This window comes from Kribbella amoyensis (assembly GCF_007828865.1).
Taxonomy (GTDB): Bacteria; Actinomycetota; Actinomycetes; order Propionibacteriales; family Kribbellaceae; genus Kribbella; species Kribbella amoyensis.
Genome location: NZ_VIVK01000001.1, coordinates 3,277,847 through 3,391,237, shown reverse-complemented (window position 1 = coordinate 3,391,237; position 113,391 = coordinate 3,277,847). Strand labels below are relative to the sequence as shown.

The 113,391-nt window shown below is 70.3% G+C and carries 108 protein-coding genes (2 of these 108 only partly in view); 50 read left to right on the top strand and 58 right to left on the bottom strand.

Features of this window, described 5'->3' with window-relative positions; all coding sequences use genetic code 11:
- From FB561_RS16135 to FB561_RS16120, 4 genes are all read right to left on the bottom strand, one after another.
- Positions 1 to 1,020, bottom strand: partial view of a phosphomannomutase/phosphoglucomutase gene (locus FB561_RS16135; RefSeq protein WP_145807507.1) — the 5' portion only. Its footprint begins 366 nt before the window's first position; the window shows 1,020 of its 1,386 coding nt (coding positions 1-1,020); it begins with the start codon at positions 1,018 to 1,020; its stop codon lies beyond the left edge, outside the window.
- A gap of 70 nt (positions 1,021 to 1,090) precedes the next feature.
- Positions 1,091 to 1,834: a ThuA domain-containing protein gene (locus tag FB561_RS16130; RefSeq protein ID WP_145807505.1), complete on the bottom strand. Its 744-nt coding sequence runs from the start codon at positions 1,832 to 1,834 to the stop codon at positions 1,091 to 1,093.
- Entirely contained in the window at positions 1,827 to 2,915 is a 1,089-nt protein-coding gene (locus tag FB561_RS16125) for a Gfo/Idh/MocA family protein (RefSeq protein WP_238334841.1), read from the bottom strand. The genes FB561_RS16130 and FB561_RS16125 overlap by 8 nt, the downstream gene beginning before the upstream one ends.
- A 224-nt stretch (positions 2,916 to 3,139) precedes the next feature.
- Positions 3,140 to 3,553: a DUF3499 domain-containing protein gene (locus FB561_RS16120; RefSeq protein WP_145807501.1), complete on the bottom strand. Its 414-nt coding sequence runs from the start codon at positions 3,551 to 3,553 to the stop codon at positions 3,140 to 3,142.
- Between the two features lie 31 nt (positions 3,554 to 3,584).
- Between FB561_RS16120 and FB561_RS16115 the strand changes: the two genes are divergently transcribed.
- Positions 3,585 to 4,031, top strand: coding sequence for a metallopeptidase family protein (locus FB561_RS16115; protein WP_238334840.1), 447 nt, complete (start codon positions 3,585 to 3,587; stop codon positions 4,029 to 4,031).
- Positions 4,032 to 4,048: 17 nt separating this feature from the next.
- Here the strand turns inward: FB561_RS16115 and FB561_RS16110 are convergent, their stop codons facing one another.
- The 4 genes from FB561_RS16110 to FB561_RS16095 form a co-directional block, all read right to left on the bottom strand.
- The gene (locus FB561_RS16110) at positions 4,049 to 5,527 is read right to left on the bottom strand and encodes a DUF5719 family protein (RefSeq protein ID WP_145807499.1); all 1,479 of its coding nucleotides are present in this window, start codon (positions 5,525 to 5,527) and stop codon (positions 4,049 to 4,051) included.
- On the bottom strand, positions 5,524 to 8,436 hold the full coding sequence (locus FB561_RS16105) for a glycosyltransferase family 2 protein (RefSeq protein ID WP_145807497.1): 2,913 nt from the start codon (positions 8,434 to 8,436) through the stop codon (positions 5,524 to 5,526). The genes FB561_RS16110 and FB561_RS16105 overlap by 4 nt, the downstream gene beginning before the upstream one ends.
- A 343-nt stretch (positions 8,437 to 8,779) precedes the next feature.
- Positions 8,780 to 9,031, bottom strand: a complete 252-nt coding sequence (locus FB561_RS16100; protein WP_202880862.1) for a WhiB family transcriptional regulator — start codon at positions 9,029 to 9,031, stop codon at positions 8,780 to 8,782.
- A 416-nt stretch (positions 9,032 to 9,447) separates the two neighbouring features.
- Positions 9,448 to 10,728 carry a hypothetical protein gene (locus FB561_RS16095; protein ID WP_145807493.1) on the bottom strand — a complete coding sequence of 427 codons (1,281 nt, stop codon included), beginning with the start codon at positions 10,726 to 10,728 and terminating at the stop codon, positions 9,448 to 9,450.
- A gap of 115 nt (positions 10,729 to 10,843) precedes the next feature.
- Here FB561_RS16095 and cofD point away from each other — a divergent pair, with 115 nt between their 5' ends.
- From cofD to FB561_RS16080, 3 genes are all read left to right on the top strand, one after another.
- On the top strand, positions 10,844 to 11,821 hold the full coding sequence (gene cofD, locus FB561_RS16090) for a 2-phospho-L-lactate transferase (protein WP_145807491.1): 978 nt from the start codon (positions 10,844 to 10,846) through the stop codon (positions 11,819 to 11,821).
- Positions 11,818 to 12,792 (top strand): coenzyme F420-0:L-glutamate ligase, encoded by a 975-nt coding sequence (locus tag FB561_RS16085; RefSeq protein ID WP_145807490.1) that lies wholly within the window; start codon positions 11,818 to 11,820, stop codon positions 12,790 to 12,792. The genes cofD and FB561_RS16085 overlap by 4 nt, the downstream gene beginning before the upstream one ends.
- An 84-nt stretch (positions 12,793 to 12,876) precedes the next feature.
- Positions 12,877 to 13,599 carry a DUF3105 domain-containing protein gene (locus FB561_RS16080; RefSeq protein ID WP_145807489.1) on the top strand — a complete coding sequence of 241 codons (723 nt, stop codon included), beginning with the start codon at positions 12,877 to 12,879 and terminating at the stop codon, positions 13,597 to 13,599.
- 72 nt (positions 13,600 to 13,671) lie between these two features.
- Here the strand turns inward: FB561_RS16080 and FB561_RS16075 are convergent, their stop codons facing one another.
- The 4 genes from FB561_RS16075 to FB561_RS16060 form a co-directional block, all read right to left on the bottom strand.
- Positions 13,672 to 14,769, bottom strand: a complete 1,098-nt coding sequence (locus tag FB561_RS16075; RefSeq protein ID WP_145807488.1) for a mannose-1-phosphate guanylyltransferase — start codon at positions 14,767 to 14,769, stop codon at positions 13,672 to 13,674.
- A gap of 42 nt (positions 14,770 to 14,811) precedes the next feature.
- The gene (locus FB561_RS16070; RefSeq protein WP_145807487.1) at positions 14,812 to 15,903 is read right to left on the bottom strand and encodes an NAD(+)/NADH kinase; all 1,092 of its coding nucleotides are present in this window, start codon (positions 15,901 to 15,903) and stop codon (positions 14,812 to 14,814) included.
- Between the two features lie 87 nt (positions 15,904 to 15,990).
- On the bottom strand, positions 15,991 to 17,073 hold the full coding sequence (locus FB561_RS16065) for a hemolysin family protein (RefSeq protein WP_145807484.1): 1,083 nt from the start codon (positions 17,071 to 17,073) through the stop codon (positions 15,991 to 15,993).
- Positions 17,070 to 18,407 (bottom strand): hemolysin family protein, encoded by a 1,338-nt coding sequence (locus FB561_RS16060; protein WP_145807482.1) that lies wholly within the window; start codon positions 18,405 to 18,407, stop codon positions 17,070 to 17,072. The genes FB561_RS16065 and FB561_RS16060 overlap by 4 nt, the downstream gene beginning before the upstream one ends.
- Before the next feature lie 88 nt (positions 18,408 to 18,495).
- Between FB561_RS16060 and FB561_RS16055 the strand changes: the two genes are divergently transcribed.
- From FB561_RS16055 to FB561_RS16030, 6 genes are all read left to right on the top strand, one after another.
- A complete protein-coding gene (locus FB561_RS16055) occupies positions 18,496 to 19,269 on the top strand; it encodes a siderophore-interacting protein (RefSeq protein WP_145807480.1) in 774 nt (257 codons plus the stop codon).
- Between the two features lie 37 nt (positions 19,270 to 19,306).
- On the top strand, positions 19,307 to 19,987 hold the full coding sequence (locus FB561_RS16050) for a TIGR03089 family protein (protein WP_145807478.1): 681 nt from the start codon (positions 19,307 to 19,309) through the stop codon (positions 19,985 to 19,987).
- A gap of 3 nt (positions 19,988 to 19,990) precedes the next feature.
- Complete coding sequence (locus tag FB561_RS16045) at positions 19,991 to 20,773, top strand: SDR family NAD(P)-dependent oxidoreductase (RefSeq protein ID WP_238334839.1); 783 nt, start codon at positions 19,991 to 19,993, stop codon at positions 20,771 to 20,773.
- A gap of 75 nt (positions 20,774 to 20,848) precedes the next feature.
- Positions 20,849 to 22,198, top strand: coding sequence for a bifunctional o-acetylhomoserine/o-acetylserine sulfhydrylase (locus FB561_RS16040; protein WP_272952545.1), 1,350 nt, complete (start codon positions 20,849 to 20,851; stop codon positions 22,196 to 22,198).
- A gap of 7 nt (positions 22,199 to 22,205) precedes the next feature.
- Positions 22,206 to 23,516, top strand: coding sequence for a homoserine O-acetyltransferase MetX (gene metX / locus FB561_RS16035; protein ID WP_145807474.1), 1,311 nt, complete (start codon positions 22,206 to 22,208; stop codon positions 23,514 to 23,516).
- 115 nt (positions 23,517 to 23,631) lie between these two features.
- Positions 23,632 to 24,918, top strand: a complete 1,287-nt coding sequence (locus tag FB561_RS16030; protein ID WP_145807472.1) for a hypothetical protein — start codon at positions 23,632 to 23,634, stop codon at positions 24,916 to 24,918.
- 7 nt (positions 24,919 to 24,925) lie between these two features.
- On the opposite strand, the gene galE is transcribed toward FB561_RS16030, so the two are convergent.
- Positions 24,926 to 25,879, bottom strand: coding sequence for a UDP-glucose 4-epimerase GalE (gene galE, locus FB561_RS16025; RefSeq protein WP_145807470.1), 954 nt, complete (start codon positions 25,877 to 25,879; stop codon positions 24,926 to 24,928).
- Between the two features lie 110 nt (positions 25,880 to 25,989).
- On the opposite strand from galE, the gene FB561_RS16020 reads away from it, so the two are divergent.
- From FB561_RS16020 to FB561_RS16010, 3 genes are read left to right on the top strand one after another with little or no spacing between them, the layout of a single operon-like run.
- Positions 25,990 to 26,727, top strand: coding sequence for a phosphocholine cytidylyltransferase family protein (locus tag FB561_RS16020; RefSeq protein WP_145807468.1), 738 nt, complete (start codon positions 25,990 to 25,992; stop codon positions 26,725 to 26,727).
- Complete coding sequence (locus FB561_RS16015; RefSeq protein WP_145807466.1) at positions 26,715 to 27,824, top strand: iron-containing alcohol dehydrogenase family protein; 1,110 nt, start codon at positions 26,715 to 26,717, stop codon at positions 27,822 to 27,824. Before FB561_RS16020 ends, FB561_RS16015 begins: the two co-directional genes overlap by 13 nt.
- A 9-nt stretch (positions 27,825 to 27,833) precedes the next feature.
- Complete coding sequence (locus FB561_RS16010) at positions 27,834 to 28,202, top strand: tyrosine-protein phosphatase (protein WP_238334838.1); 369 nt, start codon at positions 27,834 to 27,836, stop codon at positions 28,200 to 28,202.
- On the opposite strand, the gene FB561_RS16005 is transcribed toward FB561_RS16010, so the two are convergent.
- Positions 28,165 to 29,871, bottom strand: a complete 1,707-nt coding sequence (locus FB561_RS16005; protein ID WP_145807463.1) for a metallophosphoesterase family protein — start codon at positions 29,869 to 29,871, stop codon at positions 28,165 to 28,167. The two genes, FB561_RS16010 and FB561_RS16005, sit on opposite strands and share 38 nt — an antisense overlap.
- A gap of 143 nt (positions 29,872 to 30,014) precedes the next feature.
- On the opposite strand from FB561_RS16005, the gene FB561_RS16000 reads away from it, so the two are divergent.
- From FB561_RS16000 to FB561_RS15990, 3 genes are read left to right on the top strand one after another with little or no spacing between them, the layout of a single operon-like run.
- Positions 30,015 to 30,899, top strand: coding sequence for an ABC transporter permease (locus FB561_RS16000; RefSeq protein ID WP_145807461.1), 885 nt, complete (start codon positions 30,015 to 30,017; stop codon positions 30,897 to 30,899).
- Entirely contained in the window at positions 30,886 to 31,695 is an 810-nt protein-coding gene (locus FB561_RS15995) for an ABC transporter ATP-binding protein (protein ID WP_145807459.1), read from the top strand. Before FB561_RS16000 ends, FB561_RS15995 begins: the two co-directional genes overlap by 14 nt.
- Before the next feature lie 25 nt (positions 31,696 to 31,720).
- A complete protein-coding gene (locus FB561_RS15990; RefSeq protein WP_238334837.1) occupies positions 31,721 to 32,191 on the top strand; it encodes a GNAT family N-acetyltransferase in 471 nt (156 codons plus the stop codon).
- A 3-nt stretch (positions 32,192 to 32,194) separates the two neighbouring features.
- Here FB561_RS15990 and FB561_RS15985 read toward each other — a convergent pair whose 3' ends face one another.
- Positions 32,195 to 32,776 carry a dihydrofolate reductase family protein gene (locus FB561_RS15985; RefSeq protein ID WP_145807458.1) on the bottom strand — a complete coding sequence of 194 codons (582 nt, stop codon included), beginning with the start codon at positions 32,774 to 32,776 and terminating at the stop codon, positions 32,195 to 32,197.
- 132 nt (positions 32,777 to 32,908) lie between these two features.
- Between FB561_RS15985 and FB561_RS15980 the strand changes: the two genes are divergently transcribed.
- Positions 32,909 to 33,943, top strand: coding sequence for a hypothetical protein (locus FB561_RS15980; RefSeq protein ID WP_145807457.1), 1,035 nt, complete (start codon positions 32,909 to 32,911; stop codon positions 33,941 to 33,943).
- Between the two features lie 7 nt (positions 33,944 to 33,950).
- Here FB561_RS15980 and FB561_RS15975 read toward each other — a convergent pair whose 3' ends face one another.
- The 3 genes from FB561_RS15975 to FB561_RS15965 form a co-directional block, all read right to left on the bottom strand.
- Positions 33,951 to 34,982, bottom strand: a complete 1,032-nt coding sequence (locus FB561_RS15975) for a glycosyltransferase family 2 protein (RefSeq protein ID WP_145807456.1) — start codon at positions 34,980 to 34,982, stop codon at positions 33,951 to 33,953.
- A gap of 7 nt (positions 34,983 to 34,989) precedes the next feature.
- Complete coding sequence (locus tag FB561_RS15970) at positions 34,990 to 36,453, bottom strand: LCP family protein (protein WP_145807454.1); 1,464 nt, start codon at positions 36,451 to 36,453, stop codon at positions 34,990 to 34,992.
- 268 nt (positions 36,454 to 36,721) lie between these two features.
- A complete protein-coding gene (locus tag FB561_RS15965; protein ID WP_145807452.1) occupies positions 36,722 to 38,413 on the bottom strand; it encodes a hypothetical protein in 1,692 nt (563 codons plus the stop codon).
- A gap of 196 nt (positions 38,414 to 38,609) precedes the next feature.
- Here FB561_RS15965 and FB561_RS15960 point away from each other — a divergent pair, with 196 nt between their 5' ends.
- Positions 38,610 to 39,473, top strand: a complete 864-nt coding sequence (locus tag FB561_RS15960) for a S1 family peptidase (protein ID WP_145807450.1) — start codon at positions 38,610 to 38,612, stop codon at positions 39,471 to 39,473.
- Between the two features lie 101 nt (positions 39,474 to 39,574).
- The gene (locus FB561_RS15955) at positions 39,575 to 41,650 is read left to right on the top strand and encodes a spermine/spermidine synthase domain-containing protein (protein ID WP_145807448.1); all 2,076 of its coding nucleotides are present in this window, start codon (positions 39,575 to 39,577) and stop codon (positions 41,648 to 41,650) included.
- 86 nt (positions 41,651 to 41,736) lie between these two features.
- On the opposite strand, the gene FB561_RS15950 is transcribed toward FB561_RS15955, so the two are convergent.
- From FB561_RS15950 to FB561_RS15920, 7 genes are all read right to left on the bottom strand, one after another.
- Positions 41,737 to 42,357 (bottom strand): hypothetical protein, encoded by a 621-nt coding sequence (locus FB561_RS15950; protein WP_145807446.1) that lies wholly within the window; start codon positions 42,355 to 42,357, stop codon positions 41,737 to 41,739.
- Entirely contained in the window at positions 42,354 to 43,022 is a 669-nt protein-coding gene (locus tag FB561_RS15945; RefSeq protein ID WP_145807444.1) for a hypothetical protein, read from the bottom strand. Before FB561_RS15945 ends, FB561_RS15950 begins: the two co-directional genes overlap by 4 nt.
- Positions 43,019 to 43,270 (bottom strand): hypothetical protein, encoded by a 252-nt coding sequence (locus FB561_RS15940; RefSeq protein WP_145807442.1) that lies wholly within the window; start codon positions 43,268 to 43,270, stop codon positions 43,019 to 43,021. Before FB561_RS15940 ends, FB561_RS15945 begins: the two co-directional genes overlap by 4 nt.
- Positions 43,271 to 43,374: 104 nt before the next feature.
- Complete coding sequence (locus FB561_RS15935; RefSeq protein ID WP_145807440.1) at positions 43,375 to 43,881, bottom strand: hypothetical protein; 507 nt, start codon at positions 43,879 to 43,881, stop codon at positions 43,375 to 43,377.
- A 54-nt stretch (positions 43,882 to 43,935) separates the two neighbouring features.
- The gene (locus tag FB561_RS15930; RefSeq protein WP_145807438.1) at positions 43,936 to 44,676 is read right to left on the bottom strand and encodes a hypothetical protein; all 741 of its coding nucleotides are present in this window, start codon (positions 44,674 to 44,676) and stop codon (positions 43,936 to 43,938) included.
- 26 nt (positions 44,677 to 44,702) lie between these two features.
- Positions 44,703 to 45,026, bottom strand: coding sequence for an AzlD domain-containing protein (locus FB561_RS15925; protein ID WP_145807436.1), 324 nt, complete (start codon positions 45,024 to 45,026; stop codon positions 44,703 to 44,705).
- The gene (locus FB561_RS15920; protein WP_145807434.1) at positions 45,023 to 45,712 is read right to left on the bottom strand and encodes an AzlC family ABC transporter permease; all 690 of its coding nucleotides are present in this window, start codon (positions 45,710 to 45,712) and stop codon (positions 45,023 to 45,025) included. Before FB561_RS15920 ends, FB561_RS15925 begins: the two co-directional genes overlap by 4 nt.
- Before the next feature lie 53 nt (positions 45,713 to 45,765).
- On the opposite strand from FB561_RS15920, the gene FB561_RS15915 reads away from it, so the two are divergent.
- The 3 genes from FB561_RS15915 (at position 45,766) to FB561_RS15905 (ending at position 49,729) form a co-directional block, all read left to right on the top strand.
- A complete protein-coding gene (locus FB561_RS15915) occupies positions 45,766 to 46,335 on the top strand; it encodes a helix-turn-helix domain-containing protein (RefSeq protein ID WP_145807432.1) in 570 nt (189 codons plus the stop codon).
- Between the two features lie 181 nt (positions 46,336 to 46,516).
- Entirely contained in the window at positions 46,517 to 47,347 is an 831-nt protein-coding gene (locus FB561_RS15910) for a helix-turn-helix domain-containing protein (protein ID WP_145813090.1), read from the top strand.
- Positions 47,348 to 47,509: 162 nt separating this feature from the next.
- Positions 47,510 to 49,729, top strand: a complete 2,220-nt coding sequence (locus FB561_RS15905) for an NADP-dependent isocitrate dehydrogenase (RefSeq protein ID WP_145807430.1) — start codon at positions 47,510 to 47,512, stop codon at positions 49,727 to 49,729.
- A 101-nt stretch (positions 49,730 to 49,830) separates the two neighbouring features.
- Here the strand turns inward: FB561_RS15905 and FB561_RS15900 are convergent, their stop codons facing one another.
- Together FB561_RS15900 and FB561_RS37910 are read right to left on the bottom strand one after the other, a co-directional pair.
- The gene (locus FB561_RS15900; protein WP_145807428.1) at positions 49,831 to 50,034 is read right to left on the bottom strand and encodes an antitoxin; all 204 of its coding nucleotides are present in this window, start codon (positions 50,032 to 50,034) and stop codon (positions 49,831 to 49,833) included.
- Between the two features lie 89 nt (positions 50,035 to 50,123).
- Positions 50,124 to 50,633, bottom strand: coding sequence for a hypothetical protein (locus FB561_RS37910; protein ID WP_170284685.1), 510 nt, complete (start codon positions 50,631 to 50,633; stop codon positions 50,124 to 50,126).
- A 349-nt stretch (positions 50,634 to 50,982) separates the two neighbouring features.
- Between FB561_RS37910 and FB561_RS15895 the strand changes: the two genes are divergently transcribed.
- From FB561_RS15895 to FB561_RS15880, 4 genes are all read left to right on the top strand, one after another.
- Positions 50,983 to 52,197, top strand: coding sequence for an MFS transporter (locus FB561_RS15895; RefSeq protein ID WP_238334836.1), 1,215 nt, complete (start codon positions 50,983 to 50,985; stop codon positions 52,195 to 52,197).
- A 99-nt stretch (positions 52,198 to 52,296) separates the two neighbouring features.
- Positions 52,297 to 53,133, top strand: a complete 837-nt coding sequence (locus FB561_RS15890; protein ID WP_145807426.1) for a hypothetical protein — start codon at positions 52,297 to 52,299, stop codon at positions 53,131 to 53,133.
- Complete coding sequence (locus FB561_RS15885) at positions 53,130 to 54,089, top strand: ABC transporter ATP-binding protein (RefSeq protein ID WP_145807424.1); 960 nt, start codon at positions 53,130 to 53,132, stop codon at positions 54,087 to 54,089. The genes FB561_RS15890 and FB561_RS15885 overlap by 4 nt, the downstream gene beginning before the upstream one ends.
- Entirely contained in the window at positions 54,086 to 54,934 is an 849-nt protein-coding gene (locus FB561_RS15880; protein WP_145807422.1) for an ABC transporter permease, read from the top strand. The genes FB561_RS15885 and FB561_RS15880 overlap by 4 nt, the downstream gene beginning before the upstream one ends.
- On the opposite strand, the gene FB561_RS15875 is transcribed toward FB561_RS15880, so the two are convergent.
- Positions 54,931 to 55,368 (bottom strand): GNAT family N-acetyltransferase, encoded by a 438-nt coding sequence (locus FB561_RS15875; protein ID WP_145807420.1) that lies wholly within the window; start codon positions 55,366 to 55,368, stop codon positions 54,931 to 54,933. The genes FB561_RS15880 and FB561_RS15875 overlap by 4 nt on opposite strands.
- Before the next feature lie 181 nt (positions 55,369 to 55,549).
- Between FB561_RS15875 and FB561_RS15870 the strand changes: the two genes are divergently transcribed.
- Positions 55,550 to 56,167, top strand: coding sequence for a PDDEXK nuclease domain-containing protein (locus tag FB561_RS15870; RefSeq protein WP_272952544.1), 618 nt, complete (start codon positions 55,550 to 55,552; stop codon positions 56,165 to 56,167).
- Positions 56,168 to 58,004: 1,837 nt separating this feature from the next.
- On the top strand, positions 58,005 to 58,700 hold the full coding sequence (locus tag FB561_RS15865) for a hypothetical protein (protein ID WP_202880630.1): 696 nt from the start codon (positions 58,005 to 58,007) through the stop codon (positions 58,698 to 58,700).
- A gap of 46 nt (positions 58,701 to 58,746) precedes the next feature.
- On the opposite strand, the gene FB561_RS15860 is transcribed toward FB561_RS15865, so the two are convergent.
- Together FB561_RS15860 and FB561_RS15855 are read right to left on the bottom strand one after the other, a co-directional pair.
- Entirely contained in the window at positions 58,747 to 59,682 is a 936-nt protein-coding gene (locus FB561_RS15860) for a nucleotidyl transferase AbiEii/AbiGii toxin family protein (protein ID WP_145807416.1), read from the bottom strand.
- Positions 59,615 to 60,610 (bottom strand): type IV toxin-antitoxin system AbiEi family antitoxin domain-containing protein, encoded by a 996-nt coding sequence (locus FB561_RS15855; protein ID WP_145807414.1) that lies wholly within the window; start codon positions 60,608 to 60,610, stop codon positions 59,615 to 59,617. Before FB561_RS15855 ends, FB561_RS15860 begins: the two co-directional genes overlap by 68 nt.
- 280 nt (positions 60,611 to 60,890) lie before the next feature.
- Between FB561_RS15855 and FB561_RS15850 the strand changes: the two genes are divergently transcribed.
- Positions 60,891 to 61,616, top strand: a complete 726-nt coding sequence (locus tag FB561_RS15850; protein ID WP_145807412.1) for a hypothetical protein — start codon at positions 60,891 to 60,893, stop codon at positions 61,614 to 61,616.
- A complete protein-coding gene (locus FB561_RS15845) occupies positions 61,582 to 62,751 on the top strand; it encodes an XRE family transcriptional regulator (protein WP_238334835.1) in 1,170 nt (389 codons plus the stop codon). Before FB561_RS15850 ends, FB561_RS15845 begins: the two co-directional genes overlap by 35 nt.
- Before the next feature lie 874 nt (positions 62,752 to 63,625).
- On the opposite strand, the gene FB561_RS15840 is transcribed toward FB561_RS15845, so the two are convergent.
- Positions 63,626 to 64,789 (bottom strand): acyl-CoA dehydrogenase family protein, encoded by a 1,164-nt coding sequence (locus FB561_RS15840; RefSeq protein ID WP_145807408.1) that lies wholly within the window; start codon positions 64,787 to 64,789, stop codon positions 63,626 to 63,628.
- Positions 64,790 to 64,944: 155 nt separating this feature from the next.
- Between FB561_RS15840 and FB561_RS15835 the strand changes: the two genes are divergently transcribed.
- The gene (locus FB561_RS15835; protein WP_202880629.1) at positions 64,945 to 66,291 is read left to right on the top strand and encodes a UDP-glucose dehydrogenase family protein; all 1,347 of its coding nucleotides are present in this window, start codon (positions 64,945 to 64,947) and stop codon (positions 66,289 to 66,291) included.
- Between the two features lie 37 nt (positions 66,292 to 66,328).
- Here FB561_RS15835 and FB561_RS15830 read toward each other — a convergent pair whose 3' ends face one another.
- The 3 genes from FB561_RS15830 to FB561_RS15820 all read right to left on the bottom strand — a co-directional run bounded on the left by FB561_RS15830 (position 66,329) and on the right by FB561_RS15820 (position 69,310).
- Complete coding sequence (locus tag FB561_RS15830) at positions 66,329 to 67,549, bottom strand: MFS transporter (protein WP_145807406.1); 1,221 nt, start codon at positions 67,547 to 67,549, stop codon at positions 66,329 to 66,331.
- 74 nt (positions 67,550 to 67,623) lie between these two features.
- Complete coding sequence (gene purE, locus FB561_RS15825) at positions 67,624 to 68,127, bottom strand: 5-(carboxyamino)imidazole ribonucleotide mutase (protein WP_145807404.1); 504 nt, start codon at positions 68,125 to 68,127, stop codon at positions 67,624 to 67,626.
- A gap of 10 nt (positions 68,128 to 68,137) precedes the next feature.
- A complete protein-coding gene (locus tag FB561_RS15820; protein WP_145807402.1) occupies positions 68,138 to 69,310 on the bottom strand; it encodes a 5-(carboxyamino)imidazole ribonucleotide synthase in 1,173 nt (390 codons plus the stop codon).
- Positions 69,311 to 69,452: 142 nt separating this feature from the next.
- Between FB561_RS15820 and FB561_RS15815 the strand changes: the two genes are divergently transcribed.
- On the top strand, positions 69,453 to 70,019 hold the full coding sequence (locus tag FB561_RS15815; protein WP_145807400.1) for a GtrA family protein: 567 nt from the start codon (positions 69,453 to 69,455) through the stop codon (positions 70,017 to 70,019).
- An 18-nt stretch (positions 70,020 to 70,037) separates the two neighbouring features.
- On the opposite strand, the gene FB561_RS15810 is transcribed toward FB561_RS15815, so the two are convergent.
- Both FB561_RS15810 and FB561_RS15805 read right to left on the bottom strand, forming a co-directional pair.
- Positions 70,038 to 70,619, bottom strand: a complete 582-nt coding sequence (locus FB561_RS15810; protein ID WP_145807398.1) for a DUF3558 domain-containing protein — start codon at positions 70,617 to 70,619, stop codon at positions 70,038 to 70,040.
- A gap of 17 nt (positions 70,620 to 70,636) precedes the next feature.
- On the bottom strand, positions 70,637 to 72,430 hold the full coding sequence (locus tag FB561_RS15805) for a hypothetical protein (RefSeq protein WP_145807396.1): 1,794 nt from the start codon (positions 72,428 to 72,430) through the stop codon (positions 70,637 to 70,639).
- Positions 72,431 to 72,513: 83 nt separating this feature from the next.
- Between FB561_RS15805 and FB561_RS15800 the strand changes: the two genes are divergently transcribed.
- A complete protein-coding gene (locus FB561_RS15800) occupies positions 72,514 to 75,309 on the top strand; it encodes an AfsR/SARP family transcriptional regulator (RefSeq protein ID WP_145807394.1) in 2,796 nt (931 codons plus the stop codon).
- Here the strand turns inward: FB561_RS15800 and FB561_RS15795 are convergent.
- The gene (locus tag FB561_RS15795) at positions 75,281 to 75,892 is read right to left on the bottom strand and encodes a PH domain-containing protein (RefSeq protein WP_145807392.1); all 612 of its coding nucleotides are present in this window, start codon (positions 75,890 to 75,892) and stop codon (positions 75,281 to 75,283) included. The two genes, FB561_RS15800 and FB561_RS15795, sit on opposite strands and share 29 nt — an antisense overlap.
- A gap of 211 nt (positions 75,893 to 76,103) precedes the next feature.
- Between FB561_RS15795 and FB561_RS15790 the strand changes: the two genes are divergently transcribed.
- Genes FB561_RS15790 through FB561_RS15785 form a run of 3 tightly spaced genes read left to right on the top strand, consistent with a single transcriptional unit; the run spans position 76,104 to position 78,691 of the window.
- Positions 76,104 to 77,501, top strand: coding sequence for an OFA family MFS transporter (locus tag FB561_RS15790; protein WP_202880628.1), 1,398 nt, complete (start codon positions 76,104 to 76,106; stop codon positions 77,499 to 77,501).
- Complete coding sequence (locus FB561_RS39220; RefSeq protein WP_420371344.1) at positions 77,498 to 77,605, top strand: MFS transporter small subunit; 108 nt, start codon at positions 77,498 to 77,500, stop codon at positions 77,603 to 77,605. The genes FB561_RS15790 and FB561_RS39220 overlap by 4 nt, the downstream gene beginning before the upstream one ends.
- Positions 77,606 to 77,659: 54 nt before the next feature.
- Complete coding sequence (locus FB561_RS15785; protein WP_337692313.1) at positions 77,660 to 78,691, top strand: lipoate-protein ligase LplAB; 1,032 nt, start codon at positions 77,660 to 77,662, stop codon at positions 78,689 to 78,691.
- 4 nt (positions 78,692 to 78,695) lie between these two features.
- On the opposite strand, the gene FB561_RS15780 is transcribed toward FB561_RS15785, so the two are convergent.
- From FB561_RS15780 to FB561_RS15770, 3 genes are all read right to left on the bottom strand, one after another.
- Positions 78,696 to 79,508, bottom strand: a complete 813-nt coding sequence (locus FB561_RS15780; RefSeq protein WP_145807389.1) for a biotin--[acetyl-CoA-carboxylase] ligase — start codon at positions 79,506 to 79,508, stop codon at positions 78,696 to 78,698.
- Positions 79,508 to 82,147 carry a phosphoenolpyruvate carboxylase gene (locus tag FB561_RS15775; protein ID WP_145807387.1) on the bottom strand — a complete coding sequence of 880 codons (2,640 nt, stop codon included), beginning with the start codon at positions 82,145 to 82,147 and terminating at the stop codon, positions 79,508 to 79,510. The genes FB561_RS15780 and FB561_RS15775 overlap by 1 nt, the downstream gene beginning before the upstream one ends.
- Positions 82,148 to 82,266: 119 nt before the next feature.
- Positions 82,267 to 82,893: a TetR/AcrR family transcriptional regulator gene (locus FB561_RS15770; protein ID WP_145807385.1), complete on the bottom strand. Its 627-nt coding sequence runs from the start codon at positions 82,891 to 82,893 to the stop codon at positions 82,267 to 82,269.
- Between the two features lie 66 nt (positions 82,894 to 82,959).
- On the opposite strand from FB561_RS15770, the gene FB561_RS15765 reads away from it, so the two are divergent.
- Positions 82,960 to 83,436: an SCP2 sterol-binding domain-containing protein gene (locus FB561_RS15765; protein WP_145807383.1), complete on the top strand. Its 477-nt coding sequence runs from the start codon at positions 82,960 to 82,962 to the stop codon at positions 83,434 to 83,436.
- Positions 83,437 to 83,518: 82 nt separating this feature from the next.
- Here FB561_RS15765 and FB561_RS15760 read toward each other — a convergent pair whose 3' ends face one another.
- Positions 83,519 to 85,360, bottom strand: coding sequence for a hypothetical protein (locus FB561_RS15760; protein ID WP_145807381.1), 1,842 nt, complete (start codon positions 85,358 to 85,360; stop codon positions 83,519 to 83,521).
- 94 nt (positions 85,361 to 85,454) lie between these two features.
- On the opposite strand from FB561_RS15760, the gene FB561_RS15755 reads away from it, so the two are divergent.
- Genes FB561_RS15755 through FB561_RS15745 form a run of 3 tightly spaced genes read left to right on the top strand, consistent with a single transcriptional unit; the run spans position 85,455 to position 87,644 of the window.
- Entirely contained in the window at positions 85,455 to 87,032 is a 1,578-nt protein-coding gene (locus tag FB561_RS15755; RefSeq protein WP_145807379.1) for an acyl-CoA carboxylase subunit beta, read from the top strand.
- Between the two features lie 11 nt (positions 87,033 to 87,043).
- Positions 87,044 to 87,271, top strand: a complete 228-nt coding sequence (locus FB561_RS15750; RefSeq protein ID WP_145807378.1) for an acyl-CoA carboxylase subunit epsilon — start codon at positions 87,044 to 87,046, stop codon at positions 87,269 to 87,271.
- A gap of 10 nt (positions 87,272 to 87,281) precedes the next feature.
- Positions 87,282 to 87,644, top strand: coding sequence for a hypothetical protein (locus tag FB561_RS15745; RefSeq protein ID WP_145807376.1), 363 nt, complete (start codon positions 87,282 to 87,284; stop codon positions 87,642 to 87,644).
- Positions 87,645 to 87,656: 12 nt separating this feature from the next.
- Here the strand turns inward: FB561_RS15745 and FB561_RS39115 are convergent, their stop codons facing one another.
- From FB561_RS39115 to FB561_RS15730, 3 genes are all read right to left on the bottom strand, one after another.
- Positions 87,657 to 88,874, bottom strand: a complete 1,218-nt coding sequence (locus FB561_RS39115; RefSeq protein WP_145807374.1) for a Maf family nucleotide pyrophosphatase — start codon at positions 88,872 to 88,874, stop codon at positions 87,657 to 87,659.
- Positions 88,871 to 90,562: a DUF885 domain-containing protein gene (locus FB561_RS15735; protein ID WP_202880627.1), complete on the bottom strand. Its 1,692-nt coding sequence runs from the start codon at positions 90,560 to 90,562 to the stop codon at positions 88,871 to 88,873. The genes FB561_RS39115 and FB561_RS15735 overlap by 4 nt, the downstream gene beginning before the upstream one ends.
- An 81-nt stretch (positions 90,563 to 90,643) precedes the next feature.
- Positions 90,644 to 90,982 (bottom strand): MmcQ/YjbR family DNA-binding protein, encoded by a 339-nt coding sequence (locus FB561_RS15730; protein ID WP_145807372.1) that lies wholly within the window; start codon positions 90,980 to 90,982, stop codon positions 90,644 to 90,646.
- A gap of 185 nt (positions 90,983 to 91,167) precedes the next feature.
- On the opposite strand from FB561_RS15730, the gene FB561_RS15725 reads away from it, so the two are divergent.
- Both FB561_RS15725 and FB561_RS15720 read left to right on the top strand, forming a co-directional pair.
- A complete protein-coding gene (locus tag FB561_RS15725; protein WP_145807370.1) occupies positions 91,168 to 91,455 on the top strand; it encodes a hypothetical protein in 288 nt (95 codons plus the stop codon).
- 42 nt (positions 91,456 to 91,497) lie between these two features.
- Positions 91,498 to 91,914, top strand: a complete 417-nt coding sequence (locus tag FB561_RS15720; RefSeq protein ID WP_202880626.1) for a hypothetical protein — start codon at positions 91,498 to 91,500, stop codon at positions 91,912 to 91,914.
- Here FB561_RS15720 and FB561_RS15715 read toward each other — a convergent pair.
- Positions 91,901 to 93,322: a DHA2 family efflux MFS transporter permease subunit gene (locus FB561_RS15715; RefSeq protein WP_145807369.1), complete on the bottom strand. Its 1,422-nt coding sequence runs from the start codon at positions 93,320 to 93,322 to the stop codon at positions 91,901 to 91,903. The two genes, FB561_RS15720 and FB561_RS15715, sit on opposite strands and share 14 nt — an antisense overlap.
- A gap of 109 nt (positions 93,323 to 93,431) precedes the next feature.
- Between FB561_RS15715 and FB561_RS15710 the strand changes: the two genes are divergently transcribed.
- Positions 93,432 to 93,965, top strand: a complete 534-nt coding sequence (locus FB561_RS15710; protein WP_145807367.1) for a TetR/AcrR family transcriptional regulator — start codon at positions 93,432 to 93,434, stop codon at positions 93,963 to 93,965.
- On the opposite strand, the gene FB561_RS15705 is transcribed toward FB561_RS15710, so the two are convergent.
- Genes FB561_RS15705 through FB561_RS15680 form a run of 6 tightly spaced genes read right to left on the bottom strand, consistent with a single transcriptional unit; the run spans position 93,962 to position 99,322 of the window.
- Positions 93,962 to 94,513: a hypothetical protein gene (locus tag FB561_RS15705; RefSeq protein ID WP_145807366.1), complete on the bottom strand. Its 552-nt coding sequence runs from the start codon at positions 94,511 to 94,513 to the stop codon at positions 93,962 to 93,964. The genes FB561_RS15710 and FB561_RS15705 overlap by 4 nt on opposite strands.
- Positions 94,510 to 95,811, bottom strand: a complete 1,302-nt coding sequence (locus tag FB561_RS15700; protein WP_145807364.1) for a DUF58 domain-containing protein — start codon at positions 95,809 to 95,811, stop codon at positions 94,510 to 94,512. Before FB561_RS15700 ends, FB561_RS15705 begins: the two co-directional genes overlap by 4 nt.
- Positions 95,808 to 96,800 (bottom strand): AAA family ATPase, encoded by a 993-nt coding sequence (locus FB561_RS15695; protein ID WP_238334834.1) that lies wholly within the window; start codon positions 96,798 to 96,800, stop codon positions 95,808 to 95,810. The genes FB561_RS15700 and FB561_RS15695 overlap by 4 nt, the downstream gene beginning before the upstream one ends.
- A 6-nt stretch (positions 96,801 to 96,806) precedes the next feature.
- Entirely contained in the window at positions 96,807 to 97,319 is a 513-nt protein-coding gene (locus tag FB561_RS15690) for a hypothetical protein (protein ID WP_238334833.1), read from the bottom strand.
- Positions 97,320 to 97,351: 32 nt separating this feature from the next.
- The gene (locus FB561_RS15685) at positions 97,352 to 98,089 is read right to left on the bottom strand and encodes a DUF4129 domain-containing protein (RefSeq protein ID WP_145807363.1); all 738 of its coding nucleotides are present in this window, start codon (positions 98,087 to 98,089) and stop codon (positions 97,352 to 97,354) included.
- Between the two features lie 21 nt (positions 98,090 to 98,110).
- Positions 98,111 to 99,322, bottom strand: a complete 1,212-nt coding sequence (locus FB561_RS15680; protein ID WP_145807361.1) for a GNAT family N-acetyltransferase — start codon at positions 99,320 to 99,322, stop codon at positions 98,111 to 98,113.
- 211 nt (positions 99,323 to 99,533) lie between these two features.
- Between FB561_RS15680 and FB561_RS15675 the strand changes: the two genes are divergently transcribed.
- Positions 99,534 to 100,607, top strand: a complete 1,074-nt coding sequence (locus tag FB561_RS15675) for a CobW family GTP-binding protein (RefSeq protein WP_145807360.1) — start codon at positions 99,534 to 99,536, stop codon at positions 100,605 to 100,607.
- Between the two features lie 3 nt (positions 100,608 to 100,610).
- Here FB561_RS15675 and FB561_RS15670 read toward each other — a convergent pair whose 3' ends face one another.
- The 3 genes from FB561_RS15670 to FB561_RS15660 all read right to left on the bottom strand — a co-directional run bounded on the left by FB561_RS15670 (position 100,611) and on the right by FB561_RS15660 (position 103,163).
- A complete protein-coding gene (locus FB561_RS15670) occupies positions 100,611 to 101,321 on the bottom strand; it encodes a maleylpyruvate isomerase N-terminal domain-containing protein (RefSeq protein ID WP_145807358.1) in 711 nt (236 codons plus the stop codon).
- 62 nt (positions 101,322 to 101,383) lie between these two features.
- The gene (locus tag FB561_RS15665) at positions 101,384 to 102,157 is read right to left on the bottom strand and encodes an HpcH/HpaI aldolase family protein (RefSeq protein ID WP_145807357.1); all 774 of its coding nucleotides are present in this window, start codon (positions 102,155 to 102,157) and stop codon (positions 101,384 to 101,386) included.
- Positions 102,158 to 102,218: 61 nt separating this feature from the next.
- A complete protein-coding gene (locus FB561_RS15660; protein WP_145807355.1) occupies positions 102,219 to 103,163 on the bottom strand; it encodes an aldo/keto reductase in 945 nt (314 codons plus the stop codon).
- A gap of 220 nt (positions 103,164 to 103,383) precedes the next feature.
- Between FB561_RS15660 and FB561_RS15655 the strand changes: the two genes are divergently transcribed.
- The 3 genes from FB561_RS15655 to pdxA are packed head-to-tail and all read left to right on the top strand — an operon-like array spanning position 103,384 to position 106,564.
- Positions 103,384 to 104,382, top strand: a complete 999-nt coding sequence (locus FB561_RS15655) for a DeoR/GlpR family DNA-binding transcription regulator (RefSeq protein WP_202880625.1) — start codon at positions 103,384 to 103,386, stop codon at positions 104,380 to 104,382.
- On the top strand, positions 104,379 to 105,563 hold the full coding sequence (locus FB561_RS15650) for a four-carbon acid sugar kinase family protein (protein WP_145807354.1): 1,185 nt from the start codon (positions 104,379 to 104,381) through the stop codon (positions 105,561 to 105,563). Before FB561_RS15655 ends, FB561_RS15650 begins: the two co-directional genes overlap by 4 nt.
- Complete coding sequence (gene pdxA, locus FB561_RS15645; RefSeq protein WP_238334832.1) at positions 105,560 to 106,564, top strand: 4-hydroxythreonine-4-phosphate dehydrogenase PdxA; 1,005 nt, start codon at positions 105,560 to 105,562, stop codon at positions 106,562 to 106,564. Before FB561_RS15650 ends, pdxA begins: the two co-directional genes overlap by 4 nt.
- 1,163 nt (positions 106,565 to 107,727) lie before the next feature.
- Here the strand turns inward: pdxA and FB561_RS15640 are convergent.
- Positions 107,728 to 109,257, bottom strand: coding sequence for an acyl-CoA carboxylase subunit beta (locus tag FB561_RS15640; RefSeq protein WP_145807352.1), 1,530 nt, complete (start codon positions 109,255 to 109,257; stop codon positions 107,728 to 107,730).
- Positions 109,258 to 109,333: 76 nt separating this feature from the next.
- On the bottom strand, positions 109,334 to 110,500 hold the full coding sequence (locus FB561_RS15635; RefSeq protein WP_145807351.1) for an acyl-CoA dehydrogenase family protein: 1,167 nt from the start codon (positions 110,498 to 110,500) through the stop codon (positions 109,334 to 109,336).
- Between the two features lie 73 nt (positions 110,501 to 110,573).
- On the opposite strand from FB561_RS15635, the gene FB561_RS15630 reads away from it, so the two are divergent.
- The gene (locus tag FB561_RS15630; protein WP_238334831.1) at positions 110,574 to 110,978 is read left to right on the top strand and encodes a MerR family transcriptional regulator; all 405 of its coding nucleotides are present in this window, start codon (positions 110,574 to 110,576) and stop codon (positions 110,976 to 110,978) included.
- A gap of 15 nt (positions 110,979 to 110,993) precedes the next feature.
- Here the strand turns inward: FB561_RS15630 and FB561_RS15625 are convergent, their stop codons facing one another.
- Complete coding sequence (locus tag FB561_RS15625) at positions 110,994 to 111,743, bottom strand: hypothetical protein (protein ID WP_145807347.1); 750 nt, start codon at positions 111,741 to 111,743, stop codon at positions 110,994 to 110,996.
- Between the two features lie 176 nt (positions 111,744 to 111,919).
- Here FB561_RS15625 and FB561_RS15620 point away from each other — a divergent pair, with 176 nt between their 5' ends.
- Positions 111,920 to 112,465 carry a dihydrofolate reductase family protein gene (locus FB561_RS15620; protein WP_145807345.1) on the top strand — a complete coding sequence of 182 codons (546 nt, stop codon included), beginning with the start codon at positions 111,920 to 111,922 and terminating at the stop codon, positions 112,463 to 112,465.
- A gap of 73 nt (positions 112,466 to 112,538) precedes the next feature.
- Complete coding sequence (locus tag FB561_RS15615) at positions 112,539 to 113,246, top strand: VOC family protein (RefSeq protein WP_145807343.1); 708 nt, start codon at positions 112,539 to 112,541, stop codon at positions 113,244 to 113,246.
- Here FB561_RS15615 and FB561_RS15610 read toward each other — a convergent pair.
- Positions 113,235 to 113,391: the final stretch of a sirohydrochlorin chelatase gene (locus FB561_RS15610; RefSeq protein ID WP_238334830.1), read on the bottom strand. Its footprint extends 587 nt past the window's final position; only the last 157 of its 744 coding nucleotides appear in the window; its start codon lies off the right edge, out of view — the gene reads right to left on this strand; it ends in the stop codon at positions 113,235 to 113,237. The genes FB561_RS15615 and FB561_RS15610 overlap by 12 nt on opposite strands.

The following is a 113,391-nucleotide window of genomic DNA, read 5'->3' as shown; positions in this document are numbered from 1 at the left end:
CCGCCAGAAGTCGCGGAAGTAGTAGTGCGCCGAGTGCTCGCCACCGAAGACGGCGTCCGTCTCGGCCATCTGCGCCTTGATGTACGAGTGGCCGACGCGGGCCCGGACCGGCGTACCGCCGTGCTCGGTGATCAGCTCGGGCACCGCCTTGGAGGTGATCAGGTTGTGGATCACCGACGAGCCCGGGTGCTTGGCCAGCTCGCGGACGGCGACGGCCCCGGTGATCGCGCTCGGCGAGATCGGGTCACCTTGCTCGTCCACCACGAAGCAGCGGTCCGCGTCGCCGTCGAAGGCGAGACCGAGATCGGCGCCGACCTCGCGGACCTTGGCCTGCAGGTCGACCAGGTTCTTCGGGTCCAGCGGGTTCGCCTCGTGGTTCGGGAAGTTGCCGTCCAGCTCGAAGTACAGCGGGACGATCTCGACCGGGCCGGTGGCGAACACGGCCGGGACGGTGTGCCCGCCCATTCCGTTGCCGGCGTCCACGACGACCTTGAGCGGGCGGATCCCGGTCAGGTCGACGAGCTCGTTCAGGTGGTCGGCGTACGCGGTGAGCAGGTTCTTCCGGGTCACCTTCCCCGGGACCGGGACGCCCGCGGGTGGCTCGGTCAGCGACTTGGCCACCAGGTCCGCGATGTCGCGCAGCCCGGACTCCGCACCGACCGGGGACGCGCCGGCCCGGCAGAGCTTGATGCCGTTGTACTTGGCCGGGTTGTGGCTGGCGGTGAACATCGCGCCGGGGAGCTGGAGCCGCCCGGAGGCGAAGTACAGCTGGTCGGTGGAGGCCAGGCCGATGTCGACCACGTCCGCGCCGGTACTGGTCACGCCCTCGGCGAAGGCGGCCGCGAGCCCCGGGCTGGACGGCCGCATGTCGTAGCCGACCACCACGGCGCCCGGACCGGCCAGGACGTCCAGGACCTCGACGAACGCGGCCCCGGCCGCCCGGGCCACCGACTCGTCCAGCTCGTCCGGGACGACCCCGCGCACGTCGTACGCCTTGAAGATCGCAGCAACGTCAACCATGCGTGGACCCTATCCGGCGCAGGGCGTGCCTGCGGAACCAGGCACGCCCTGCCGAGACGACGGAGCCGGGTCAGGCCTGCTCGAACCAGCCCGGGTTCTTCCGGTGGTGCACCGTCGGCAGCTGCCGCGGGCTGGTCGGCGCGGCCCAGCGGACCGAGTTCGCCAGGATCCGCTGGATCTCCGGCTGGTGGTAGGTCGGGTACTCCTGGTCGCCCGGCCGGAAGTAGAACACCCGGCCCTGGCCACGGCGGTAGCAGCAGCCGGACCGGAACACCTCGCCGCCGGTGAACGAGCTGACGAAGACCAGCTCGTCCGGCTGCGGGATGTCGAACAACTCGCCGTACATCTCCTCGCGCTCGATCACCAGCGGGTGCGGGACCCCCTGCGCGATCGGGTGCCCGGCGGCGACCGTCCAGATCAGCTCGCGGTCGTTCTCGGACCGCCAGTCCAGCGAGCAGGTGGTGCCCATCAGCTTGATGAAGATCTTCGAGAAGTGCGCCGAGTGCAGGGCGATCAGGCCCATCCCGGACAGCACGTGCTTCTGTACCCGCTCCACCACGGCGTCGTCCACGTCGCCGTGCGCGCGGTGCCCCCACCAGGTGAGCACGTCGGTGTCGGCCAGCACCTCCTCGGTCAGGCCGTGCTCGGGCTGCTGCAGCCACGCCGTCCGGACGACGACGTCGGCGCCGAGCTGCTCGCGGAGCGCGGCCGCGATCGTCTCGTGCATGGTGTCGGGGTACACCTTCTGGACCGCGGCGTCGTCCTGCTCGTGGACGTTCTCGCCCCAGACGGTCACGCGGATCGGGTCAGCCATGGAGTACTACCTCTCGTCCGGCCTGCGCCGAGGCGTAGCAGGCGTCGATGATCTCGGTCCGGACCAGGGCCTCGGAACCGTTGTGCCTGGTCCAGTCACCGCTCAGTACGGTGGCGACGAACTCGCTGACCACGGCGCGGTGGCCGAGGCCGGCGCCGGTGGCGGGCTTCACCTCGGCGGGCACGCCCGCGACGTCGGTGAAGATCTTCAGGGTGTCGGTGGTGGTGTAGTTCTGGACCTCGATCTTGGCGCCGCCCTCGGTCCCGAACAGCTCGATGCCGAAGTTGTCGCCCGGCGCCCGGTAGGTGGCCCAGCTGGTCTCCAGCTGCAGCGCGCCGCCGCCCTCGAGCCGCAGGTACGCGGTGGCCAGGTCCTCCACCTCGAACTTCGAGCCCAGCGTGTCGATCGTCGGCCGGATCGCGTTGCTCGAGCTGCCCCGGCCGCGCGGGCCGAGCTCGGCGAACGTGTTCGCGCTGACCGTGGTCACCTTCGGCTCGTTCAGCAGGTGCAGGGCCAGATCGAGGATGTGCACGCCGAGGTCGATCAGCGGGCCGCCGCCGGACAGCTCGCGGTTGGTGAACCAGCCGCCCATGCCGGGGATGCCGTTGCGGCGCATCCAGTGCGCCTTCGCGTAGTACACCCGGCCGAGCAGGCCCTCGTCGATCTGGTGCTTCAGGACGGCGACGTCACCCCGCTCGCGGTGGTTGAAGATCACCTTCAGCACCTTGCCGGCCTTCTCCGCCGCCGCGACCATCTGCTCGCCCTCGGCGACGGTCCGCGCCAGCGGCTTCTCGCAGAGGACGTGCAGACCCTTGTCCAGCGCCGCCAGCGCGATCGGCGCGTGCAGCTGGGTCGGGGTCCCGATGCTGACCGCGTCCAGCCCGCCGGCCTGCAGCAGGTCCTCCCACCGCTCGTACAGGTTCGGGACCAGGTGCTTGGTCCCGAGCTCCTTCAGCAAGTCCTGCTCGAGGCCCGCCAGCGCGACCACCTCGACGTCGGGCAACTCCGAGAAGGCCTGCAGGGCGGTCCGCCCCGCAAACCCGAGCCCGATCACTCCCACGCGCAACTTTTGATCGTTCACACCGAGAATCCTTCCGACGCCTGACAACGTGGTCAACCTCATCCCACGCTACGAAACATTTCCCAACACCACGTCCTGGGGGAAATCGGGCGCGTCGCGGTACCGGGTGGGGCGGGAGGCGTCGGCCGGGACGCGAGGGACCGCAAGGGGCGGCAACGGCGGGGGTGTCGGGTGAGCTATGTCATGCCGCGGGATCGCGACGACCCCGGTTCTTCGGACGGCTTTCAGGCTTGTTCGGAACTGCCCGAGTCGCGGATGACCCGCAGATGGCCGCGGCGAGCGACCTCGACCGGTCCCCCGCCCGTCCCGGTCTTCGGGGCCTGGTTCCGGGGTGCCTGGTTCCTGGGCGCCTGGTCCCGAGGGAGCGGACGGGCCGCCTCACGGACCGCGTTGGCCAGCGCTTCCAGGTCGTCGGACGACGGGCCGGCCGCCGCCGGGTCCGGAGCCAGCCGGATCACCTCCCAGCCGTTCGGCGCGGTGAGGCGGTCGGCGTGGTCGGCGCAGAGGTCGTAGCAGTGCGGTTCCGCGTACGTCGCGAGCGGGCCGAGCACGCAGGTCGAGTCCGCGTAGACGTAGGTGAGCGTCGACACGGCCGGCCGATGACAGGCGGCGCGCGAACAGATCCTGGCGATGCTCACGACCAGACGCTACCCCCACTAGGCTGATCGCGTGACCGAGGCTCGCCGTCATCGCAGGCACATCGACCGCCACGGCCGGGGCATGCTCGGCCCGATCAGCCGTCCCAGCAGCTTCGCGCCGCGCGGACTGCCGCTGCAGAGATCCACCGCGGCCCAGTTCGACGAGGTGGTCGCGGTCGAGGTGACGCGGCTGGAGAAGCGGCTGCCGCAGGTGGTGGCGCGGGTCGAGTTCGCCATCGAGGACGTCCCGAACCTGGACGCCGACGCGGGCGAGATCCCGCTCACCCACTCCACCGGCGGCACCTCCCACGAGCCGTACCGCATCGTCGTCTTCCGCCGCCCGATCGAGCTCCGGGCCGAAAGGTCCGGCACCGGCCTGTCCTGGCTGGTCCGCTCGGCCCTCGTCCTCGAACTGGCCGACGTCCTGGCCCTCTCCCCCGAACAAATAGACCCCGACTTCGACTCCGACGAAGACTGAGGCCCAGGGTTCGAGGGTCAGCGGAGGGCGGCTCGGACGTCGGGTTCGGCGCCTAGTTGGGCGCGGAAGACGAGGGAGGTCGTCAGCGGCCAGGCGGCGACCTGGGGGACGTCGTCCTCCTTGGGTTCGGCCGCCGGCATCAGAGTGACGCCCGCGTGCAGGGCACCCTTGAGTTGCTCGACCATCAGGTACGTCGGCCTGGTCTGCGGCTTGAAGGTGATCAGGTTGGTGGCGCCGCCGACCACGTCGAGGGAGCGGGCCTGGATCACCTTGTTCGCCGCGTCCCGGAGCTCGAAGCGGACGCCGGCCGTCTCGCCCGGTGCCGTCACCTGCAGGACCGCGGGCTGGTCGTGCGGCGGGAGCACCAGGTACCCCGGGCCGCTCAGCGACTCGGTCGCGCCGATGGTGGCGAACTCGGTCACCGACGCGTCCGTCATCCGCGCGGACGCCGTGATCGGCTGGTCCGAGTCGATCGTCACCGCCGACGCGTCCCCGTGCAGCGCCTTGTCGAGCCGGAGCACCTTGACCGAACCGGCCGGGATCTGCACCGTCGCCAGGCCGGCCGGCTTGAACGGACCGTTGGGACCGTTCACCGTCAACGCCGCCGTCGCCTGCAGGTCGGTCGGGTTCAACAGGGTGAGGATGCGGACGCCGCCGCCCGGCGCCAACCCGGGCACGACCACCTTCTCGGCCGGCGCGGCCGACGGGTTGATCCAGTCGACACCGGCCGGGGTCTTGCCGTTCATCGCGTTGTCCCGCAGGGCCGGCGCGACCCGGCCGCCGGACGACACCACCCGCAACGCCAGATCGCGCTGCCCCGGTGCCACCTGGCCCAGGTAGATCTCGGCCGTCCCCCGTGCCGGGACCACGACGCCGCGCGCGTTCGGGGCGTCCAGCGGCCCGGATCCGGCGTAAACGGTGACGCTGACCTCGGCGTTGATGCTGTCCAGGTTCGTCAGGACCAGCACGTCACGGCGGCCCGGTGCGGCCGAGGCGCCGACGAACCAGAAGTCGGAGCCCGGGGTCTGGCAGGTCACGCTCGCCATCCCGCGGTTCACGCCGTCGGTGGCCGTCGTCGTACTGGTCGCGGCCGTCCCCGCGGCGAGTGGGCCGGTGCCCTGGATCGCCAGCGGGTCCAGCTTCGCGGTCTTGGCGGTGGACGCGATGCGGCCGCGGACCAGGACAGAGCCGACCGGGTTCCCGGTCGAGGCGAGCGGCGCGATCGACAGCGGCGCCTCCTCGCCCGCGGCGGTCGGCGTGCCCGCGGGCAACGTCGGGGCGACCGCGTTCACCCAGTTCTGCAGCTTCACCCCGGCACCGGGGACGGGGCAGGCGAGCGCCGTCCGGTTCACCACCGTGCGGGTCGGCTCCTCGACGCCCTCGGCGCGGGTCGACGGGTCCTTCGCCTGGGTCACGACGCCGAGCCCGGCCAGGACGGCCAGGGCGAGCAGGCACACGGCCAGCCGGATCCGGGAGTCCGAGAGCAGTCTGATCACGGCGTTCTCCTCGCGTGCGTCCCCTGCGGTACCGCGACCGTCCGGCGCGCGGTCGGCAGGCAGGAGATCAGGGCGATCAGCCAGGCGACGATGCCGAGGATGCGCCAGATGCTCCGCGTCTCGGCCTCGATCGGGGTCTGGCCCTGGACCTTGGTCCGGTCGACCAGCCAGGAGGCGTCACCGTCGGTCGCGGACGCGCGGGTCAGACCGGGCAACGAGTCGAGCGTCGACATCAGCGTCGGGTCCACCGGCGCCGGCAGGTACACGTAGTCGATCGCGAGCGCGGCCAGCTGCCGCCCCTCCTCACCGGTCCCACCGCCGCCGAGCGCGGACAGCACATCGGTGATGGGCTTGGCCTGCTCGGGCTTCGGTGAGGCCTCGAGCGACCCCATCCGCGGCCCGCCCTCGCGGACCAGCGAGAACCGGGTCGGGTTCGTGCCGTCCTTGCGTACGACCAGGATCGACGCGTTCTGCGGTGGCTCCTGCGAGGACATCAGGTACGCCGGGAGGTCCTGCGCCGGGCCTCGCCACAACGGGCCGTCGGCGCCGCGGACCAGCCAGAACCCGGAGATCACCAGGGTCGCGACGAGCACCAGCCCGAGCACGCCCTGGACGATCAGCTCGGACGACTTCCCGACCGAGTCCCAGGCGACCGTCACGGCGAGGATCCAGCCGGCCGTCATCAGGAACATCAACGGCCCGCTGCCACCACCGAGCCGGCTGGCCACCAACGTGCCCGCCAGACCGGCCAGGGCGGCGAACCACCCGAGCAACTCGTACCGCTGCCGCGACTCGCGGGTCACGGCCAGCAGCGCGACCAGGATCAATGGCACCGCGAGCCACCACGGGGTCGGCCCGCCCACCGGCGTACCGGTCAACAGGTTCGCCAGGCTGTCGCCCGGTCCGACGGCCGCGGTCGGCGGACCACCCGCCTCCTGGCCGAGGCGTGACGGGTGCAGCACCAGCTGGATCGTCCAGGGCAGGACCAGGACGAGGCCGAGGACGACCGAGAACACCAGCTGCCGGCCCTGCCGCCGCCAGCCGAATCCGGCCAGCGCACCCACCAACAGCACCACCGCGACGAGCAGACCGAGCGACGGCGTGAAAGCGAACAAGACCGCCAGGCAGATCCCGGTGAACCACGCGGCCCGCCAACTGCCCTGGATCACCACGCGCCGGCGTCGAGCCACCGTGTGGACAGCGGCACCGAGCAACGGCAACACGATCGCGGCCACGCAAGTCCCGAGCCGGCCCTGCGACACCGCGCCGTTGGTGAACACGGCCAGCCCGTACGCCGCGGCGCCCCAGGCTCGCGCGACCCGGTCGACCACGAAGGCCCGCAACAACGCCCACGCGGCCAACGCGGCCAGCGGTACGGCACCGAGCAGGACGACGTTCGTCGCGCCGGACGGACCGAAGGTGATCGTCGACAGCGCCCAGAACTGCGCCAGCCAGGCGGGTGGAGTCACGCCGGCCGGAGCCGCGGCGGCCGCATGCCAGAGCGCGCCAAGAGTCTCGTGCGGCGGCAGCAGCAAGGGAGACCGCAGGACGCCACTCCCGATCAAGCCACGAGCGGCAACGACAGCACCGATCGCCAGGAACACCCAGGCCACCAGGAACGGCCGCCGGATCAGCTGCCGCCGCCATCTCGGCTGGTCCACCGCGACGCGGGCCGTGCTCTTCGCCCGGCGCGCAGAGGTGACGGGCTGCTCCTCCGGCTCGTCCGCCCACGCTTCGCGGAGCCGCTCGGAGATCGTGCTACCGGTCTCCTCCAGGTTGTGCCGCAGCGCGTGGACCGACCTGGAGAACAAAGTCTTGAAGCTGTCGTACGGCACCCTGTTCAGCCGGCGCCGGTCCTTGCGGGCCTGGGTCCAGCCACCGGCCAGCACCGTACCGAGCAACGCGGTCCACTCGTCCACCGCACCCGACGGCGTCTTGCCCAGGACGAACCACGCCGAGCGGAGGATCGTGCCGAGCAGGAAACGCAGCAGGAGCAGCGGCAGCAACTTGCCGGGCGCGTTGGCCAGCACGGTGTAGTACGCGTGGGCACGGTCCAGCTGGTACGCGTGCCGGCGGGTGCCCGCGAGAGCGCGCTCACCGGTTGCCGCGGCCTGCGCGTGGTACACGACCGCGTCGGGCGCGACACCGACCTGAAAGCCGGCCTTGCTGGCCCGCCAGCCGAAGTCGATGTCGTCGCGGAACATCGGCAGCCGCGGGTCGAACCCGTTCAGCGCCTCCCAGACGTCCCGGCGGACGAGCATGCCGGCCGAGCTGACCGCGAGCACCTGCCGGACCTGGTCGTGCTGGCCCTGGTCGAGCTCGCCGTTCTCGATCCCGGTGTCGCGGCGGCCGCCGAGCGAGGTAGTGACGCCGACCTCGAGCAGTTCGCGGTCCCGCGGCCACAACCGCAGCTTCGGGCCCCAGATCCCGGTCTCCGGCGACAAAGTGGCCTGGAGCAACAAGTGCTCCAGCGCCTTCGGGGCCGGCGCGCAGTCGTCGTGCAGCAGCCAGAGCCACTCGACCACGGGCATGTGCCCGTCGTCGCCGTACGGCCCGACCGCGGACGGGATCGACGCGAACCCGACCGCCTCCAGGCCGCGGGAGACCGCGGTACCGAACCCGGTGCGGGCGGACACGCCCACCACCGGCTCGACCCCGGGCATCGCGGCGAGCAGTTCGGCGGTTTCGTCGGTGGAGCCGGTGTCGACCGCGATCAGCCGCTCGGGCCGGCGGTCGAGCGCCCACAGCGCCTCGGTCAGCCGGGGCAGCCAGGCGGCTCCCTCGTGGCCGACCACGACCGCGGTGACGACGTGCCGGACCGGAGCGCGACCCATCGGGTCATGCGTGAGGCCGGTCGGGACATCGACGGCGTCGAAGAAGTCCCAGCCGGCCGGAGCTTCGGATTCCATCTGCTGCGGGTACACCTTCAGGGGAACGGAGCGGCCTGTCGTGACCAATTCGAGACCACGGCGAGGACTCACCATACGCGAAGTTGCCCGGGTCGTGTCCGGTCGTCCCGATGACGACCCTCGGACGGCGCCGAGACGACGCCGGAAGCTGTGGAGGAAGCCGCGACCACGGCCGGAAAAGCCGCGGGCCCCGGTGGACGATGTCCGGCCGGGGCCTCGCGCGGAAGCTCTGTTGTCGGTTTTGTCAGCCCTGCTGCTCAGGCCTTGGCGATCGTGCGGCCGTCCGCACCGGCGACGGCGGGGGTGGCAGGGCACCACCGTCCGTCGGTCCGTGTAGGTGTGTCTAGACGGCCCTCTTCTTCAGCTTGCGGCGCTCCCGCTCCGACAGCCCGCCCCAGATTCCGAAGCGTTCGTCGTTCTGCAATGCGTACTCGAGGCACTCGCCCCGGACGTCACAGCCGAGGCAGACCTTCTTCGCCTCGCGCGTGGATCCACCTTTTTCCGGGAAGAAAGCCTCTGGATCGGTCTGGGCACACAGCGCCCTTTCCTGCCAGCTCGGCTCCTCCTCGATCGCCTCACCGTCGACAATCGCCATCAGCTCTGTCACGGTACGACCTCCTCGACCCTGTTCGTTCCCCTGTCACATGTGGGTTTGCGGGCCCACATGCCTGACCTCGTCCGTCCTGCGCTCTGCAACGGTCCCCGATACCGAGTGTCCAACGAACGACACGGTTGAAATTACATTCCTGCAATCCACGAAAGTCAAGCCGTGGTCTGCTATTGGCGGTATCCGCAACACGGCTGCAAAAGAACGAGAGGCCTGTGGACACAGGCCTCTCGGGCTCGCCGAACTCTCGCGTCCGCGGCCGGATCCCGGCTGACCGGAGCGCTTTTTTCCTTCCCTGGCAGGCATTCGCCCACCTCGGTGCCGGCCCGCCGGGGGATTTCGTCCCCCGGCGTGCTGTGCACCGGACGGCGAAAAACGCCGCCCGTACAGGGAAATTCGCTGGTTCAGGAAGGCTGGGACCACCAGCCCTGGTTGTTCCCCTGACCCGGCTGCTGGTCGCCGTCCTTCGGCGCGTCCTCGACCCGCGGCTCCACCCGGGTCTCGTCGGCGGCCTCGGTCTCCGGCTGCGCCGCGGCCTGCTGCGGCTCGGCGGCCGGCTGCGGCTCCTCGCCCTGCCAGCTGCCGTCGCCCTGCGGCCAGGTCTGCTGCTCCTGCTGACCCGACCACTCCGGCTCGGCCTGCGGCTGCGCCTGCTCCGGCTGGCTCGACCACTCCTGCTGGCCCTGCTGGCCGTACTGCTCCTGGCCGGACCACTGCTGCTCGGGCTGCTGCTGCTCGTGCTGCGGCAGGTCGTGCTGCTCGCGCTGCTGGTCGGCGTCACCGGACCACTGCTGCTGCTCCTGCGGCCACTGCTGCGCCGCCTGCTCCTGGCCGCCCCACTGCTGCTGGCCCTCGGGGCTCCACTGCTGGGTCGGCTCGGTGCCTTGGCCCTCGGCGGACCACGCCTGCTCGGCCTGGCGGCCCTCGCCCTCACCGGCGGACCAGGCCTGCTGCTGCTCGCCCTGGTTCCAGCCCTGCTCCTGCGGCCACTGGTTGTCGCCCTGCTGGGCCGCCGCGTACCCACCGGCCGCACCCGCGCCGGCACCGGCGGCAGCCGCGCCGTACTGGCCGTACTGGCCCTGGCCACCCTGCTCGGCCTGGCCGTACTGCCCGTACTGACCCTGTTGGCCCTGCTGGCCGTACTGCCCCTGCTGGCCGTACTGGCCCTGCTGCGGGAACTGGCCCTGCTGGCCGTACTGGTTCTGGCCGGCGAACTGGCCCTGCTGCGGCTTCGGGGCGCGTGCCGGGGCGGGCAGCGCCTGGAAGGTCTTCAGGATGTAGAGCCCGGCGGCCGCGTACAGCGTCAGGCCGGCGAGCGCGTAGACGAAGCCGACGATCTTCAGGCCGGCCGTGGTCGTCTCGTTGAACCCGGCGAACGCGGTGATCAGGCCGATCAGCAGGATCAGGCCGAGGATCACCAGCGCCGCGAGGGTCACGAGCCGGGCGTTGGGCGTCCGCTCACCGGCCTCCGTCACCAGCCAGACCGATGCGGCGAGCGAGATCAGCAGCACCAGTGCGGTGAGTCCAGGTGGGGTGAGCGTGCCTTGGACGCCACCGGCGGCGGCGGTGAAGCCCGCGCCACCGACGAACAGCCGGATCAGCGAGGCCAGCGCCACCAGGCCGGCGAAGGCGAGCAGGATGTACGCGACCGGCTCTCTGAGCTTTTTGGTTGCGTCGGTGACCACGAGGGCTCCTCGGGATGTTGGGGGGCCGTGCAACTGACGGATTACACACTTCGGACCCACGGCAGCATAGTCGTGCGGTGGTTCGCCGCATTGACGACTCGGGCAGACTCTTCCCATGCGATTGACAGTGCTGGCCGGTGGTATCGGCGGTTCCACCTTCCTCCGTGGCCTGCTGACGGCCCGACCGGACGCCGAGATCACCGTGATCGGGAACACCGCGGACGACATCACCCTGTTCGGCCTGCGGGTCTGCCCGGACCTGGACACGGTGATGTACACCCTCGGCGGCGGGATCTCGAAGGAGCGCGGCTGGGGCCGGGAGGACGAGAGCTGGGTGATCAAGGAGGAGCTCGCCGCGTACAAGATGGAGCCGACCTGGTTCGGCCTCGGCGACCGGGACGTGGCCACCCACCTGGTCCGGACCCAGATGCTGGACGCCGGCTACAGCCTGACCGCGGTCACCGAGGCACTGTGTACCCGGTGGGACCTCCCGGTCCGGCTGCTGCCGATGAGCGACGACCGGGTCGAGACGCATGTCGTCACCGACGACCCGGACCAGCCCGGCGGCCGCAAGGCGATCCACTTCCAGGAGTACTGGGTCCGCCTGCACGCCGAGGTCCCGGCGCACCAGATCGTCGCGGTGGGGCAGGAGAAGGCGAAGCCGGCACCGGGCGTCCTGGACGCGATCGCCGACTGCGACGTCCTGCTGCTACCGCCGTCGAACCCGGTCGTGTCGGTCGGCACGATCCTCGGCGTCCCGGGGATCCGCGACGCCGTCCGGGAGACCGCGGCGCCGGTGATCGGGCTGTCCCCCATCATCGGGACCGGCCCGGTCCGCGGCATGGCCGACAAGGTGCTGGCCGCCGTCGGGGTGGAGTCCACGGCCGCCGCGGTCGCGGAGTACTACGGGTCGCGTGCGTCGGGCGGCGTGCTGGACGGCTGGCTGGTCGACACCTCCGACGCGATCCAGCTGCATTCGATCGTGGCCGCCGGAATCCACGCGCAGGCCGTGCCGTTGTGGATGACGGACGAGACCACCACGGCCGCGATGGCTGACGCGGCACTGAACCTGGCGGAGGCAGTACGGCGATGAGGAAGTACCTCGAGGTGTTCCCGGTGACCGGCCTGCCCGAAGTGGCCGCCGGGGCCGACCTGGCCGGGCTGATCGGCGACGCGGCCGATCTCCGGGACGGCGACGTGGTGGCCGTCACGTCGAAGATCGTCAGCAAGGCCGAGGGGCGCCTGACCACGGGGACCCGGGCCGAGGCGGTGGACAGCGAGCTGGTCCGCGTCGTCGCCCAGCGCGGGGACACCCGGATCGTGCAGACCCGGCACGGACTCGTGATGGCGGCCGCCGGGACGGACACGTCCAACACGGCCCCCGGGACTGTCCTGCTGCTCCCTGTCGATCCCGACAGGTCCGCTCGCGAGCTCCGGGACGCCCTGTGGCAGCGGTACGACGTGAACGTGGGCATCGTGATCACGGACACGCTCGGCCGGCCGTGGCGGGTCGGTCAGACCGACGTGGCGATCGGCGCCGCCGGGGTCCAGGTGGTCGAGGACCTGCGCGGCACCACCGACAGCCACGGGAACGTCCTCGCCGTCACCGAGCCGGCCGTGGCCGACGAGGTCGCCGCCGCCGGGGAACTGGTGAAGGGCAAGGCGGACGGGGTCCCGGTGGCGGTGCTGCGAGGCCTGTCCGACGTGGTGCTCGCGGCCGGGGACCACGGCAGCGGGGCCCGCGCGCTGGTCCGGGACGCGGAGCACGACATGTTCAGCCTGGGCACCCGGGAAGCGGCGCGCGCCGCAGTACTGGATCGGCAGCCGCCGGCCGGGCCGCGCGAGCTGGACCCGGCGTTGTGGGCCGGGCTGCTCGCCGACGACGAGGACGTGCACCTGGAGTTGCAGGAGCAGTCGGTGGCCGTTTTCGGGGAGAATCCGGTCGCTGTCGGGACCGTCGCGGAGCGCCTCGCCGTCCTGCTGCACGCGGAGGGATACGGCGTGAGTGTGCGGACGGGTCCGGGGAGTGAGGCAACGGTCACGTTCGGCTCACGTTCACGGTAGCTTTCTAGGCAACTTCTCAGACTGCCTGCGTACACTGCATCCGCACGGCGGCGCCAGGGCCGCCCGATTCGGGAAGACAACACTGTGGGTAAAGCGTCATCACAGAAGCAGTCGCGCCGCGAACTGATCGAGAAGATGCAGCGGGACCACGAACGGTCCGACAAGCGCCGCACTCTGCTCATCGTCGTGGCCTCGATCGTCGTCGGCCTGGCCATCATCGCGTACCCCGCGATCCGCCTGATCCAGGACTCCCGTACCAAGAACCAGGCGATCACCGAGCTCGGTGTGGCCGCAGCGGCCGCCTCCTGCGCAGCGGTCATCGACGACCAGGCCAGCGGTACCCAGGACCACAAGCCGGACGGCACCGTGATCCAGTACCCGGTCTCGCCGCCCTCGTCGGGCCCGCACTACGCCGTCTGGGCGCCGTTCGGGAAGAAGTTCTACACCGCCGACGACCGGCCGGCGATCCCGAACCTGGTGCACAACCTGGAGCACGGCTACACGATCCTCTGGTACAAGGACACGCTGCCGCAGGACCAGGTCGACACGATCGAGAAGATCTCCAAGGCCAAGCTGCCGGACAGCTCGCTGGGCAAGTTCATCGCGGCGCCGTTCAAGGACTCCGACGGCCAGCAGCCCTGGCCCGAGGGCAAGCAGGTCGCCTTCTCGCACTGGAGCGGCAACAAGCAGGGCCAGGCGACGGCCCAGGGCCACCGCCAGTTCTGCGGCTCCGTCAGCGGCGAGGCCCTGCAGCAGTTCATGGACAAGTTCCCGGCCATGGACGCCCAGGAACCCAACGGCGGCTGACCCGCCCGCTCACGCAACAGCAAGGGCGCCTGGATCGAGCAGATCCAGGCGCCCTTGCTGTTGCCGGTTCGATCAGGTGTAGCGCTCGGAGTGGTCGGAGACGACCTGGGCGACGAGGTCCTTGACGCGTTCGCCGTCGGCCAGTGGGCAGACCATCGTCACGTCGTGGGTGTGGACGATGATGTGGCCGCGCAGGCCGACCGCGGCGATCAGGTGGTCCGGGTCGTCGGTGACGATGATGTTGTCGTGCGAGTCGAGCAGGCAGCTGAGCACGCTGTCGTCATGACGGTTGCCCTTGGCATCGACCTCGTACGTCCCGGCCAACGCGGCCCAGGAACCCACGTCGAGCCAGTGCACCGGCATCGGGACGACCACCACGTCGGCGTCCACCTTGCCCTGTGAGGCCGGCTCCATCACCGCGTAGTCGACGCTGATCTTGCGCAGCTCCGGGTAGATCTTCGCCAGCGTGGCGTCGCGCTCCGGGGTGTCCCAGACGGACGCGACCTGGCGGAGCTGGGCGGCCGACTCGGGCAGCAGCTCGTCGAGCACGCTCAGCACGGTCTCGGCCCGCCAGACGAACATGCCGGAGTTCCACCAGAACCGCCCGGTGGCCAGGTACTCCTCCGCGGTCGCCCGGTCCGGCTTCTCCCGGAACCGGTCCACCACGTAGGCCCCGGTGCCCTCGATCGCCGCGCCCCGTTCGACGTACCCGAGACCGGTGTGCGGGTGGGTCGGCTCGATCCCGAACGTCACCAGCGATCGGGGCCGGCCTTCCACCAGCTCGAACCCGCTCTCGATCGCGGCCCGGAACTCGGCCTCGGGCGTGATCAGGTGGTCCGACCCGACGATCGCGAGCACCGCGTCCGGGTCGTTGCGGGCCACCACGGCGGAGGCGAGACCGACCGCGTTCGCGGTGTCCCGGCCGACCGGCTCGCCGATGATGTTGTGCTCACCGAGTTCGGGCAGTTGCTCGCGGACCAGGTCGGTGTGCGCGGCGACCGTACACACGTAGATGTTCGCGGGATCGACCAGTCCCCGCAGCCGGTTGTACGCCACCCGGAGCAAGGAGTTCCCCGCCGCGAGCGGCAACACCTGCTTGGGCTTGTCGGCCCGGGACAACGGCCACAACCGCGTCCCCGAACCACCGGCCAGGATCACCACGTTTCGCATGGAGACGAACCCTACCGGGTAGGGGTTCGCGGGCCTGGTTCGTCAGGTCTCGCAGGCCGGGTCCGGTGGGATTTCGGGGGCTTGGGCCTCTGGGGCGAGGCGGAGGTGGGCGAGGTCTTCCGGGACGGGGGTGTCGGCTCGCCAGAAGGTTTCGGATTCGCCGTCGACGGCGGTGGCAGGGGCGTCGGTGAGGCGGAAGCGGTCACGGACGCGGCCGTAGAAGTCGGTGGGGCGGAGGCGGACCAGGCGCAGCGGGCGGCGGGAGCCGTAGACGCCGATCCAGTCGCCGGGGTCGAGGACGCCGCGGAGCTGGCCGTCGATGCTGACCGCGGCCTGGCCGGAGTGCGGCAGGACGCGGAGGGCGACGGGTTCGTCCGGGGCGGCGACCACGCTGCGGTTGAAGGTCATGTGCGGGGCGACCGGGGTGAAGACGATGCCCTGGGTGTTCGGCGAGAGGATCGGTCCACCGGCCGCGAAGGAGTACGCCGTACTGCCGGTGGGCGTGGCCACGATGACGGCGTCGGCGGAGTACGAGGCGAGCAGCCGGCCGGACAGGTACACGCCGAGCGCGACCTGGTGGTCCCGGGAGAGCTTCTCCAGCACCACGTCGTTCAGCGCGGTCACGTCGAGCGCCACGCCCCAGCCGTTGCCCTCCATCTCGGTCCGGACCGGGGGCGGCGGGAGGGCGGGACCGTGGCCGTACCGGAGCAGCGACTCGATACCGGCCGGGATCTCCAGCGGCCGGGACGCGCGCATCGTCAGCGTCATCCGCTGCTCGATCGTCGCGCTGTCCTGGTGGACCGCGTCCAGCGCCTCCTCCACGTCGCGGCAGGCGACCTCGGTCAGAAAGCCGACCTTGCCGAGGTCGACGCCGAGGACGGCCGCGTCGTTCTTGGCCGCGATCCGGGCACCCCGCAGGAACGTCCCGTCGCCGCCGAGGGTGACCACCAGGTCCGGGTTGCCGGCGTGGTGCATCTCGTCCATGCCGCCACGGCGGGTCCCGTGTTCCTTCCACACGTCGATGTCGGTCCAGCCGATGCCGTTGCGCTCGCACCAGGTACGGACGGTCTTCGCGGTCTGGACGGCGACCGGACGGCCCTCGTGGACGACCAGGCCGAGACGACTGACAGGCACGGTGGCTCTCCTCCGGACACGGGACGGTACTGCTGCTCCTGCGACAACGGTAGGACGTCGGGGTGGGAACGCCACACCAGTGGTCGATCAGCCTTCGGGCGGCGGCGGGATCGGGCGGCGAGCGGCCGAGACGATCGGGTCGGTCTCGTCGTCGAACTCACCGATCACCTCCTCCAGCAGATCCTCCAGCGCGACCACGCCGACCGCGTGCCCGGCGTCCTCGACCACGGCGAGCTGGGACCGCTTCTCCCGCATCACCCGGATCGCGGCGGCCACCGGCGTCGTCGACGGCAGCCGTAGCGGCTCGGTCATCAGGTCGGCGGTCCGCAGCGTCTGGCCGCCGCCCGTCGTCGCGCGGACCGCGTCCCGGACGTGCACGATGCCGCAGATCATCGAGGTGCCCGGCGCGACCACGGCCAGCCGGGACCGGCCCTGCTGCCGGCTGGCTCGCTCGACCTCCCGCGCGGTCGCCTCGGCCGGTACCGTCGCGAGCTCGCCGATCGGCGTCATCACCTGCTCGACCGTGGTGTTCTGCAGGGCCAGCATCGCCGTCAGCAGCGCGTGCTCGGGTGCTTCGAGGGTGCCGTGCTCGCGGGACGACTCGATCAGCAGCCGCAGTTCCTCGGGCCCGTGCGCGTTGGCGATCTCGTTCTGCGGGGTCACCTTGAGCGCGCGGACGACGCCGTTCGCCAGCCAGTTCAGGACGATCAGCAGCGGCCGGAGCAGCCAGGTGAACGCCCGGAACGGCAACGCCAGCAGCAACGCGGCCCGCTCGGGGTCGCTGATCGCCCACGATTTCGGCGCCATCTCGCCGAGCAGGACGTGCAGCAGCCCGATCCCGGCCACCGCGATGATCAGCGAGATCACGTGCCCCGCGCTCTCCGGCAGGCCGATCAGCTCGAACAGCGGGTGCAGCAGATGCGCCACCGCCGGCTCCGACAACGAACCGAGTCCCAGTGTGCACAGGGTGACGCCGAGCTGGGCGCCGGCGAGCATCAACGACAACTCGCTCACGCCCGCGATCGCGGCCCGCGCGGACCGGCTACCGGACGCGGCCGCCTGCTCCAGCCGATGCCGCTTGGCCGCGACCAGCGCGAACTCGGCCGCGACGAAGAACCCGTTGCAGGCCAGCAACAGGACCGAGATCAGCAACGCGACGGGCGTACTCATGCCAGCCGCTCCACCACGACGAGACCGGCGACGTGCCGTTCGACGGTCTGGACCTTCAGCCGTACTCGCTCGACCGGGACCGGCCGGCCGTCATGGCCGATCCGTGGTGGCAGCCGGATCACCAGTTCGTCGGTGACCACCGGCAGCCGGCCGAGCTGGGCCATCACCAGACCCGAGACGGTGTCGTAGTCCTCGTCGTCCGGCAGCGTGATCCCGATCGCCTCCTCGACCTGGTCCAGCCGCCACCGGCCCGGGACCGTCCAGCTGCCGTCGGCGTTCGCGACCAGGTCGGCCTCGGGCAGGTCGTCCTCGTCCCGGATCTCGCCGACCAGCTCCTCGGCGATGTCCTCCAGCGTCACCACCCCGGCGAACCCGCCGAACTCGTCCACGACGATCGCGAGCTGCCGGTGCGTGGTCCGCAGCTGCTCCAGGACCGCGGGCAGGTGCAACGTGAACGGGACGACCACCGGCGCCGCCGCGAGCGACCCCACGGTGAGGTTCCCGCGCTCGTCCGGATCGACCTCGACGACGTCGCCGACCGCGACCACGCCGACCACCTCGTCGACCGACGACGCGATCACCGGGAACCGGCTGTGCCCGGTGTCGAGCAGCTCCACCACCCGGGTCAGCGGCTCGCCTTCGTGCACGGTGACCACGTCGACGCGGGGAATCATCACCTCCCCGGCGATCCGGCCGCGGAAGTCCAGCCCGCGGTCCAGCAGCCGGGTGGTGTCGCGGTCGAGCAGGCCCTGCTCGTACGAGGACGCGATGATCCGGTCCAGGTCCTGCGCGGTCGCGCCCTGCGGCAGCTCCTCGACCGGCTCGATCCCGACCCGGCGCAGAATCCGGTTCGAGGCGGCGTCGAACAGGTGGATCAACGGCCCGGCCACGGTCAGGTACAGCAGCGTGGACCGGGACAGCCGGAGCGCGAGCTGCTCGGCCCGGGCGATGGCCAGGTTCTTCGGGGCCAGCTCGCCGAGCACCATCTGGATCATGGTTGCCAACAGCAACGCCAGGAGTACGGACAGGGACAGGCTCAGCCCGGCCGGCAGTCCCGCGGTCCCGAGCAGCTTCTCCAGCCCCTCGCCCAGGTACGGCTGGGCGGCGTACCCGGCGAGCAGGCCCGTGACCGTGATCCCGACCTGGGCACCGGACAGGACGAACGACAACCGCGACGTCACCTTGAGCGCCCGGGCCGCGGCGGCATCACCGGCGTCGGCGAGACCCCGCAGCCGGCTCCGGTCGACCGCGACGTAGGAGAACTCCTGCGCCACGAAGTAGCCGGTGGCAACAGTCAGGGCAAGGATCAAGGCCAGCCCCGCCAGGATCAGCATGGCCTGACCTTACTCGCGCGCCGCCCCCACACCTCGGGACCCCGATGGGCATGGACTCGACGACTTAGCCAAGGCTAACCTAATCGCCATGGAGCTGGTGCGTCGTCCCCTTCCCGCCCGGGTCACCGCGGTGACCCGGCTGACCCGTCAGTTGGTGCGAGTCACGGTCACGGCTCCGGAGCTGAACCGCTTCGACTACGCCGGTCCCGATCACCTGGTCCGGATCTTCCTGCCGCCGGCTCCCGGCGCCGACCTGGTGCTGCCGAAGACCGACCGCTGGTGGCCGGAGCTGCAGGAGCTGGATCCGGCGATCCGGCCGATCCTGCGGAACTACACCGTCCGCGCCTTCGATCCGACGGCCCGCCGGCTCGGCATCGACTTCGTGCTGCACGGCACCGGTCCGGGGTCGGCGTTCGCGGCGAGCGCCCAGCCCGGCGACGTGCTCGGCATCCTGAGCGACGGCGCCGACTACCGCCCGCCGGACGACACCGAGTGGCAGTTGCTGGTCGGCGACGAGACCGCGCTGCCGGCGATCGCGGCGATCATCGAGCAGCTCCGCCCGGACGAGCGGGCGCTGGCGTTCGTCGAGGTCGGCGATCGGGACGACGAACTCGCCATCCCCCGCCACCCCGGGGTCCGGCTGCACTGGCTGCATCGCGGCGACACCCCGCCCGGCGGTGGCGACCTGCTGCTGCGCCGCCTCCGGCAGACCGCGCTTCCGACCGGCAGGGCGTACGCCTGGGTGGCCGGCGAGTCCTCGCTCGTCACCTCGGTCCGCCGCCATCTGGTGGCCGAGCGGGGCCTGGAGAAACTCCAGATCTACTTCTGCGGGTACTGGCGCCGGATGGAGTCGCCCGCCTGAGGACCAGCCGTTGGAGATCGAAAGTAGGGTGGCCGCCATGGCCGGAACCCTGCCCGAACTGTTCACCGCCGCCGTCCGCCGCGACGGCGCGAGCCCGTTCCTGACCTACTACGACGACGCGTCCGGCGAACGGATCGAGCTGAGCGCGCTCACCACCGCCAACTGGGTCGCCAAGACGGCGAACCTGCTGGTCGACGAGTACGACCTGGAGCCCAGCGAGACCGTCGCGATCGGGTTGCCGCCGCACTGGCTCGGCGTCGTCTGGGCGCTGGCCACCTGGTCCGCGGGCGCCGCGATCAGCACCGGCACCGGCGACCTCGCGATCACCGGACCCGACTTCGCGGTCCGCGGCGGCCGGGAGACGATCGCGTCCGCCTTGCTGCCGTTGGGCGGCCGCTTCCGCGACCCGGTCCCCGACGGCGTCCACGACTACGGCGCCGAGGTGTACAACCACGGCGACGTCTTCGTCCCGTTCGATCCCCCGACGCCCGGCAGCCCGGCGTACGACGGGACCTCGCACGCGGACCTGATCGCGGCCGCCGTACCGATCTCCGAGCGCGTCCTGGTTCGCCAGGACCTGGTCGCGCCGGCCGGGATCGGCCTGCTGGTCGGCGTGATCGCCGGAGGTGGTTCCATCGTGCTCTGCCGCAACCTCGCCGAGGACAAGCTGGAGCGGCGGATCGCGGACGAGAAGGTCGATCGAGTGGTGGAGGACTAGAGCATGGTGCAACGGTTCGAGGGTCGGGTCGCGCTGGTCACGGCGGGGGCGCAGGGCATCGGTGCGGCGGTCGTCCGCCGGATCGCGGCCGAGGGCGGCGCCGTGATCGTCACCGACCTGCAGCAGGACAAGATCGACGCGCTGGTGGCCGAGCTCGGGCCGGACCGGGCGCTGGCAGCCAAGGTCGACGTGACCCAGCGGGACCAGATCGACGCGGCGGTCGCGGCCGGGGTGGAGCGGTTCGGCCGGCTCGATCTCCTGGTCAACAACGCCGGCGGCTGCGTCGTGTCCACGGCGCCCGAGCAGACCACCGTCGAGGAGTGGAACCGACAGCTCGACCTCACGCTGGTCGGCGCCGCGCAGTGCATCCAGTCCGCACTCCCGCACCTGCAGAACAGCCGCGGCAACGTCGTCACGATCAGCTCGGTGAACGGGCTGGCCGCGTTCGGCAACGTGGAGTACTCCGCGGCCAAGGCAGGCCAGATCGCGATGACCAAGAACCTCGCCGTCCGGCACGGCGGCAGCGGCGTCCGGTTCAACATCGTTGCCCCGGGCACCATTCGGACGCCGAACTGGGACAACCAGCCCGGCACCCTGGACCGGTTCGTGAAGATGTACCCGCTGCGCCGGATCGGCGAGCCCGAGGACATCGCGGCCGCGGTCGCCTTCCTCGGCTCCGACGACGCGGCCTGGATCACCGGCGTCACCCTGCCGGTCGAAGGCGGCGTGCTGGCCGGCCCGCCCATCCTCGACCTGACCCCGTCCGGGCCGGCCGACCAGGGCTGATCCACCGCGCTGTTCACATCGTGGACGGCGTCGGGACTGAATGTGCAGTAAGCCTATTGTCTTTAAACACATTCAGTGACGTCCCGAGAACAGGATCGCCAGATGACCGACACCACCCCGAGCTGGTCGTTCGAGACCCGCCAGATCCACGCCGGCCAGACCGCCGATGCGGTCACCAAGGCGCGGGCGCTGCCGATCTACCAGACCACGTCGTACACGTTCGACAGCACCGACCACGCGGCGAGCCTGTTCGGGCTGCAGGAGTTCGGCAACATCTACACCCGGATCCAGAACCCGACCCAGGACGCGGTCGAGCAGCGGATCGCCAGTCTCGAAGGCGGCACCGCGGCGCTGCTGGTGTCGTCCGGCCAGGCCGCCGAAACCCTGGCCCTGCTGAACATCGCCGAGGCCGGCGACCACATCGTCAGCAGCCCGAGCCTGTACGGCGGGACGTACAACCTGTTCCACTACACGCTGCCGAAGCTCGGCATCCAGGTCTCGTTCGTCGACGACCCGAACGACCTGGAGTCCTGGCGGCGCGCGGTCGAGCCGAACACCAAGGTCTTCTTCGCCGAGACGATCGCGAACCCGAAGAGCGAGATCCTCGACATCGCCGCGGTCGCCGGGGTCGCGCACGAGGCCGGTGTCCCGCTGGTGGTCGACAACACGGTCGCGACGCCGTACCTGATCCGCCCGATCGAGCACGGCGCGGACGTCGTGGTGCACTCGGCGACGAAGTACCTGGGCGGCCACGGCACCGCGATCGCGGGCGCGATCGTTGACTCGGGCAACTTCGACTACGCCGCCGACCCCGAACGGTTCCCCGGGTTCAACCGGCCGGACCCGAGCTACCACGGGCTCACCTACGCCCGCGACCTCGGCGTCGGCTCGGACCTCGGCAACCTCGCGTTCATCCTGAAGGCGCGGGTGCAGTGGCTGCGCGACCTCGGTCCGGCGGTGTCGCCGTTCAACGCGTTCCTGATCGCGCAGGGCCTGGAGACGTTGTCGCTGCGGATCGAGCGGCACGTCGACAACGCGCTCAAGGTCGCGCAGTGGCTGGAGGACCGGGACGAGGTGGAGAGCGTCGCGTACGCGAGCCTGCCGTCGTCGCCGTGGTACGAGCTGGCCACCAAGTACGCGCCGCGGGGTGCGGGTGCGGTGATCGCGTTCGAGATCAAGGGTGGCGTGGACGCGGGCAAGCAATTCGTGAACGCGCTGCGGCTGCACAGCCACGTGGCCAACATCGGTGACGTCCGGTCGCTGGTGATCCACCCGGCCTCGACGACCCACAGCCAATTGTCCGCCGAGGACCAGCTGGCCTCCGGGGTCACGCCGGGCCTGGTCCGGCTGGCGGTCGGGATCGAGCACGTCGAGGACATCCTCGCCGACCTCGAGACCGGCTTCGCCGCCGCCAAGTCCGCCTGACCCTCCCATGAACCAGGATCACCCACCCGATCCCGCCCGGGAGCGGACCGTCGGTGCCCGGCCACGGCCCACCGACGCCCAGGCGGCCGTCCGCCGGCAGGACGCGCCCGATCCACCTGACCACGGCCCTGTTCACCAGGCAGGGCCGCGGACCGCACCGCTGGGTACGGCGGATGCGGAGGCGGCGGACGCGCGGCGGGCGATCCACTCACCAGGTCAGGTGGCCGGTGGGTGGCGGGTGGGTGATCCTGCCGGCCGGCGGCTCTTCGCGGCCGTCGGCGACCTCCCGCTGGAGTCCGGCGCATCGTTGCCAGGGACAACTATCGCCTACCAGACCTGGGGCCGGCCGAACGCCGCCCGGGACAACGCCGTGCTGATCTGTCATGCCCTCACCGGGGACGCGCAGGTCGTCGGCCCGACCGGCCCGGGACACTCCACCCCGGGCTGGTGGGACGGTCTGATCGGCGAAGGCCGGTACGTCGATCCGCGCGACTGGTACGTGGTCGCGGCCAACGTCCTCGGTGGCTGCCAAGGAACGACAGGGCCGTCCTCACCCGCACCCGATGGACGTCCGTGGGGCAGCCGATTCCCCGCGATCACGATCCGGGACCAGGTGACGGCGGAGGCCGCCCTCGCCGACGTCCTGGGGATCGATCGCTGGGCCGCGGTGATCGGCGGCTCGATGGGCGGCATGCGTGCACTCGAATGGCCGCTCCTGTTCCCCGATCGGGTGCGGACCGCGATCGTGCTCGCGTCCACGGGGTACGCGACCGCCGACCAGATCGCTTGGTGCGCACCACAGTTGGCGGCGATCGAGTCCGATCCCGACTGGCAAGGCGGCGACTACTACGACACCGGCCGCGCGCCTCTCCAAGGACTAGGCATCGCCCGCCGCATCGCCCACATCACCTATCGCTCCGCGGAAGAGCTCGGTACCCGCTTCGGCCGGACCGTCCAGCCCGACGCCACCGGCCGCTTCGCCGTCGAGTCCTACCTCGACCACCACGCCGGCAAACTCGCCGGCCGCTTCGACCCCGGCTCGTACGTGACCCTGACCCGCGCGATGAACACCCACGACCTCACCAGATCCCGAGGCCCACTCCCCCGAACACTGCAGGCCCTCAAAGCCACCCTCGTCCTCGCAGCAGTCACCACCGACCGCCTCTACCCACCCCACCTCACCCAGGAACTGGCCGAAGCTCATCCCGCCAAACCAGAGGTCCACCTCATCAACTCCGCCTACGGCCACGACGGTTTCCTGATCGAACTGGACCAAGTCGGAACCCTCATCGCCCAATCCCTGCAGGCCGGGAACTGACCCGGAAGTAGTTCAGAATCGGCGCATGTGGATCAGCCGACGGGGGTTCGGGGCATTGGCTGGTGGGATTCTTCTCGGGGCTGTGGCGGGGTGTGGGGAGAAGGGTCCCGAGGCGATGGCGCGGGATCGGCTGGAGTGGCTCGGGGGGCTGGACGGGGTCGAGCGGGCCGAGGTCATCACTTCCGCGACAGATCCTCAGGACGACTTGATCCTGCTCAGGTTGACGAAGGGGCTGGCCGACGACGCGGTCAACGCGCTCACCGGCAAGGTCAAGAAGGACTTCGAGTCGCGGCGTGGCGACTACCTCAACAGCATCGAGGTCGAGCTCGACGGGTACCGGGGCCGGTTCTATCCGTCGCCGGTGACGAAGCGGGACACCGACCTCGAACGGGCGCTCTGGTTACGCCGGGACGGTCGCGCGACGGCGGTGACGTACGGCGCGTCCGGGCAGGTGGTCACGGCGCCCGCGTCGGCGGTGGCGGCGGTCGCGCTCGGGTTCGAGGCGGCGGCACCGGTGTCGAAGGACCGGCGGACACATCGGGTCGAGTCCGCCGATCGGCAGGCCGTCGTCGAGTGGGCGGAGAGTCCGTACGCCGATTTCCGGCTCGACCGTAAGGCGACCCAGTACTTCGCGGACCTGCAGGCGCGGTACCCGGGAGTCGTCGGCTGGCTGTCGTTCCCGGAACGCCAGGCCGGGATCCACTTCGCCGCGACCGACCTCACCCTCGACGCGTTGCTCGAGGCACCGCCGAAGGCCGAGCTGTTCGAGCGGCTCGAGGTCGGGTGGGGCATCGTGCACGCGCCCGCGACGGTGTTCGCGGCCGCCCTCACCCAGGAGCACCGCCGGCTCGCCACCGAACTGGCGAAGGTTGCCGGTGTCACCGGTCTGGAGTTCCGCGACGACGGCGGGAAGCCGGACCTCGCCTCGGTCCGGGTCAAGGACCGCGCCGGATACGTCGGGGCGGTCGCGACCCTGCGCCGGATCCGGGACGCGTACGTGCCGATCGAGCTGGTCCGGCGGCCGTCGGAGTACCCCGGCCGCCGGCCCACCGCCGTCTTCCGCGGCTCCCCCTACGACCAGGACGCCGAGTACCGGATCCACGCCGCGATCGCCGACCTGGCCGGGGTGACCGAGGTCCAGATCGGTCCGCGGGCCGCCAATCTGAGCATCGCCCAGGACATCTCCGACGCCGACCTGACCAGTGCCCTGAAGGCGATGGCCACGCTGCCGGCGACGGTCACGATCAACCTCTCCGCGAGCCAGGGCGGGGACAAGGTGGGCGTCATCCCGCTCGGCCGGATCGCCCGCCGCCAGTACGTCCCTCAGCCCACCAAGCCGCCCACCATCGACCCGGCCCTGATCACCCGGTTGAGCCGTACCTGGGCGGCCGCGAGCCGCTGATCCTGGTTCAGGACTTCGGCCAGGACTCCCAGGCGGAGGCGAACATCTCGTCCACGGTGTGCGTGTTCTTCCACTCCAGATCGCGCGCCGCGAGCTCGCCGGACGCGACCACCCGGGACGGGTCGCCGGGACGCCGCGGACCCTCGGTCGGGGTGAAGTCGATCCCGGTCACCCGGCGGGCGGCGTCCATGATCTCGCGGACACTCGTCCCGGTCCCGCTGCCGAGGTTGTAGACCGTCTCCAGCTGCTTGCCCGAGTCGAGTGCGCGGGCCGCGGCGACGTGGGCGCGGGCCAGGTCGGCCACGTGCACGTAGTCCTTGACCGACGTGCCGTCCGGGGTCGGGTGGTCGGTGCCGTAGATCTGCGGGATCTTGCCCTGGGTCAGCAGGTTGCAGACGATCGGGAAGAGGTTGTACGGGCTCGCGTCGTACACCTTCGGGTCACCCGAGCCGACCACGTTGAAGTAGCGCAGCGAGGTGTGGTTCAGCGGGACCGCCTTGGCCTGGTCCGCGAGCAGCCACTCACCGACGAGCTTGGTCTCGCCGTACGGGCTCTCCGGGGCGGGCGCGGTCCGCTCGGTGACCACCTCGTCCGTCGGGGTGCCGTACACGCCGGCGCTGGACGAGAACACGATGTTGCGGACGCCGGTGTCGGCCATCGCGGTGAGCAGCGACACCATCGCGGAGATGTTCTGCGTGTAGGTGTGCATCGGCTTCTCGACCGAGACACCGGCGTACTTGTACCCGGCGAGGTGGACCACGCCGCTGACCCCGTCGAGCGTCTTGCGCGCCGTGTCGGTGTCGAGCAGGTTCGCCTCGACGAACGGGACCCCCTCCACCAGGAACTCCAGCTTCCCGCTGGACAGGTCGTCGATCACGACGACGTCGATCCCGTCCGCGACGAAAGCGCGCACCACGTGCGCCCCGATGTACCCGGCACCACCAGTCACCAGCCATGTCATGGCGTCTATCCTGCCAGCACCCCGCGCGGTCCTCGGAACCCCGCCGGAAGCAGCGCCCGCGGGCCTCGCGAACCCCTGGTCAAACCGGCCTCAGCCGGTACCATCAGGCAATGATCGGACTAGTCCTCGCCGCCGGTGCCGGCCGCCGGTTGCGCCCTTACACGGACACGTTGCCGAAGGCGCTGGTCCCGATCGATCCCGAGACCACTCCGCTCGACCTGACGCTGGCGAACTTCGCTGAGGTCGGCGTCACCGACGTCGCCGTCGTGGTCGGGTACGCCGCGGCCGCCATCGAGGCCCGGGTCGCCGAGCTGCAGGACCGGTACGGCGTCCGGCTCGAGCTGGTGCACAACGACAAGGCCGAGATCTGGAACAACGCGTACTCGTTGTGGTGCGCCCGTGACCTGCTGAAGCAGGGCGTGATCCTGGCGAACGGCGACACCGTGCACCCGGCCTCGGTCGAGCGCATCCTGCTCGCGGCCCGCGGCGACGCGCGCCGGATCGTGCTCGCGCTGGACACCGTGAAACCGCTGGCCGACGAGGAGATGAAGGTCGTCTGGGACGAGGCGACCGGGGTCCGCAGCATCACCAAGCTGATGGACCCGGCCACCGCCACCGGGGAGTACATCGGCGTCACCCTGATCGAGCCGGACGCCGCCGACGAGCTCGCAGCGGCCCTCCGCGAGACCTGGGAGCGCGACCCGGACCAGTACTACGAGGACGGCTACCAGGTGCTCGTGGACGCCGGGTTCCGGATCGACGTCGCCCCGATCGGCACGGTGGACTGGGTCGAGATCGACAACCACGCCGACCTGGCCCGGGCCCGCGAGATCGTATGCCCCTCCTAGCCCGGTTCGTCACCGCGCCGCTGGTGGTCGAGGTGCACCGCGGCGCGCTGTCCGAGCTGGCCGCGATCCTGGCCGACCAGCGGATCTCCACCTCCGGCCGGGTCGCGATCGCGGTCGGACCGACGCACGGGCCGATCGTGCAACGGACCTTCGAGCACGACCTGGTCGAGGCGGACTGGTTCACCGTCGAGGGCGGCACGATCAACACCGCGGTCAAGCTGGTCGAGCAGATCCGGCAGCAGCGCTACGACGCGATCGTCGGGATCGGCGGCGGCACCGTGCTGGACGTGACCAAGTTCGCGGCCGCGCGGCTCGGGCTGCCGATGGTCGCGGTCGCCACCAACCTCGCCCACGACGGCGTCGCCTCGCCGATCAGCACCCTGGACAACGACGCCGGCCGCGGATCGTACGGTGTGCCCGCGCCGATCGCCGTCCTGGTCGACCTGGACCTGATCGCCCAGGCACCGCCGCGATCGGTCAGCTCCGGGATCGGTGAGATCGTCTCGAACCTGTCCGCGGTCGCCGACTGGGAGGCCGCGCACGCCTTGCAGGGCGAGGAGATGGACGGTCTCGCGGTCTCGCTGGCCCGGACGTCCGCGCAGGCCGTGGTGAACCATCCGGGCGGCGTCACCGACGACGGTTTCCTCGCCACCCTCGCCGAAGGCCTGGTGTTGTCCGGGATCTCGATGGTGGTCGCCGGGACGTCGCGGCCGTCGTCGGGCGCGTGTCACGAGATCTCGCACGCGATCGACCTGCTGCACCCGGACCGGCGCGCGTTCCACGGTGAGCAGGTCGGCGTCGGCGCGGCGTTCGCGTGGTTCCTGCGCGACGAGGAGGAGATGTTCCGGACGACGGTGGACTGCCTGCACCGGCACGGGCTGCCGGTCCGGCCGGCCGATCTCGGCTTCGGCCTGGAGGAGTTCGCGGCCGTGGTCGAGTACGCGCCGCAGACCCGGCCCGGCCGGTTCACGATCCTGGAACAGCTCGACCTCGGTCCGGCCCGGATCAAGGCGAAGGTGGACGAGTTCAACGACCACGTGTACGCGCGGATCGCGACGGCCGACGGCTCGGTCACCCCGGAGGGCCGGGTGCTCTGAGGCGCCGTCGTGGTGCACTGCTTCGGCGGCAAGGACCGGACCGGCATGGTGGTCGCGCTCGCGCTCAGCATCGCCGGAGTCCCGCGGGCCGAGATCGTCGCCGACTACTTCCTCACCAAGGCCGGGCTGGCCCCGTTCCTGGCCGAGCAGCTCGCCGACCAGCCGGACGAATCCCTGCGAGCTGAGCTGATCGAGTTCGGCGACACCCGGGCCGAGTCCCTCGAAGCGATCCTCGACCACCTCGACCGCACTTACGGCGGCCCCGCGGCGTACCTGCGCCACGGCGGCCTCACCGACGCGGAGCTCGCCGCCCTGCACGACCGGCTCACCACGACGGAGCTCAGACCGGGAGCGGAGCCTGCTGGGCCTCGCGGCTGACCTGGATGGGTGCCTCGATCAGGGCGACCTGCACCGGCCCGTCGGCCGGGACGAGCCAGGGCGCGTCCTTGGCGCCGCCCGGGTCGGCGCGCCACTCGTGGCAGACCTTGGGCACCTTGATCGGGTAGATCGTGAGCCGGCCGGTCGGGTCGATGTGCAGGCGGAGGAAGTTCTTGTAGTCCTCGATGCTCTGGCCGGCGAACACCTCGTTCATGTTCATCGAGAACCGGCAAGCCACCAGCAGGTACACCGCGACGATCTCCGCGTCCACGAACCCGATCAGCAGCGGGGTGACGACCAGGGCGACGACCACCACGATCCAGTCGGCCGCCTCGAGCTCCAGCCGGCGCAGCACGACGGCCCAGACCGCGGTCAGGGCGAGATGCGCCAGCGAGTGCAGGAACCCGGCGACCACCGCGGCGATCGACCCGCGGACCAGCCCCTTCCGGGCGAACAGCACGCCGCCGACCACCACCGCCGTCACCGCGAACGCCGTCGGCGCCCAGACGACCAGCCGGCCGAAGATCCCGGCCGGTTCCGAGCCGAGGCCGAACTGGACGAACAACGCGAGCACGGTCTGCAGCATCGCGGTCAGCCCGAGGAACCCGGGATTGCGCAGCGGCAGCCGGAAGAAGATCCCGTTCGCGAGCCGGGACGACTCCTGCCGCGACGGGTACGTCGTACCCCGGTCGAACGTCTTCGTCTCGGTGGCGTCCGGGACCCGCGTCTTCTTCGGCGGCAGCTCCAGCGACTTCGGCAGCAGGTGCGTCGCACTGAGGAACGCGCCGCCACCACCGCTGGTGATCAGCTGAGCCGACCCGTCCCGCTCGGTGTAGCGGGCGTAGTGGTGCGAGTCGCCGGACAGCATCACCCGGGTCACCGCGCCGGTCGGCCGGATGATCTCGCGCTCGAAGAACCGGATCGTGTCGTAGCCGTGCGACTCGCCGCCCGATCCGGCCGCGACCCAGGCCGGCTTCGGTGTGCAGAGAATCACGCCGTCGCCTTCCTGCAGTTGCTCCGCGGCCGCCCGGAAGTACGCCAGTTGCGGCGCGTCGATGTACTCGTCGAACTGGGTGTCGATCGCGAACAGCCACCACCGGTGCGGCAGCTCGATCGCGAAGTAGCTGCGGGCCTGCTCGGTGTTCCAGCCACCGACCGGACGGCCCTGGGCGAACACGCGGAGAAACGCCGTGAGCCCGTCGTACCAGTCGTGGTTGCCCGGCAGCGCGAACAGCGTCGGTGGCTTCTCCGGGTCCGGCAGAGCCGCGTGGTACGGGCCCTTGGTGCGGTCCTCGTACGCCGTCGACGACGCCGTCGGGTACACCTCGTCGCCGCCCATCACGAGCAGCTCGCCCCGGGGCAGCCGGACCCCGTCGGCGGGCTCCAGCTCGGGTGCGGCGAGCTGCGAGGCGACGGAGTACGTCGCGTCGAAGCCGTCGCCGAGGTCGGCCACGAAATCGAACCAGAGCTCGTCGTCGCCGTGCCGGTAGACGGCGCCGTCGAGCGAGTTCTGCAGTTCGCGTTTGTCGGCGTACGCCCCGAAGATCGCGGCCAGCAACGCCTTCAGGCCGGAGTCGGCCAGCACCGAGGGCAGCAGCCACCGGACGGCCTTGCGGGGACGGAAGCCGAGTTGTTCTTCGGACAGGTCGGTCGGGCGGGACTCCTTCATCACCGATGAACCTATGCCGCCGCGCAGGTCAGCACTCACCCGGTGGCCAATTGTTGCAGAGCCGCGACCTTCCGTGACCGCCTGAAACGGTTCAGAGCGCGCCGATGTGATGAGAGGGCGCCAGGCCCAGTAGATTGGCCCGCATGTCAACCGCCGCCGAGTCGGCCAAGACCGCTGATGTGGCGGATCTTGCCGAGCGCTACGGGTTGTCGCGGAGTTCGGCACGACCGCCGCTCCGGGGCTACCTCCGTGAACTCTGGGGACGCCGTCAGTTCATCGTCAGCTACGCCCGCGCGCGCACGTACGCGCTCTACGCGGGCGCGCGGCTGGGGTCGGTCTGGCAGCTCCTCACTCCCCTGCTCAACGCAGCCGTGTACTACCTCGCGTTCGGCGTCCTGCTCGGTACCGCCAAGGGCATCCCGAACTACCCCGCGTTCCTGATCTGCGGGATGTTCGTGTTCACCTACACGCAGCGGTCGATGACCGAGGGCTCGCGGGCGATCTCGACGAACCTGTCGCTGATCCGCACGCTGCACTTCCCGCGGGCCACCCTGCCGCTGGCGTACGTGGTCAACGAGCTGAACCAGATGTTCCTGTCGATGGGCATCCTGTTCCTGCTGGTCGGCTTCACCGACGGCATCTCGCTGCGCTGGCTGCTGGTGATTCCCGCGCTGCTGCTGCAGACGATGTTCAACATCGGCATGACGCTTGCCTTCGCCCGGCTGGGAACGTTCCTGACCGACATCAGCCAGCTGCTCCCGTTCATCACCCGGACCTGGCTCTACGCGTCCGGCATCTTCTTCTCCATCCCGGAGAAGCTCTCCCAGCTCGACGCCCCGAGCTGGGTCGTGCACGCGCTCGCGCTGAACCCGATCTCGGCGTACATCGACATCATCCGTCGCGCCCTGCTCGAGGAACATGACGCGCTGCCGAACGCCTGGCCGATCGCGATCGGCTGGGCGGTGGTCTCCCTGGTCGGTGGCTTCATCTACTTCTGGCGTGCGGAGGACAGGTATGGCCGTGGCTGAACAGGCAGCTCCGACCCCGGCGGCAACCGCGCCGGCGTCCGACGCTGTCCCCACCGTGATCGCCGACAACGTCAACATCATCTACAAGGTGACGGCCGGCTCCGGCGGCAAGGGCACCGCGGCGAGCGCGTTCCGGCGGCTGATCAAGCGCCAGGACCGCCCGACCATCCGCGAGGTGCACGCGGTCAAGAACGTCACCTTCACCGCGTACAAGGGCGACGCCATCGGCCTGATCGGCCGTAACGGCTCCGGCAAGTCCACCCTGCTGCGGGCGATCGCGGGGCTGCTGCCGCCGGCCACCGGCGCCATCTACACCGGCGGCCAGCCGTCGTTGCTGGGCGTCAACGCGGCGATGATGAACGACCTCACCGGCGACCGCAACGTCGTGCTCGGCTGCCTCGCGATGGGGATGAGCCCGGAGGAGATCGAGGACCGCTACGACGACATCGTCGAGTTCTCCGGGATCGGCGACTTCATCGACCTGCCGATGTCGACCTACTCCTCCGGGATGTCGGCGCGGCTCAAGTTCGCCATCGCCTCGGCCAAGACGCACGACATCCTGCTGGTCGACGAGGCGCTGGCCACCGGCGACGCCGAGTTCCGGGTCCGCTCCGAGCAGAAGATCAAGGACCTCCGCGCCGAGGCCGGCACGGTGTTCCTGGTCAGCCACAGTCTCGACGTCGTCCTCGACACCTGCAACCGCGCGATCTGGCTCGACAAGGGCGTGCTGCGGATGGACGGCAACGTCGAGGACGTCGTCGACGCCTACAACAAGGAAGCCACCGGCAAGCGCTGAGCATCGCCCTTGAGATACTCCCGCGGTGGAGACCTGGGGCGATGCGGTGAGGTGGGCGTTGCGACCCGCCGAGGCGGGGGACGTCGAGGCGATCGCCGAACTCCGGGCGGTCGTGATGCGACCGGACCTGGAACGCCTCGGCCGGTACGACGAGCACCGGGTCCGGCAGCGGTTCCGGGACGCGTTCTCGGTCCGGCACACCTCGGTCGTCGAGGTGGCCGGGGCCGTCGCCGGATCGGTCACGGTCCGGCCGGCCCAGGACGGCCGCTGGCTGGAGCACTTCTACCTCGCGCCCGGATTCCAGGGCCGGGGCCTCGGCTCGGCGATCCTGCGGGCTCTCTTGCAGCGGATCGACGCCGAGGACGTACCGGTGCGCCTGAACGTGTTGCAGGGCAGCGCGGCGCAGCGGCTGTACGAGCGGCACGGGTTCACCGTGGAAGCCGAGGACCCGATCGATGTCTTCATGCTTCGCCGGGCGGGCGGGGTCCTCGTCTGAACGTCAGGAGCGGCGGACGCGGTAGCGCAGGTGCAGGGCGTGCTGCGCGGGATTCTTCACGTCCGGCGTGGTCAGCCGGCGGACCAGCTCGAGGTGGACCGGCTCGATCGGCAGGTGGTCGAACAACCGACGGCCGGCCCCGAGCAGGACCGGTACGACGTGCAGCTGCAGCTCGTCGAGCTCACCGGCCCGAAGCAGCGCCTGACCGGCCGCGGCCCCATGGACCATCACGTCCCCGTCCCCGGCCGCCGTCCGGGCCAGCGCGGCGCATTCACGGACATCGGTGACGTACCGGGCCACCCCCATCGGCGGCTCGGCCGGAATCCGGTGTGTGAGGACGAAGATCGGTACCCCGTCGTGGTGATCGCCGTTCCACTGCCCGGCGAGCTCGAACGTCCGGCGCCCCGCGATGACGGCCCGCGTCGCGAGCGCCTCGGCGTACACCTCGCCGCTGGGCCCTGGTTCGTTGCGCAGGTCGAGCCAGTTGAACAACCGGAACCCGCCGATCCCCAGCGGCGCGTCCGCGTCGTCCTGCGGACCGGCGATGTACCCGTCCAGGGACATGGTCATATCCAGGCGAATCATCGGCCGGCCTCCCGCCCTCTCGGTGCTTCGAGTGTTGACCGTCACAGGGTCACGCGGTCGCCTCGCCGTTCACCCGCGACGGCATAGGGTTGCCGGGCCCTGCTTGCCCTGACCCCCAGAACGGATCCCGGGATGGAACTGCTGGACCCGAGCACCCGCGAGTACGGCTGGGTCGCCACCGTGATCGAGACGGTGTCCGCGCGGACCGGGATCAGCAGCGGCTGGAACGGCGAGGTCTGGCTGGCCGCGGAGGAGCTGGAGCAGCGGAACTCCAGCGGTCGCGTGATGAGCGACGGCGCCCTCCAGGTGCATCCCGGGCTCACCCTCGACCCGCTGCGCAAGGCGTACGACAACGACCGGCTGAGCCCCGGCGAGTTGCAGGCCACGATCGACGCCGCGGGCGTCGTCACCCACGAGAGCATGCACCTGCTCACCCGGAGCGGCCCTGGGGTGTACTTCGCGCCCGACCACGCGATCGAGGAGTACCTCGCCGACCTCGGCACGACCCAGGAGATCCGGCACGTGGTCGGCGAGCTCGGCCTGACCGAGCAGCACCCTGGTCTGCGCGAGCTCTCGATCCAGGTCGCCTATCCCGCGACCGAGCTCGCCCTCGACCCGGTGACCCGCTACCTCGCGGACAACGACGAGCGGAAGCTGCCCGAGATCCACGACCGGCTCCGGACCGCCACGCTGACCCAGCGCTGCAGGACCCTGGCCGAGCTGGCGGTCGAACGCAAGCTCGGCGCCCACCCCCACGCTCCGGACGTCCTCGTCCCCAGGCTGGAAGCGCTGCAGCGTCCGGCGATCGCGGGCCTGGTCGAGCTGGACACGACCCCTGGGCTCGATCCGGAGACCGTACGCACGAAGGCGACCGAGGCCGGTACCGCGGCGATCGGCGCGATCGAGGGCCTGGTCGACGAGGCCGAGGGCCGCAAGGAACCACCGTTCGTGGGCATCCAGTACGACGAGAGCGGGCTCGGCTGGGACCCGGATCAGCAACGCTGGGTCTCCGCCGCGGGCGGTGGTGAGCTGGACACCGGCCACCTGAGGAAGTTCCTCGGCGGCCTGAGGCGCCCCCGCCGAGGCCCGGAGACCGACCAGGGAACAAGCGGCGAGACCCGCCCCGCTCACCAGCGGCGCGGATCTCGCGGGCAGTCGATCGAGTGAGCTGGTCCTAGGCCGGGGTCTCGGAGGCGTTCAGGACCGGGCCGGCCGGCTTTTCCTGCAGGCCGACGATGAAGCCCAGTCCCCAGGAGACGTGCATGGTCGCGATCACCGGCGGCAGCCAGAACAGCGCCTTCCACGGCAGGTAGCGGCCCTCCATCGCCGAACCGAGGCCGATCGCGAAGGCGTAGCCGACCGGGATCACGAAGCCGAGGTCCAGCCAGCTGATCCCGGTGATCAGGCCGACGATCCCCAGCAACGTCCCGACCGTGAGCAGCGCGACCGCGACCGGCGGGGCCAGGTACCGCTTGCTCGCGGTCTCCGGGTGCCGGCGAATGACCTCACGCCGCCACTGACCGGTGTGGAAGAACTGCTTCGCGACCGCCGACAGCGACGACCGCGGCCGGTACGTCACGGACAGGTCCGGGGTGAACCAGATCAGCCCGCCGGTCTTGCGGATGCGGTAGTTCAGCTCCCAGTCCTGGGCCCGGTGCATCGACTCGTCGAAGCCGCCGACGCGTTCGAGCGCGGCCCGCCGGAAGACGCCGAGGTACACCGTGTCCGCCGGGCCCGCCTTGCCGCCCTGGTGGAACGTGGACGCGCCGAGGCCGAGCCGGGACCGGTACGCGCAGGCGACCGCCATCTCGAACGGGGTCCGCCCCTCGGCCGCCATCACGCCGCCGACGTTGTCCGCGCCGCTCTCCTCGAGCACCTCGACCGCGCGGGCGATGTACCCCTGGGTGAGCACGCCGTGGCCGTCGACCCGGACGACGATGTCGTGCTTCGCCTGGGCGATGCCGACGTTCAGGCCGGCCGGGGTCTTGCCGCTCGGGTTCGGGACGATCCTGATCCGGGCGTCGGAGCCGGCCAACCGGTCGGCGATCTCCTCGGTCCGGTCCTTGCTCGGCCCGATCGCGAGCACCACCTCGAGTTCGCCCGGATACTCCTGGTCGAGGACACGGCCGACCGCCTCTTCGAGGTGGCGTTCCTCGTTCAGCACGGGCATCACGACGGAGACCGGGGGCCATTCGGACAGCGGCATGTTCAGGTCAGGCCTTACAGACTTGAGCGACGTCGTCGACATCGGTGGCTGGCTTGGACGGGGTCGAACCGGGCTTGCCCGGTGTGGTCGGCTTCTTGGTGGACACGCTACTCGGTGTGTCCGGCTTCTTACCGTCCCCGTCCTCGGCCGCCTTGTCCAGCGCTTCGGACTTTCCGATCGCCTCGGCGACCTTGGCACGGACCAGGTCGAAGTCGGGATTCCCCGTCTTGATGAGTGGGGGAACCGGCGAGAAGGATGACACCGGGAGCTTCTTCGAGTCCAGCGCCAGATCGGTGAAAGTTCCGAGTTCGCCCGAGGGAATGTTGGTCTGCACGACTTCCTTGCTGGCCGCCGCGATGCCCTGGAACTTGGTCAGCACCTTCTGCGGTGACAACTGGTTGAGCATCGCGGTCATCACGCATTTCTGCCGGGTCATCCGTTCGTAGTCGCTGGCCCCCGCTCGGGACCGCGCGAACCACATCGCATGGTACCCGTCCAGGTGCTGGTCCTTCCCGGGCTGGATGTACCCCTTGATCGGCCCGCCGATGCCGCCGATCGGGACCTTCTTGCCGACGTCGACCGTGATCCCGCCGACCGCGTCCAGCAGGTGCTGGAAGCCGGCGATGTCGATCAGCACGTAGTAGTTGACCTTCAGCCCGGTGATGCCCTCGACCGCCTGCTGGGTCGCCTTCAGGCCGGGCTCCTCGACGCCGGGGAAGTACTGCTTGTGCCCCATCGCCCAGGTGTAGACGCCGTTCAGGTAGCAGTCGTGGCCGCAGCCGTCCCACTCGAACCCGTCCGGGAACTGCTTGGCCATCTCGGTGCCGGCCGGGAACGGGATCTTGGCCATGTTCCGCGGCAGGCCGATCAGCACGGTCCGGCCGGTGTCGGCGTCGACGCTGGCCAGGGTGACGCTGTCCGGGCGCACCCCGACCCGGTTCGCGCCGGAGTCGCCGCCGAGCAGGAGCACGTTGTACCGGCCCTTGTCCGCCTGGGACTTCTCCCCGTTGCCGAACACGCTCGCGACGAAGTCCCGCTGGGCCGACACGATCGTGCTGCCCCAGATCAGCGCGCCCACCACGAGCAGCACGAGGACCCCGTCCAGGATGCTCGCGGTGAGCCGGTGGTTGCGTTCCAGCGTGAGCGGCCGGCCCAGCCGGTACGCGTCCACGAAGAGCGCGGCCCAGCCGAGCGCGAGCAGTACCAGCAGGACCTGGACCACCCGCAGTGTCTTCGGCGAGACCAGCAGGTTGATGGTGCCGGACCGCCAGACCAGCGACAGCAGCACCAGGAACACGATGATCGCGATCAGGCCGGCGATCACCCGCCAGGCGTACCGGCCGGCCCGCTTGCTGCCGGCCACGATCTGCGCGGATCCGGGGAGTACCAGGGTCATCAGCAGCAACGCGATCGCGCGCTTGAAGCGCACCGGCTCGCTGAGATTGCGCAGGTCTGGTTTCTCCTGCGGCATGACGTCCTTCCGTTCTCCGTACGGCGCTGCCGGAACTTGCCGGGACGGCCCCCGTTGGCCGGTCGTCGCGTCGTTCAGTATGGCCTCGGCACGGCAGCCGCCTCGATCAGGCGCGCCGCCGTCCTTGCTGTTCCCCCGCTCGCTGGTACGACGTACCGAGCGCGGCGATGGTTCGGGCCGGGCGGATCCGGAAACGAAGCGTAACAGGTTGACCACGCAGCGAAGGCGCCGCCCGGGTCACCGGGCGACGCCTTCGGAGGTCGGTGGATCAGCGCACGCCGAGCGCGTCCGCCACGCTCTGCTCGACCGAGTTCCCCAGCGAGTCGGTCATCGTGACCCGCAGCCCGACCGTCCCCACGGTCGCGGTGAAGCCCACCTGGTACCGGCCACCACCTACCGGTACGACGGTCGCCCGCCGCCAGCTACCGCCGCCGTCGGCCGAGGTCTCCACCACCGGGACCCCGGGCTTGCCCACCTTCGCGCCGGGTTGGGGCGTCAGCGTGAGCGGCACCACGATCCGACCGGCGGCCACGTCGTTCGCGAGCCCTGTCCCCGGAGCGAACCGCGCCACCCAGAGCGGCAACGCCTCACCGGACTCGCTCGTCGTGTCCGACCGGAACGTCCAGGCCGTCTTGACCACCGTCGACCGTCGGGTCCCGGCCGCCCGGATCACCTCGGTCTCCAGCCGGTACTTCGCCTGGCCTGGCTCGACGATCGCTTCGCGGCCGAGGTTCCCGGGCCGATCGGTCTCGACCACCAGCACGCCGTCCCGGTACAGCCGGGTCGCCGCGGCCTGGTCCATGCCCCAGCCGTTGTTGCCGGCCGCGTCGTCGGTCAGCCCGACCTCCACCGCCAACTGGTCCCCGTACCGCGCGGCCGCGCCTTCCGGGAGACCTGGACCGAGGACTGCCCGGTTCCACTCAGTCCGATGCAAACTGCCGGCCGCGAACGATCGGCTGGACCCCCAATTCAGCTCGGCGACCAGGACGCTCTCCTCCCCACCGCCGGTCCGCTCCTGGAAGCCGGCGGACACCTCGCGTCCGGCCTCGACGTACTCCGTGACCGTGCCCGGCCGGTTCCTGGTCAGCCCCTTGCTCCAGACGCTGTGGTGGTCCGGCGGCAGGACCGCGATCGACTTCACCCCTACCAGGTCAGCAGCGGTCGAGTACGTGGTCGACACCAGCCGGGCGAGCGCGGACCGCCGGACGACGCGCTGGAGGCCTTGGACGAAGCGGCCGTCGACCGTGTCCATCGAGTGGTAGGTCACCGGGCTGTCGGCGAAGTCGCCCCGCGGACCAGGGACGGCCCAGTGGGTCCCGACACTCGACTTGAGCTCGTTCGCGGGCACGTCGGGTCCGAGTTGCCCGGCCCGGACGTCCTCGAGCGGACCACCGGGGGCGCTGAACTCGAGCATCGACCCGTCCGCCAGCCGCCGGGCGAAGTACAGCGCGCTGAAGTACGAGGAGACCGAGGCGTCGTCGACCGTGATCGCGAGCGGCTTGGTCCGGCGGAAGTCGACCGCGACGGTCGTGTCGGCACGCAGGTCGAGCAGCGGCTGGACGAGCACGCTGGTCTGCTCGCCGACCTCCAAGGTGCTCGCGAACACGTACCGGCCGGCGGGCAAGGCCAGGGTGACCTCGCCCGTGCCGACGTCCACGGGTTCGTTCAGCGAGCCGTCCAGGTTGGCGATCCCGGTGAACGCGGTGGGCGCGAGCGCGCCGTCGTGACCGAGATGGCGCAGGGTCAGCTTGTGCGTCGTCCCGGCTGGGAGGCGTCGGCTGGACAGGCCCGACGGCCCGCGGACCTCAAGCTGCTTCGACACCCCCGGGAGGACGGTCCGCGTCGGTTCAGGAGTGGCTGGGGAGCGGGCCGGTTCCGCGGCCACCGGGGTCACCGGGACCGCGAGGGCGGTCAGCAGGACCGCGGCGAGGGCGGCCCGGCGGATTCTCGGGATTCTCATACCCCGACATGTCCGCGACCGGCAGGGAAGGTTGCCGAACCACGGAGGGAAACCCCTGCGGTGCAGCGTGCCGGGTCAACCTTCATGCGGCTGTGATGGTCCCGGCCACCCGGCATCGGATACGAAGAGTTCCAGGGTGATCACACCCCGTCCGCGTCGCCCACGTGGACCCAGTGAGGACAAAGGAATACCGCCCATGAAACTGTTCCGTCCTGCCGTCGCGGCCGTGGTCGCGCTCGGCTCCCTCCTGCTCGGTGGCGGCCAGGCGCTCGCCGTCGAGGCCGGCCCCACCACCGGTCCGCCGAAGGCCGCCGCGCCCGGCGCGGACTTCACCGGGATCGCTGCCCTCAGCAACTGTTCCGCCTCGCTCGTCCGGTACGCCTCGTCGGCCGACACCGACAAGGCGCTCGTACTCACCAACGGCCACTGCTACGAAGGCGGCTTCCTGAATCCCGGCCAGGTGCTGGTGAACAGCGCGTCGTCCCGTTCGATCACGTTGCTCAAGCCGGACGCGAGCCGCGCGGGGACCGTCCGGGCCGGCCGCATCCTCTACGGCACGATGACCAAGACCGACATGATCGTGTACGAGGTGACCGAGTCGTACGCGTCGATCAAGTCCCGCCTCGGCGTCACCCCGCTCACCCTGGCCCAGCAGGCGCCCGCGAACGGGGCCGGGATGGCCGTCGTGTCCGGGTACTGGAAGCGGATCTACACCTGCTCCGTGCAAGGCACGATCCCCGAACTCCGCGAAGGCGACTGGACCTGGAAGGAGTCGATCAAGTACCAGCAGCCCGGCTGCGAGACGATCGGCGGCACCTCCGGTTCGCCGGTGGTGAGCACCGAGAACGGCGAGGTCATCGGTGTGAACAACACCGGCAACGAGGACGGCCAACGCTGCACGGTGAACAACCCCTGCGAAGTAGATGCGGACGGCAACATCACCGTCGAACAGGGCGCCGCGTACGGCCAGCAGACCTGGTGGCTCTACACCTGCCTGACCGAGGCGCGCGCGATCGACCTGACCAAGGCCGGCTGCCAACTCGCCAAGCCCGCCCGCTGATCACTGTCCGGATTCGGCGGCCGGGCGACCGGTCGCCGAATCCGGACGAATCGCGCGAAAGGGTGACGTGGGCCACTGCTGATCCGGTATGGTCGCCGCCCATGGCCGTCGACGCTTCACCAGCCCGCACGCCCGAAGCCAAGAACTGGCACAACCCGCTCGGAGTGAGAACCCGCCTGGTCGCGGCCAGCGCGTTGATGCTCTTCCTCGAACTCGCGCTGATCCGCTGGACCGGCTCGAACGTGGTGCATCTGAGCTACTTCTCGAACTTCGTGCTGCTCGGCTCGTTCCTCGGGATCGGGCTCGGCGTGCTGCGGGCGTCGAAGGCGAAGCGGCTGCCGTACTACTCCCCGGTGATGCTCGGCCTGCTGGTGCTGGTGATCGCCTGGAAGCCGGTCACCGTCGACCGGGCCGGCGACAACGTCATCTACTTCACCAGCCTGGACACCACCGGGCCGCCGGTCTGGGTGATCCTGCCGATCATCTTCGTCGCCGCCGCGGTGATCCTGGCCGGTCCGGCCGAGCTCGTCGGCCGCTGCTTCACCGAACTCCCCCGGCTGACCGCGTACCGGTTCGACCTGATCGGCAGCCTGTCCGGGATCGCGGCCTTCACGCTGCTGTCGTTCCTCGGCGCGCCGCCGGTGTGGTGGGGGCTGATCGTCACCGCCGGGTTCCTCGCCCTGATGGTCCCGCAACCGCGGGTGACCGCCGCCGTCCTGAGCGGCACGCTCGTCCTGACGCCGATGCTGGTGATGCTCGGGATCCTGCTGCACGAGTCGACCCGGCCGGACAACAGCTGGTCGCCGTACTACAAGGTGCAGACCTCGACCTCGGAGTACCAGAACACCCCGCTGCTCACGATCACGGTGAACGGTGTCCCGCACCAGCAGGCGATCCCGGCCGAGAAGCGGCTGCAGTGGGAACCGCAGTACGGGCTGCCGTACGAGCGGGCCGCGGTGAAGAACCCGAAGGACGTGCTGATCATCGGCGCCGGCTCCGGGACCGACGTGGCCGTTGCCCTGCGCAACGGTGCGCAACACGTCGACGCGGTCGAGATCGACCCGCGGCTGCGCGACATCGGCCGGGAGAAGCATCCGGACCGCCCGTACCAGGACCCGCGGGTGACCTCGCACATCGACGACGGCCGCGCGTTCCTGTCCCGGACGGACAAGAAGTACGACCTGATCCTGCTGGCCCTGCCGGATTCGCTGACCCTGGTCAACGGTGCGAGCTCGCTGCAGCTGGAGAGCTACCTGTTCACCGAGCAGGCGTTCAAGAGCGCGCAGGAGCACCTGAACCCGGGCGGCGCGTTCGCGATGTACAACTACTACCGCGAGACCTGGCTGATCGACCGGCTCGCGTCGACCGCGGAGCAGGCGTTCGGCCACAAGCCCTGTGTGGACAAGGTCGGCGACGACCTGCAGCAGGCCGTCGTCACCGTCGGCCTGACCGAGGCGGACCAGACCTGCGCCGCGACCTGGGCCGGCGCGACCGAGACCACCCCGCCGCCGGCCACCGACAACCGGCCGTTCCTGTACCTGTTCACCGACCGGATCCCGAACCTCTACCTGATCACGCTCGGCCTGATCCTGGTGGCCGGGCTGATCGGTGTCGGCGTCGCGGGCGGCGGCTCGTCGTACCGGCGGATGCGGCCGTACGCGGACCTGTTCCTGCTCGGCGCGGGCTTCATGCTGCTGGAGACGAAGAGCATCACCGGGTTCGCGTTGCTGTTCGGCACGACGTGGGTGGTCAACGCGATCGTGTTCGCGGGGGTCCTGGTCGCCGTCCTGGCCGCCGTCGAAGTGACCAGACGATTCCGGACCCCACCGTTGAAGGCGATGTACGTCGTCCTGTTCGGCGGCCTGGTGCTGTCCTGGGTGTTCCCGGACAGCTGGCTGCTGGGGATGCCGCTCGGGTTGCGCGCGATCGTCGCGGTCCTGATCGCGTTCCTGCCGATCTTCGCGGCGAACGTGATCTTCGCGAAGCGGTTCACCGACACGGCCGACGGCACTGCCAGCTTCGGCGCCAACCTCCTCGGCGCGATGCTCGGCGGCTGCCTGGAGTACGCCGCTCTGGTGATCGGCTTCGACGGCCTCCTCATCGTCGCCGCCCTCCTCTACGTGGGCGCCTTCCTACTCACCCCGAAATCACCACTACGAGCAGGGAGCAGCGGCTAACTGGGTTCCTGACGGAGCGACAAGACGACCTGGACCGGCCTCGGTCGGCCCAGGTCGGCCTTGTCACCGGACGGACCGTGCTGGAGTCATCGCTCGCGGCCGGACGAGCGCGTATCGCCGCCCTGCCGATGCGGAGGCCGTCCCTGCGCTGTGGTGCCGGCGCGCCCCGAGCCCGGAGGCAACTGCGCGGCCCGGAAGGCGGCGGCGTCGAGGACGAGGGACTCGGCGCCGTCAACGGCCATCCCCAGTTTCGTCCGCGTTGTGTCGAGTCCGCCGTTGACGCCCTTATCGGCGTAGGCCAACTGGGAAAGTGCGCTGGCATGTCTCCAGATGGAGGCCCCCGGCGTCAGGCGCCGGACTTCAGCCAGGGCCCTGTCGACCTCGCGGATCGCGCGGTCGACGGCAGAGACAGCGGCCCCGGCGTCGCGCCCGAGCGTCTTCGCCGACCTGGACCCGGCAAAACCCTGGAGGTTGCCCAGGCCAGGCTGTTTCCTGGCTGCTGACAGATAGTCGTCGCACCGGTTGAGCGCTTCGATGCCGTTGGCAAGCTGCGTCCTGACCGCCAGCAGATCGTCCCGTTGGCCACTCAGGTGCTCATCGAGCTCGACCGCGACGTCCGCTGGGTCGCGGACGCCGGCGCGCTCCTGGTACGCGGCCTTCAGTTCGTCGGCCAGCCCGCTGATCTCGAACGAGTTGTGGCTTCTCACCCTGTACAGTCCGAGTGCGGCCCATGCAACGCGCCGCGGGCGTCTCGAGCGGCATTTTCGGCCTGCTCGGGGAGCCGCTCCCAATGCACCAGGCCTTCGGTGTGAGCCGTGTAGGCGGCCATCGAAACCTCTCTCCCGGCCGCAAGGGCAGCCTCGGCTTGTGATGACAGCCGGTCGAGGTCATCGGTCAACCTGGCGAGCGGAGGATCGAACTCCCCCAGCCTGTCACGCTTCTCGCTCAACGCATCGAGCCTGACCTGCCCTGCGCTCGGCAGCTTGTCGACATCGCCCAGCTTCGTGAGTACAGCTGCACTCATCACTGTCGTCTCGGCCTGGACGGTTCCGACCGCTGCCTCCAGGTCGGTGACGAGCCGGTCCAGCTGTGGCTCGTCCCGAAGCTGGTCGAGGATCGCCCGGCCATCGCTCAGCTGGACCCGGGCGGCCATCTGGGCAGCGTTCATCGCTGCCGGACCGAGCTGCGCCGCCTCGGCCACGCGGCTCAACGCCTGCGGGAGCTTCCGATCGTCGGCTGACGCGGCGGCCGAGAAGGCGGTGCGCATGGTGCCAGGTACGAGGGCCGCCGACGCAATCGATACCGCGGCTGCCCGCAGGGTGTCTTCGAGTGCCCTGGCCTGTTCAAGTCTGTGCGCGGTTTCGGTGCTCATGCCTGACCTTCTGTCGGCTCGGGTGACGCGGCATCGCTGCTGAGCGGCCCTACCAAGACGGCACTGGCCCGGCGCAGCTCCGATCGTAGGGGCTGCAGGTCCGGGCCGAGCACCGGCTCGTAAAGGTCGAGCATCAGCTCGTCACAGGCATCCAGAAAGGCCTGCAGCAGGTCTGCGGATGAGACCGTGGGTTCACCAGTCATCAAGGGAATAGTCAGCTCGATCCATACTCGCCGTTGCTTGGCCACCCCCGACAGGCCCCAGGCTACGCAAGCCAAGGGCCACCGCGTCGTCGTGGACGAGCTTTCCGATCCCCTGCGCTACACCGCCGCGGACATCGCCTTGAGCCAGGTCAGCGCCGGGTCTGGCGTCGGTCGAGGACGATGAGGACGACGCCGATGACCAGGAACAGGCCGAAGGAGCCGACGGCGCCGAGGGCGGGGATCATGAACGTCCCCATCGTGTGGCGCTGGCCTACGTAGAAGGCAACGTCGCTGTCCGGGCACCGTACCTGCACGGACTGCGGCGGGACCTTGTCGACCGAGTGCGCGACCACGTAGAACGTCTTGGTCTCCAGCGCGTACTGCTCGGAGCGGTCCGGCTTGCGCAATGGGATGTCCGCGCCGGATTCGTCGGTGGCCTTGCAGGTCACGCTCAGGGCCGGCTGGGAGGCGAACACGGTGAGCCCGGCGCGCTCCAGCCGCACCGGTGAGTCGCCGAGCCGGGTCGGTACTGAGGGCAGGTTGCTGACCAGCAGGTAGATGAAGAACCCGCTGACCACGAGACCGGCGAGAAAGCAGGCGACCGCGATCCCGATCAAGGGCCGGCGCGGCTTGGGCGGTACTGGAGGCGTCGTCACCGGCAGCACGTTAGCGCCCGGCGGATGGATCCCGCCGGGCGTCTTACTTGAAACTCAGCGGTCCTGCGGTCCACCGTCCCGCGGCGCGCTGTCCTGCGGGCGGTAGTCCTGCGGCTGCCCCTGCTGTGGCTGGCCCTGCTGTGGGAGAGGGCCGGACTGGTACTGCGGGTAGTTCCCGCCCTGCGGGTACTGCCCGGACTGCTGGTGCTGCCCCGGCTGCTGGGTCGGGAAGGTGCTGCCGGTGTGCGGCTGCGAGCCGGGGAAGGTGTTGGGTCCGCGGTTCGCGCGGCGGCGCTTGAGCGAGCCGAAGGTGATGAGGAAGATGCCGACGATGAGGAAGATCAGCAGCGAGAAGACCGTCCCGAGGATCGACAGCACGAACGACGCCACCGACATCATCGGCCCCGCGTAGAACCTCGCCCCGCTCTCGGTGTCCTGGCAGCTGACCACGACCTCCTGCGGCGGCACCGGGTCGACCGACTTGGCCACGACGTCGAAGGTCCGCTCGTTGATCGTGATCGACTCGGACCCGGACGGGTTCCGCAGCGGGATGTCGTTGCCGTTCGCGTCCTTGGCCTCGCACGGCGGCCGCAGTACCGGCCGGGACGCGTAGATCGTCAGCCCGTCCTTCTCCAGCTTGATCGGGCCGCTGCTCACGTCGACCGGGGTCCGCGGCGCGGTCTGCACGATGCGCCAGACGAAGAACCCGCTGAGCAGCACGCCGACCACGATGCAGGCGATCCCGATCCGCGCCATCGTCTTCTTCGGCGCGGACTGTCCTGGCTGAGTCGTCATGCGCCAGACGCTATCGCCTCAGGCGATCACGGTACGCCGAGGAGCCGCAGGACGGCCGCCGTGGCCGCGGCCGCGACCACCACCAGGACGAACGGCGCCTTGCGCCAGGCCAGGACACCACCGACCAGGACCCCGGCCGGCCGGGCGATCCCCGCGTGCGTGTGCCCGTCGGTCAGCGCCGAGGTCGCGACCAGCGCGGCCAGCAGGACGACGGCCGCGGCAGCGAGTACCTGCTGGGCCCGGGCCGGCAGCTCGAACCGCGAGCGCAGCAACGGACCCGCGATCCGCAGCGAAAAGGTGCCGATGGCAAGGACCAGGATGGCGCCGAGCAGCAGGGCGGGATCGTTCATCGGGCGGTCTCCAACTCCGGCGTCCTGATCGGGCGGTAGAACAGCAACCCGACCAGCGCCAGCAGCACCGGCACCCCCGAAGGCAGGAACGGCACCGCCGCCAGCGCGACCACGGCCCCCACCAACGCCGCCGTCCTGGTCGCCTTGTCCCGGACCGCGGGCAGGACCAGCGCGAGCAGTACCGCCGGGAACGCCGCGTCCAGGCCGAACGCGTCGGTGTCCGTGATCACGGTGCCGGCCAGGGCGCCGGCCACGACGCCGAGGTTCCAGCAGACGAAGATCCCGAGCCCACAGGCCCAGTACGCCGCGCGCTTCTGCCGCAGTTCCTCCTGGCCGATCGCGAAGGCCACGTTCTCGTCGGTCATCAGGTGGCTGCCCGGGATCCGCCGCCAGCCACCACCGATCACGTCGCTGACCGCCAGGCCGAACGCCACGTGCCGGCTGTTCACCAGCAGCCCGGCGATCGTGGCCGCGATCGGGCTGCCGCCGGCGGCCACGATCCCGACGAACAGGAACTGCGAGGCGCCGGCGAACACGAGCAGCGAGAGGACCACCGGGACCCACAGGTCGAGGCCGCCGCCGACGCTGATCGCCCCGTACGAGAGCCCGACGATGCCGTCGGCCAGGCAGACCAGCGCGATGTCCCGCGCGAGCCCGCGATCCAATGTTCGCCATATCGAACGCATGGGTTTTATGATGAACACGCAGAAGTTGTTCGTCAAGCCGAACAGATGGACCGATGGATCGAACACAGCACGACACCAAGGCCCCACTCGACGTCATCGCGGCCGCGCTCCGCCGGGAACGCGCCCGCTCCGGCCTGTCCCTGACCGAGGTCGCGAAACGGGCCGGCGTGGCCAAGTCCACCCTGTCCCAACTCGAATCAGGCACGGGCAACCCGAGCGTGGAGACACTCTGGGCGCTCTGCGTCGCGCTCGGCATCCAGTTCGCCGACCTGATCGACCCGCCCCGGCCACGGGTCCAGGTGATCCGCGCGGACGAGGGCCCGGCGATCTACTCCGAGCACGCCGACTATGCCGCCACCCTGGTCGCGTCCTGCCCGCCGAACGCGCGGCGCGACCTGTACCGGATCGCGGTCGCCCCTGGTCCCGGCCGAGAGTCCCAGCCGCACATGCCGGGGACGGTCGAGCACGTCGTCCTCAGTACCGGCCGGGCCCTGGTCGGTCTCACCGGCGAGCCGGTCGAGCTCAAGCCCGGTGACTACATCGCCTACCCCGGCGACGTGCCGCACGTCTTCCAGGCCCTCGAGCCCGGTACGACGGCGGTCCTGGTCTCGGAGACCTCCTGAAAGAGGCCCTCGGCAACTCCTGGCCACAGGGCCGAAAGATCACGCCCGGTAGCGAGTCGGCTCTCTACAAGCACCGTCCGGACGTGAAAGGATCGTCCGTGCGGTTTCGCGGGGAGTCGATGGGAGGCGGGTCGTGGCCGAGGAGCAGGGCACGCCGGGCGGCCCTACCGCTCTGCGGATCATGCTCGGCGCGCACCTTCGCCGGATGCGCGAGGAGGCCGGGATCAGCCGGGCCGACGCCGGCTGGGCGATCCGCGGCTCGGAGTCCAAGATCAGCCGGCTCGAGCTGGGCCGGGTCGGCTTCAAGTCCCGCGACGTCGCCGATCTGCTCACCCTCTACAAGGTCGCCGACGCCGACGAGCGGAACCGGTTGCTGGACCTCGCCGACCAGGCCAACAACCCGGGCTGGTGGCAGCGCTACGACGACCTGACGCCGACCTGGTTCCACTCCTACGTGGGCCTGGAGGAGGCGGCGACGCTGATCCGGACGTTCGAGGTGCAGTTCGTCCCCGGCCTGTTGCAGACCGAGGAGTACGCCCGCGCCGTCAGCCAGCTCGGCCACGCCGAGGCGCCGCTGCCGACCGCCGAGGTGGAGCGCCTGGTGGCGTTGCGGACGAAGCGGCAGAAGATCCTCACCCGGCCCCGGCCGACCCGGTTGTGGGCCGTCATCGACGAGGTCGTGCTGCGCCGCGCGATCGGCGGTCCGGCCGTGCTGCGGGACCAGCTCGAGCACCTGCTGGAGCTGTCCCGGCTGCCGAACGTCACCCTGCAGGCGATCCCGATCGAGGCCGGCGGCTACGCGGCGACCGGTGGCGCGTTCACCCTGATGCGGTTCTCCGACAGCGACCTGCCCGACGTGGTGTACATCGAGCACCTGACCAGCGCCGTCTACCTGGACAAGCGCGAGGACCTGGACAAGTACGTCGTCACCATGGACGCCCTGTCCGTCACCGCCGGCACGCCGCGCGAGACCGACGAGCTGCTGAAGACGATCATCAAGTCCCTGGACTGACGCAGACCGGCCGGCACTGTCGGTCACCGCCCGGACACGAGCTTCCAGGGTGAGCCTCGCCACTCCCGTGGGCCGAGGGGTGACTGGCCTGCGCTCCGGGGTACGGCGGGCTATTAGGGTGCACGTAGGTCCATGACGAAGTGTTGGCAGATTGGGAGCCCGGTGACTGACTCGACCATCATCTATACGCATACCGACGAGGCGCCGGCACTGGCCACGTATTCGTTCCTGCCGGTGATCCAGGCGTACGCCGCGCAGGCGGGCGTCGCCGTGGAGACCCGGGACATCTCGCTGGCCGGGCGGATCATCGCGGTCTTCGGTGACTACCTGACCGAGGACCAGCGGATCGCCGACGCGCTCGCCGAGCTCGGTGAGCTGGCCAAGACTCCGGCCGCGAACATCATCAAGCTGCCGAACGTCTCGGCCTCGATCCCGCAGCTGAAGGCAGCGGTCGCCGAGCTGCAGGGCCAGGGGTACGCACTGCCGGACTACCCGGACGAGCCGAAGACCGACGAGGAGCGCGACATCCGCGCCCGGTACGACAAGGTCAAGGGCTCCGCGGTGAACCCGGTACTGCGCGAGGGCAACTCGGACCGCCGCGCGCCCGCCTCGGTGAAGAACTACGCCAAGACCCACCCGCACCGGATGGGCGCCTGGACCCCGGACTCGAAGACCAACGTGGCCACGATGGGCCAGGACGACTTCCGCTCGACCGAGAAGTCCGCCGTGATCACCGAGGACGGCGCGCTGCGGATCGAGCTGGTCGGTGACGACGGCAGTACCACCGTGCTGCGCGAGTCGGTCCCGGTGCAGGCCGGCGAGGTCGTCGACGCGTCGGTGATGCACGTGGCCGCGCTGCGCGAGTTCCTCACCGCGCAGGTCGCCCAGGCGAAGGCCGAGGACGTGCTGTTCTCCGTCCACCTGAAGGCCACCATGATGAAGGTGTCCGACCCGATCGTCTTCGGTCACGTCGTCCGCGCCTTCTTCCCGAAGACCTTCGCCCGGTACGGCGAGATCTTCGCCAAGGCGGGCCTGACCCCGAACGACGGCCTCGGCGGGATCCTGGCCGGGCTGGCCGCGCTGCCGGAGGGTGCCGAGATCAAGGCCTCCTTCGACGCCGAGCTGGCCGACGGCCCGGCGCTGGCGATGGTCGACTCCGACAAGGGCATCACCAACCTGCACGTCCCGTCCGACGTGATCGTGGACGCCTCGATGCCGGCGATGATCCGCACCTCCGGCCACATGTGGGGCCCGGACGGTCAGGAGCACGACACCCTCGCGGTCCTCCCGGACAGCAGCTACGCGGGGATCTACCAGGTCGTCCTGGACGACTGCCGCGCCCACGGCGCCTTCGACCCGGCCACGATGGGCTCGGTGCCGAACGTCGGCCTGATGGCGCAGAAGGCCGAGGAGTACGGCAGCCACGACAAGACCTTCGAGGTCGCCACCACCGGCACGGTCCGGCTGGTCGACGCCGCGGGCAACGCCGTACTGGAGCAGACCGTCTCGGCCGGTGACATCTTCCGCGCCTGCCAGACCAAGGACGCGCCGATCCGCGACTGGGTCAAGCTGGCCGTCACCCGGGCCCGCGCGACCGGCGACCCGGCGGTGTTCTGGCTGGACGAGACCCGTGCGCACGACGCGAACCTGATCGGCAAGGTCAAGGAGTACCTGGCCGAGCACGACACCGACGGCCTGGACCTGCGGATCCTGGCGCCGGTGGACGCGATCGCGTTCTCGCTGGAGCGGATCCGCCGCGGCGAGAACACCATCTCGGTGACCGGCAACGTGCTGCGCGACTACCTGACCGACCTGTTCCCGATCCTCGAGCTCGGCACCAGCGCGAAGATGCTGTCGATCGTCCCGCTGATGGCCGGCGGCGGTCTGTTCGAGACGGGCGCCGGCGGGTCCGCGCCGAAGCACGTGCAGCAGCTGGTCAAGGAGAACTACCTGCGCTGGGACAGCCTGGGCGAGTTCTTCGCGCTGGCCGCGAGCTTCGAGCACCTGGCCCAGACGGCCGGCAACGCCCGGGCCCAGATCCTCGCCGACACCCTCGACCGGGCGACCGCGACGTTCCTGAACGAGGACAAGTCGCCGACCCGGCGCGTCGGCGGCATCGACAACCGCGGCAGCCACTTCTACCTGTCGCTGTACTGGGCGCAGGAGCTGGCCAAGCAGACCGACGACGCGGAGCTCGCGAAGGCGTTCGGACCGCTGGCCGAGACGCTGGCCGGCAACGAGCAGGCCATCGTCGAGGAGCTGCTCGCCGTCCAGGGCAGCCCGGTCGAGCTCGGCGGCTACTACCAGCCCGACCCGGCCAAGGCGGCCACCGCGATGCGCCCGTCGAAGACCTGGAACGACGCGCTGGCGAGCCTGTCCTGAGCGAGTTCCTGATCCGGTTCTGACACGTCGAACGGCCGCGGGAAGCAGGTTCCCGCGGCCGTTCTTCGCTGTCTGCTCGTTCCTACGCCGTCCGGCCGGAACTAGCTGATGTCGTCGTCCTGACCGTCGAGACCGTCGAGACGCTCCTTGGCCTGGTCGACACCTTGGTCGATCTTGTCGCCGTGCTGGCCGCCGGTCTTCTCGTCGAGCATGTCACCGCCCTTGTCGAGACCCTGGTCGATCTTGTCGCCGTGCTCGTCGACCGCGTCCGTGGCCTTGTCCTTGAAGCTGTCGAAGACACCCATGTCGGGACTCCTTCTCCTTGCGACGAGTCCGCGCGTGCGAACCCCGTCGATGTCAGCCGGGGCAACCAGTCAGTTGCCCTCGGCACCCGTCAGGACCGGTCCTGGTCCTGCCATTCGCCGCCGGTACCCGATTCGCCGGATCCGGAACCTTCGCCCCCGAATCCATTCGACCCGGAGTCGTTGCCACCGCCCCCGAACCCGGATTCCGAGCCCGAGTCGTTGCCTCCGCCACCGAAGCCGGAGTCGTTGCCTCCACCGCCGAAGCCGCCGTCGTTGCCGCCACCGCTCTCGCCGTAGCCGCCGCCCTGATCGCCGCCTTCGCCGCCGCCGGACCGGTCGTCGCCGTAGCCGCCACCACCGCCGGAATCGCTGCCGTCGTTACCGAAACCGCCGCCGTTGCTGCCGCTGTCGCCGAAGTTTCCGCCGTCGTTCCCGCGGTCTTCACCGAAGCCACCGCCGTCGCCGCCACGGTCCGAGCCCTGGCCGCGGTCGTTGTCTCCGCCGCCGTAACCCTCGCTTCCTCCGCCAGGCGAGGGTTGGTTGCCGGACTCACCGTATCCGGAGTTCCCGGCGTTCTCTTCGTCGAACTGATTCGTCATTGGTGCGCCTCCCGAGTGGTGCTGCTGATGGCAGCCCGCCGGTACCGTGGGCGAGACGGCGTTGACGAGTTGTGATGAGGCCTCCGGTCTACCGAACTCCGGCACCGACCGCAAGCCCTTGCGCCGTGTCCGCCGCGATCCGCCTGTCTGCAAAGCCTTTCCCAGCCGATCAGGTTGCCCATCACAACCACTCGGCAGCAGAAGCCTGACCCGGCAGCGGCCCCGAAATCCCGTTGCCCGCGGCAGCGCACGCGTGCTCGACTGCTGCCACCGAATCCGCCCACCAGGGAGAAGCTCATGCGTCCAGCGTCCGTGTCCTCGTTCGTTCGTTCCCGGAAGGACCTGACGCTTGGCTTCCCGTTCATCGTTCCGCCACCCCCTGGTCACCGCCTATCTGCGGTGGACCTGGCTGCGCTCCGCACTCCATAACGGCTGGTGGCTGGTCACCAGCCTCTACCTCGTCCTCGACGCCGGGCTGACTCCGTCCCAGCTCGTCCTGATCGGTGCCGTCCAGAGCGTCTTCGCGCTGTTCGGTGAGATCCCGGCCGGGGTCCTCGCGGACACCGTCAGCCGCAAGCTCTCGCTCGTCCTCTCGCTCGTCCTGATGGGGACCGCGATGATCGGTACCGGCCTGGTCACGTCGTTCCCGTTGCTCCTGGCCACCCAGGTGGTCTGGGGACTTTCGTGGACGTTCTCCAGCGGTGCCGACATCGCCTGGATCACCGACGAGCTGGATCGCCCGGACGTCATCACCTCCGTCCTCGCCCGAGCCGCGCGCGCCCAGCTCGCGGGTGCCGCGACCGGTCTCGCCGTGCTCGGCGCCCTGGCGTACGCGACCCGCCGCGATCTCGCGATCGTCCTCGCGGGATCGGCGATGCTGCTGCTCGCGGTGTACGTCGTGGTCCGGTTCACCGAGGAACGGTTCGTCGCGGCTCGCCGGGCCCGGTGGTCGGCCTCGCTGACCGTGTTCCGGCGCGGGGTCGCGCTGGTCCGCCGGAGCCCGGACCTGCGCCGGATCTTCCTGGCCACGGCGCTCATCAACGGCGCGGCCGACGCGGGTGGCCGGCTCGCCCCGAAGCAACTGGTCGACCTCGGCCTGCCGATCGGCGGGGATCCAGTGGTCTGGTTCACCGGGCTCGGTTCCGTCGGGTTGCTGGTCGGCGTACTCGCGATCCGGGTGGTCGGCCGGCGGCTCGACGGCGACCACGCGCGCTCGTCGTACGGGACAGCCGCGCTGATCGGTGCGGGCGGGACGGCTCTGCTCGCGTTCGCACCCGACGCCGTGACCGGGAGCGTAGCGCTGGTGATCGTCTCCGGGATCGCGATCCCGTTGACCCGGGTGATCTCGACGATCTGGATCAACGCGCGGACCACCAGCGACATCCGGGCGACCACGCACTCGTTCCTGGCGCAGGCCGAGTACCTGGGCGAGATCACCGGTGGCGTGGCGATCGCCGCGGTCGCGGGCGTGGTCGGGCTGCCGTTGGCGCTGGCCGGGTCGGCGGCTCTGTACGCGCTCACCAGTCTGTTGATGCGGGTTCGGCGACCTTCGCCGCCGAGCTAACGGCCGCCAATGGGTATCGATTGACTTTCGATAGATTATCAGCGATCTTCGATGCAGGCGCTGCGGTGTGCGGCGTCTGCGTCGAGGGGAGCTGAGGGTATGCGTCGTCCGCAAGAAGGTCCGTTCCGCCGATCTTGGCGGCATCCCCTGGTCGCGGCGCTCGCCGTCGGCCTGGTCCTCACCGGGGCCGCGACCGCCGCGGCGAACGACTGGCTGCCGATCTTCCAGACCAAGCAGCTCGCACCGATCGGCCTCCGGGCCGACGACCTGGTGAGCCTGCCCGATCTGCGCGGGTACGGCGAGGTCGAGGTGACCGGGAACAGCACCCTCAGGCGGGTCGGCGACGTGGCGACGGCAGCGGCGAAGACCGGGCTGGACGTACCGGAGGTCGCGAGCCTGCCGCGCGGCGTCAGCGGGAAGTCCGAGTACCAGGTCGTCGGCAAACTGACTGCGACGTTCACCTTCTCCACAGCGCGAGCCACGGAAGAGGCCGGACAGACCTTGCCGCCTCCGCCACCGGGGCTCGACGGTTCGCGGGTGCGGCTCGTCGCCGGACCAGGGGTGACCCAGGTGTGGTCGTCCGACGCCGGCGTCCCCGCGCTGATCGTCGGTCGCGCTGTTGCTCCCTCGGCCTCGTCCACGGGCGTGCCGTTCGCGACCGCTCGGGACTACCTGTTGTCGCTTCCCGGCGTCCCTGAGAAGGTGGCGGCCCAGTTGCGGACCTTCACCGGCGACGGTTCCACGCTGCCGTTGCCGGTCCCGGCCGATCAGGTGACCACGTCGTCGGCGCAGGTGAACGGCAGCCCGGCCGTCGTCCTGACCGCGCGCGACAAGACGATGGCGGCCGTCGTCTGGGTACAGGACGGCCTCGTGACCGCGGTCGCCGGTTCGCTGGATTCCGACGAACTCCTGCAGGTCGCTCGGGAGCTGCGGTGATCCTCGACGTCGACGTGCCCACGGTCGGCAAGTCGTCGGTGGACCAGGCAGTCTGGTGCTCCGGTCTGCGCAAGCGCTTCGGCCGGCGCCCTGCGGTCCAAGGGGTCTCGCTCGAGGTAGGCCGAGGCGAGGTCGTCGGACTGCTCGGGCCGAACGGCGCCGGCAAGACCACGGTGATCAAGATGCTGCTCGGCCTCACTCATCCCGACGCGGGCGACGTCCGGTTACTCGGCCGGCCTGTGACGGATCCAGCCGCGCGGACCCGCGTCGGGTACCTGCCCGAGCTCTTCCGGTACCAGCCCTGGCTGACCGCGGCCGAGGTGCTCACCCTGCACTCCCGCTTGGCGCACCGTGGTTCGTCCAAGCAAGCGCGCCACGACTGCTTGGCGAAGGTCGGGCTGGCCGGTCGGGCCGACGACCGGGTGGGCGGCTTCTCCAAGGGAATGCAGCAGCGGCTCGGTCTGGCGATCGCGCTGGTCGCCGACCCGGAGTTCGTGATCCTGGACGAGCCGACGAGCGCGCTGGATCCCCTCGGCCGGGCCGACGTTCGCGACATCGTGCTCGACCTGAAGTCCCGTGGCGTCGCCGTCCTGCTCAACTCCCACTTGATCGGTGAGGTCGAACGGGTCTGCGATCGCGTGGTCATCCTCGACCACGGCGAGGTGGCCGCGTCCGGAAGCCTGGCCGAGCTCCTGGGTCAGCGCGAACTCAAACTCCATCTGACCGGTGTCACCCCTTCGGCCGAGAACCGGCTTGCCGCCCTCGGCGTTGTCGAGAGAGCCGGCGACTGGTACACGGTCGCGCTCCCGGCCGAGGACGACAGTACCGCCGTACCGTCGCTGGTCCGCGATCTTGTGGCCGACGGCATCGAGGTGCACGCGGTCGAGCCGGCCCGGATCAGCCTGGAGGAACGCCTGCTCGGCATTCTCCGCGCGGACCAGGGCGGCGACCGATGAGTACCGTGCTGACGATCGCGGGACTCACCCTGCGCGAGGCGTCCCGGCGTCGGGTGCTGCTCGCCCTTGCTGTGTTGACGATTCTGCTGCTCGGGTTGAGCGCGTGGGGGTTCTCCCGGCTGGCGGCCGAGTCGGCCCAGGGTTCGCTGACCACTGGCGAGGCACGGTTGGCCGCGTCCCAGGTGCTCAACCTGGTGATGTTCGGCTTCAGCCTGATCGCGGCCCTGGGGACGGCGTTCCTGGCCGGGCCGACCGTGTCCGGCGAGACCGAGTCCGGGATCGCACTGGCCGTTCTGGCTCGCCCGATCCGCCGCTCCGCCTTCCTGCTCGGCAAGTGGCTCGGTTTGGTTGCCTTTGGCACCGGGTTCGTCGGGCTCGCGGGTCTGGCCCAGTGCCTGATCGTCCGCTGGACGGTCGACTACTGGCCGCCGAACCCCGCGGCCGCCCTCGCCCTGCTCGCCGGTGAGACGACCGTCCTGCTCACCCTGGCCGTCCTGCTCTCGACCGTGGTCTCCCCGATGGCCTCCGGTGTCGTCACGGTCGGCCTCTTCGGCGCCACCTGGGTAGCCGGCGTAGTGGGCGGAGTCGGCACAGCCCTCGGCAACGAAGACGTCGCCCAAGTAGGCACGATCTCCCGCATCCTCCTCCCCACCGACGGCCTCTGGCGCGGCGCGATGCATGCCCTCCAAGACCCAGTAGCCCTGGCGCAGTTCGGCCCGGAAAGAGAAGGCTTCCCCTTCCTCAGCGACGCCCCACTAGCCGTCCCGTACCTGGCCTGGTCCGCCATCTGGGTCGCCATGATCTGGACCCTCGCCGCCCTCGGCTTCCTCCGCAAGGACCTCTAAAGATCCTTGCGGAAGTGGATGTCGGAGTGGCCGGCGGTCGGTACGCCCTCCCACCGGAAGATCTGGCGGTACCCGTTCCGCTCGTAGAACTCCGGCGCCTGGAAGGTGAACGACGTCACGAACACGTGGGTACAGCCACGCCCGGCCGCCTCCACCTCGAAGTCCCGCAACAACCGGCCACCGACCCCATGCCCGCGAGCATCCGGATGCACCCACACCATCCCGATCCCCCCGGCCACACCCCAGGTCCACCCACTGATCCCCGCGATCAACCGGCCATCGTCGTCCTGAGCCCGCACGGTCAGCTCACGAGCCGCCGCGGTACCGGCCGTCGCCTCCGCGTTGAACTCGTCCAGCCGATCACTCAGCTCCTGATCCAGCCCGGCATCCGCCTCACCAACCCGCCAAACCAACCGCTCCGCAGCAAAAGTCATCCCCCATTGTCAGGGATCAACGGAGGCGTTCGAACCGGGCAGGCGGACTGCGAGTACTCAGCCGGCAAGCGTGGGAGGTCGTCCCCGGCCGGCCGCCTGCGGTGAGGCGGGTTGTTCGCGCGTCAGCCTGATCTGCTGCAGCGTGGCCAGTGCGTAGAGTGACCGCGTCGTCAGTATCGAATTGCTGCGCTTGTACTGGGCGATCGGAACGGCGCTCCTGGAACGTCAAGCCGTCGAGGGCTGGGGAACACGCGTGATCCACCGGCTCGCGGACGACCTGCGCGCCGAGTTTCCGGACATGCGAGGCTTTTCAGGCCGTAACCTTCAGTACATGGCCTCCGCGGCACGTGCGTGGCCAGGGCCAATTGCGCAGCAACCTGCTGCGCAATTGCCGTGGGGGCACATCCTGGTGCTGCTCGACCGGCTCGACGACCAGACCGAACGGGATTGGTACGCCATCGCAGCTGCCGAGCACGGCTGGTCCCGCCACATGCTGCTGAACCAGATCAAGAACCGCCTGCACCAACGCGAAGGCGCCGCGCCGTCCAACTTCCCCGCACGGCTTCCACCGGCCGACTCCGACCTGGCCCAGCAGCTCACCCGCGACCCGTACGTGTTCGATTTCCTCGAGCTCACCGCGGCGATGACCGAGCGCGACCTCGAGCAAGGCCTCATCGACAGCCTGCAGCGCACCCTGTCCGAGTTCGGCCGTGGGCTCAGCTTCGTCGGCCGCCAGGTCCACTTCGACGTCGACGGCCGGGACTTCTACATCGACCTGCTGTTCTTCCACGTGGAGTAAATGCGGTTTATCTGCACTGTGTCAATCAGAAGATGAAGCGCGAGGCCTACCTACCGATCGACGGCGTCTCGGAGGCCGAGTCTGCCTCGCAGGCGGCAGACTCGGCACATGGACTTTGGAGATGCGTTTGTTCAGGCGCTCGAGGTGGCGGTGACCCCAACGGCCGCCGATGTGAGCATTGCCCGCGGAGTCATCCTGAGCGCACTCGAGTCCCCAGAGCCGCAACTGCTGACGACCTTCGAGGACGCCTGGCTCGAGGCGCAAGGAACCAGGCGGCCAGCAGAGAGATCACAGTACTTTGCGGCCGCATCAGCCGCTCCTTGGCGGCGCTTTGAGGACCCTGAGCCTGCGGACCCTCACCTCATGCAGTTCCGGGGACGGCACGCAGTACGGCGTGCCGTCGCACAACTCACCGCAGTAGGCGTGCTTGCTCGCGGAGAGGGCAACCAATACGACCTGCAGCCCGAGCGACTCTCGATCACCTATGCCGGAGGTGGAGACAGCGCCCCGCTCTTTGTTCATAGCCCCTTCATCGCAGATGCTTCCAGCACACCGAGATTCCTACTCGTTACTCCCGAGGATGCCGGTGCTGCCGAAGCCCTACTGCCAGTCGACGAAATGCTGGCCGATCTCAAGGGGATCCTCGGCGCCCAAGGGGAGCAGTTGGTCCGCGAGAGCCGCAAGTCCTTGCAACGCGGCCTGTACCTGTCCTCGTCCAGTCTGCTCGCGGCCGCGTCGGAAGCAGCTTGGTTCAACCTGGCACGCAGCATCCCAGAGTCCGGCGAGAAGCTTCACCGATTGACCACGGAAGGCCGAGACATCGCAGAGGTAATCCGGCTGACAGAACCTCACCTGCTGACCCTGAAACGAAGTAGAACCCTGGTCACCGAGATCCACCAGCCAAGGCCACCTCTTTCGAGACATCCGCAACTACGCGCTCCACCCAGTCGAGGAACACGGCGGCGACCGCGAGGTATGGCTCAGCGAAACCGGTGCCACCCTGTTGACTATCGCGGCCCGGCGCTACTTCATCAAGATGGCTCGCGTGAAGCACTTCCTCACCACCATTGCCTGATCCGCGCAGGTGCGCCCGCGCAGAGACGAAGCCACGCGTACGGTGCGCAGCTTCTCGGATGCACGATTAGCATGGCGCCTTGGAAGGGCTGCCGCTCCAGAGGCTGAGCCGTGACGCCTCTCTGTCGCCGGCGACTGTGACCGCGATCAGCACGGGTCACCTCGTCCGGCAGCGCCACAGCCCAGCTGTAACTCCGCACGTCAGCAACGTCTCACCCGCTGCTGTGGGCCGACGTCGGACGTCGCACCCGGCACCTCGAACGCCACCGGCTCCGGATCATCTCGGAATTGGAAGTCGAGATCTCCTAGCGCCCAGCCCGACGGCAACGATGCGGCACCCAGCCGGTCCGAGGCAGTCGAGCGTTCGGTCTCTACGATCTAGGTCTACGCGCGCAGGACGGGTCCGACAAACCTTCACGAGGGTGGGCATGAGTGTCACGGCGATCTTCGAGCTTCCAGTACACATCTGGCTGACCTGCGACGCGCTCTCCGCGACGTACCCCACCGGCTACGGCGATCTCCGGTTCACCGTCGCCATGCCAACCGGCCAGCCTCCCGTCGGAGGTCCACCTGACCTGTCAGGGATCGAGCTGCCCTCTGAACAGTCGGGTGAACAAGTCACCTGGGTGCAGGAATACGGCGCCCACATTCCCGAATCGCTGCAGCCAGCCACCGCTCTCCACCGCGTAGCCCTGACTGACGTCGACGGTCCACCTACGAGCACAGGTCATGGGCAGGCCCGGAACACCTGCTCGCTGAGTCCGTGCATGCCTGGTTCGACGAAGTACGCACCTGGGCAGAGATCATGACCGGCCAGGACCTCGACCCCAACCACCGCGTCTACGATGCCGAGCCGGTCGGCCATGGCCTGACATTCATCGAGCCGGCCAACGACGGCGCGCTAGGCATGACGATCACGACGCCCAGCGTCCTCCCGCTGCGCGCACGGGAATGGGCTGGCATCCTCAAACTCGTGCAGGCCGGCAAAGAGCCACCCCTAGAAGAGATTCTCAGCCGCGACGCTCGTGCCGCTCACCGGCGCTACGCCACCCGGCGCGCGATCATCGACGCCGCGACAGCGCTCGAAATTTCCCTTGGCCGATACGTCCGCGACCGCTCCGACCACCTGCCGGACAAGCAGCGCAATCGCATCAACGACCGCACTGCTTTGGGCACCTGGGTCTCGATAGCCGAGGAGTCCGGCCTGCCGCTGGCCGTACCTGTCGATCGCCTACGCGAGCTCAGCCACCTTCGCAACGATGCCGCCCACCACGGTTCGGCACCAAGTCACTGGGATGCGGCCCAGGCCGTCCAGGTCATGATCGACTTCCTCGGAGCCCATGGACGGTTCCGACGCACGGGTCAGCGCGAACCTGATGGCGGGGAATGGGTGCTCGTCGATTCCGGCAGCAGCAACGACAATTCCGGCGACACAAAGGCGGACCCGGCAGCGACATGACCAAGCGCTCCAAGAACCAGCCTCGTGGGCTGCACAAGACGGCGCGCTACTTCCACGACTGATCTCGAGGATCCCAGCTCCCGCCCCGCCGATGCCCCGCAAGTACCCCGTCCAGGCAAGCCCCACAAAACGTCAACGCGGCAGCAAGGTCCCCCAATTCTCGCGGATACTCCGCGAAGTTCGCTGCTGCCCGCGGGAACGCCGCCACCCAGTCGGCACTCGGTGCGATGAACCCAGCCGGCAACGTCATGCGGCGCCGACCGGCCTCGCGCTCGAGAACGATCATAAGGCGGCCAGCATCGAACGGCGTCGCCTTGATGATCCGAACGATGTCGGCCAGATCGCGATATCTCGTCGACGGTACCGAACCATCCGGCCCGTGCCGCTCGTAGAGCGCACAGATCTTGTCGGCGAGGTGATTCTCGATCGGCGTTGTCGGAACCGCGGGCAGCTCCTCCAGCGTCTCGTGCTCGATGATCGGCCTCAGCGGAATGTTGTCCACTCTCCCGTCGACGTGCCTGCGAGTCGTCAGGTCGATGCTGAAACTCTCAAAATCCCGGCCAGCCAGCATCGCTCTCGCCTTCACTTTGCCTGTCTCCGCGCCGTAGCCGTACGGATCAGGTTCTTGATGCTGCTCGACCGAGTCGAGCTTGAACTCGAACGGATCGTTGCGATATGGCCGGCTGGACAACAGACGAAGCTCGGCGAGCGCGTCATCGAGGCTTCGCCACGCCGACTGCCGCGCCAGGTCAACATCCTGCGTGAACCGGCCGTGGCCGGTCCGAATCGTGAGTGCATTGCCGCCGAGCAGCACCCATGGTGCCGCATCGTCTTGGAAGATTCGGCTCAGGAAGATCGTGAAGATGTACTGCTTGCGGACTAGATCCGCGGTGACCCCTCGTTTGCGGGCCTCGCTAGCCAGCTTCGCTCCCAGAGACGCCCTGAGTCGGATCAGTTCTATCTGAGACTTCGGTTCTGACATCGTCTACTTCCTTGTTCTGCCGGCCAGCGGCAACCAGCGTTTTGCCGTCCCTGCACTCGGCAAGCTCTGCCGCCGTGACGCGGGGACGGAGCTGCTGCGTCAAGGTCCGGACGAGAGCCTCTGTGTCCGGCAGGGCCGAGCGGAGCAGCTGCTGGGCCAGCTCTGTTGCGTCATATGGCGGGGCGAGCTGTCGAAGCTGTTCGGCAAGGGCATTGGTGAAGACATTGCGCAGCTGTGGCCCCAGCTGCGCAACGAGCTTCTCCCGGAAATCTGGCACCAGGAGCTCTACGAGCTCGGCCGGGGGCCGGTAGGCAGACGTCTTGAGTGCCGCGTCGAGTAGAGCATTCGTATCCACGAGAGTGGACCCCTTGTGAGAGGGCGTGAGTGCCCGCGTGAGTTCGACGGACGCGGCATCTCTCATGCTCACCGCATCGCGCACCGCACCGGCCAGATGATCTGAGTCGGTTCCACCATCCGCCAGGTCCTTCAGTGTTCGAGCAACACTCGTCACCGGCAACCCGTTCACCCAGGTGACATCCTCATCCGGCAAGTCACGCTTGCGATAGCGCGTGTCCGCCTGCGCGGTCTGCCGACGCACGGCTGAGCTGAACTCGTACTTCGAAGGCAGCAGGTCACCCAGGCCGTGTACCGCCGCTGCCGATTCCCCCGAAACCACTGCCAGGGGCTGCTCTCCCGCTGGACGGCTTCCTGTGGCAAGCCACGCCGCCCGCAGACCTTGCAGGGATCCCGTGTCGGCTGAAGGGAGCGCGTAGACGCCATGCCGCACCCGCTGCAACGTGCCGCGCTCGGCAAGACGAGAAAGCTGCATCTTCGATACGCCGCCGTCCTGTGCCTGGCTGGCAGTCACCAGGCCCCACTGACCGGACCCAAGGAGCTCCAACGACTCCAGTACGTCCAATGCCTGCATAGCAATCACCTCCCTGATGCTTCGATAGTAACCCTCTAAGCGTGACTTTTAAAGTATCCCCATGCTTGGCCAGGTTACTTAGCAAGCACTCCTGGCTCCCTAACACCCTCGGTAGTGGCGGAGCCTGTCGCATTACCTGTGGTGACGGGAGCGGTTCTGCGGGCCGGCTGGCTAGCTAGCTAGCCACTCCTCCAGGGGAGCACTGAAGTAGAACTGTGCAATATGTGTCAAAATCTAAAGCCCCAGTGTAGTCTCTGAGCAAGATCCATCGGGAGGCGACATGGATGCAGGGCGGCGCTGGGCGCTGGAAACCTTCGGACAGTACGGACCATTGATCCGCGAACAGATCGCGAAACTGGTCCTAGACGAGCACGAATCCAGCCTCGACGCCCAAGAAGCCTCAGGCCACCGCTCCCGCAGCGTGTACGGAGAGTACTGGCGAGGCATCCTCGAGAAGTTCGAAGAATTCTTCGGCAACCTGCCAGGAGCGGCGATGACCCGGCCTGGAGGCGCCCCGTACAAAATCCCGGTCGTCAACGGCGTGGCGCTCTACCCCTGGCGGTATGCAAAGAGCCGAGAGACCGAGCTGGCAAACACCCCCTTCGCGACCTCATCGGCACGGACGGAGGCTGCCAACCTTCGGCCGACCGGTGTGCAGGAAGCTCTCCTCTCACTCGACCTCCCGGACCCGCAGTTGACCGAGGAAGAGCAACTGCTCGTAGACGGCTTCACCGCCTACACCGGTGATCCGCTGGTGAGTTCGAGTCGGATGGTGCTGGTCGCAATCTCCAGCTCCGTAAACGGGCTGTTCTCCGTGCAGTGGGGCGAGGTCCAGTTGACCGCTGACGGGTACGTCGAGTGGATCGGCGATCCCGAAAGCTTGCTCGAGCTGCAGCCGACACTGCCTGTCTCCACCTCACCGACCCGTACCTTCACCTCCGGCGAACCGCCGAAGAGGTTCCCGGATACCGATGTCGACGGAGAAGCATCAACGGATGAGCGATGACACACAAGGCTCAGACCTGGTCATGATCGGCGGCGGCCGGCAACCAGTAATCGAGTCAATTGCCAGTGCGTTCGACCCCGCACGGCTTACTCAGGCCCGGGTGCTTGCCGAACTCACGAAGGCTGAACTGTCCGAGGCCATCGGCGTATCAGCTGCGGCTATCGGGCAGTACGAGGCAGGAGCGAGCAGGCCCAGGCCCGACCTCATCCCGCGACTGGCCAGCACGCTGAACGTCCCGGCCGAGTACTTCGCAGCCGGGCGACCTTTCGGTCGGCTGGATTCGTCGAGCGCTCACTTCCGCAGCCTGCGATCCACGCGCGCCAAGGACCGAGCCAAAGCGGTCGCCCACGCCGAGCAGCTGTGGGAACTGACCTACGCACTGGAGAAACAGGTCCAGTTTCCGGCGGTCTCACTGCCCTCCATGCCTGACGGCGCGACACCGGCCGAGGCAGCGCGGTCATTACGCGCAGCCTGGTCCATCGGCCGCGGACCGGTACCCCACCTCGCGGCAACCATGGAATCGCGCGGCATCGTCGTATGCCTCATCCCGCTCACGAACGAAGCCATCACACGCGTCAAGGCATACTCCACCGACGCGCTCGGCAGGCCGCTGATCATCATCACGCCGGAAAGGTTCAAATCGGTCTACGAGTACCGATTCACCTGCGCACACGAAGTCGGCCACCTGCTGCTCCACCCCAACCCACTGCCCGGCGACCGGCAGCAAGAACGAGAAGCCGACCAGTTCGCCGCAGAGTTTCTCACTCCTCGCGCCGAGATCGAGCCGCTGCTGCCCAAGAGCATCCGGATCGCCGCACTCGATCAGCTCAGCAAAACCTGGGGCGTGTCGATCGAGTCGCTCATCTACCGCATGGGCGAACTTCGCCTAGTCTCCGACGCATCCATCCGGCGAGCCCATCAACGGCTGGCGCAGATTGCCGACCTAAGACCGGACGAACCGATCGCCTCATACCCAGGGGAGATGCCCACACTCCTTCGAGAAGCCATGGATCTCGCAGGCAAACGTGGATTCCACCACGCGGACCTCGCACGTGAGCTGTGCTGGACCACGCAGCACCTGGCCAGCCTGCTCGACGAAGCCGACGACCGCCCACATCTGCGCGTCGTACGCTGATCGCCATTGGGGTTGCCATGGCCTACGGCGAATGGCACTGTCGACCGGCGTAGTCAGATTCGCCGGTTCCAGAGCTGATGGGTAGATGCGGAGATCAGCCGCTTCTCAAGGGTCGCCGCCCCTACACCGTCCGCAGTGACGATCCAGGCCAGCTCGAGGTCGACACGCACGATTGCGGCCTTCGCCCACTGTCTTGCTCGAAGTGGGCCCTCAGTCTCAGCCCGGTGAACCATCTGGCGAGCCAAGCTGAGTCGGCCAGGGCCCGGTCAAGAGCGGCCTCACCCAACCCGCTCACAGCCGCCTTGCCACTCAGATAGCGCCGGAGCCGATCCTGCATGCCTCGACCGCCACGCTCGCCGGCTATGCCGATGTAGACGACCTGCTGAGTCGTTCGTTCACGGGCGCGGTAGACGCCCGGATCTCGGGGAGCCACCACTACCGCCTCCTGGAACGGCAACCACGGTGACCACTCAAGCTCCGCATCAAGCTCCATGCCAAAATTCTCGCCCACGGAACTGTGCAGTCGAGGCCACCGATGGCCGGGTTTCTGAACTCTGCCGGACTGCAGCTCTGCCACCCGAACCGCCAGATTCCCGGCCACAGGATCCCGGCATGTTGAGCAAGAAATCTCCGCGCCAGAGCCTCGGCGTACGGGCGTCGTTGGCGGAAAGTGGCTACACACTTAGCTACGCCAGTTGTGCAGGGATCTTCGCTATGCCCTGGCCGGCACCGCACATCCGATCGCGGTCGCTGACTACACCTATGGCACCTGCCCTCGCCCCGGTTCGCTGCCTACAGCCACGGAGCTGGCCGAGGTCGTCGACACTGCCCTGGCTTCTGACCACGATGACGACTGACCAGGCGCAAGGGCCTGCTAGCCGAGACCTTTGAGCAGTTGGCGGGCCATGACGATGCGTTGGACCTGGTTGGTGCCTTCGTAGATCTGGGTGATCTTGGCGTCGCGCATCATCCGCTCGACCGGGTAGTCGTGGGTGTAGCCGTAGCCGCCGAGGAGTTGGACGGCGTCGGTGGTGACGGCCATGGCCACGTCGGAAGCGAAGCATTTGGCAGCGGCGCCGAAGTACGTGAGGTCGGTGTCGTTGCGCTCGGAGCGCGCGGCCGCGGCGTACGTGAGCTGGCGGGCGGCTTCGATCTTCATGCCCATGTCGGCGAGCATGAACTGCAGGCCCTGGAACTCCGCGATCGCCTTGCCGAACTGCTTGCGCTCCTGCACGTACCCGAGGGCGTAGTCCAGCGCGCCCTGGGCGATACCGAGGGCCTGGGCCGCGATCGTCACCCGGGTGTGGTCGAGCGTCGCCATCGCGGTACCGAAGCCGGTGCCCGGGTCGCCGATGAGACGGGCGGCCGGGATGCGGACGTTGTCGAAGTACACCTCGCGGGTCGGCGAGCCCTTGATGCCGAGCTTCTTCTCCGGGGCGCCGAAGGAGACACCCTCGTCGCCCTTCTCCACCACGAAGGCGCTGATGCCCTTGGACCGCTGATCCGGATCGGTCACCGCGAACACGGTGTAGAAGTCGCTGACGCCCGCGTTGGTGATCCAGCGCTTCACGCCGTTCAGCACGTACGTGTCACCGTCGAGCACCGCGCGGGTCTTCATCGAGACGGCGTCCGAACCGGCCTCGGGCTCGGACAGGCAGTACGAGAACATCGACTCGCCCGCGGCCACCGGCGGCAGGTACCGCTGCTTGACCTCGTCGGACGCGGCCAGCAGCAACGGCAGCGAACCCAGCTTGTTCACCGCGGGGATCAGCGAGGTGGACGCGCAGGCGCGGGCCACCTCCTCGATCACGATCACGGTGGCGAGCGCGTCCGCCCCGGCCCCGCCGTACTGCTCGGGGATGTGCGGGGCGTGGAAGTCCGACGCCTTCAGCGCGTCGTACGACGCCTTGGGGAACTCGGCGAGCTCGTCCACGTCCCCGGCATGCGGCGCCACCTTGGCATCGCAGACGTCGCGGACGGCCTCCCGGATCGCCTGGTGCTCCTCGGACAGGGCGTACAGGTCGAATGAGTTACTCACGAGTTGCAATGTACGACGGATCGCCCCCGACCGGGACCCGGCCGCACCGGAAAGTGACGAACGGCGCACCCTCGTACGATCACCGGACCCCCTGCCAGACCGCGCTGGTCATCCTCCGGTCACGCCTCGGACATCGGCATCGGTAGAGTCGCCGCATGACTGTAGGCACGCCCAGCAGCGAACGACCGCTGCGCATCGCGGTGATCGGCACGAACTACCTCGGCGCCAACACCGCCGCGGGAATGGCCGAGTTCGGCTTCGACGTGGTCGGGGTCGAGATCGACGAGCACCGGCTGAAGCTGCTCAACGACGGCAAGGCGCCGTTGTACGAACCGGGGCTGGATCCGCTGCTCAAGAAGCACACCGACTCCGGCCGGCTGCGGTTCACCAAGGACTACCGGGAGATCGCCGACTGGGCGGACGTGCACTTCATCTGCGTGGGCACGCCGCAGCTGGAAGGCAGCGACTCCGCGGACCTGGCCCAGGTGAACTCGGTGGTCGACATGCTGGCGCCGTTGCTGACCCGGCCGTGCCTGGTGGTCGGCCGCTCCACGGTCCCGGTCGGCACCTCGAAGCTGGTCGAGCGGCGCTTCCACGCCGAGGCGCCGGCCGGTTCGTCGGTCGAGATCGCCTGGCAGCCCGAGTTCCTCCGCGAGGCGCACGGCGTCGACGACACGCTGCACCCGGACCGCCTCGTCTTCGGGGTCCAGTCGGCCGCGGCGGAGACCAAGCTGCGTGAGGTGTTCGCCACCCCGATCGCCGAGGGCACCCCGGTCGTCGTCTGCAACCTGCCGACCGCCGAGCTGGTCAAGGGTGGCGCGAACGCCTTCCTGGCCACGAAGATCTCGTTCGTCAACGCGCTCGCCGAGATGGCCGACGCGACCGGCGCCGACGTCACCCAGCTGGCCGACGCGCTCGGCTTCGACAAGCGGATCGGCCGCGGCATGCTGAACGCGGGCCCGGGCTACGGCGGCGGCTGCCTGCCGAAGGACCTGCGCGCGTTCATGGCCCGGGCCGGCGAGCTCGGTGTCGAGGAGGTCATCACGCTGCTCCGCGAAGTCGACGACATCAACTACCGGCGGCGGGCCCGGATCGTCGACGTCGCGCACGAACTGCTCGGCGGCGAGTGGGTCGGCCGCAACGTCACCGTCCTCGGGGCCGCCTTCAAGGCCGGCACCGACGACGTCCGCGACTCGCCCGCGCTCGACGTGGCCGGCCGAATCCAGCTGCACGGCGCGAACGTCACCGTGTACGACCCGGAGGCGATGGAAAACGCGCGACGGGTCCGCCCGACCCTGCGGTACGCCGCGTCCGCGGTCGAGGCCTGCGAGGACGCGCACCTGGTCCTGCACCTGACCGAGTGGCCCGAGTTCCGTGAGCTCGACCCGGCCGCGTTGACCGGCTCGGTGGCCGCTCCGGTGGTGCTGGACGCCCGGCTCTCGCTCGACTCGGCGAAGTGGCGCGCGGCCGGCTGGACGTACCGGGCTCCCGGCAAGCCCTGAATCTCGCAAGCCAGAAGACGCGACCGTCGCCCGTTGGTCAGGTGACGGTCGCGTTCCGCAGGACCGGGCGGGTCAGCGCGACCAGGCCGATCAGCGCGGACGCGATCCCGATCCCGAGACAGACACCGGTGATCCCGACCGAGTCGAGATCCGAGAGCGTCCCGAGCACCGGGTTCATCACCACCAGGGCGAGGCTCTGGCAGAGCACGATGACCGACTGCAGCCGGGACTGGTACTCCCGCTCGACCGAGTTCATCAGCAGCGGCAGGACGTGGCCGGTGAACGTCCCGACCCCGATTCCGCTGACCACGGCGGACGCGATCGCCAACGGCAGCTGATCGAACATCGACAGCCCGACCAGGCCGACGGCGGCGAGCAGCAGGCCGAGCGCGGCCACCAGACCCGGCCGGTTGAACGCGCCACGGAACAGGATCCGCACCGCGATCACGCCGACGCCGAGGCTCCGGGTGGCGATCAGCAGCCCGGCCGTCGCGGCGTCCCACTGGTGATCGCGGGCCAGCAACGGCAGGATCAGGGCGTCCATCGGCATCAGCAGCCCGGCCGCGAGCGTCATCGTGATCAGCAGGGTCCGGGTCAGCGGTCGCCCGAAGGCGACCTTCATCCCGTCCGCGATCGACCGGAACATGCCCGTGGTCACCTTTGGCGGCGGGTCGACGGTCCGGCCGACGATTCCCAGGACCACGATCATCACCGCGAACGTCAGCGCGTCGAACCCGGCGGCCGCGGTCAGGCCGGCCCAGCTGACCAGGATGCCGCCGACCGCCGTCCCGGCGACCGCGAACACCATCCCGGTGACCTGAAAGCTCGCCATCACCCGCGGCACCAGCTCGGGCTGGACCAGCAGCCGCGGCATCGCCCGGGACGACGGCAGGAAGAACGCGTCGATCACGCCGACCACGAGGGCCACGGTGACGAGCAGCCAGATCGGCTCCTCGACCGCGATCGTGACCGGGACCAGCGAGGCCGTGACGAAGAACATCGCGGCACAACTGACCAGCAGGACCTTCGGCGCCCCGAACCGGTCACCGACCGCGCCACCGATCAGCAGCAGGGCGGCCCGCGGCGCCGCGGCCAGCAGCAGGACCAGGCCCGCCACCCGGCCGCCGTAGTGGCTGGCGGACCAGCCGATGGCGAACGCGATGGTCAGATCGCCGAGCAGCGACACGGCCGCGCCGAACAGCCAGATCCAGTACCTGGCCGGGATGCGCTGCGTGTCCGAAGCTGCGGGCGGAGTCACGATCGATGACCTTAGACGAGACAGTGGGGTTTTGACGGCTACTCGCGCCGAAGTCGGGGGAAATCCGGCTGCCGTCAGCGGGGACGCAGCTCGTCCGCCCCGTCACGCACCGTCGCGCCCTTGGCCCGGGCGAGGTCGGCCAGGGACTCCTGGAAGGCGAGCATCCGGTCCCGCAGCTTCTCGTCGTGCACGGCCAGGATCCGGACCGCGAGCAGGCCGGCGTTCCGCGCGTTGCCGATCGAGACGGTGGCGACCGGGACCCCGGCCGGCATCTGCACGATCGACAACAGCGAGTCCATCCCGTCCAGGTACTTCAGCGGCACCGGTACCCCGATCACCGGCAGCGGCGTCACCGCGGCCAGCATGCCGGGCAGGTGCGCGGCGCCGCCGGCCCCGGCGATCAGGACCTTGAGACCCCGCTCGTGCGCGGCCCGGCCGTAGTCGATCATCTCCACCGGCATCCGGTGCGCGGAGATCACGTCCGCCTCGAACTCCACCCCGAACTCCACGCACACGTCCGCGGCGGCCTTCATCACCGGCCAGTCGGAGTCCGACCCCATCACGATGCCCACGCTCATGGTCTGGTCCTCACTCGTCGATCGTGCCGGTCAGGTACGCCGCCGCGTGCCGGGCACGCTCGCGGACGTCCTCGAGGTCGTCGCCGTACGCCGTGACGTGGCCGACCTTGCGGCCCGGCTTCACGGACTTGCCGTAGAAGTGCACCTTCAGCCCCGGGTCCCGCGCCAGGCAGTGCAGCAGCCCCCGGTGCATGTCCTCGACGTCGCCACCGAGCACGTTCACCATCACCGTGTACGGCGCCCGCGCGGCCGGTGACCCGAGCGGCAGGTCCAGGACGGCGCGCAGGTGGTTCTCGAACTGGCTCGTCACCGCGCCCTCGATCGACCAGTGGCCGGTGTTGTGCGGGCGCATCGCGAGCTCGTTCACCAGCAGCCGGCCGTCGCGGGCCTCGAACATCTCCACCGCGAGCACCCCGACGACGCCGAGCTCGCCCGCGATCCGCAGCGCCGTCTGCTGGGCGTACGCGGCCTTCTCCGGGTCCAGGCCGGGCGCCGGGGCGGTCACCTCGACGCAGATGCCGTCCTTCTGCACCGACTCCACGATCGGGTACGCCACCGCCTGGCCGTGCGGGCTGCGGGCCACGATCGCGGACAGTTCGCGGACGAAGTCGACCTTCTCCTCGGCCAGGATCGCCACGCCGGCCCCGAAGGCCGCCTCGACCGCGGGGTCGTCCGGGCCGTCGACCACCCAGACGCCCTTGCCGTCGTACCCGCCGCGGGTGGTCTTGAGGATGATCGGAAAGCCGCCGACGCGCTTGGCGAAGTCGGCGATGTCGTCACGGTCGGCGACCACCTGGTGGGCCGGTGCGGGCGCGTCGATGGTGTCCAGCCGCTGCCGCATCACCGCCTTGTCCTGGGCGTGCACGAGCGCGTCCGGGCCGGGGCGTACCTGGACCCCGTCCGCCTCCAGGGACCGCAGCAGGTCCGTCGGGACGTGCTCGTGGTCGAACGTGACCACGTCGGCCTCCGCGGCGAACCGGCGAACCGTCTCCGGGTCGCGGTAGTCCCCCACCGGCGCATCCGCGACCGCCTGCGCCGCCGACACCGTCGGTCCCTCGGCCAGCACCCGCAACTGGATCCCCAGCGCGACCGCAGCCTCCTGCGTCATCCGGGCCAGCTGGCCACCACCGACCATCCCGACCACGGGGGTACCGACAGGGAGCTCCGTACGCTGAAACTTCACAGGCTGGAGCCTAATGTGCTTACAACAGGTGGCCGGAGGGGGGCCAGTTCGGCGCGCGGGGGATTTTCGTCTCGGCCCGGTCGGCGGGTACCGTGAAGTTCACTGTCCCTGTCGTTCGTCAGCACAGAGAGTCGCCCGGCCGTTGAAGATCGTCACCACGCTGTACCGCCAGGTCGAGCACCTGGTGCACGAAGTGGCCAAGTTCGGGCTGGTCGGACTGCTCGGCATGGTCGTCGACCTGCCGATCTACAACTGGCTGGTGTTCAACAACCCGCTGGTCGTCTTCGGCACGCACGGCGACGGCCTGTTGCACGACCGGCCGGTGACCGCGAAGTTCATCTCGGTCACCATCGCCACCGTCGCGACCTACCTGGGCAACCGGCACTGGACCTGGCGGCACCGCGAGCGCTCCGGCCTGCAGCGGGAGTACGTGCTGTTCTTCGTGCTCAACGGCATCGGCCTGCTGATCGCGGCCGGCTGCCTCGGCTTCTCCCGGTACGTGCTCGACCTGCACACCGCGCTGGCCGACAACATCTCCGCGAACGTGATCGGGCTCGGCCTGGGCACGCTGTTCCGCTTCTGGTCCTACCGCAAGTTCGTCTTCCGCGAGGAGATCGCGCTCGACGAGGCGGAGCAGACCGCGCACGCCCCGGACTCCCCCGCCGAGCTGGACGCCGAGTCCACCGGCGACCTCCCTGCCGTCCGCTGAGTACCGCAACGTCCTGCGTCAGCCGCGAGCCAGTACTTCCCTGAGCAACGCCACAGCACCGTCCGCACTGGCCTTGGGCCCGCTCTGGTTGGCCACGGTCACGTACCTGCCGTGGAGCGCCGCGGCGTCCCAGTCGCCGTCGACCATGCCGGGCGCGGAGTACGCCTTGTCGCCGATCCCGGTCAGCACCTTGTAGTTCTTGGCCATCGTCGGCGGCGACCAGAAGCCGGCGGGCACCCGCTGGATCATGATGCTGCCGCCGGTGTCGGCCGTCGCGCTCCACTGGCAGGCCGAGTCGAGCGGGCCGCTCACCTGTCCGGCTCCCACCTCGCCGCCGAAACGCTCGGCGATCTCCGCCTGGCTGAACAGCGTGCACAGCCCCTGGCCGGCGCCACCGCCCTGCGCGTCCACGACCACCTTGGTGCGGACCGGCGCCGAGTCCTGCGCCGCCGGTTTCTCGGACGCCTGCGGGTCGGTCGGCTGGGAGGTGGAGGTCTTCGCCGCGGGCGCCGCGGCGGGACTCTCGTCGCCGCCGCCACAGGCGGTCGTCGCCAGCAGGATCAGCCCAGCCACCGCGGCGGCGGTGCGTCGTACGGACATGTCGGTCTCCTCGTGGATCAGCGGGGTTGGAGCAGGGCCGGGTCGACCTTGCAGAAGCGAGCGAGGCCGGTCCCGGCGGCCGGGAAGTTCGAGGCGGCGGCCTCGTTGCCGATGGCGGCCGCGCCGGCGCCAGTCGCCACCAGCCGGTACACCCGGAGCAGCGCGTCGACCCACACGAGCTTGTCGGCAGGAGCCAGCGGGCGCATCGCGGTGAGCCGCCGGACCAGCTCGCCGGCCCAGGCCTCCGGAGTGGGCTGCGCCTGGTGGTCGGACGACCACTTCGCCATCGCCCGGTACTGCGTGCAGAAGTCACCACGGCCGGGCTTCGACGGGGTCGGCGTGGGCGTCGGCTTCGGCACCGGCTTGTGGAAGAGCACGGTGACGCTGCCGCTCCCCGCGACCGCGAAGATGCCGCCGGCCCGCGCGGCCAGCTCGGCCTCGACGACGTTGAGCAGCGGGTCGAAGATGCCGTTCAGGATCGCGGGCGGGATCACCGGCAGCAGCGAGGAGAGGACCCCGCGGACCTGGTTCTTCACCTCGCCGAGCAGATCCCGGATCTCCTTGCGCTCCACCTCGATCCGAGCCACCGCGCGTCCCGTGACCGGCGTACCGGCAGCGTCCTCGGCCGTCTCGCGACCGGTGGCGAACCGGAGCCGGGCCGTGCGGTCGGAGCCGACCTGGCCGGCCAGCGGGCCGGGCGTGATCACGCCGTCGTTGGCGATCACCTTCCAGGTCGCGGGTGAACCGGCGGCGACCACCTCGGGCAGCTTCTTGCCGGCCACCTGGGCGCACTTGACCAGGGCGTCCGGCCAGGACGCGGTCAGCTTGTCGCCGACGGCCACGAATTCGCCGGTGACGTCCGGCTCGGCGCCGACCGCGAACCGGTACGGGCCGGCCGGTTGCAGGGCCACCCGCAAGCTCTGCTTGGTGAAGTAGGAGATCACCAGCGTCGCCACGGTCAGCGCGCCGATCGCCGACCGGAGCGCGTCGAAGAGCGGCCGGGTCAGCTTGTCGACGACCGCCTGGACGATGCCCTGGGCCAGGCCGAGCGCGAAGTTCCAGACGTCGGCGAGCCAGGAGACGACGGTCCAGAACCCGCCCGAGCTCGCCGGTTTCAGCTTGAGCGCGTCGAACACCGTCTTGAGGGCGTTGGCCAGGAAGTTGGTGATGTCCGTGCACGGGTCGAACGCGACCGCGGCCGGCCGTACGCCGCTTCTGCTCGGGCCGGTACTGCGGACCGGGCCGGGCGTGGTCGGTTGGGTCGTCGTCGGCGTCGGAGCGGCCGTGAGGGGGCGGGTGAAGTCGGTGACGAACAGCGTCAGCACGGCCAGCGGGAACACGACCTGCCCGGCGTGCTTCCAGCCACGGTCGCCCATCAGCCGGTGCGCAACCTTCGCGGCGTCGGTCGGTTGGCGGGCGATCCACGCTGCGACGAGGTAGCTGAGTGGGGGTGAACCCGCCGGCATCGGTGCCAGCCGGTCGACCTCGGTACCGAGCAAGCCGCCGCCTGCTCGCTGTTCGGCGATCATGCGGTCGGCTTGTGCCTCGGTGATCAGCAGCTCGCCTGGTTTCGGGGCGACCGCGGTGGTTTCGGTGGGCACGATGCGGAATCCGGCCGCGGTCAGGTCCGCGGTGGTGATGGTTTCCGAAGGGGTCGGCTGGTGGTCGCTGGGTGAGGTGTTGGCGGCCGGTTGGACGGCACTGCCCGCGTCCGGTTTCGCCGTACAGCCGGTCGCCAGCAAAGTGGCCGCGGCGAGCCACGCCACGGCGACCCGGGCGCCGCTACGATTCCGTCCACTGATCCTGAACACGCTGTCCCCCCAGGGCAGTCTGGTCGCGATCGACCGTCACAGCTTCGTGGGGTGGAGCTAAGAAACGCTTAAGGAGACCGGTGATGCGGTTCGGCATCCTGGGTCCGTTGGAGGTGCTGGCCGATGACGGGGAACCGCTGTCGCCCGGCAGCCCGAAACAACGGACTCTGCTGGCGCTGTTGTTGCTGGCCGACAACCGCCCGATCCCGGCCGAGCGCCTGATCGACGAACTCTGGGGCACAGACCCACCAGCCACCGGCACAGCCACCCTGCAAGTCCACCTCTCCGGCCTCCGCAAAATCCTCGGCAACCGCCTCCAAAGAACCCCCGCCGGCTACGTCCTCCACGTCAAAGAAGGCGAATTGGACGCCACCGAGTTCATCCGTCTCACCACATCCGCCGGACAGGAACCCGGGGAGGTTGTGGCGCGGTTGGGGGAAGGGTTGGGGTTGTGGCGGGGGGAGGTTCTGGGTGGGGCTGGGGAGGCTGCTTCGGTGGTTGGGGCGCGGGAGCGGTTGGGGGAGTTGCGCCTGGAGGCTCTTGAGCGGCGGGTTGAGGCCGAGTTGGCTTTGGGGCGGCATCGGGCTTTGGTTTCCGAATTGACTGCGCTTGTTGCGGCTCATCCGTTGCGGGAGCGCCTTTCTGGTCAGCTCATGCTGGCTTTGCACCAGTCCGGCCGGACCGCCGATGCCAACGGCATCTACGTGCGCTTCGAGACCGCCTGCAGGGACGAGCTCGGCACCGAGCCCTCCGACCGACTCCGAGCGCTGGCCGAAGGCATCCGGCGCAACGACCCCACCTTGGACGCCCCGGGACCTGCGGCGTTGCCCGTCCCCGCGAGCCGGTTCGTCGGACGCCGGCGCGAGCTCGACCGGATCGAGGAACTGCTCGGCACTTGCCGCCTGCTCACGTTGACCGGCCCCGGCGGTACGGGCAAGACCCGGCTCGCGCTGCAGCTCGCCCGCGACCTCGGTACCGCGCACTACCCCGACGGCATTCACCTGATCGAGCTGGCGGGTTCCTCGGACGAGGCGTCGGTGACTGGCCGCCTCGCAGCCGCCGTCGGAGCCCGGGAACTCCCCGGCGAACCACTGGCCACCACGATCGCCGTCCATCTCCAGCACGCGCGTGCCCTGGTCGTCCTGGACAACTGCGAGCACGTCGTCGACGCCGTGGCCGAACTCGCCGACTACCTGCTCAACCACTGCGGCTCGCTCCGCCTCCTCGTCACCAGCCGCGAACCGATCGCGGTCACCGGCGAGACGGTCGTACCGGTAGGCGGCCTCGAACTACCACGCGCGGACGCGTCGTACGAGGAGGCGACGCGATCGGAGGCGATCCGCTTGCTCGCGGCGCGCGGCGCGACGGCGCGGGCCGGGTTCCGGATCACGCCGGACACGTACCGGTCCGCGGTGGCTGTCTGCCGTCAGCTGGACGGACTGCCGTTGGCGATCGAGCTCGCGGCGGCCCGGTTGCGGATGCTGAACCTGACCGAGTTGGAGCAGCGGCTCGAGCGCCCGCTGGACCTGCTCACCGCCGACAACCGCTCACTCCCCCGACGACACCGCGCGCTGCGGTCGACGCTGGAGTGGAGCCACGACCTGCTGGACAAGCCGGAGCGAGCCCTGTTCGCGCGGCTCGCCGTCTTCGTCGACGGGTTCCCGCTGGAGGCCGCGGAGTACATCGGGACCGGCCTGGACGACGCTCCGCCCGTACTGGACCTCGTGTCGCGACTGGTGCACCGCTCGCTTCTCGTACCCGACCTGGACGGCCCGGTCACGCGGTACCGGATGCTGGAGACGATCCACGAGTACGCCGTGGAGCGGCTCGCCGCCGCGGGTGACGCTGACTCGGTCGCCGAGTTGCACGGGAAGTGGTGGCAGCAGTGGGTGGAGACGGCGCCGCAGTTCGGCGGTGACGACCACGCTTTCTGGTTGGCCCGGCTCACCAGTGAGCTGGGCAACCTGCGAGCGGCGATGGACTGGGCCCTGGACGGCCAGGCGGAACAGGCCCTGGCGATCGCGACGCGGTCCTGGTGGTTCTGGTGGACGACCGGCCAGATGAACGAAGGCAGCCAGTGGTTGCAGCGTGCCCTGGCCGTTGCCGAGCCGGGTGCACGGGCGGTCCGCGGCGAGGCTCTGCGCGCGGCGGCCGCGCTCGCCCGCAACAGCGGTGACCTGGAGACCGCGCGGAAGCTCGGCCTCGAAGCCCTGGCCGTGCAGCAGGAGCTGGGCGATCGGCGCGGACTGGCGATGGTCTGGAACAACCTCTGCATGACCGCGACCGGGCAGCGCGACCTCGACGCGGCGCTGGAGTACGCCGAGCACTCGCGGCAGGAGGCGGAGCTGGTCGGAGCCGAGCGGGGGCTCGCGATCGCGGCTAACAACACGGCGACGGTACTGCGCTGCCTGGGCCGGCTGGACGAAGCAGCCGCGGGGTTCTCGGAGGCGCTGGAGCTGTTCAGCGGCTGTGAGGATCGGCGGGGTGAGGCGGCCGCCGTTGGCAACCTCGGCGTGATCGCTGCTCGGCAGGGGCGGGTCGAGAAGGCGCGGGAGTACTACCTGCGCAGCTTGAAGCTCTACCAGGAACTGCAGCTCGAGGAGGGCGAGCTGGACATGGTCGAAGCCTGGGCCGGGCTGGAGGCCGCGGACAACCCCGAGGAGGCGCTCAGGCTGCTGCGGATCGCCGACCGCGAGCGCCGGCGGCTGGGTGCGCCGCTGTTCGTTCCGGACGAGATCGACGCCCGCGCCGAAGCGCTGACGACCGCAAGATCAGCGCTGACCGCTCCGGAAGGCGGAGGGCCGGTGGGTGATGAAGGCGAGTCGTTGGCCGACGTGGTGGTGGGGTTGCTCAGCGGCGGTCGTTTTCGTCGGAGTTGAAGAGGGTTTCGCTGTCCTGGTCTTGGGGCTGGGGGCGCCGGCGGAGGGTTTCCGGTGGGGCTTCGTCGTCGAGGATGCCGTCGCCCGGCTTGCCGTCCGGGCCGCCGAAGAGCAGGTCGGACATCTGCAGGTGCATGTGCTCGACGTGCGGCACGTCCGGCAGGACCACCTGGCCACGCTCACCGGCCGACTCGATCTGCAGGGTGCCGCAGCCGAGCATCCGGTCCACCAGGCCGTGCTCGTACGAGACGTCGTTGATCCGCATCAGCGGGATGTCCCGGCCGGTCCGGGTCAGGATGCCGTGCCGGGTGATCAGCCGGCGATTGGTCAGCGTGTACGTGGAGAAGAACCAGTTCAGCACCCGCTTGGCGGCGAACGCGGCCAGCAGCACCACGCCGACCGCGAGGATCGCCAGCCGGGCCGGTGTCTGCATGCTGCCCGGCGGCACGATCGCGGCCAGGAACCCGCCCGCGCCGGCCACCACGAGCAGCAGGAAGACCGGGAAGATCAGCGCCTTCCAGTGCGTCCGGGTACTGACGACGATGTACTCGTCCTCGCCCAACAACTTCGCCGAGATCGCCATGGCCCCAGTCTCACAGTTCCGGGGGCGAAATGCCGCCTGGCGACACGACGAGCGGCACCGAAGCGATTGAATCCTTCACAAAGTGGATACTGTCCGCCTAGGTCGTGTCTGGTAATCCCGCGCCGTAGGTGGGGGATTACCAGACACAACCTAGATGCGCGAGACGGTCAGTCGTCCACCACCTGGGGGGTCGATCACTGAAGGAGCCTCGATGGGCATCTTGTCGGTCCTCGACCGGGAGCACACCGTCGCGCCCCCGGGATACAGCCGCTGGCTGATCCCGCCGGCCGCCCTGGCCGTCCACCTCTGTATCGGTCAGGCCTATGCCACCTCGGTCTACAAGACGTCGCTGGTGAAACACTTCGACGCCGGCCAGACCGCGATCGGCGTCGTGTTCAGCATCGCGATCGTGATGCTCGGGCTGTCCGCCGCGATCGGCGGGACCTGGGTGGAACGCAACGGTCCGCGCAAGGCGATGTTCGTCTCCGCCTGCTTCTGGTCGACCGGATTCCTGGTCGGTGCCCTCGGCATCGGCACCGGCCAGCTCTGGCTCGTCTACCTCGGGTACGGCGTGATCGGCGGCATCGGTCTCGGCATCGGGTACATCTCGCCGGTGTCCACGTTGATCAAGTGGTTCCCGGACCGGCCGGGCCTGGCCACCGGACTCGCGATCATGGGCTTCGGCGGCGGCGCCCTGGTCGCCAGTCCGCTGTCCCGCCAGCTGCTCGGGGTGTACGACGCGGGCTACGACCCGAACAACGCCGCCTCGGTCGCCGGCGGCGGTGCCCTGGTCGCGTTGTTCCTCACCCTCGGCATCGGCTACTTCGTGATCATGATGTTCGGGGTGTTCACGATCCGGGTCCCCGCCGACGGCTGGACCCCGGCCGGGTTCGACCCCTCGACGGTCAAGCAGAAGGCGCTCGTCACCACGGCCAGTGTGTCGGCCGCGAACGCGATCAAGACACCGCAGTTCTGGTGCCTGTGGATCGTGCTGCTCTGCAACGTCACGGCCGGGATCGGCATCCTCGAACAGGCCAGCCCGATGATCCAGGACTTCTTCCGCGGTGCCGACGGCAGGTCCACGGTCGCGGTCGCGGCGGCGGCCGGCTTCGTCGGACTGCTGTCGATCTTCAACATGGCCGGGCGGTTCGGCTGGTCCACCACGTCGGACGCCATCGGCCGCAAACCGATCTACGCGTTGTACCTCGGCGTCGGCATCGTCTGCTACGCGCTGCTCGCCACCGTCGGCCACACCAGCACGGCCGTCTTCGTCCTGCTCGCGGCGGTGATCCTGTCCTTCTACGGCGGCGAGTTCGCCACCGTCCCGGCGTACCTGCGGGACCTGTTCGGCACGTACCAGGTCGGCGCGATCCACGGCCGATTGCTGACCGCGTGGTCGGCGGCGGGGATCACCGGTCCGCTGATCATCAACGGCTTCCTGGACCGGGAGGGCAAACCGGGCACGCTGACGGCCGAGGCGTACCGGCCGGCGTTGTTCACCATGGTCGGTGTGCTCGCGGTCGGGTTCGTCGCCAACCTGCTGATCCGGCCGGTCGCGGCGCGGTTCCACGAGAAGTCCACCACCCCGACGAAGGAGGCGGCGCAATGAACCAGACCCCTCGCCTGGTCCTGTCCTGGCTGCTGGTGGCCGTCCTGCTCGGCTACGGCGTGATCCAGACCCTGGTCACCGCGGCCAAGTTGTTCACCCACTGAGGGAACATCCGCGCCGGGGGTTTGGTTGCCGAAGATGTGCATGGTGAGTACAAGGTGCCCGGCGGGAAGCTGGTCGTGGCCGACCTCGAGGTGGCCGGCGACCGGATCCGTACGGCCCGGATCAGCGGTGACTTCCTCCTCGAGCCCGACACCGCGCTGGAGCGGATCGACGCCGCGCTGACCGGGCTGCAGACCGTGATGCCGGTCGCCCAGGTCGCCGCGAAGGTCCGGGCCGCCCTGGGCGACGGGGTCGAGATGCTCGGCTTCTCCCCCGAGGCGGTCGCCGTCGCGGTCCGTCGTGCCCTCACCGGCGCGACGGGCTGGCACGACCACGCCTGGCAGTTCGTCCACGACGTACCCCGCGAACCGGCGCTGCAGATGGCGTTGGACGAGGTGCTGACCGAGCAGGTCGGATCAGGTGAGCGTCCGCCGACTCTGCGGGTCTGGGAGTGGGCGTCGAACGCGGTGATCATCGGCAGCTTCCAGTCCCTGCGCAACGAGGTCGACCTGGCCGGTGCCGCCGAGCACGACGTCACCGTGGTCCGCCGGATCAGCGGTGGCGGCGCGATGTTCGTCGAACCGGGCAACACCATCACGTACTCGCTCTACGTCCCTGAGTCGCTGGTCTCCGGGCTGTCCTTCGTCGAGTCGTACGCGTTCCTGGACGACTGGGTGATCGGGGCCCTCAACGACCTCGGCATCGCGGCGACGTACCAGCCGATCAACGACATCACCTCGCCCGCCGGGAAGATCGCCGGCGCGGCCCAGAAGCGGCTGGCCGGTGGGGCCGTGCTGCACCACGTGACGATGGCGTACGACATGGACGCGGAGAAGATGGTCCAGGTCCTGCGGATCGGCCGGGAGAAGCTGTCCGACAAGGGCACGACCAGCGCCAACAAGCGGGTCGACCCGCTGCGCAGCCAGACCGGCCTGCCGAGAGCCGAGGTGATCGACCGGATGGTGGGGTCGTTCGGCGACCGGTACGGCCTGGCCCCCGGCACGATCGACGACGCCACCGTCGAGCTGGCGCAGAAGCGGGTCGTCGAGCGGTTCGGCACCGACGAGTGGTTGCGGCGGGTCCCCTGATCGGTCAGGAGTGCTGGGCGCGCAGGTGGGTCACGTCCCCGGCGGCCAGCGGACGACGGCCACTCGGAGTGTCGACGACGAGCCGGCCGTCGGTGTCCAACCCGGTCGCCGTCCCTTCGAGGAACGTGCCGTCCGGCAACTCCACCCGGACCGCCTGCCCGATGGTTGCCGAGAGCTCCGAATAGTCCGGCAGGATCACCGCCGGATCCCCCGCGGCCGCGACCCAGTCCTGGTACCGGGTGGCCAGCTCCCGGAGGATCGCGGAGACCACCGTGTGCCGGTCGGTGGTGAGGGCGCCCTCCAACGCCAGCGAGGTGGCCGCCGGATGTGGGCGCTCGTCCTCCCGCAGGGTCACGTTCAGCCCGATCCCGACCACGGCCGCGGGCCCGTCCACGCGCTCCAGCAGGATCCCGGCAAGCTTGCGGTCCCCGACGAGCACGTCGTTGGGCCACTTCACCTGCGCGGGGATCTCGGCGACCCGGCGGACCGCGGACGCCACCGCCAATGGGACCAGCAGACCCAGCCACGGCCACCTGGCCGCCGGGATGTCAGCGGGCCGCAGCAACGCCGACATGAGCACCGCGGACCGAGGCGGCGTGGTCCACGTCCGGCCGAGACGGCCACGACCCGACGACTGGTACTCCGTGAGCACCACGAGCCCCTCAGGCACGCCGTCGCGCGCGGCGTCGGCCACGACCGCGTTGGTGGACGCCGTCTCGGGCAGTACGTCGATGCGCGTCCACAGCGCACCAGGTTTCACCAGCCGTCCGCGCAGGAACTTCGCGTCCAGCGGGGACCGCTCCAGGTCGCCGAACATCAGCCCGTGTTCTGCAGGCCGGCGGCGACCCCGGAGACGGTGAGCAGCAGCAGCCGGCGGGTGCGCTCGATCTGCTCGTCGGTCAGTGAGTCGTCCGTCCGCAACGTGCGCAGCGCCCGCAACTGCAGGTAGCTCAGCGCGTCGACGTACGGGTTCCGCAGCTCGACCGCGCGGCCGAGCACCCGGCGTCCGCTGAGCAGCCGGTCGCTGCCGAGCACCTTGAGCACCCACTCGGTGGTCAGCTCGTGCTCGTCCAGCATCAGCTGGGTCAGGTCCGGCCGGTCACCCAGCTCGAGGTACCGGCCGAGGATCCGCCGGTCGGTCTTGGCCAGCGACATCTCCGCGTTCTCCAGCATCACCTGGAACAGCGGCCAGTTCTCGTTCGCGTCCCGCAGGACGGCCACGTCGTCCACGGCGGCGAGCGCGGAGCCGAGGCCGTACCAGCCAGGCGCGTTCACCCGGGCCTGCGACCACGCGAACACCCACGGGATCGCCCGCAGGTCCTCCAGCGACGACACCGCGACCCCCCGGCGGGCCGGCCGGGATCCGAGCGGCAACTGGCCGAGCTCCTCCAGCGGCGTCACCCGGCCGAACCACTCCGCGAACCCGTCGGCCTTCACCAGCCGGTGGTACGTCGTCCGGGCGGCCTCGTCCAGCGTCTTCTCGACCACGGCGAACCGCTCGGCGGCGGCCGCGGCGCGCTCCTCGATCGCGGGCGTCGAGGCCAGCAACGTCGCCGACGTCACCTGCTCGATGTGCCGCTGCGCGATCGCGGAGTTGCCGTACCGGGCCGGGATCGCCTCACCTTGCTCGGTGAGCTTGAAGCGCCCCGCGACCGACCCCGGCGCCTGCGCCAGGACCGCGCGGTTCGCGGGACCGCCACCCCGGCCGAGCGCGCCGCCCCGACCGTGGAACAGGGTCAGCCGGATCGCGTTCCGCCGCGCCCACGCGGTGATCCGCGCCTGCGCGTCGTACAGGGCCAGCGTCGCCGACACCGGACCGACGTCCTTGGCCGAGTCGGAGTACCCGAGCATCACCTCGAAGCGCCGGTCGTTCGCGGTCAGCCGGTGCCGGACCCGGGTCAGCTGGAGCGCGTTGTCGAGCACCTCGACCGAGTTCTGCAGGTCCTCGCCGGTCTCGAACAGCGGCACCACGTCGAGCTCGATCGGCCGCCCGTCCAGGGCCGCGTCGGCCAGCTCGTACACCGCGGCAAGGTCGCCCGCGTTCCGGGTGAAGGAGACGATGTACCGACGGCAGGCCTCGGGGCCGAACCGCTGCTGGATCTGGGCGATCACCCGCAGCGTGGCCAGTACCTCCTCGGTCTGCTCGGACAGCTCGCCGCCGCCGAGGACCTCCTCCAGCGCCTTCGCGTGCACGGACGAGTGCTGCCGGACCTCCAGTTCGGCCAGGTGGAACCCGAACGAGGTCACCTGCCAGATCAACTGCTGGAGCTCGCCGTACGCCTGCCGGGGCGCGCCCGCGGTGACCAGCGAGTCCTGCAGCACCTTGAGCTCGTGCAGGAAGTCGGCGGAACGCGGGTACCCGAAGTCGGCGTCACGGGACCGGGTGGCGGCCAGCCGGCGGGCCGCGAGCAGCAGGAGCTGGCGGTGCGGCTCGGACGGCGACCGGGTCTCGATGTCCGCGATCAGCTCCGGGTTGACCGCGCGGGCGTCCTCCAGCAGCCGACGGACCGGGGCCGACGGCGGCGTGGTGGCCGCGTCCAGGGTGAGCGACCGGCCGAGCTGGTCGGTCGCCCGCTCCAGGGCCCGCAGGACGTGGTCGGCCTGGATCTGCATCGCCTCACGGGTGATCGCGGCGGTGACGTTCGGGTTGCCGTCGCGGTCGCCGCCGATCCAGGAACCGAGCCGGACGAACGGCGCGACCGCGGGCGGCCTGGTCCCGGCGGCGTCGCCGGCCAGCGCGTCGTCGAGCCGGCGGTAGACGTTGCCGACGACATCGAACAGGGTCTCCTCGAACACCGCCATCGCGGAGCGCACCTCGTCCAGCGGCGACGGCCGGCTGGTCCGCAGCTGCGACGTTCGCCAGAGGATGTCCACCTGCTCGACCAGGCGGCGCTGGTTCTCGGCCAGCTCGGTGTCGCCGGTGCGCGGGTCGCCGCGCTCCTCCAGCAGCGCCGAGATCCGCCGGATCGTCGCGAGCACGGCACGGCGCCGGGCCTCGGTCGGGTGCGCGGTGAGGACCGGGCGGAACTCCAACCCGGTCAGCAGCGCCCGGGCCTGCTGCTCTCCGGCCTCCACGGAGATCTTTTCGACGGCCTGGGCCAGCTCCGACACCGCCGGCGCGTCCCCGGCCCGGTCGCGGGCCCGCAGGACGCGGGCGCGGTGCAGTTCCTCGCTCAGGTTGGTGAGGTGGAAGTAGCAGGTGAACGCGCGGGCGACGTCCTCGGCCCGCTCGTGCGGCCAGGAGGCCACCAGCTGCTCGGCCGCCTCGCCGTCCCCGGCGATGGTGAGCTCGCGCAGCTTCTCGACGTCGTCGAGCAGCGGCTGACCGGCGTACTCGACCAGCACGCGGCCGAGAATCTCGCCGAGCAGGCGCACATCGGCGCGCAGCTCCTCGGGCACCTCGAAGCGCGCTCGGGTACGGGTGCGGACGTTCGCCTGACTACCGGTCTCGGTCACGTTCGCCCACCCTATCGACGCACACGGTCTCCCGCTCCCCGGTCCGCCCTGTGAGCATCGATCGTGACCGTTCGTCCAAGTGACCGGACAGTAAGCGAGCGAACTGTCCGCTCCCGGACCTAGACCGCGCCGAAGCCGCCGCCGACGACCTGGGAGACGGTCCGGGCCAGCTCGGCCGGGGTCCGGGTGCTGCCCTCGACGACGAGCATCCGGGCGCAGCTCTCGGTCATCGAGGCCAGCAACTCGGCCAGCACCGGCAGGTTCGCGTCCGGATCGGTGGCATGCGGCATCGATTTCACCAGGGTCAGCCGCAACGCCTCGACCAAGAACGCGCGGGCCCCCCGGACGCGATCGGCCACCACCGGCGCCGCGCCGTACTGGGCGCCGAAGACGATCTGCCAGGACCGCGGCGTCTTCTGCACCGCCTCCAGGAACGCGGTCAGCCCCTCCAGCACGTGCTCCTGCGGGCTGCCGACACTCGGATCGGCCGGCAGCGCGGCGACGATCGAGATGACCAGGTGCTGCTCCTCGCGGGCCAGCAGGGCGAGCAGGAGTTCGTCGCGGTTGGCGAAGGAGGCGTAGACGACGGGCTTGGTGACACCGGCCGCGTCGGCGACCGCCTGCATCGTCGTGCCGGCGTACCCGCGCTCGACGAACACCTCGAGGGCGGCGTCCAGGATCAGCGGACGGCGGCGTTCCGGTCCGAGGTGTGCGGCCCGGCGGCGAGGTTCTTCGGGGTCCACCACTTGACAAACCTACCAGATCGTAGGAAATTCCTACGGTCTGGTAGGAACTGCGCCGGGAGGTCGCCGATGACCGAGCGAGGCAGTGCCGCCTGGCTCGAATCCGGGGATCTCGCCGCCCTCGACCTGGCCGAACTGGCCCGGCTGGTGGACCACACCTCGGAACGAGAGCTCCGGCATCGACTCATCGGGGGAGTGCGAGAGGTCGCGTTGCGCGAGATCTTTCGCCGGATGCCGGATTACCTCCGCCCCGCCCGTGCCGCCGGGTTCGACGCTGTCGTCGCCTGGCTGATCACGGGGGCGGGCGGAGGTGAGAACGGCGTCGACGAGTACCGGATCCGGGTCCGCGACGGCCGCTGCAGCGTGCTCGCCGACCGGACCGAGCCGGCCCAGATCTCCGTCCGCACCGATCCGGCGACGCTGCTGAAGATCGTCACCGGCAACGAGGACCCGGTCACCGCGGTGCTCAAACAACGGCTCTCGGTCCGCGGCGACCTGGCCCTGGCCGCCCGCCTGACCAAGATCTTCGCGGTCGGTCCGGGCTGATACTCAGCGGCCGGCCCCAGGCTCAGGTCGAGCCCAGGTCGAGCCCAGGCTGACGCTCAGCGGCCGGCCCAGCGCCAGGGCCTCAGCGGTCGAGGCCGGTGGGCTTCTGTTGCTCAGCCGGCGTGCCCGGACGGCCGGACCTCGCGGCGTCCTCCGCCTTGGCCGCCGGCGGCTGGACCCCGGTCAGCGGCTTCACCGCCGGATCCGCGGCGAACCGCGCCGTCGCGTCCTGCCGCTGCGCCGTCGCGTCCTGCTGCTGGCCGCCCGGCGCCGATTCGTTCTCCGCCCGCCGCACCTGCTCCGCCGCCTGCTGGCCGAGCGCCATGCCGTACTCGCGGGATCGGCCGTACGTCGTCCCCGGCCCACCACCGTCGGCGTTCCAGCTCGCGACCCGCTCGGGCAAGGCCTCGAACCCACGATCCACGGACTCCGCCACCTGCCGGATCACGGCCGCTCGCTCGGCACGCGGGATCTCGGAGTGCAGGACGAGCGTCTCGGCGGCAACGGTCGCCGCACCCGCCCGGCCCTGTCCCGCCAACGCGCGCAGCGTCTCGCTCGGGTCCGCGTCCCGCCCAGTGCTTACGTCGACGGCGAACGCGAGACCCCGCGCGGCCGGCGCCCACTCCGTGTCGGCCTGCGGCGCACCGGTCGCCTGCAGGCGCTCGGCCAGCTCCTGCGGCACCGTACGGTCCACGATCGCGTGCAGGTTGTCCTCGGTGAATGCCTGGCCGACCCCGTACGCGAGCGCCTCGAACCGCGGCGCCGCGGCCACGGCGAGCTCCTCGTTCTCCCGGGTGTACCCCTCCGGTACGGCGAACCGCGCGAACATCCCGCTGACCTCCTTCAGCGCCTCCCGCGCGGCCACCACCTGACCCGGGGTGAGCCGATCGGGTCCGTCAACGGTCAGGTTGGTCAGGGGAACCGCGACCCGCTCCTCGCTGAGGACGAGCGTGCCCTGCGGTGACTGACCGACGCGCCCGGCCTCCTCGTACTCCCCGGGCAGGAACTCGATCCGGCCGTTCCACAGCGACCCCTGGGCCCCGGTCAACTCCCCGACCGCTCCCTGGACCCGGTTCAAGAGCTCGTGGACGGAGTCCGGCCGCTCGGTCGGCAGCCCGATCCGCAGTGGTTCCACCACCTCGGCGTTGATGCTGCGCTCGTGCCGGTACGCGGTCGCCCGGTCCCCGGCGTGGTTGGCCTCGTCGACGGCCTCCGCACCGCGCGCCGTGGCGTCCAGCCGTTGCCCGACCACGCTCGCCCTGGGACTGACCCGGTCCCCCGCGGAGAACCGCCACTCCAGCTCGGCTGCGACCATTTCCACGACCTCACGTCGATCGTCCGGCGACAGCTGCGCGAACGACGGGCGCGACCTCATCAGCAGTTCGGCAGCAGCCGGCCCGGCGCCACCACGGCCGGCCGCGACCATCTCCGTCAGGATCGCGTCCTCGCCCTGCCCGGTGCGCCCGCTGATGCCGAGGGCAACCGTCCGCGCGGCCGCCGTGTCACCGACGAGAGCCGGCTCCGGGAACTGGCCGAGCGGCGCGTCACCGGCCTCGGGCATCAACTGCTGCAGCAGTCGCGGGGTCGCCAGCGCCGCGTACGCCCGGCTGGTCGCCTCCGCGAAGCGGTACCGGTCGCCGTCCTCCGGCAACGGCAGCGGGCCTTCAGGCGCGAGCGTGTACGCGCAGTTCGCGACCACCTCGGTCACGGCCTGCCGGATCGCGGGCCGGCTGTCCGGCTCACCCGGCGCCGGCGCGAGGCGGGCCGGTACGTCGAGATTGTCCGCCAGGCGATCGACCCGGGCTCGGACACTCCTGGTCACGCCGGGCAGCTGCTGCCCGCTCGCCAGGGAAACTCCGCCGGTGTCCTGGACCACCAGCGAGTTGATGGCGCGGATGAGATCGTCGACACTCGCGTCCGTCACCCCCGGCAACCTACCGCTCACCCGGTCCACGGCCAGAGGCTGCGGGCAACGTCACAGCCCCCGAACGGCTACCGGCGAGTTAGGCTGCCCGCTTATGGGAGAGACCGTGAACATCCACACCACCGCCGGGAAGCTCGCGGACCTGGATCAGCGGCTGGACGAGGCCGTGCACGCCGGGTCGGAGCGCGCGGTCGAGAAGCAGCACGCCCGCGGCAAGAAGACCGCCCGGGAGCGGATCGCGCTGCTGCTGGACGAGGACTCCTTCTCCGAGCTGGACGAGTTCGCCCGGCACCGGTCGACGTCGTTCGGCCTGGACGCCAACCGCCCGTACGGCGACGGCGTGGTGACCGGGTTCGGCACCATCGACGGCCGCCAGGTGTGCGTGTTCGCCCAGGACTTCACCGTCTTCGGTGGCAGCCTCGGCGAGGTCTTCGGCGAGAAGATCGTCAAGGTGATGGACCTGGCGATGAAGATCGGCTGCCCGCTGATCGGCATCAACGACTCCGGCGGCGCCCGGATCCAGGAGGGCGTGGTCTCGCTCGGCCTGTACGGCGAGATCTTCCGCCGCAACGTCCGCGCGTCCGGCGTGATCCCGCAGATCTCCCTGATCATGGGCCCGTGCGCGGGCGGCGCGGTGTACTCCCCCGCGGTCACCGACTTCACCGTGATGGTGGACGAGTCGTCGTACATGTTCATCACCGGCCCGGACGTGATCAAGACCGTCACCGGCGAGGACGTCAGCCAAGAGGCGCTCGGCGGCGCCCGGACGCACAACACCAAGTCCGGTAACGCGCACTACCTCGGCAGCGACGAGGAGGACGCGATCGAGTGGGTGAAGGCGCTCGTCGGGCACCTCCCGCAGAACAATTTGGAGGACCCGCCGGCCTTCGACGAGCCGGCCGACCTGGCCCCGACCGAGACCGACCTGGCGCTGGACACGCTGATCCCGGACTCGCCGAACCAGCCGTACGAGATGCACACCGCGATCGAGGCGGTGGTCGACGACGGCGAGTTCCTCGAGGTGCAGGCGTTGTTCGCGCCGAACCTGATCGTCGGCTTCGGCCGGGTCGAGGGCCGCCCGGTCGGCGTGGTCGCGAACCAGCCAATGCAGTTCGCCGGGACGCTCGACATCGACGCGTCCGAGAAGGCGGCCCGGTTCGTCCGGACCTGCGACGCGTTCAACCTGCCGATCCTCACCTTCGTCGACGTGCCCGGCTTCCTGCCCGGCACCGACCAGGAGTGGAACGGCATCATCCGCCGCGGCGCCAAGCTGATCTACGCCTACGCCGAGGCGACCGTGCCGATGATCACGGTGATCACCCGGAAGGCGTACGGCGGCGCGTACGACGTGATGGGGTCCAAGCACCTCGGCGCCGACATGAACATCGCCTGGCCGACCGCGCAGATCGCCGTGATGGGGGCCCAGGGCGCCGTCAACATCCTGTACCGGCGGGAGCTGGCCGCGACCGAGGACGCCGAAGGCCGCCGGCAGCAACTGATCACCGAGTACGAGGACCACCTGGCCAACCCGTACGTCGCGGCCGAGCGTGGCTACATCGACGCGGTGATCAAGCCGAGCGAGACCCGCTCCGAGATCATCCGGGCCCTCCGCCTCCTCCGCACCAAACGCGACACCCTGCCCCCGAAGAAGCACGGCAACATCCCGCTGTGATGGGAGCCCTCATGACCGAATCCGCCACACCTGAGCCGCAGCCCGTCCTCCGGGTCGTCAAGGGCGACCCGACCCCCGAGGAACTGGCTGCCCTGGTCGCCGTCGTCACTGCCCGCGCAACCGCGGTCCCCGCAGCCCCCGAGCCGGACCGCGCCGGCGACTGGGCCACGTACTGGCGCACCGCGAAACGCCCGCTCCACCCCGGCCCGGGTCGTTGGCGAGCGAGCGCGCATCCGTGACACTGGCGGCATGGCCAAGTACGCGGTCAACGAGCAGGCGGTCGAGTACGCGCGCGGGCTGATCGACGCGCGCCAGTACGTCCTGGAGAGCGACTGGGGCGCGGTGCAACCGAAGGCGGACGACCAGAACGCCTACCTCGCCAACCACGGCTGGGACGACTACGCCGCCTGGCATCTCGGCCTGACCGACGGCGCCACCGACGAGACGAAGGCTCGCTACGCCTTCGTCCTCGGCGACTTCCGCCGCATCCACCGCACCGCCCTGATCGCCTGCGTCTACCGAGCCTCCGAGTGGCGCCACAAGAAGGTCGAACTGGCGGCCCACGACCTCCTCCAGCACCTCGACACCAAGGCCGGCATCAGCGACAACTAGTCGACCCGGCGGCTAGTCCACCCGGCGGAAGCGGGCCACGGGGTACACCGGGTCGGCGGTGGTGCCGCGAGCCTGGTTGTGGCCGACGAAGGTGGTGGCTCCGTCGAGGACCAGGCCGTACCGGGCGGCGCGGGCGACCAGCAACGCGAGGGAGTCCTCGGACCGTCCTTCCTTGGGCGTACGCCCGTCGGCGACGCGGCCGGCCTCGGACTTCTCCGCGGTGGTCACGAAGACCCCGCCCGGCCGCAGGACGCGCGCCACCTCGGCCAGCACCGCATCGCTGTCGGCCAGCAGGTGCAGCAGCCAGACGGCGACCACGGCGTCGCACCGGCGATCGGCGAACGGCAATTGCGCCGCATCCGCAGCCGCCACGTGACCGGGCAGCCTGATCCTCGCGCGCCGCAGCATCGCCGGCGACAGGTCGACCCCGTGCACCAAGTTGCCCAAGGCAACCAGCTCGGCCCCGACGATCCCCGTCCCCACCGCCAGCTCGAGCACCCGGCCACCCGTGGAACCGAGCAGCTCGTGCACCGCGAGAGCGGCCGCGCGGGCGCGATCGGGACCACCGCGGGTCTCGTCGTACTTGGCTGCCTCGTCCTCGTCGTAGGCGAAGTGCGGCTGCTCCCACAACGCCGGCCAGGAGATGCCGACCTGCGCGAGCATCGTGCGGAGCAACGGCAGCGAGACCCCGACGACGTTGTGGTAGTCGCCCTCGATCGCGCGGACGAACGGCCCGCCGATGCCGTCGACGGTGAACGACCCGGCCACGACCAGCGGCTCGCCGGTCGCGACGTACGCGTCGATCTCCTCCTCGGTGAGCTCGGCGAAGTGGACCGTGGTCGAACCGAGCTCGCGCAACTCCTGCTTGGTGCGGGTGTCGAACAGGCAGTGCCCGGTGTGCAGGACGCCGGTGCGCCCGCTCATCGCCCGGAGCCGCTCCCGCGCGGCGTCCGGGGTCCCGGGCTTGCCGTACGCGACGCCGTCGATCTCCAGCACCGAGTCGCAGCCGAGCACGGTCGCGTGGTCGGTCAGGGTGGCGACGACCGCGCGGGCCTTGAGGGTCGCCAGCACGCGCGCCAGCTCACCCGGGCTCTCGGCGGTGATGTGGTCCTCGTCGACCCCGGAGACGATCACCTCCGGCTCGACCCCGGCGCTGCGCAGCGTCTTCAGCCGGGCCGGCGAGGCGGAGGCCAGCACAAACCGCGGGCGGTCCCGCTTCGGATCGGTCACAGCTTGTCGAGCGCGCGGCGCAACGGGTCGAGTCCGAGGGAACCCAGGTTGAGCGCGTCGGAGTGGAAGGTGCGCAGGTCGAACGCGGATCCCTTGCGCTGCTTGGCGTCCTCGCGCGCCTGCAGCCAGATCCGCTCGCCCACCTTGTACGACGGAGCCTGCCCCGGCCAGCCGAGGTACCGGTTCAGCTCGGCCTTGAGGAACTCGGTCTCCATCCGGCAGTGCGCCCGGAGGAACTCGAACCCGAGCTCGGCGTTCCAGGTCTCACCCGGACGCCAGCCGAACGGGTTGTCCCGCGGGATCTCCAGCTCCAGGTGCATGCCGATGTCGACCACCACCCGGGCCGACCGGAACGCCTGCGCGTCCAGCATGCCGAGCCGGGCGCCCGGCTCCTCCAGGTACCCGAGCTCCTCCATCAGGCGCTCGGCGTACAGCGCCCAGCCCTCGCCGTGACCGGAGACCCAGCAGCCCATCCGCTGCCAGCGGTTCAGCCGGCCGGCCTGCAGCATCGTCTGGGCGACCTGGAGGTGATGCCCCGGGACGCCCTCGTGGTACACCGTGGTCACCTCGCGCCAGGTGGCGAAGTCCTGGACGCCGGCCGGCACCGCCCACCACATCCGGCCGGGCCGGCTGGTCAGGTCCTCGCTCGGCCCGGTGTAGTAGATGGTGCCGTCGGACGTCGGCGCGATCATGCACTCGATCCGGCGGATCTCGTCCGGGATGTCGAAATGCGTTCCAGCCAGCTCGGTCACCGCGGCGTCGGCGAGCTGCTGCATCCAATCGCGGAACGCCTCCTTGCCGCGGATCTTGCGGGCCGGGTCGTTGTCCAGCAGCCCGGCGACGGCCGCGATGCTCGGGTCACCGCCGTTCAGCTCGGCGGCGATCTTGGCCATCTCGGCCTCGATCCGGCCGAGCTCCTGCCAGCCCCAGGCGTACGTCTCCTCGAGGTCGACGGTGGCGCCGAGGAAGTTCCGCGAGGCCAGCTCGTACACCTCGCGGCCGCAGGCGTCCCGGCGCGGCGCCTTCGGCAACAGGTCGGTGACCAGCCACTGACCGAACTGCTCGTATGCCTTGCGCGCGGCGGCCGCGGCCGTCTCCACGGTGGCCTTGACCGGGCTCTCCGGTGCTCGCGCGGCCAGGCCGGCGAAGAAGTCCTCGCCGTCGGCGCCGGTCCAGCTGGCGATCCGCTGGGCCAGGTCGTTCACCTGGCGGGCCGCCGAGACGCGGCCCTGGGCGGCCTGGCCGAGCAGCGACTCGCGGAACCCGTCCAGCGTGGTGCCGACCTGGTTGAGCCGGATCGCGATGGTCTCCCAGTGCTCGTCGGTCGCGGTCGGCATCAGGTCGAACACCTGCCGGATCTCCGCGGGCACCGAGACGAGCGCGTTCAGCTGGTACTGCGGGACGCCGGCCTGGTACGTCTCCAGCTCCAGGCCGAGGCGTTCCAGCAGGGCGTCCTTCGCGACCTCCTCGCGCGGACTGCCGGGCGTGATCGCCGTCGCCTCGGCCAGGGTCCGCCGGTTCAGCTCGGCGAGCGCCTCGAACCCGGCCGGCGAGTAGTCCGGCAGCCGGTGGTCGTACCCCTCGATCCCCATGAAGGTGGCGTTGGTCGGGGCGAGCTCGACGAACTCCTCGAGGAACCGCTCCGACACCACGTCGATCGGACTGGTCGGTGTAGTCGCATCCGTCACCCGCCCGACACTACCCCCGGGACCGCTGTCGGCGCGTCAGGAAATCCACAGCTGCCCACGACACCCGCGAACCTGCTCGGATCAGGGCCGATCCGGGGCGGTCAGGTGCCCCGGCGCCGCCTGCCGCCAGGAGTCCAGGACGATGTCGTACAGCTCGTCGGTGTCCTCCAGCTCGGCCAGCCGGGCCCGGACCCAGGCCGACGGCGCCTCGTGCGGCGGGACCCAGAACTTGGCCGGCTCGGCGGCGATCAGCTCGTCGCGCTCCAGCTTGGGGCAGCGGACCGCGAACGAGGTCTGGTCGTCCGGGATCGTCAGGAACATCCGCCCGGCCACGTCGAAGGTCGGATGGCGCCAGCGTTCCTTCTCCACGGCCTCCGGCAAGGACAACGCGATCCGGCGTACGTCGTCGGCGTCGAGCACGGCGTTCCTACCTCTCCCCCTGACAGCGGACCCCCATCCTGCACCAAGCCCCGGACAGCCGGCGAAGTACGGGCGGAGTACGGGCAGAACGGTGCGGGTCGCCGTCGGTTAAAATCCTTGCCGTAGGCATCTGAATTCTTCCCGACACGCCAGCTGGGACGAGCCGGCCCGAGGAGGAGGAACCGATGACCGCGACGGACCGCTGGGCGGATCGTGGCGATCCCGCCCTGGCCCGTCGCCTGGCCCTGATGTGGGGACTCTTCGCGCTGGTGGCCTGGCTCGGCGCTGGTCTGACCGCCGCGGCGTGGTGGGTCGCCCAGGCCGGCGAGTACCAGGAGAACTACCGCGGATTCAACGCAGGCGACAGCTTCCCCTGGATCGCCGTCGCGCTGCTCGTCGTCGCCGGTCTCGGCTGTGTCCCCGTCGCAATCCGCCAGTACGCTCGCGCCCGCCGCCTGGCCCAGGCTCGCTGAGGGCAGCGTGCGATCCACTTCCGCAGCAAGCAAGGTGACACAGTGTTCAAACGGATCCGGCACGCGGCGACGATGGTCGCCGCGGTACTCCTGCTGCCCTTCACCCTGGCGGGCTGCTCAGGGAAGGCCGCAGACTGCGAGAAGGCCTTCCCCGCGGCAGCGCTGTCGGTCGACGGCGTGGTCTCCGCGTCCTGGGACTGCAGCTTCCAGTTCGGCGGCGGTTGGCAGCGGGGCGACGTGGTACTCGAGGCGTCCACCAAGGCCGAGGCGATGCGGGTGATGGAGAACGTCCTGAAGGCCTACGCCGCGTCTCCCGATCTCAAGGACGAGTGGCACACCCCGGAGAAGTACACGGTCCAGAACAGCTCGATCGAGGTCTGGGCGAACTCTCTCGACGCCTTCAACGGCGCCCCGCAGATCCGGGACATCCGAGCGCACTACGGCATCACCCCCGGCTGATCCCGCGCGGGCGACCGGGCAACAGCAGGGCGACGAACGCCCCGACCGCGACGACCGAGGCGCCGACCCAGACGGCCGGGACCAGCCCGTCGACGTACCGGGCCGGGTTCTCGTAGGAGCCGGCCGACGCGAAGACCGAGGCGAGCACGGCGACGCCCATCGCCACGCCGATCTCGCGGATCGTGTTGTTGGTCCCGGAGGCGACGCCCCGGTCGGACTCGGCGGCGCTCGCCATCACCACGCTGGCGGCCGGCGCGAACGTCAGGCCCATCCCGATCCCGGCCAGCACGAACGGCGCGACCAGCGAGCCGTACTCGACGTCGACCGTGGTCACCAGGGCGATCCAGGCCAGCGCGATCGCCAGCAGGGCCTGACCGGTACCGATCAGGGCGCGGGCGCCGACCCGGTCGACGACGAGCCCGGCCAGCGGGGCGACCACCATCGGCGCCATCGTCCACGGCAGCGTGCGGATCCCGGACTCCAGCGGCGTGTACCCCTGGACCACCTGGAAGTACTGCGCCAGCAGGAACACCGCGCCGAAGACGCCGACCGAGAAGGTGAACGAGGTCAGGTTGACCACGCTGAACGCCCGCGACGAGAACAGCCGCAGCGGCAGCATCGGGGTCGCCGTCCGGCTCTCCCAGACCACGAACCCGATCAGCAGCAGCACCCCGGCGACCAGCGAGCCGAGGACCGGGCCAGAGGTCCAGCCGTCGTCGGCCCCGTGAATGACGCCCCAGACGATGCTCAGCACGCTCACCGCGGACAGCACCAGGCCGACCAGGTCCAGCTTGCGCGCACCGCCCCGTGACTCGGTCAGCACCCGCGCGGCGAACGGCAGCGCGAGCACGCCGATCGGCACGTTCAGCCAGAAGATCCACTGCCAGTTCAGGCCGTCGACGACCGCGCCGCCCACGACCGGGCCGACCGCGACGCCGAGTCCGGAGATGCCGCCCCAGATCCCGATCGCGGCGCTGCGCTGCTTCTCGGGCACGGCCGCGGACAGCAGGGTCAGCGACAACGGCATGACGGCCGCGGCACCGACCCCCTGGACCGCGCGGGCGGTGATCAGCATCCACGGCTCGGTGGCCAACGCACAGGCGGCCGAGGCGAGGGTGAACAGCGCGATCCCGGCCAGGAAGATCCGCCGCCGGCCGAGCCGGTCACCGATCGCCGAGGCGGTCAGCAGCAACGCGGCGAAGGCGAGGGTGTACGCGTTGACGAACCATTGCAGGTCGGTCAACGAGGCGCCCAGCTCGGCCTTGATCACCGGCAGCGCGTTGGTCACGACCAGGTTGTCGAGCGTGACCATGAACATCGGAATCCCCACCACGGCCAGCACCGTGCCAAGCGAACGCCGGGCTCCCGGCACGGCGACCGGGCCGGGTTCGAGGGCGGTCGAAGTCATCGTGTTCCCCTCCGTCGGGCAAGTTTGTTGTTATCGACTGATAACTAGGCTCGGGTTCAAAGTATGCATCGACTGATAACATGTCAAGGCAGCACCGAGAGGAGACCCGATGACGAGAACCAGGTTGACGGCGGCCGAGCGCGGCGAGGAGGTCCTGCGGGCGGCGGTCCAGGCCTTCGGCGCGTCCGGGTACGCGGGCACGAAGACCGACGAGATCGCCCGCCTGGCCGGGGTGTCCCAGCCGTACGTGATCCGGCTGTTCGGGACCAAGCAGCAGCTGTTCCTGGCCACCGTCGAGCGGGTCTGCGAGCGGATCGGGGACGCGTTCCGGGCCGCGGCCGCGGAGCGCGCCGACCTGGAGAGCTTGGGCGACGCGTACAACCGGCTGATGACCGAGCGCGAACTGCTGGTCGTCCTGCTGCACGGGTTCGCGGCCAGCGCGGAGCCTGCGATCGGCGAGCTGGTCCGGGCCCGGTTCGGCGAGATCTACCGCCTGGTCCGCGACCTCACCGGCGCCTCCCCCGAAGAGGCCCGCGAGTTCCTCGCCACCGGCATGCTGCTCACCGTGATGGCCGCGATGCAGGTGGCCGGCCCGAACGCGATCGAGTGCGCCTGGTCGACCGACCTGCTCGAAAGCCTCTAGTCGCGGCCGCTCAACGTCTGGCCGGCCGCGAACCAGATCGCGACCGTCGCGGCGGCCAGCGCGGCCACGGTCACCAGCAACGAGCCGGGGACGTCGGCCCCGCGGACCAGCGCCGCACCGATCCCGACCACCGGCGCGAGCCCGATCGCGATACTTGCTGGGAGCAACCATCTTCGCAGGGCGCCACGGCCGACCCGGCCGAAGGAGGGGATCTGGCCGGCGAACGCGCTCGCGAGGTGCACCGCGACCAGCGCGATCGCGGTGACCACCACCCCGACCCCGATATCGGCGGGCGCCCGGATGACCCAGCCACCCGCCACGACCACCAGGAACGCGAGTGCCGCCGCGGAGTCCGGAAGCACCACACAGGCCACCAGCAAGGGGATACCGAGGACCGGTACGAGGTCGAGCTCGTCCCACGGCTGGATCGCCGGGACCAGCAGGGCGATCGCGCCGGCGACCGCGATGACGGTGCGCGCCAGCAACGACGCCTGGCCCGAGGCGCGCAGCTCGGCCAGCCAGCGGGAGATCCGGTCGGCGACGGTCATGACCGCATCCTCGGGGCGGCGGACACGCGCGCGGCGTCCCGCAGGACCTCGTCCAGGGTGCCCGCACCCCGCCAGCGCACGGTCGGTACGCCGAGGTCGCCGAGCCGGTCGAGTTCGCGGCGGCGTTCGAGCAGCCGCAGTCGCCAGGCCAGCGGCCACGCCTTCGCGTCGTGCTCGTTCAGGTCGATGACGTCGGCAACGTCCTCGGGCAACGTGTCCACCGCGATCACGGTGCAGCCGGAGTGGACCAGCGTGACGATGTAGCCGAGCATCGACTGCCGCAGCAACGGGCTCAACGCGAGGACCAGGCTGTCCGGCCGGATCCGGTGCCGTCGTGCCAGCTGCAGCTCGTCCTGCTGCCGTCCCTTGCGATCCGCGTGCACCAGGACGTCGAGGATCCGGCGCAGGTGAGACCGTCCGCTCCCGGTCCGTACGCCGCGAACCGCGGTGCCCGTGTCGACCAGGCGGACCCTGTCCCCGTGCCGCAGGTAGTGCTCCGCGATCGACGCTGCCGCACGGACCGCGGTGTCCAGGCTGCTGGAGCGACCGTCGATGCCCTCGCTGATCCCGACCTCTTGGCCGGTGTCGAGCAGGATCACCACCTCGGTGTCCCGGTCGGACCAGGTGGACGTGACGTGCAGTTCGCGGGTCCGGGCGGACACGGACCAGTTGATCCGGCGCAGACGGTCCCCGGTACGGAACGGGCGGACTCCGGCGATCTCCGTACCCTCCCCCGGTCGCCGGGACCGGTGCAGCCCGACCAGGCCGGCGGGTCGCGGTACGGCGTCGACGGCTTCGAACCCCTCGCGCAACGGCAGCGTGGTCACCGACAACGCGGCCGCGGACGGGATCGGGACGCGGTACGCACCGAGGACGGACGTGGCGATCACCTGGGGGCGTTCGAGCGGCCGTAGCCCCCAGCGCTCGGAGCGGACGCCCACCTCCAACGCGAGCTCGTCGGTCGTCGCGGGCACCGCGATCGCGGCCTGCGGTGGGTCGTAGCGGAACCACCTCGCCCGCGGCAGTGCGGCGACGACCAGGTCGATGTCCGGATCCGGGGTCCCGGTGACCTTGACCCGGTACGTGGTCGCCTGGCCCTCGAAGAGCACGTCAGCGTCCAGTTCGGTCCGGACCTCGGGCTGCTCGCGGGGCCGGAAGAAGCGGCCCCAGCCGGCGAGCAGGGCCAGCGGGAGTCCGAGGACGGCGGCGTCGGGGCGGCGGGCCAGGACAGCGATCACCAGCAGTCCGGCGGCCACGACGACCGCCCGGAGCTGCGCGTGCGTCGGCCGCCAGCTCACTGCCGGGCGCCTACGACGGTCGGCGGGGCCGGGACGGATCCGAGCACCGCGCGGACCACGGTCGCTCCGGTGACCTCGTGCAGCCACAGCTCCGGGCGCACGGTGATCCGGTGCGCCAGCGCGGCGATCGCGACCGCCTTCACGTCCTCGGGGACGACGTAGTCGCGGCCCTGGATCACGGCGTACGCGCGGGCGGTCAGCAGCAACGCCAGCGAACCACGCGGCGACGCACCGACGAGGACCTGCGAGTCCCGCCGGGTCGCGGCGGCCAGCTCCACGCAGTACCGACCGACGGTGTCGTCCACGGTGACGGTCTCGATCACGCGCTGCGCGGACCGCAAGCCGGCCGCGTCGGTCACCGCCTCGACCACCTGGTCCTCCTGGCGGCGGCCCATCCGGCGGCGGAGTACCTCCCACTCCTCGTCGGCGCTCGGGTACCCGAAGCCGATGCGGAGCATGAACCGGTCGAGCTGGGCCTCCGGCAACGGGTACGTGCCTTCGTACTCGACCGGGTTCGCGGTCGCGAGTACATGGAACGGCGCGGGCAGCGGGAACGTCTGGCCCTCGACCGTGACCTGGTGCTCCTGCATCGACTCGAGCAGCGCGGCCTGGGTCTTCGGCGGGGTCCGGTTGATCTCGTCGGCGAGCAGCAGGCCGGTGAAGATCGGGCCCGGCCGGAAGACGAACTCGGACTCCTTCTGGTCGTAGACGAAGGCGCCGGTGACGTCGGACGGCAGCAGATCCGGGGTGAACTGGACCCGGCGGAACTCCAGCCCGAGCGCCTGCGCGAACGACCGTGCGGCCAGCGTCTTGGCCAGGCCCGGGTAGTCCTCCAGCAGCACGTGGCCACCGGCCAGGATGCCGGCCAGCACCAGTTCGAGCGCCTCGGCCTTGCCGACCACGGCCTCGCCGACCCGGTCCAGCACCTGCCGGCTCAGCGCCGACACGTCGGGCAGGTCGAGCTCCACGCCTGGTTGCCGATCAGTCACGGTTCCTCACAGCTTCTCGATGGTCTGGACAGCCTGCTCGATCTCGGCGAAGGACGCCGTCTGCTTCTCGGCCCCGGCGATCAACGTCCACACCTGGTCCCCCACGAGCGCCCGGGCGCGCTCCGGATCCACCGCCGGGTCGATGCCGTGCCGGTGCACGAGCCGGTCGGTGGTGAGCTCCAGCAGCAACGGCCGGATCCGGCGGACGAACGTCAGCGAGCCTTCACCCGCCCGGCGTTCCCGGTCGGCCTCCTGGATCCAGGTGGCCAGGAACTGGGTCCGGTTGTCGCTGGTGCGGCCGGTGAGGGCAGCGATCCGCTCGTCGTACCTTGTCGGCCAGGACGTCTCCTGCAACTGCGGGAACAGCAGCCGGATCGCCACCGCGGCGAAGGCGATCGCGAGCGCCATCGCGACGAACCAGAGCGGCCGCGGGCTGGTCCCGGCGAGCCCGAACCCGGCGATCAGCAGCAGGCTGCCGAGCACGGCGACCCCCAGGTACTGGAGCAGGACGCGGTTCACCGACGGCACCTTGCGCCACACCGACGGCCCGCTCACTCGGCGTCACCCGAAGCCCGCACGGGGGTTGTGGTCGAGGCCGCGGTGAGCTCGTCGCGAAGGCGGAGCAGGGCCGCGCGGGCCTCGGTCCGGGCCTGTTCGGACGAGCCGTGGGTCGAGTACCGCGCTTCCCGGTAGAGCTGGGCGAGGCGGACCAGTTGGGGCTCGGAGATCCCGCCGACGCCGAGCACGCGGACGGTGAACTCGGCCGGGGTCTCCGAGGCCTGGCGGGACACCCCGGCCGACGCGGCCGCGTCCTCCAACGCCACCCAGCACGCGATCACCGCGTCGGTCGCCGTACCGGAGTCCACCGAGGCCAGGCCGGATTCGACCGCCTCGGTGAGCCGGTCGATCTTCACCCGGTCCCAGTCCGTGTCGTCGCTCTCGGCCTCGGGCAGCCGCACCTTGCGGAGCATCCGGTACAGGGCCCGGACCAGGAACAGCACGAGCAACGTCGCCGCGGCGTACACGAGTGCCTGCCAGAGTGCCTTCAGCCACTCAGGCATCTCGATCGCCTTCACCTCACCGGGTGGCGGCGCCTCCCCCGGCGTCGGGATGTTGACCGAGACGGTCGCGTTGTCGGTCGGGACCGCACGTGGCGACGGGGAGAGGGTGCTCTCGCTGACCGGCTGCACGCTGCCGCCGGCCGAGGCGAGCACCACCAACACCACCGCGGCCACCCCCAGTACAAGCACAGCAACTACAGCCAGGGCACCGCGGCGGCTCGGTTGCATCCCGGAAGACTAACTGGTCAATCAGAAACCGGTGTCCAGCCAGGGGAGGCGCTTTCCGAGGAAGGCCTGCGAGGTCGCCGCCAACGCGCCGCTGGTGCGCTCCTCGACCAGGCCGGCCGCGCCGAGCCGCTGCAGGGACGGCTTGCCGAGATAGACGGCGCCCAGTTCGCGGACGTCGAGCAGCAGGTCGGGATCGCGGTCGGTCTTCTCACAGGTCGCCCCGGACGGTCCGCCGGCGAGGTGCCAGTTGCCCGCGTTCCAGGGCAGGAAGTCGTCGGCCACACCGAGCACCACGTCCACCTCCTGCGCATACGTCCGGCCGGCCAGCGCCTTGCCGAGGTCTGCGAGCCGGAGCCACACCCCGTCGTACGTGGTCGGCTTCGGCGCCCGCGGGTCGACCAGCAACGACAGCAGCGGATCGTCGGACGGCAGCTGCCCGTACGTCGTTTCGCTGAGCAGGTCCTGGTCGAGCAGGAACCGCCAGAGCGCGACGTGCGAGGCGAGGTCGTCGGCATGGACCCGGGTGACGTCGACGAAGGCCTTGGTGGTCCGCTTGGTCCGGTAGTGCGCGTACCCGGTGACCTCGCCGTCGACCGAGGCGAGCACGCACCGCAGCGGCGACGCGCCGTCGGTGTCGGTGAGCACGTTCTCCCCGGTGACGTACTCCTGCCAGCGTTCGTCGTGATGGAACATGCCGACCCGCTCGGCGGCGTGCTCGTTGTGGATCCGGCTGGTGATCGCGCGCGACTCGACCGGATCGGCGAACCGGATCCGGACGTCGTCGGCCCCGGCCACCGGGCGCAACGCGCGGGACGCTCGCGGCACGGTGAGGTGGACCTGGTCGGAGCCGAGGCCGTACCCGAACCGGCCGTAGATCACCGGCTCGCTCGCGGTCAGCGCGGCGACCGGCTCGACCCCGGTCTCGTACAGGTCGGTCAGCTGCGCCCGCATCAGGTCACGCAGGATGCCGCGCCGGGTATGGGTCGGGCTGACGCAGACCATGCTCACGCCCGCGACCGGCAGCTGCCCCCCAGGCACCGCCATCCGCAGCGAGAACGCGGTCGTGTGCCCGGTCAGCTCCTTGTCCTCGCGCCCGACGAAGCTGCGCTCCGGCTCCGTGACCTTCCGCTCGGCCTCCAGCTGCGCCTCGCTCCAAGGCTGCGCGAACCCCAGGTTCAGCAGCCGCACCAGCTCGTCCCACTCGCCCTCGAACCGCCCGATCCCGTTCGTCATGTCCCTTACCTACCAGACCGCGCGGACAACCGCGCCCGAGTTTTCGGTGGGCTCGCCGCAGGAATGCTCGCCGAGTCTCGCGCGGACGGCGTGATCGGACTAACACTCACCCTCGGGACATCCGCCGGAGCCCGGATTTCCCCGGCCTGGCGGGAAAATCGGGCCTTCGAGGGTCTAGACTCGATGAAAACCGTTTTCATATACTGGGGTCATGGCCGCCCAACGGAAGACGCCGCTGACCTTGCTCACCGGGCTCTCGACGACGCTCCGCCAACCGGTCCTGGAGACGATGGCCGATGCCACCACCGTGGTCGTCGGCGTGGACCAGGACGAGTTGCCGGTGCGCGGCGTCCTGACCTGGCGGGTGGCCGACGCCTCCGGGCCGATCGACGCCGGCGAATTCACGGTCGGCGACGACTGCGGTGCCTGCCAGCTGATCGAGTCGCTCGTCCCGTTGCTGGAGACGCTGGTAGCGCGCGGCCACTGGGACCACATCGTCCTCGCGGCGCCGCCCGCGATGGAGGCCCGTCCGTTGGTGAGCGCGCTGGTGGCGTCGATGCCGGAGCTCACCGTGGACACGGTCACCTGTGTGGTCGACGCGGTACTGCTGGTCGAGCAGTTGTCCGGCGACGAGTTGCTGGACGAGCGCGGCCTCGCCCTCGGTCCGCCCGACCGGCGCAACGTCGCCGAGCTGACCGCGCGACAGATCGAGTACGCCGATGTCTGTGTGCTCGCGAATCCCCATCGCAGCGCGGTTCCCGAGCGCCTGCACAACCTGCTGCTCCACCTGAACCCGCGCACCACTGTCGTCGACGCGGACCCGGCCGGCGTACCGACGGGGCGGGTCGCGCGGACCGGGTTGTTCGACCACGCGGCGGCCGAGGCGTGGGCGGGTGAGCTGGCCGCGGAGGACCGGTTGCAGCCAAGCGGTGACGGCGTCACCACGGTGCTGTGGCGTTCGACCAGGCCGTTGCATCCGGCCCGGTTGAACGAGGCGCTCGAGGACATCGTCGACGGCGTGGTCCGCAGCCGCGGTGTGGTGTGGCTGGCGAACAGGCCCACGCAGCGGGTGCGGTGGGAGTCGGCCGGCTTCAGCGCCTCACTGGGCCGGCTGGGCGAGTGGTCCGACACGGAGCACCTCGCCGAGTGCACGGTGGTCGCGACCGGCGTCGGCCTCGATCCGGCGCGCCTGCAGGCGGTACTGGACGCGTGCCTGCTGACCGAGGCCGAGTTGGCCACGCTGGACTGGCAGTCGCTCGAGGACCCGTTCGCCGGTGTGCTGTAGCGGCTAGCCGAGCAGGGGCAGCCGGGCGGCGTGCGGGCCGAGCATGTCGAAGTCGTCCTCGTCGAGCGGGATCCGGCCGGTCGCCTTCAGGACGTACGTGGTGGTGTCCCAGCCGATCACGTCCCACGCGTCCGGACCGAACAACCCGTCCAGCGTCCGCGCGGTCACCTGCAACGCCTCCGGATCCGGCTCGGGGGCGTCGGGCAACTCCAGCGTCAGGTCCAGGTGGTGCACGGTCGCCTCGAGGATCAACGTCGCCACGAAGTCCGGTACCGGGAGCACGTGGCCCTGGGTCGAGACCCGTTTCCCCTTGTCCACCAGGGCGTACGCCGCGGCGCGGACCGCGGCCTCGGACAGCTCCCGCCAGTGCCGGACCAGCCCGTCGGACGGCCGCGAGTACGCCGAGGCGATCACCTGGACGAACGACGTGTCCGGTTCGGCCCGACGACCGGGCCGGGCCGGGAAGTCCCGCCAGTAGCTGACGAAGTCCCGGTCCGGCGCCTCGGTCGACGGCGACGCGAACGCGGTGAGCGCGCGCTCCGCGTCGTACAGCAGGTGCACGAGCAACGGCCCGACCGCCATCCCGGGGCACCGGGTCCGGCGAGCGAAGTCGTCGTCCGGCAGGCCCTGGACGACCTCGGTCACCCGCCCGTACTCGCGGCCCAGCGTTGTGGCCAGCCACAACGGCAGCGCGCCTCGCTCGGGAGCCCTCATGGTCCGAGCCTAGTGCCCCGCGTCGGAGCACTTGTCCCCGGATCCGGCCCGGACCAAGCCTTTCAGGAGCGGGCGATCTCCAGGTGGCCGGCGGCCGCGGCCTCCAGGTGGTTGAGGTCGCCGGCCACGGTCGCGAAGGTGTACCCCTCGGCCAGCCGGCGCTGCGCGGTCTCGCCGTCGGGGGTGTGGATACCGGCCGCGATCCCGGCGTCGGCCGCGGTCTTGGCGATCAGCTGGACCGCGGCGGCGAACGGCTCCGCCACGTCCGGGTCACCCGGGTACCGGCCACCGACGGCCAGGCAGAGGTCGGACGGCCCGACGTACACACCGTCCAGGCCCGGCGTCGCGCAGATCTCGGCCACGTTGGCCAGGCCCTGGGTGGTCTCGATCATCGCCAGTACCACGGTCGCGGCACCGGCCTCCTCCGGCTTCGGCCCGATCCGCAGCGACGAGCGCATCGGCCCGTACGAGCGCACGCCGACCGGTGGGTACCGGCACGCTTCCACCGCCCGCCTGGCATCCTCGGCGGAGTTGATCAGCGGGACGATGACGCCGCTCGCGCCCGCGTCCAGGGCGCGGCCGATCGGGGTCACGTCGTTCGCCTCGACCCGGGCCAGCCCGACCGCGCCGTCGCCGAGCGCGCCGCCGGCGTCGATCGCGAGCAGCCCGTTCACCAGGCCCTGGTAGCCGATCAGGCCGTGCTGCATGTCGAGGACGACGTAGTCGTACCCGATCCGGGCGATCCGTTCGGTCGCGGGCGGCGCGTCGAGCACCATCCAGTACCCGACCAGCGTCTGCCGGGCGCGGAGCCGGTCAGCGAAGTCCTTCGAGCTCACAGCATCTCCTTCAGCGGTTGCCTTTGCGGTCACCTTCGGCGGTTGCCTCCAGCGGTTGCCTCTAGCGGTTGTACGACGGCATCGGGCCGCGGAGCCGGTCACCGATCGCCGCGCAGGACCTGACGGCCTCCGGCGACAACGGCCCGGCCCGCAACGCCGCGGCGTTCTGGGTCAGGTGATCCGGCCGGGAAGCCCCGACGAGTACGGCGTCGACACCAGGTTGGTGCCCGACCCAGCGCAGCGCCAGCTCGGCGAGTCCGATCCCCTCGGCCCGGGCGACCTCGGTCAGTTCGTCCACGACCGCGAAGAGGTCCGCGTTCCAGTACCGGTCGCGGTACATCCCGGCGACCCGCGAGTCACCGAACCGGCCGTGCTCGGGCTGTTCGGTGAACTGGTGCCGGCCGGTCAGCAGGCCACCGCCCAACGGGTTGTAGACGATCGTCCGCAGTCCCGTCGTCAGCGCGGACTCGATGTACTCCTCTTCGACGCGACGGGCGAGCAGGTTGTACAGCTGCTGGGCGACCACCGGCTCGGGCGCACCGGCCGCCGCGGCGTACCGGCGGGCCTCACCGATCTGCCAGGCGGCGAAGTTGGAGACACCCCACGACCGGATCGCGCCCTCCTTCACCAGTTCGGCGAGGGTGGCGGCGGTCTCCTCGAACGGCGTCGCGCGGTCCGGCTGGTGCAGGTAGAAGAGGTCGACGTGATCCGTGCGGAGGCGGCGCAGACTGGCCTCCAGGCATCGGCGGATCCCGGTCCGGGACAGCGGGGCGTTGTCGCCCGCGTCCGGATGCGGGATGCCGGCCTTGGTCGCCAGCGTCACCTGATCACGGCGGCCCTGCAGCAGCTCGCCGAGAAGGGTCTCGGAGGTCCCACCGGCGTACCCGTTGGCGGTGTCGATCGCGGTGATGCCGAGGTCGAGCGCGGTGTCGAGCAGGACCGCGACGCCGTCGGCGTCGACCGTGTCGCCGAAGGTCATCGTGCCCAGGACGAGCTCAGTACTCATCGGGCCACCTGCTTAGTTGCGCGAAACGCGCAGTTTGCGATCAGGGTGCCAGTTGGTGCCGTTGGCCTTGATTTACGCGTGCACGCTGGGCGGAGTCGTGCCACAGCAGCCTCCTGAGGTCGCTTGGATCGCGCTTTCCACGCAAGCCTAGCAGCGTTTTCCGCGCAAGTCGCTGGTACGCTGAGCCCCGGTGGCGCCGACCGAGAGGAGCCGCACCGGCATGGCGACGACCGACACCAGGGATGTGGACAACCTCCCGCCAGGCACCGACCCGGCCACGGACGCACCCGCGGACGCGACCACGCCGGCGGGGGCGACCACGCCGGCGGGGGCAGACGCTGCCGGCACGGGTGCGCAGGCGGGAGCCGGCACGGATGCGCAGACAGGAGCCGGCGTGGAGCCGGGTGCGCGAGGCGGAGCCGGCATGGACGGGGATCGGCCGTTGCGGTCGCGGGAGCGGCGGGAGGAGATCTTACGGGTCGCGACCGATCGGGGTCCGGCCAGTGTCGAGCAGTTGGCCCAGCGGTTCGGGGTGACCGCTTCGACGATCCGCCGTGACCTGGCCCGGCTCAGCGAGAGCGGCCGGCTGGCGCGGACGTACGGCGGCGCGATCGCGGTACCGGGCGGCCCCGAGTTGTCGTTGCCGCAGCGCGACTCACAGGCCCACGACGCGAAGCTCGCCATCGCCCGCTGGGCCGCGACCCGGATCGAACCAGGCAGCTCGATCCTGCTGGACGCCGGGACGACGGTCGCCCTGCTCGCCCGCGAACTCCCCACCGACGCCGGCCTGACCGTGACCACGACAAGCCTGCCCGTCCTCGGCAACCTGCACGCCCGCGACGACGTCACGACGTACTGCCTCGGCGGCCGGCTGCGCACGCTCAGCGATGCCTTCGTCGGACCGCTGACCGAGGCGGCACTGGAGCGACTGAGCTTCGACACGGTGTTCCTCGGCGCGGACGGCGTGACCAGCGACGGCGGACTCTGCGAGGCCGAGCCGGACCAGACCCGCCTGAAGGAACTGATGGCCCGGCGGGCCCGCGCGGTCTACGTCCTCGTGCACGCCGCGAAGCTGAACCACCGCCCGTTCCACTCGTGGGCCAGACTGGCCGGACCCTGGACGCTGGTCACCGACGCCGACGCACCGGCCGAGGTGGTCGAGGAGTTCCGCGCGGCCGGGCGCGACCTGGTGATCGTCTCGCGCGAGGGGTCCGGATGACCGGTCTGCGCGTGCACGCCGACGATCTGTCCGGCGCCGCCGAGGTCGCCGCGTTGCTAGGGGCAACGGCTTTGCGGTTGTCGGGGCCGGGGCCGCGCGGCGACGGGCTGACGGTTCTCGATCTGGACACCCGGGTGCTTCCGGAGGCTGCTGCGGAGGCGCGGGCGCGGGAAGCTCTGACGGTCGACGGCGAGGTGTTCCTGACCAAGATCGATTCGCTGCTGCGGGGCAACGTCGCGGCGCATGTACGGGCGCTCGACCCGGCGCGTCACCCGGTCGTGTTCGCGCCGGCGCTGCCCGCGGCCGGTCGTACGGTCGCCGACGGGGTCGCCCTCGTCAACGGCCGGCCTTTGTCCGCCTTACCTGCTTGGGCTTCCGGGCCTGCGCCCGCGTCCATCGCCGATGCCTTGGGCAACCTTCCGGTCCGCCTGGCCGGTCCCACCACCGTCACCCGCGACGTGGTCGAGCCCGGCGCCGTCACCGTCTACGACACCGCGACCGACGAAGACCTCGACCACCTGATCGAGGCGACCTGGGACATCCCGGGCATCCGCTACGTAGGCGCCGGCGGCCTGGCCGCCGCACTCGCCCGCCACCGCACAACCACCCAACCCGAAAGCACGCGCCCCGGAGGCGCCAGCCGATCAGCCGGCGCCGAGCCGGCTCACCAGTCGGCGGATGAGGCGCCGCGGCCGGTGCTGTTTGTTGTCGGTACCACCGAGCCCACCGCGCTCGACCAACTCGACCAGCTCGCCTCGAGCGTCGACACCACCCACGTCACCATCCCCACCGACGACCTCGCCCCCACGCCGTACGTCGATGCCGTCGCCGCGAGCCTTCGCGCGCGCCGCGGTACGACGCTGCGGGTGACCGGATCGGGCGTCGCCGGGGACACGGTCGCCGCGACGCTCGCCGCCGTCACCGCCGAGGTGGTTGCTTCAGGCATCGAACAGCCCGACCTCGTACTCACCGGCGGCCACACCGCGCGGGTCGTGCTCGACGCGCTCGGGATCAGCCGCCTCACTGTCCTCGGCGAGGTCCACCACGGCGCCGTCCTGCTGGCCGCACCCGACGGCCGCCGGATCGTCACCCGGCCCGGCAGCTTCGGCGACCGAACCTCGTTCGCCGCGATCCATGCCGCTCTCCGCTCACCCCTGTCCCGGAAGGTCCCCGCATCGTGACCAGTACGAACCAGTTGCCGTTGATCGCCGTCACCATGGGCGACGGAGCCGGCGTCGGCCCCGAGGTCTGCGTCGGCGCCCTGCTGTCCGACGAGGTGGCCGCTCTGTGCCGGCCGGTCGTGATCGGCGACGCCGCGCGACTCCGGCAGGCCGCGACCGTCCTCGGCGCCGAGGCCGACGTCGTCCCGGTCGAGCGGATCGCCGACGCGCGGTTCGAGCCCGGCCGGATCAACGTGATCGACCTCGCCCTGTTGCCGGCCGACCTGCCGTGGGGTGAGGTGAGCGCGATCGCGGGCGACGCGGCGTACCAATACATCCGGGTCGCGGCCGAGCTCGCCCAGCAAGGTGAGGTGGCGGCGATCTGCACGGCGCCGCTGAACAAGGAGGCGCTGCACGCGGGCGGCCACATCTACCCCGGGCACACGGAACTGCTCGCGGACCTGACCGGGACCGAGGAGGTGTCGATGATGCTGTCGACGCCGAAGCTGCGGGTGATCCACGTGACCACGCACATCGGCCTGATCGACGCGGTCGCGAAGATCGAGCCCGGCCTGGTCGAACGCACCATCCGCCGCGGCCACACCGCCATGCTCGGCGCGGGCATCACGGCGCCCCGGATCGGCGTCTGCGCGATCAACCCGCACGCCGGTGAGGGCGGCCTGTTCGGGTACGGCGAGGAGGCCGAGAAGATCGAGCCGGCCCTGACCGCGGTCCGCGCCGACGGCATCGACGCCCGCGGCCCGCTCCCGGCCGACACCGCCTTCTTCCTGGCCGGCCGCGGCGACTACGACCTGATCGTCGCGATGTACCACGACCAGGGCCACGGCCCGGTCAAGGTCCTCGGCATCGAGACCGGCGTCAACATCACCGTCGGCCTCCCGGTCATCCGCACCTCGGTCGACCACGGCACCGCCTTCGACATCGCCGGCACCGGCAAAGTAGCCATCGCCAGCATGATCGAAGCCCTCCACCAAGCCGCCGACCTGGCCCACACCCCCTAACCCCGCCCACCACCGCACGCCCACCTCCCGCACGCCGCCTCCCGCACCCCCCTGCTCCTCCCGCACGTCCCGCCCTCCCGCACGCCCGCTCCTCCGCGCGCCCTGGCCCCCGCCCGCCCTGGCCTCCGCGCGCCTGCTCCTCCGCGCGCCCTGGCCTCCGCGCGCCCTGGCCTCCGCGCGCCTGCTCCTCCGCGCGCCCTGGCTCCCGCGCGCCCGCTCCCCCGCGCGCCCTGGGCCCCCGCGCGCCCTGGGCCCCCGCGCGCCCTGGGCCCCCGCGCGCCCGCTCCCCCGCGCGCCCTGGGCCCCCGCGCGCCCGCTCCCCCGCACGCCGCACTTTGTGCGCACACCAGCCATCTCGGCCCCGCCCAGACGACTGACCCGCGCACAAAGTCGGCGCGCCATCACCAATACGCGCACAAAGTGCGACACCACCCCAGCCCGCCACGGCGCACGACGCAACGCCCCACCCCACCAGCACAACGCCCCACTTTGTGCGCGCCCCAGCCATCCCAGCCGCAGCCAGACGACCGACCCGCGCACAAAGTCGGCGCGCCATCACCAGTACGTGCACAAAGTGCGACACCACCCCGGCGGCCCGCCACGGCGCACGACGCAACGCCCCACCCCACACCAGCACAGCGCCCCACTTTGTGCGCGCCCCAGCCATGCCAGCCGCAGCCAGACGACTGACCCGCGCACAAAGACGGCGTCGGGCGTGCTGACGTGTGCACAAGGTGGGATCGAGGTGGCTGGGGCGTGCACAAAGTGCGGCGGGAGGTGAAGTGGCGGGCGGACTGCGGGATGCGGTGGAGACGCCGGGTGGGCAGGGCGTACGGCGCGGGTAGGCAGGGGCGTACCGGCGGAGCGGGCAGGGCGTACCGGCAGAGCGGGCAGGGCGTACCGCGGGGTGGGCAGGGCGTACAGCGCGGGTAGGCAGGGGCGTACCGGCGGAGCGGGCAGGGCGTACCGGCAGAGCGGGCAGGGCGTACCGCGGGGTGGGCAGGGCGTACGGCGCGCGTAGCCAGGGGCGTGCCGCGGGTAGGCAGGGGCGTACCGCGGGTAGGCAGGGCGTGCCGCGGGTGGGCAGGGCGTACCGCGGGGTGGGTGGGGGTGCTGGGGCGACAGGCCCGGTACTGCCGTGCGCCCGTGCTCTGGCTTGGGGGTTAGACCGGGGGGACGCCGTGGCGTTTGGTGCTGAAGTGGCGGTCTTTGGTTTGGGCTGCGGCGAGGCGGGCGATGAGGTCTTCGCGGAGGTTCTCGGGTTCGACGATGGCGTCGATGACGAGGTCGGCGGCGAGGCGGAGGATGTCGATGTCGGTTTCGTACTCCTCGCGCAGCTTCGCGACGTACTCGATCCGCTCGGTCTCGTCCGGGATCTCCTGGATCTTGTTGTAGTACACCGCGTTGATCGCCGCCTCCGGGCCCATCACCGCGATCTTCGCCGTCGGCAACGCGATACAGGCGTCGGGTGAGAACCCTGGTCCGCACATCGCGTACAGCCCGGCGCCGTAGGCCTTGCGGACGATCACCGAGACGGTCGGGACGGTGGCCTCGGAGACCGCGGTGATCATCTTCGCGCCGTGCCGGATGATGCCCGCGCGTTCGACCTCGGAGCCGATCATGAATCCGGGGACGTCGCACAGGTAGACCAGCGGCACGTTGAACGCGTCGCACAACCAGATGAACCGGGCCGCCTTGTCCGCCGAGTCGACGAACAGCACGCCGCCCTTGACGGCCGGCTGGTTCGCCACGATGCCGACGACCTGGCCCGCCAGCAGACCGAAGCCGACCACCAGCTCGGGCGCGTACGCGGGCTTGAGCTCGAAGAAGGTGTCCGCGTCCAGGATCGCGTCGATCACGTCGTGGATGTCGAAGCCGACCGACTCCTCGGCCGGGACCAGGTCGCGGGTGAAGTCGCGGCCGGCCGGCGACGCGTCGTACGACGGCGGCCGGGTCTGCCAGGAGCCGGGCAGGTAGGAGAAGTACTGCTTGGCCAGGTCGATCGCCTCGGCGTCGTCGGCGGCGAGCAGGTCCCCGCAGCCGGAGACGCTGGTGTGCATCCGGGCACCGCCCATCTCCTCCAGCGTCACCTTCTCGCCGACCACCATCTCGGCCATCCGCGGCGACCCGAGGTACATCGAGGCGTTGCCGTCGACCATGATCACCAGGTCGCAGAAGGCCGGGATGTACGCCCCGCCGGCCGCCGACGGGCCGAACAGGCAGCAGATCTGCGGCACCTTGCCGGACAGCGCGACCTGGTTGTGGAAGATCCGGCCGGCCCCGCGGCGGCCCGGGAAGAGCTCCACCTGGTCGGTGATCCGGGCGCCGGCGGAGTCGATCAGCCAGAAGATCGGCAGTTCGTCGCGCAACGCGACCTCGGTGATCCGGACGATCTTCTCCACCGTCCGCGCGCCCCAGGAGCCGGCCTTGACGGTCGGGTCGTTGGCGACGAGCAACGCCGGCCGCCCGTCCACCAACGCGCGGCCGGTGACCACGCCGTCGGCCGGCAGGCCGGCGCTCAGCGCGTTGGCGAGCTGGGCGTCCTCGACGAAGCTGCCCTCGTCGACGAGCAGGGCGATCCGGTCGCGGACGTAGAGCTTGTTCTGCGTGGCGAGCTTGGCGGCCGCCTTCTCGGGCGGTGCCAGCGTCGCCTCGCGGGCGACCTTGACCTCGGTCCAGTGATCGCGCGTCATGCGGTCAATCCTGTCACTCTCGTCGCCCGGCCCCGCGAACGACGGCGGCCGGGCCGGCTGGGCCGGCTGGGGCTGGTCACTCGACCGGCAGGCCGAGGCCGCGGGCGATCAGCATCCGCTGGACCTCCGACGTGCCCTCGCCGATCTCGAGGATCTTGGCGTCCCGGTAGAACCGGGTCACCGGGTACTCCTCCATGAACCCGTAGCCGCCGAACACCTGGGTGGCGATCCGGGTCGCGGTCACCGCGGCCTCGGTCGCGTACAGCTTGGCGACTGCGGCGGCCTGCTTGAACTCCTGCACCGACGCGCCCGCGTCCTTCAGCGCGGCAGCCCGGTACACGAGCAGCTCGGCCGCGTCGGCCATCACCTTGAGGTCGGAGATCTGGAACGCGACGCCCTGCTTCTGCCCGATCGGGACGCCGAACGTCTTGCGCTCCCCCGCGTACTGCACGGACATCTCCAGGCACGCCTTGATGCAGCCGAGCGCCACCGCACCGATCGCGACCCGCCCGTCGTCCAGGGTCGCGAGGAACTGCGCGAACCCCTTGCCGCGGTTGCCGAGCAGGTTCTCGGCCGGGACGCGGCAGCCGCTGAACGACAGCGGGTGCGTGTCGCTCGCGTGCCAGCCGAGCTTGTCGTACTGCGCCTCCGCGACGAACCCCGGTGTCCCGGTCGGGACGATGATCGTGGAGATCTCGGGCCGGCCGTCCGGGCGCTCGCCGGTCCGCGCGGTCACCGTGACGACCGAGGTGATGGTGGAGCCGGAGTTGGTGATGAACTGCTTCGACCCGTCGATCACCCACTCGTCGCCGTCGAGCACGGCCCGGGTCTTGGTCGCGCCCGCGTCGGAGCCGGACTCGGGCTCGGTCAGGCCGAAGCCGGCCAGCTTGGTGCCGGCCACCAGGTCGGGGAGCCAACGCTGCTTCTGCTCGTCGGTGCCGTAGGTGAGGATCGGGTTGATCCCGAGCCCGACGGCGGCCTCCAGGGTGATTCCCATCGACTGGTCGACCCGGGAGATCTCCTCGATCGCGACGCACAGGCTGGTGAAGTCGCCGCCGGCGCCGCCGTACTCCTCCGGCGCGGTCAGCCCGAACAGGCCGAGCCGGCCCATCTTCTGCACCGTCTCGACCGGGAAGTAGTGCTTGCGGTCCCACTCCGCGGCGTACGGCGCGATCTCCGCCTCGGCGAAGTCCCGCACGCTGCTGCGGAACTCACGGTGCTCGTCGGACAACTCGTAAGACATGACCAGGCTCCAGTCGCTCTGATTGACGCTTACGTAAACGTAAAGCACGATGATGTGTGTGCACAATGACCCGGTGACCCTCGCCGAGAGAACGTGGTCGATCGCCGAACTGGCCACCGAGTACGACGTCACGCTGCGGACGATCCGGTTCTACGAGGACCGCGGCCTGCTCACCCCGGAGCGGCGCGGCACGGTCCGCGTGTACCACCCGCGCGACCGGGTCCGGCTCGGCCTGATCCTGCGCGGCAAGCGGCTCGGGTTCAGCCTGGACGAGATCGCCACCATCGTCGACATGTACGACGCGGAACCGGGCGAGGAAGGCCAGCTGGTCTACCTCCTGGACCAGATCACCCGCCGCCGCGCCGACCTCGAGCAGCGCCGCCGCGACATCGACGAGACCCTCGCCGACCTGACCGAGGTGGAACTCCGCTGCCAGGCCGACCTCGAGTCCCTCAGAGCGAAGAAGTCAAAGCGGTAGCGGCCTGGCCGTGGCTCAGCGCGAGCTCTCCAGCGTGGCGACCAGGCGAGGCACCTGGCGGGCGGCGTCGGCCGGGTGCCCACTGATCGGGACCAGCGGCAGCACCTGCTGCGAGAGTCCGGCGACCGGGTGCCCCAGGTCCACGAGGGCCGACTCCAGCGCGTTCACCAGGCGGTCGGGCTGCCGCCAGGTGCCGAACCACCAGACGAGGCGCTCGCGCCGCGCCGGGTCCTCCGGGCCGAAGATCCCGGCCGCGTCGACGGTGCTCCGCCGAGCCAGCGGCCCCGGCGCCGCGACGAAGGCCACGCCGTTCCAGGCCCAGACCGCGGTCCGTCCGGTGGTGAGCTTGGTCCGCCCGCTGAGCATCCGGGGCAGCTTCCAGCCCGGTCGTACCGCCGTGATCGAGCCCACCTCGAAACGGTCGAACGGCACTACGTAGGGGCGCAGGAACGGTGCGAACGACCCGATCAGCAGCCCGCGGTCGAGGACGACGACCTTCTCCGCGCCCAGGTAGCCGAGGATGATCCACGCGATCACTGCCCACGCGGGGATCAGGACGAGCGCATCGGCGAGGCTGCCGTTGCCGAGGGCGATGATCGCCGTGAAGACGACGGCGCACCCGATCGTGACCCACCACGCCAGGGGCGACGGCGGGTTGCCCTCGACGTGCCGGATCCTGCCGAGCTCGGGGAGTTCCGCGGCGAGCCGGCGGGCCTTGCGAGGCAGCCGGTCACCGGTGATCGGGGGAATGCTTGCCGCGCTCAACGAACAGCCTCCTGGGCAGGATGTCAGCGGCCTCCGGGCCGTCCTCGTCGACCCTATCGGCTGCCCGGTCCGGGTCCCGCCCAAAAGAATCACTATTTGCTGAAGGTTTCCTGTCGATCTGCGTCGATCCCGTTCGTGTAGGGGGCAGTGACACACCAACGAGGGAGGAGAACGACATGATCACCGTGATTTGCAACCTGAGTCTCGACGGCGTGATGCAGGCGCCGGGCCGGGCCGACGAGGACCTGCGCGGCGATTTCGCGTACGGCGGGTGGGCGGCGCCGTACAGCGCGGACGCGATGGGCCGGGTCCTCGGCGAGCGGGCCGGCCACGAAGCCGGGCTGCTGGTCGGCCGGGAAACGTACCAGGCGCTCGCCGACTTCTGGCCGAAGCAGCCCCCGAACCCGTACACCGAGGCGCTCGACCAGCAGCACAAGTACGTCGTGTCGTCGACGCTGCGTGATCCCGAGTGGGTCAACACCCACGTCATCGGTATCGACGACATCAAGAGCCTCAAGGCCGAGCAGGACCTGGTGATCCTCGGCAGCGGCGCGCTGATCCGGTCGATCCCGGAACTGATCGACGAATACATCCTGCTGATCCACCCGCTCGTCCTCGGCACCGGGCTGCGGCTGTTCGGCGACACCCACCAGAAGCTCGAGCTGACCGAGGCGATCCCGACCACGACCGGCGTCGTCATCACCAAGTACCGCCGGCCGTAGCCGTTCTCCGGACGCAGGTCGTCCGGATCCGGGACTACCGTCGCCGTATCACCTCGAAACAGGAGAACGGACGATGGACATGCTCAGCGGCGAGGAGATCACCGCGGCGGGCCTGGCCGAGTGGCGCAAGCTCGGCCAGGGCCTGCACGCGCGCTTCGTCGTCCCCGACTTCCCGGCGGGAGCGCGGTTCGTCTGCGCGATCGCCGAGGCGGGCCAGGCCGCCGGGCACCAGCCCCAGGTACGGATGGCCGGGACCGAGGTCGATCTCAAGCTGATCAGCGACGACGCGATTTACCGTGACGGGACCGGCACGGAACACCGGGTCGAATGGGTGACCCAGCAGGACGTCGCCCTCGCTCGGCGGATCAGCGAGATCGCCGCCGAGCAAGGCGTGACCGCGGATCCGCAAGCGATCGTGGCGATCGAGTTGGCGCTCGACACCGCGAACTCGGCCCAGCTGGCGCCCGTCTGGTCGGCGCTGCTGACCGGTGGAGCCGAGGCGCAGGGCCGCGGCACCCTCGGCGACGACGTGCGCGACGCCACGAACCGGGTGCCGATCCTGTGGTTCCAGGAGACCGAGCCGCACGAGACACCACGGCAGCGCTTCCACGTCGACATCCAGGTCCCGTACGACGTGGCCGAGGAACGCATCGCCGCCGCAGTCGCCGCCGGGGCCGTGATCGTCGATGCCGGCCGGGCGCCGTGGACCACGATCATCGCGGACCCGGACGGCAACAAGGCCTGCGTGGGTACTTTCCAGCCCGCGAGCTCAGACCGTTGACGCCGGCACCGATCGGCTGACCGCCTGTTCGTACCGCCGGACGGCGAGCGCCGCGATCCGCGGATCGGCACCGAGTGGGGCACTCACCGGGACGTCACCCGCCCGCCGCCGGACCAGGTCCGCGAAGAACCCGGGCGCCAGCAGG

Coding starts and splice junctions, on each gene's coding strand:
- FB561_RS16130 (WP_145807505.1), bottom strand. CDS start 1,834: ATGGCTGACCCGATCCGCGTGACCGTCTGGGGCGAGAACGTCCACGAG.
- FB561_RS16105 (WP_145807497.1), bottom strand. CDS start 8,436: ATGGAATCCGAAGCTCCGGCCGGCTGGGACTTCTTCGACGCCGTCGAT.
- FB561_RS16100 (WP_202880862.1), bottom strand. CDS start 9,031: ATGGCGATTGTCGACGGTGAGGCGATCGAGGAGGAGCCGAGCTGGCAG.
- cofD (WP_145807491.1), top strand. CDS start 10,844: ATGCGATTGACAGTGCTGGCCGGTGGTATCGGCGGTTCCACCTTCCTC.
- FB561_RS16085 (WP_145807490.1), top strand. CDS start 11,818: ATGAGGAAGTACCTCGAGGTGTTCCCGGTGACCGGCCTGCCCGAAGTG.
- FB561_RS16075 (WP_145807488.1), bottom strand. CDS start 14,769: ATGCGAAACGTGGTGATCCTGGCCGGTGGTTCGGGGACGCGGTTGTGG.
- FB561_RS16065 (WP_145807484.1), bottom strand. CDS start 17,073: ATGAGTACGCCCGTCGCGTTGCTGATCTCGGTCCTGTTGCTGGCCTGC.
- FB561_RS16060 (WP_145807482.1), bottom strand. CDS start 18,407: ATGCTGATCCTGGCGGGGCTGGCCTTGATCCTTGCCCTGACTGTTGCC.
- FB561_RS16055 (WP_145807480.1), top strand. CDS start 18,496: ATGGAGCTGGTGCGTCGTCCCCTTCCCGCCCGGGTCACCGCGGTGACC.
- FB561_RS16050 (WP_145807478.1), top strand. CDS start 19,307: ATGGCCGGAACCCTGCCCGAACTGTTCACCGCCGCCGTCCGCCGCGAC.
- FB561_RS16045 (WP_238334839.1), top strand. CDS start 19,991: ATGGTGCAACGGTTCGAGGGTCGGGTCGCGCTGGTCACGGCGGGGGCG.
- metX (WP_145807474.1), top strand. CDS start 22,206: ATGAACCAGGATCACCCACCCGATCCCGCCCGGGAGCGGACCGTCGGT.
- FB561_RS16030 (WP_145807472.1), top strand. CDS start 23,632: ATGGCGCGGGATCGGCTGGAGTGGCTCGGGGGGCTGGACGGGGTCGAG.
- galE (WP_145807470.1), bottom strand. CDS start 25,879: ATGACATGGCTGGTGACTGGTGGTGCCGGGTACATCGGGGCGCACGTG.
- FB561_RS16020 (WP_145807468.1), top strand. CDS start 25,990: ATGATCGGACTAGTCCTCGCCGCCGGTGCCGGCCGCCGGTTGCGCCCT.
- FB561_RS16015 (WP_145807466.1), top strand. CDS start 26,715: ATGCCCCTCCTAGCCCGGTTCGTCACCGCGCCGCTGGTGGTCGAGGTG.
- FB561_RS16005 (WP_145807463.1), bottom strand. CDS start 29,871: ATGAAGGAGTCCCGCCCGACCGACCTGTCCGAAGAACAACTCGGCTTC.
- FB561_RS16000 (WP_145807461.1), top strand. CDS start 30,015: ATGTCAACCGCCGCCGAGTCGGCCAAGACCGCTGATGTGGCGGATCTT.
- FB561_RS15995 (WP_145807459.1), top strand. CDS start 30,886: ATGGCCGTGGCTGAACAGGCAGCTCCGACCCCGGCGGCAACCGCGCCG.
- FB561_RS15985 (WP_145807458.1), bottom strand. CDS start 32,776: ATGATTCGCCTGGATATGACCATGTCCCTGGACGGGTACATCGCCGGT.
- FB561_RS15980 (WP_145807457.1), top strand. CDS start 32,909: ATGGAACTGCTGGACCCGAGCACCCGCGAGTACGGCTGGGTCGCCACC.
- FB561_RS15975 (WP_145807456.1), bottom strand. CDS start 34,982: ATGCCGCTGTCCGAATGGCCCCCGGTCTCCGTCGTGATGCCCGTGCTG.
- FB561_RS15970 (WP_145807454.1), bottom strand. CDS start 36,453: ATGCCGCAGGAGAAACCAGACCTGCGCAATCTCAGCGAGCCGGTGCGC.
- FB561_RS15965 (WP_145807452.1), bottom strand. CDS start 38,413: ATGAGAATCCCGAGAATCCGCCGGGCCGCCCTCGCCGCGGTCCTGCTG.
- FB561_RS15960 (WP_145807450.1), top strand. CDS start 38,610: ATGAAACTGTTCCGTCCTGCCGTCGCGGCCGTGGTCGCGCTCGGCTCC.
- FB561_RS15955 (WP_145807448.1), top strand. CDS start 39,575: ATGGCCGTCGACGCTTCACCAGCCCGCACGCCCGAAGCCAAGAACTGG.
- FB561_RS15945 (WP_145807444.1), bottom strand. CDS start 43,022: ATGAGCACCGAAACCGCGCACAGACTTGAACAGGCCAGGGCACTCGAA.
- FB561_RS15930 (WP_145807438.1), bottom strand. CDS start 44,676: ATGACGACTCAGCCAGGACAGTCCGCGCCGAAGAAGACGATGGCGCGG.
- FB561_RS15925 (WP_145807436.1), bottom strand. CDS start 45,026: ATGAACGATCCCGCCCTGCTGCTCGGCGCCATCCTGGTCCTTGCCATC.
- FB561_RS15920 (WP_145807434.1), bottom strand. CDS start 45,712: ATGCGTTCGATATGGCGAACATTGGATCGCGGGCTCGCGCGGGACATC.
- FB561_RS15915 (WP_145807432.1), top strand. CDS start 45,766: ATGGATCGAACACAGCACGACACCAAGGCCCCACTCGACGTCATCGCG.
- FB561_RS15910 (WP_145813090.1), top strand. CDS start 46,517: ATGCTCGGCGCGCACCTTCGCCGGATGCGCGAGGAGGCCGGGATCAGC.
- FB561_RS15900 (WP_145807428.1), bottom strand. CDS start 50,034: ATGGGTGTCTTCGACAGCTTCAAGGACAAGGCCACGGACGCGGTCGAC.
- FB561_RS37910 (WP_170284685.1), bottom strand. CDS start 50,633: ATGACGAATCAGTTCGACGAAGAGAACGCCGGGAACTCCGGATACGGT.
- FB561_RS15890 (WP_145807426.1), top strand. CDS start 52,297: ATGCGTCGTCCGCAAGAAGGTCCGTTCCGCCGATCTTGGCGGCATCCC.
- FB561_RS15880 (WP_145807422.1), top strand. CDS start 54,086: ATGAGTACCGTGCTGACGATCGCGGGACTCACCCTGCGCGAGGCGTCC.
- FB561_RS15875 (WP_145807420.1), bottom strand. CDS start 55,368: ATGACTTTTGCTGCGGAGCGGTTGGTTTGGCGGGTTGGTGAGGCGGAT.
- FB561_RS15860 (WP_145807416.1), bottom strand. CDS start 59,682: ATGTCAGAACCGAAGTCTCAGATAGAACTGATCCGACTCAGGGCGTCT.
- FB561_RS15855 (WP_145807414.1), bottom strand. CDS start 60,610: ATGCAGGCATTGGACGTACTGGAGTCGTTGGAGCTCCTTGGGTCCGGT.
- FB561_RS15850 (WP_145807412.1), top strand. CDS start 60,891: ATGGATGCAGGGCGGCGCTGGGCGCTGGAAACCTTCGGACAGTACGGA.
- FB561_RS15845 (WP_238334835.1), top strand. CDS start 61,582: ATGTCGACGGAGAAGCATCAACGGATGAGCGATGACACACAAGGCTCA.
- FB561_RS15835 (WP_202880629.1), top strand. CDS start 64,945: ATGACTGTAGGCACGCCCAGCAGCGAACGACCGCTGCGCATCGCGGTG.
- purE (WP_145807404.1), bottom strand. CDS start 68,127: ATGAGCGTGGGCATCGTGATGGGGTCGGACTCCGACTGGCCGGTGATG.
- FB561_RS15810 (WP_145807398.1), bottom strand. CDS start 70,619: ATGTCCGTACGACGCACCGCCGCCGCGGTGGCTGGGCTGATCCTGCTG.
- FB561_RS15800 (WP_145807394.1), top strand. CDS start 72,514: ATGCGGTTCGGCATCCTGGGTCCGTTGGAGGTGCTGGCCGATGACGGG.
- FB561_RS15795 (WP_145807392.1), bottom strand. CDS start 75,892: ATGGCGATCTCGGCGAAGTTGTTGGGCGAGGACGAGTACATCGTCGTC.
- FB561_RS15790 (WP_202880628.1), top strand. CDS start 76,104: ATGGGCATCTTGTCGGTCCTCGACCGGGAGCACACCGTCGCGCCCCCG.
- FB561_RS39220 (WP_420371344.1), top strand. CDS start 77,498: ATGAACCAGACCCCTCGCCTGGTCCTGTCCTGGCTGCTGGTGGCCGTC.
- FB561_RS15780 (WP_145807389.1), bottom strand. CDS start 79,508: ATGTTCGGCGACCTGGAGCGGTCCCCGCTGGACGCGAAGTTCCTGCGC.
- FB561_RS15765 (WP_145807383.1), top strand. CDS start 82,960: ATGACCGAGCGAGGCAGTGCCGCCTGGCTCGAATCCGGGGATCTCGCC.
- FB561_RS15755 (WP_145807379.1), top strand. CDS start 85,455: ATGGGAGAGACCGTGAACATCCACACCACCGCCGGGAAGCTCGCGGAC.
- FB561_RS15750 (WP_145807378.1), top strand. CDS start 87,044: ATGACCGAATCCGCCACACCTGAGCCGCAGCCCGTCCTCCGGGTCGTC.
- FB561_RS15745 (WP_145807376.1), top strand. CDS start 87,282: ATGGCCAAGTACGCGGTCAACGAGCAGGCGGTCGAGTACGCGCGCGGG.
- FB561_RS15725 (WP_145807370.1), top strand. CDS start 91,168: ATGACCGCGACGGACCGCTGGGCGGATCGTGGCGATCCCGCCCTGGCC.
- FB561_RS15715 (WP_145807369.1), bottom strand. CDS start 93,322: ATGACTTCGACCGCCCTCGAACCCGGCCCGGTCGCCGTGCCGGGAGCC.
- FB561_RS15710 (WP_145807367.1), top strand. CDS start 93,432: ATGACGAGAACCAGGTTGACGGCGGCCGAGCGCGGCGAGGAGGTCCTG.
- FB561_RS15705 (WP_145807366.1), bottom strand. CDS start 94,513: ATGACCGTCGCCGACCGGATCTCCCGCTGGCTGGCCGAGCTGCGCGCC.
- FB561_RS15685 (WP_145807363.1), bottom strand. CDS start 98,089: ATGCAACCGAGCCGCCGCGGTGCCCTGGCTGTAGTTGCTGTGCTTGTA.
- FB561_RS15680 (WP_145807361.1), bottom strand. CDS start 99,322: ATGACGAACGGGATCGGGCGGTTCGAGGGCGAGTGGGACGAGCTGGTG.
- FB561_RS15675 (WP_145807360.1), top strand. CDS start 99,534: ATGGCCGCCCAACGGAAGACGCCGCTGACCTTGCTCACCGGGCTCTCG.
- FB561_RS15670 (WP_145807358.1), bottom strand. CDS start 101,321: ATGAGGGCTCCCGAGCGAGGCGCGCTGCCGTTGTGGCTGGCCACAACG.
- FB561_RS15660 (WP_145807355.1), bottom strand. CDS start 103,163: ATGAGTACTGAGCTCGTCCTGGGCACGATGACCTTCGGCGACACGGTC.
- FB561_RS15655 (WP_202880625.1), top strand. CDS start 103,384: ATGGCGACGACCGACACCAGGGATGTGGACAACCTCCCGCCAGGCACC.
- FB561_RS15650 (WP_145807354.1), top strand. CDS start 104,379: ATGACCGGTCTGCGCGTGCACGCCGACGATCTGTCCGGCGCCGCCGAG.
- FB561_RS15640 (WP_145807352.1), bottom strand. CDS start 109,257: ATGACGCGCGATCACTGGACCGAGGTCAAGGTCGCCCGCGAGGCGACG.
- FB561_RS15635 (WP_145807351.1), bottom strand. CDS start 110,500: ATGTCTTACGAGTTGTCCGACGAGCACCGTGAGTTCCGCAGCAGCGTG.
- FB561_RS15620 (WP_145807345.1), top strand. CDS start 111,920: ATGATCACCGTGATTTGCAACCTGAGTCTCGACGGCGTGATGCAGGCG.
- FB561_RS15615 (WP_145807343.1), top strand. CDS start 112,539: ATGGACATGCTCAGCGGCGAGGAGATCACCGCGGCGGGCCTGGCCGAG.